This is a genomic window from Acidiferrimicrobium sp. IK (genome assembly GCF_025499425.1).
Taxonomy (GTDB): domain Bacteria; phylum Actinomycetota; class Acidimicrobiia; order Acidimicrobiales; family Palsa-688; genus Acidiferrimicrobium.
The window spans coordinates 1-114,567 of the sequence record NZ_JAIMCB010000015.1; the positions used below are offsets into that span (position 1 = coordinate 1).

At 70.4% G+C, this 114,567-nt stretch carries 102 protein-coding genes and 1 pseudogene; 34 read left to right on the top strand and 69 right to left on the bottom strand.

Annotation, left to right across the window (positions count from 1 at the left end; all coding sequences use genetic code 11):
- Nucleotides 1–175: 175 nt before the first annotated feature.
- From K6U06_RS20075 to K6U06_RS20095, 5 genes are read right to left on the bottom strand one after another with little or no spacing between them, the layout of a single operon-like run.
- Nucleotides 176–1,213 (bottom strand): MCE family protein, encoded by a 1,038-nt coding sequence (locus tag K6U06_RS20075; RefSeq protein WP_262323757.1) that lies wholly within the window; start codon nucleotides 1,211–1,213, stop codon nucleotides 176–178.
- Nucleotides 1,210–2,349: an MCE family protein gene (locus K6U06_RS20080; RefSeq protein ID WP_262323758.1), complete on the bottom strand. Its 1,140-nt coding sequence runs from the start codon at nucleotides 2,347–2,349 to the stop codon at nucleotides 1,210–1,212. The genes K6U06_RS20075 and K6U06_RS20080 overlap by 4 nt, the downstream gene beginning before the upstream one ends.
- Nucleotides 2,346–3,713, bottom strand: a complete 1,368-nt coding sequence (locus K6U06_RS20085) for an MCE family protein (RefSeq protein WP_262323759.1) — start codon at nucleotides 3,711–3,713, stop codon at nucleotides 2,346–2,348. Before K6U06_RS20085 ends, K6U06_RS20080 begins: the two co-directional genes overlap by 4 nt.
- The gene (locus K6U06_RS20090; protein ID WP_262323760.1) at nucleotides 3,710–4,630 is read right to left on the bottom strand and encodes an MlaE family ABC transporter permease; all 921 of its coding nucleotides are present in this window, start codon (nucleotides 4,628–4,630) and stop codon (nucleotides 3,710–3,712) included. The genes K6U06_RS20085 and K6U06_RS20090 overlap by 4 nt, the downstream gene beginning before the upstream one ends.
- Nucleotides 4,631–4,645: 15 nt before the next feature.
- Nucleotides 4,646–5,458: an MlaE family ABC transporter permease gene (locus tag K6U06_RS20095; protein WP_262323761.1), complete on the bottom strand. Its 813-nt coding sequence runs from the start codon at nucleotides 5,456–5,458 to the stop codon at nucleotides 4,646–4,648.
- A gap of 398 nt (nucleotides 5,459–5,856) precedes the next feature.
- On the opposite strand from K6U06_RS20095, the gene K6U06_RS20100 reads away from it, so the two are divergent.
- The 5 genes from K6U06_RS20100 (at nucleotide 5,857) to K6U06_RS20120 (ending at nucleotide 10,413) form a co-directional block, all read left to right on the top strand.
- Nucleotides 5,857–7,644, top strand: a complete 1,788-nt coding sequence (locus tag K6U06_RS20100) for a glycoside hydrolase family 15 protein (protein ID WP_262323762.1) — start codon at nucleotides 5,857–5,859, stop codon at nucleotides 7,642–7,644.
- 99 nt (nucleotides 7,645–7,743) lie between these two features.
- Nucleotides 7,744–8,118, top strand: a complete 375-nt coding sequence (locus tag K6U06_RS20105) for a hypothetical protein (protein WP_262323763.1) — start codon at nucleotides 7,744–7,746, stop codon at nucleotides 8,116–8,118.
- On the top strand, nucleotides 8,115–8,897 hold the full coding sequence (locus K6U06_RS20110; RefSeq protein WP_262323764.1) for an SCO family protein: 783 nt from the start codon (nucleotides 8,115–8,117) through the stop codon (nucleotides 8,895–8,897). Before K6U06_RS20105 ends, K6U06_RS20110 begins: the two co-directional genes overlap by 4 nt.
- The gene (locus tag K6U06_RS20115) at nucleotides 8,894–9,763 is read left to right on the top strand and encodes a cytochrome c oxidase assembly protein (RefSeq protein WP_262323765.1); all 870 of its coding nucleotides are present in this window, start codon (nucleotides 8,894–8,896) and stop codon (nucleotides 9,761–9,763) included. Before K6U06_RS20110 ends, K6U06_RS20115 begins: the two co-directional genes overlap by 4 nt.
- Entirely contained in the window at nucleotides 9,760–10,413 is a 654-nt protein-coding gene (locus K6U06_RS20120; RefSeq protein ID WP_262323766.1) for a hypothetical protein, read from the top strand. The genes K6U06_RS20115 and K6U06_RS20120 overlap by 4 nt, the downstream gene beginning before the upstream one ends.
- Nucleotides 10,414–10,550: 137 nt before the next feature.
- Here K6U06_RS20120 and K6U06_RS20125 read toward each other — a convergent pair whose 3' ends face one another.
- From K6U06_RS20125 to K6U06_RS20165, 9 genes are all read right to left on the bottom strand, one after another.
- A complete protein-coding gene (locus K6U06_RS20125; RefSeq protein ID WP_262323767.1) occupies nucleotides 10,551–11,222 on the bottom strand; it encodes a hypothetical protein in 672 nt (223 codons plus the stop codon).
- Nucleotides 11,222–13,249, bottom strand: a complete 2,028-nt coding sequence (locus K6U06_RS20130; RefSeq protein ID WP_262323768.1) for a cbb3-type cytochrome c oxidase subunit I — start codon at nucleotides 13,247–13,249, stop codon at nucleotides 11,222–11,224. Before K6U06_RS20130 ends, K6U06_RS20125 begins: the two co-directional genes overlap by 1 nt.
- A gap of 44 nt (nucleotides 13,250–13,293) precedes the next feature.
- Entirely contained in the window at nucleotides 13,294–14,187 is an 894-nt protein-coding gene (locus tag K6U06_RS20135; RefSeq protein WP_262323769.1) for a cytochrome c oxidase subunit II, read from the bottom strand.
- Nucleotides 14,187–14,924 (bottom strand): hypothetical protein, encoded by a 738-nt coding sequence (locus tag K6U06_RS20140; protein WP_262323770.1) that lies wholly within the window; start codon nucleotides 14,922–14,924, stop codon nucleotides 14,187–14,189. Before K6U06_RS20140 ends, K6U06_RS20135 begins: the two co-directional genes overlap by 1 nt.
- A gap of 31 nt (nucleotides 14,925–14,955) precedes the next feature.
- Nucleotides 14,956–15,543 (bottom strand): TlpA family protein disulfide reductase, encoded by a 588-nt coding sequence (locus K6U06_RS20145; RefSeq protein WP_262323771.1) that lies wholly within the window; start codon nucleotides 15,541–15,543, stop codon nucleotides 14,956–14,958.
- Nucleotides 15,533–16,393, bottom strand: a complete 861-nt coding sequence (locus K6U06_RS20150; RefSeq protein WP_262323772.1) for a heme o synthase — start codon at nucleotides 16,391–16,393, stop codon at nucleotides 15,533–15,535. The genes K6U06_RS20145 and K6U06_RS20150 overlap by 11 nt, the downstream gene beginning before the upstream one ends.
- A gap of 282 nt (nucleotides 16,394–16,675) precedes the next feature.
- Complete coding sequence (locus tag K6U06_RS20155; RefSeq protein ID WP_262323773.1) at nucleotides 16,676–17,782, bottom strand: ABC transporter substrate-binding protein; 1,107 nt, start codon at nucleotides 17,780–17,782, stop codon at nucleotides 16,676–16,678.
- A gap of 167 nt (nucleotides 17,783–17,949) precedes the next feature.
- The gene (locus K6U06_RS20160; protein ID WP_262323774.1) at nucleotides 17,950–18,834 is read right to left on the bottom strand and encodes an ABC transporter permease; all 885 of its coding nucleotides are present in this window, start codon (nucleotides 18,832–18,834) and stop codon (nucleotides 17,950–17,952) included.
- Nucleotides 18,831–19,730, bottom strand: a complete 900-nt coding sequence (locus K6U06_RS20165; RefSeq protein ID WP_262323775.1) for an ABC transporter ATP-binding protein — start codon at nucleotides 19,728–19,730, stop codon at nucleotides 18,831–18,833. The genes K6U06_RS20160 and K6U06_RS20165 overlap by 4 nt, the downstream gene beginning before the upstream one ends.
- Before the next feature lie 138 nt (nucleotides 19,731–19,868).
- On the opposite strand from K6U06_RS20165, the gene K6U06_RS20170 reads away from it, so the two are divergent.
- The 6 genes from K6U06_RS20170 to K6U06_RS20195 all read left to right on the top strand — a co-directional run bounded on the left by K6U06_RS20170 (nucleotide 19,869) and on the right by K6U06_RS20195 (nucleotide 25,017).
- A complete protein-coding gene (locus K6U06_RS20170) occupies nucleotides 19,869–21,494 on the top strand; it encodes a sensor histidine kinase (RefSeq protein WP_262323776.1) in 1,626 nt (541 codons plus the stop codon).
- Nucleotides 21,491–22,162: a response regulator gene (locus tag K6U06_RS20175; RefSeq protein ID WP_262323777.1), complete on the top strand. Its 672-nt coding sequence runs from the start codon at nucleotides 21,491–21,493 to the stop codon at nucleotides 22,160–22,162. The genes K6U06_RS20170 and K6U06_RS20175 overlap by 4 nt, the downstream gene beginning before the upstream one ends.
- Nucleotides 22,163–22,241: 79 nt before the next feature.
- Entirely contained in the window at nucleotides 22,242–22,802 is a 561-nt protein-coding gene (locus K6U06_RS20180) for a peroxidase-related enzyme (protein ID WP_262323778.1), read from the top strand.
- A 166-nt stretch (nucleotides 22,803–22,968) separates the two neighbouring features.
- Nucleotides 22,969–23,535, top strand: coding sequence for a TetR/AcrR family transcriptional regulator (locus tag K6U06_RS20185; RefSeq protein ID WP_262323779.1), 567 nt, complete (start codon nucleotides 22,969–22,971; stop codon nucleotides 23,533–23,535).
- 174 nt (nucleotides 23,536–23,709) lie between these two features.
- Complete coding sequence (locus K6U06_RS20190; protein ID WP_262323780.1) at nucleotides 23,710–24,288, top strand: redoxin domain-containing protein; 579 nt, start codon at nucleotides 23,710–23,712, stop codon at nucleotides 24,286–24,288.
- 222 nt (nucleotides 24,289–24,510) lie between these two features.
- On the top strand, nucleotides 24,511–25,017 hold the full coding sequence (locus K6U06_RS20195; protein ID WP_262323781.1) for a hypothetical protein: 507 nt from the start codon (nucleotides 24,511–24,513) through the stop codon (nucleotides 25,015–25,017).
- A 121-nt stretch (nucleotides 25,018–25,138) separates the two neighbouring features.
- On the opposite strand, the gene K6U06_RS20200 is transcribed toward K6U06_RS20195, so the two are convergent.
- Nucleotides 25,139–26,791, bottom strand: a complete 1,653-nt coding sequence (locus tag K6U06_RS20200; RefSeq protein ID WP_262323782.1) for a hypothetical protein — start codon at nucleotides 26,789–26,791, stop codon at nucleotides 25,139–25,141.
- 115 nt (nucleotides 26,792–26,906) lie between these two features.
- Here K6U06_RS20200 and K6U06_RS20205 point away from each other — a divergent pair, with 115 nt between their 5' ends.
- Nucleotides 26,907–28,211, top strand: coding sequence for an adenosylmethionine--8-amino-7-oxononanoate transaminase (locus tag K6U06_RS20205; protein ID WP_262323783.1), 1,305 nt, complete (start codon nucleotides 26,907–26,909; stop codon nucleotides 28,209–28,211).
- Between the two features lie 59 nt (nucleotides 28,212–28,270).
- On the opposite strand, the gene bioD is transcribed toward K6U06_RS20205, so the two are convergent.
- Together bioD and K6U06_RS20215 are read right to left on the bottom strand one after the other, a co-directional pair.
- Nucleotides 28,271–28,960, bottom strand: coding sequence for an ATP-dependent dethiobiotin synthetase BioD (bioD, locus tag K6U06_RS20210; RefSeq protein ID WP_262323784.1), 690 nt, complete (start codon nucleotides 28,958–28,960; stop codon nucleotides 28,271–28,273).
- Nucleotides 28,957–30,090, bottom strand: coding sequence for an aminotransferase class I/II-fold pyridoxal phosphate-dependent enzyme (locus K6U06_RS20215; RefSeq protein ID WP_262323785.1), 1,134 nt, complete (start codon nucleotides 30,088–30,090; stop codon nucleotides 28,957–28,959). The genes bioD and K6U06_RS20215 overlap by 4 nt, the downstream gene beginning before the upstream one ends.
- Nucleotides 30,091–30,209: 119 nt before the next feature.
- Between K6U06_RS20215 and bioB the strand changes: the two genes are divergently transcribed.
- Genes bioB through K6U06_RS20230 form a run of 3 tightly spaced genes read left to right on the top strand, consistent with a single transcriptional unit; the run spans nucleotide 30,210 to nucleotide 33,949 of the window.
- Nucleotides 30,210–31,202, top strand: coding sequence for a biotin synthase BioB (gene bioB / locus K6U06_RS20220; RefSeq protein ID WP_262323786.1), 993 nt, complete (start codon nucleotides 30,210–30,212; stop codon nucleotides 31,200–31,202).
- Nucleotides 31,203–31,256: 54 nt separating this feature from the next.
- Nucleotides 31,257–33,068 carry a pyruvate kinase gene (locus K6U06_RS20225; RefSeq protein WP_262323787.1) on the top strand — a complete coding sequence of 604 codons (1,812 nt, stop codon included), beginning with the start codon at nucleotides 31,257–31,259 and terminating at the stop codon, nucleotides 33,066–33,068.
- Between the two features lie 38 nt (nucleotides 33,069–33,106).
- Nucleotides 33,107–33,949 (top strand): hypothetical protein, encoded by an 843-nt coding sequence (locus K6U06_RS20230; RefSeq protein ID WP_262323788.1) that lies wholly within the window; start codon nucleotides 33,107–33,109, stop codon nucleotides 33,947–33,949.
- A 4-nt stretch (nucleotides 33,950–33,953) separates the two neighbouring features.
- Here K6U06_RS20230 and K6U06_RS20235 read toward each other — a convergent pair whose 3' ends face one another.
- Nucleotides 33,954–36,551 carry a SpoIIE family protein phosphatase gene (locus tag K6U06_RS20235; RefSeq protein WP_262323789.1) on the bottom strand — a complete coding sequence of 866 codons (2,598 nt, stop codon included), beginning with the start codon at nucleotides 36,549–36,551 and terminating at the stop codon, nucleotides 33,954–33,956.
- A gap of 161 nt (nucleotides 36,552–36,712) precedes the next feature.
- On the opposite strand from K6U06_RS20235, the gene K6U06_RS20240 reads away from it, so the two are divergent.
- Nucleotides 36,713–37,498 carry a thioesterase family protein gene (locus K6U06_RS20240; RefSeq protein ID WP_262323790.1) on the top strand — a complete coding sequence of 262 codons (786 nt, stop codon included), beginning with the start codon at nucleotides 36,713–36,715 and terminating at the stop codon, nucleotides 37,496–37,498.
- Nucleotides 37,499–37,515: 17 nt separating this feature from the next.
- On the opposite strand, the gene K6U06_RS20245 is transcribed toward K6U06_RS20240, so the two are convergent.
- The 7 genes and pseudogenes from K6U06_RS20245 to K6U06_RS20275 form a co-directional block, all read right to left on the bottom strand.
- A complete protein-coding gene (locus K6U06_RS20245; RefSeq protein WP_262323865.1) occupies nucleotides 37,516–39,345 on the bottom strand; it encodes a glycoside hydrolase domain-containing protein in 1,830 nt (609 codons plus the stop codon).
- Nucleotides 39,300–41,216, bottom strand: a pseudogene (locus K6U06_RS20250) (glycoside hydrolase domain-containing protein); the annotation flags it as partial. The pseudogene K6U06_RS20250 and the gene K6U06_RS20245, both read right to left, overlap by 46 nt.
- Before the next feature lie 22 nt (nucleotides 41,217–41,238).
- Nucleotides 41,239–42,318, bottom strand: coding sequence for an ABC transporter substrate-binding protein (locus tag K6U06_RS20255; protein ID WP_262323791.1), 1,080 nt, complete (start codon nucleotides 42,316–42,318; stop codon nucleotides 41,239–41,241).
- Between the two features lie 108 nt (nucleotides 42,319–42,426).
- The gene (locus K6U06_RS20260) at nucleotides 42,427–43,500 is read right to left on the bottom strand and encodes an ABC transporter permease subunit (RefSeq protein ID WP_262323792.1); all 1,074 of its coding nucleotides are present in this window, start codon (nucleotides 43,498–43,500) and stop codon (nucleotides 42,427–42,429) included.
- A complete protein-coding gene (locus tag K6U06_RS20265) occupies nucleotides 43,497–44,330 on the bottom strand; it encodes an ATP-binding cassette domain-containing protein (RefSeq protein ID WP_262323793.1) in 834 nt (277 codons plus the stop codon). Before K6U06_RS20265 ends, K6U06_RS20260 begins: the two co-directional genes overlap by 4 nt.
- Nucleotides 44,323–45,423, bottom strand: a complete 1,101-nt coding sequence (locus tag K6U06_RS20270; protein ID WP_262323794.1) for a class I mannose-6-phosphate isomerase — start codon at nucleotides 45,421–45,423, stop codon at nucleotides 44,323–44,325. Before K6U06_RS20270 ends, K6U06_RS20265 begins: the two co-directional genes overlap by 8 nt.
- Nucleotides 45,420–46,466, bottom strand: coding sequence for a LacI family DNA-binding transcriptional regulator (locus tag K6U06_RS20275; protein ID WP_262323795.1), 1,047 nt, complete (start codon nucleotides 46,464–46,466; stop codon nucleotides 45,420–45,422). The genes K6U06_RS20270 and K6U06_RS20275 overlap by 4 nt, the downstream gene beginning before the upstream one ends.
- A 389-nt stretch (nucleotides 46,467–46,855) precedes the next feature.
- On the opposite strand from K6U06_RS20275, the gene K6U06_RS20280 reads away from it, so the two are divergent.
- A complete protein-coding gene (locus tag K6U06_RS20280) occupies nucleotides 46,856–50,005 on the top strand; it encodes a GH92 family glycosyl hydrolase (RefSeq protein WP_262323796.1) in 3,150 nt (1,049 codons plus the stop codon).
- A gap of 168 nt (nucleotides 50,006–50,173) precedes the next feature.
- On the opposite strand, the gene K6U06_RS20285 is transcribed toward K6U06_RS20280, so the two are convergent.
- From K6U06_RS20285 to K6U06_RS20320, 8 genes are all read right to left on the bottom strand, one after another.
- Nucleotides 50,174–51,844, bottom strand: coding sequence for a sensor domain-containing diguanylate cyclase (locus K6U06_RS20285; protein ID WP_262323797.1), 1,671 nt, complete (start codon nucleotides 51,842–51,844; stop codon nucleotides 50,174–50,176).
- Between the two features lie 208 nt (nucleotides 51,845–52,052).
- The gene (locus K6U06_RS20290) at nucleotides 52,053–53,531 is read right to left on the bottom strand and encodes a GH1 family beta-glucosidase (RefSeq protein ID WP_262323798.1); all 1,479 of its coding nucleotides are present in this window, start codon (nucleotides 53,529–53,531) and stop codon (nucleotides 52,053–52,055) included.
- A 51-nt stretch (nucleotides 53,532–53,582) separates the two neighbouring features.
- Nucleotides 53,583–55,283, bottom strand: a complete 1,701-nt coding sequence (locus K6U06_RS20295; protein WP_262323799.1) for an ABC transporter substrate-binding protein — start codon at nucleotides 55,281–55,283, stop codon at nucleotides 53,583–53,585.
- A gap of 191 nt (nucleotides 55,284–55,474) precedes the next feature.
- Nucleotides 55,475–56,515, bottom strand: coding sequence for an ABC transporter ATP-binding protein (locus K6U06_RS20300; protein ID WP_262323800.1), 1,041 nt, complete (start codon nucleotides 56,513–56,515; stop codon nucleotides 55,475–55,477).
- Entirely contained in the window at nucleotides 56,512–57,621 is a 1,110-nt protein-coding gene (locus K6U06_RS20305; RefSeq protein WP_262323801.1) for an ABC transporter ATP-binding protein, read from the bottom strand. The genes K6U06_RS20300 and K6U06_RS20305 overlap by 4 nt, the downstream gene beginning before the upstream one ends.
- On the bottom strand, nucleotides 57,618–58,700 hold the full coding sequence (locus K6U06_RS20310) for an ABC transporter permease (RefSeq protein WP_262323802.1): 1,083 nt from the start codon (nucleotides 58,698–58,700) through the stop codon (nucleotides 57,618–57,620). The genes K6U06_RS20305 and K6U06_RS20310 overlap by 4 nt, the downstream gene beginning before the upstream one ends.
- 6 nt (nucleotides 58,701–58,706) lie before the next feature.
- A complete protein-coding gene (locus tag K6U06_RS20315) occupies nucleotides 58,707–59,687 on the bottom strand; it encodes an ABC transporter permease (RefSeq protein ID WP_262323803.1) in 981 nt (326 codons plus the stop codon).
- Between the two features lies 1 nt (nucleotide 59,688).
- Nucleotides 59,689–60,789: a LacI family DNA-binding transcriptional regulator gene (locus K6U06_RS20320; protein ID WP_262323804.1), complete on the bottom strand. Its 1,101-nt coding sequence runs from the start codon at nucleotides 60,787–60,789 to the stop codon at nucleotides 59,689–59,691.
- A gap of 145 nt (nucleotides 60,790–60,934) precedes the next feature.
- Here K6U06_RS20320 and K6U06_RS20325 point away from each other — a divergent pair, with 145 nt between their 5' ends.
- The 3 genes from K6U06_RS20325 (at nucleotide 60,935) to K6U06_RS20335 (ending at nucleotide 65,782) form a co-directional block, all read left to right on the top strand.
- Nucleotides 60,935–61,570 (top strand): TetR/AcrR family transcriptional regulator, encoded by a 636-nt coding sequence (locus tag K6U06_RS20325; protein WP_262323805.1) that lies wholly within the window; start codon nucleotides 60,935–60,937, stop codon nucleotides 61,568–61,570.
- 65 nt (nucleotides 61,571–61,635) lie between these two features.
- A complete protein-coding gene (locus tag K6U06_RS20330; protein ID WP_262323806.1) occupies nucleotides 61,636–63,741 on the top strand; it encodes an FAD-dependent oxidoreductase in 2,106 nt (701 codons plus the stop codon).
- 100 nt (nucleotides 63,742–63,841) lie between these two features.
- Complete coding sequence (locus K6U06_RS20335) at nucleotides 63,842–65,782, top strand: putative bifunctional diguanylate cyclase/phosphodiesterase (protein WP_262323807.1); 1,941 nt, start codon at nucleotides 63,842–63,844, stop codon at nucleotides 65,780–65,782.
- A gap of 40 nt (nucleotides 65,783–65,822) precedes the next feature.
- Here the strand turns inward: K6U06_RS20335 and K6U06_RS20340 are convergent, their stop codons facing one another.
- Together K6U06_RS20340 and K6U06_RS20345 are read right to left on the bottom strand one after the other, a co-directional pair.
- Nucleotides 65,823–66,848 carry an alkaline phosphatase family protein gene (locus K6U06_RS20340; protein WP_262323808.1) on the bottom strand — a complete coding sequence of 342 codons (1,026 nt, stop codon included), beginning with the start codon at nucleotides 66,846–66,848 and terminating at the stop codon, nucleotides 65,823–65,825.
- 82 nt (nucleotides 66,849–66,930) lie between these two features.
- Nucleotides 66,931–67,230 (bottom strand): helix-turn-helix domain-containing protein, encoded by a 300-nt coding sequence (locus K6U06_RS20345; RefSeq protein ID WP_262323809.1) that lies wholly within the window; start codon nucleotides 67,228–67,230, stop codon nucleotides 66,931–66,933.
- Between the two features lie 61 nt (nucleotides 67,231–67,291).
- On the opposite strand from K6U06_RS20345, the gene map reads away from it, so the two are divergent.
- On the top strand, nucleotides 67,292–68,074 hold the full coding sequence (map, locus tag K6U06_RS20350; protein ID WP_262323810.1) for a type I methionyl aminopeptidase: 783 nt from the start codon (nucleotides 67,292–67,294) through the stop codon (nucleotides 68,072–68,074).
- Between the two features lie 66 nt (nucleotides 68,075–68,140).
- Here map and K6U06_RS20355 read toward each other — a convergent pair whose 3' ends face one another.
- A complete protein-coding gene (locus K6U06_RS20355; protein ID WP_262323811.1) occupies nucleotides 68,141–68,692 on the bottom strand; it encodes a hypothetical protein in 552 nt (183 codons plus the stop codon).
- Nucleotides 68,693–68,928: 236 nt separating this feature from the next.
- Between K6U06_RS20355 and K6U06_RS20360 the strand changes: the two genes are divergently transcribed.
- The 3 genes from K6U06_RS20360 to K6U06_RS20370 are packed head-to-tail and all read left to right on the top strand — an operon-like array spanning nucleotide 68,929 to nucleotide 71,335.
- The gene (locus K6U06_RS20360) at nucleotides 68,929–69,435 is read left to right on the top strand and encodes a hypothetical protein (protein ID WP_262323812.1); all 507 of its coding nucleotides are present in this window, start codon (nucleotides 68,929–68,931) and stop codon (nucleotides 69,433–69,435) included.
- Nucleotides 69,432–70,664 carry a sensor histidine kinase gene (locus tag K6U06_RS20365; RefSeq protein ID WP_262323813.1) on the top strand — a complete coding sequence of 411 codons (1,233 nt, stop codon included), beginning with the start codon at nucleotides 69,432–69,434 and terminating at the stop codon, nucleotides 70,662–70,664. The genes K6U06_RS20360 and K6U06_RS20365 overlap by 4 nt, the downstream gene beginning before the upstream one ends.
- Nucleotides 70,661–71,335: a response regulator gene (locus K6U06_RS20370; protein ID WP_262323814.1), complete on the top strand. Its 675-nt coding sequence runs from the start codon at nucleotides 70,661–70,663 to the stop codon at nucleotides 71,333–71,335. The genes K6U06_RS20365 and K6U06_RS20370 overlap by 4 nt, the downstream gene beginning before the upstream one ends.
- A 1-nt stretch (nucleotide 71,336) precedes the next feature.
- Here the strand turns inward: K6U06_RS20370 and K6U06_RS20375 are convergent, their stop codons facing one another.
- The 3 genes from K6U06_RS20375 to K6U06_RS20385 form a co-directional block, all read right to left on the bottom strand.
- On the bottom strand, nucleotides 71,337–71,708 hold the full coding sequence (locus K6U06_RS20375) for an SEC-C domain-containing protein (protein WP_262323815.1): 372 nt from the start codon (nucleotides 71,706–71,708) through the stop codon (nucleotides 71,337–71,339).
- On the bottom strand, nucleotides 71,680–72,108 hold the full coding sequence (locus K6U06_RS20380) for a hypothetical protein (RefSeq protein ID WP_262323816.1): 429 nt from the start codon (nucleotides 72,106–72,108) through the stop codon (nucleotides 71,680–71,682). The genes K6U06_RS20375 and K6U06_RS20380 overlap by 29 nt, the downstream gene beginning before the upstream one ends.
- A 183-nt stretch (nucleotides 72,109–72,291) precedes the next feature.
- On the bottom strand, nucleotides 72,292–73,092 hold the full coding sequence (locus tag K6U06_RS20385; RefSeq protein ID WP_262323817.1) for an IclR family transcriptional regulator C-terminal domain-containing protein: 801 nt from the start codon (nucleotides 73,090–73,092) through the stop codon (nucleotides 72,292–72,294).
- A gap of 166 nt (nucleotides 73,093–73,258) precedes the next feature.
- On the opposite strand from K6U06_RS20385, the gene K6U06_RS20390 reads away from it, so the two are divergent.
- On the top strand, nucleotides 73,259–74,905 hold the full coding sequence (locus K6U06_RS20390; RefSeq protein ID WP_262323818.1) for an MFS transporter: 1,647 nt from the start codon (nucleotides 73,259–73,261) through the stop codon (nucleotides 74,903–74,905).
- Nucleotides 74,906–74,949: 44 nt separating this feature from the next.
- Here the strand turns inward: K6U06_RS20390 and K6U06_RS20395 are convergent, their stop codons facing one another.
- The 7 genes from K6U06_RS20395 to K6U06_RS20425 all read right to left on the bottom strand — a co-directional run bounded on the left by K6U06_RS20395 (nucleotide 74,950) and on the right by K6U06_RS20425 (nucleotide 83,028).
- Nucleotides 74,950–75,345 (bottom strand): MarR family winged helix-turn-helix transcriptional regulator, encoded by a 396-nt coding sequence (locus K6U06_RS20395; protein ID WP_262323819.1) that lies wholly within the window; start codon nucleotides 75,343–75,345, stop codon nucleotides 74,950–74,952.
- A gap of 56 nt (nucleotides 75,346–75,401) precedes the next feature.
- Nucleotides 75,402–76,886: an AMP-binding protein gene (locus tag K6U06_RS20400; protein WP_262323820.1), complete on the bottom strand. Its 1,485-nt coding sequence runs from the start codon at nucleotides 76,884–76,886 to the stop codon at nucleotides 75,402–75,404.
- Between the two features lie 38 nt (nucleotides 76,887–76,924).
- Nucleotides 76,925–77,791: a p-hydroxycinnamoyl CoA hydratase/lyase gene (locus tag K6U06_RS20405; RefSeq protein WP_262323821.1), complete on the bottom strand. Its 867-nt coding sequence runs from the start codon at nucleotides 77,789–77,791 to the stop codon at nucleotides 76,925–76,927.
- 257 nt (nucleotides 77,792–78,048) lie between these two features.
- Nucleotides 78,049–79,524: a dihydroorotase gene (locus K6U06_RS20410; protein ID WP_262323822.1), complete on the bottom strand. Its 1,476-nt coding sequence runs from the start codon at nucleotides 79,522–79,524 to the stop codon at nucleotides 78,049–78,051.
- A complete protein-coding gene (locus K6U06_RS20415) occupies nucleotides 79,524–80,978 on the bottom strand; it encodes an MmgE/PrpD family protein (protein ID WP_262323823.1) in 1,455 nt (484 codons plus the stop codon). The genes K6U06_RS20410 and K6U06_RS20415 overlap by 1 nt, the downstream gene beginning before the upstream one ends.
- Nucleotides 80,975–81,799 carry a cyclase family protein gene (locus tag K6U06_RS20420; RefSeq protein WP_262323824.1) on the bottom strand — a complete coding sequence of 275 codons (825 nt, stop codon included), beginning with the start codon at nucleotides 81,797–81,799 and terminating at the stop codon, nucleotides 80,975–80,977. Before K6U06_RS20420 ends, K6U06_RS20415 begins: the two co-directional genes overlap by 4 nt.
- The gene (locus tag K6U06_RS20425) at nucleotides 81,796–83,028 is read right to left on the bottom strand and encodes a CaiB/BaiF CoA transferase family protein (RefSeq protein WP_262323825.1); all 1,233 of its coding nucleotides are present in this window, start codon (nucleotides 83,026–83,028) and stop codon (nucleotides 81,796–81,798) included. Before K6U06_RS20425 ends, K6U06_RS20420 begins: the two co-directional genes overlap by 4 nt.
- 73 nt (nucleotides 83,029–83,101) lie before the next feature.
- On the opposite strand from K6U06_RS20425, the gene K6U06_RS20430 reads away from it, so the two are divergent.
- Complete coding sequence (locus K6U06_RS20430; RefSeq protein ID WP_262323826.1) at nucleotides 83,102–83,944, top strand: HpcH/HpaI aldolase/citrate lyase family protein; 843 nt, start codon at nucleotides 83,102–83,104, stop codon at nucleotides 83,942–83,944.
- A gap of 22 nt (nucleotides 83,945–83,966) precedes the next feature.
- Here the strand turns inward: K6U06_RS20430 and K6U06_RS20435 are convergent, their stop codons facing one another.
- From K6U06_RS20435 to K6U06_RS20470, 8 genes are all read right to left on the bottom strand, one after another.
- Nucleotides 83,967–84,764 carry an IclR family transcriptional regulator gene (locus K6U06_RS20435; RefSeq protein WP_262323827.1) on the bottom strand — a complete coding sequence of 266 codons (798 nt, stop codon included), beginning with the start codon at nucleotides 84,762–84,764 and terminating at the stop codon, nucleotides 83,967–83,969.
- A 100-nt stretch (nucleotides 84,765–84,864) separates the two neighbouring features.
- Complete coding sequence (locus K6U06_RS20440) at nucleotides 84,865–86,070, bottom strand: sugar ABC transporter substrate-binding protein (protein WP_262323828.1); 1,206 nt, start codon at nucleotides 86,068–86,070, stop codon at nucleotides 84,865–84,867.
- 27 nt (nucleotides 86,071–86,097) lie between these two features.
- A complete protein-coding gene (locus tag K6U06_RS20445) occupies nucleotides 86,098–87,162 on the bottom strand; it encodes an ABC transporter permease (RefSeq protein WP_262323829.1) in 1,065 nt (354 codons plus the stop codon).
- Between the two features lie 27 nt (nucleotides 87,163–87,189).
- On the bottom strand, nucleotides 87,190–88,830 hold the full coding sequence (locus K6U06_RS20450) for a sugar ABC transporter ATP-binding protein (protein WP_262323830.1): 1,641 nt from the start codon (nucleotides 88,828–88,830) through the stop codon (nucleotides 87,190–87,192).
- Between the two features lies 1 nt (nucleotide 88,831).
- Nucleotides 88,832–89,500 carry an aspartate/glutamate racemase family protein gene (locus K6U06_RS20455; protein ID WP_262323831.1) on the bottom strand — a complete coding sequence of 223 codons (669 nt, stop codon included), beginning with the start codon at nucleotides 89,498–89,500 and terminating at the stop codon, nucleotides 88,832–88,834.
- Entirely contained in the window at nucleotides 89,488–90,894 is a 1,407-nt protein-coding gene (locus K6U06_RS20460; protein WP_262323832.1) for an MmgE/PrpD family protein, read from the bottom strand. Before K6U06_RS20460 ends, K6U06_RS20455 begins: the two co-directional genes overlap by 13 nt.
- Nucleotides 90,891–91,283: an EthD domain-containing protein gene (locus K6U06_RS20465; RefSeq protein ID WP_262323833.1), complete on the bottom strand. Its 393-nt coding sequence runs from the start codon at nucleotides 91,281–91,283 to the stop codon at nucleotides 90,891–90,893. The genes K6U06_RS20460 and K6U06_RS20465 overlap by 4 nt, the downstream gene beginning before the upstream one ends.
- The gene (locus K6U06_RS20470) at nucleotides 91,280–91,852 is read right to left on the bottom strand and encodes a hypothetical protein (protein ID WP_262323834.1); all 573 of its coding nucleotides are present in this window, start codon (nucleotides 91,850–91,852) and stop codon (nucleotides 91,280–91,282) included. Before K6U06_RS20470 ends, K6U06_RS20465 begins: the two co-directional genes overlap by 4 nt.
- 175 nt (nucleotides 91,853–92,027) lie before the next feature.
- On the opposite strand from K6U06_RS20470, the gene K6U06_RS20475 reads away from it, so the two are divergent.
- A complete protein-coding gene (locus K6U06_RS20475) occupies nucleotides 92,028–93,389 on the top strand; it encodes an FAD-binding protein (RefSeq protein WP_262323835.1) in 1,362 nt (453 codons plus the stop codon).
- A 25-nt stretch (nucleotides 93,390–93,414) separates the two neighbouring features.
- On the opposite strand, the gene K6U06_RS20480 is transcribed toward K6U06_RS20475, so the two are convergent.
- From K6U06_RS20480 to K6U06_RS20505, 6 genes are all read right to left on the bottom strand, one after another.
- Nucleotides 93,415–93,582 carry a hypothetical protein gene (locus tag K6U06_RS20480; RefSeq protein ID WP_262323836.1) on the bottom strand — a complete coding sequence of 56 codons (168 nt, stop codon included), beginning with the start codon at nucleotides 93,580–93,582 and terminating at the stop codon, nucleotides 93,415–93,417.
- 77 nt (nucleotides 93,583–93,659) lie between these two features.
- Nucleotides 93,660–94,706 (bottom strand): aromatic ring-hydroxylating dioxygenase subunit alpha, encoded by a 1,047-nt coding sequence (locus K6U06_RS20485; RefSeq protein ID WP_262323837.1) that lies wholly within the window; start codon nucleotides 94,704–94,706, stop codon nucleotides 93,660–93,662.
- On the bottom strand, nucleotides 94,706–96,004 hold the full coding sequence (locus K6U06_RS20490; protein WP_262323838.1) for a 4-hydroxybenzoate 3-monooxygenase: 1,299 nt from the start codon (nucleotides 96,002–96,004) through the stop codon (nucleotides 94,706–94,708). Before K6U06_RS20490 ends, K6U06_RS20485 begins: the two co-directional genes overlap by 1 nt.
- On the bottom strand, nucleotides 96,001–96,654 hold the full coding sequence (locus tag K6U06_RS20495) for a 3-oxoacid CoA-transferase subunit B (protein WP_262323839.1): 654 nt from the start codon (nucleotides 96,652–96,654) through the stop codon (nucleotides 96,001–96,003). Before K6U06_RS20495 ends, K6U06_RS20490 begins: the two co-directional genes overlap by 4 nt.
- On the bottom strand, nucleotides 96,651–97,340 hold the full coding sequence (locus K6U06_RS20500) for a 3-oxoacid CoA-transferase subunit A (protein WP_262323840.1): 690 nt from the start codon (nucleotides 97,338–97,340) through the stop codon (nucleotides 96,651–96,653). Before K6U06_RS20500 ends, K6U06_RS20495 begins: the two co-directional genes overlap by 4 nt.
- Nucleotides 97,337–98,521, bottom strand: coding sequence for a thiolase family protein (locus tag K6U06_RS20505; protein ID WP_262323841.1), 1,185 nt, complete (start codon nucleotides 98,519–98,521; stop codon nucleotides 97,337–97,339). The genes K6U06_RS20500 and K6U06_RS20505 overlap by 4 nt, the downstream gene beginning before the upstream one ends.
- A 91-nt stretch (nucleotides 98,522–98,612) precedes the next feature.
- On the opposite strand from K6U06_RS20505, the gene K6U06_RS20510 reads away from it, so the two are divergent.
- The gene (locus K6U06_RS20510) at nucleotides 98,613–99,491 is read left to right on the top strand and encodes a LysR family transcriptional regulator (protein ID WP_262323842.1); all 879 of its coding nucleotides are present in this window, start codon (nucleotides 98,613–98,615) and stop codon (nucleotides 99,489–99,491) included.
- Between the two features lies 1 nt (nucleotide 99,492).
- On the opposite strand, the gene pcaC is transcribed toward K6U06_RS20510, so the two are convergent.
- From pcaC to K6U06_RS20545, 7 genes are all read right to left on the bottom strand, one after another.
- The gene (gene pcaC, locus K6U06_RS20515) at nucleotides 99,493–100,707 is read right to left on the bottom strand and encodes a 4-carboxymuconolactone decarboxylase (protein WP_262323843.1); all 1,215 of its coding nucleotides are present in this window, start codon (nucleotides 100,705–100,707) and stop codon (nucleotides 99,493–99,495) included.
- Entirely contained in the window at nucleotides 100,704–101,918 is a 1,215-nt protein-coding gene (locus K6U06_RS20520) for a lyase family protein (protein ID WP_262323844.1), read from the bottom strand. The genes pcaC and K6U06_RS20520 overlap by 4 nt, the downstream gene beginning before the upstream one ends.
- Nucleotides 101,915–102,481, bottom strand: coding sequence for a protocatechuate 3,4-dioxygenase subunit alpha (gene pcaG, locus K6U06_RS20525; RefSeq protein WP_262323845.1), 567 nt, complete (start codon nucleotides 102,479–102,481; stop codon nucleotides 101,915–101,917). The genes K6U06_RS20520 and pcaG overlap by 4 nt, the downstream gene beginning before the upstream one ends.
- Complete coding sequence (pcaH, locus tag K6U06_RS20530; protein WP_410051112.1) at nucleotides 102,478–103,212, bottom strand: protocatechuate 3,4-dioxygenase subunit beta; 735 nt, start codon at nucleotides 103,210–103,212, stop codon at nucleotides 102,478–102,480. The genes pcaG and pcaH overlap by 4 nt, the downstream gene beginning before the upstream one ends.
- Nucleotides 103,213–103,276: 64 nt before the next feature.
- Complete coding sequence (gene tcuB / locus K6U06_RS20535) at nucleotides 103,277–104,401, bottom strand: tricarballylate utilization 4Fe-4S protein TcuB (protein WP_262323847.1); 1,125 nt, start codon at nucleotides 104,399–104,401, stop codon at nucleotides 103,277–103,279.
- Between the two features lie 120 nt (nucleotides 104,402–104,521).
- A complete protein-coding gene (locus K6U06_RS20540) occupies nucleotides 104,522–105,163 on the bottom strand; it encodes an MBL fold metallo-hydrolase (RefSeq protein WP_262323848.1) in 642 nt (213 codons plus the stop codon).
- A 34-nt stretch (nucleotides 105,164–105,197) separates the two neighbouring features.
- Entirely contained in the window at nucleotides 105,198–105,533 is a 336-nt protein-coding gene (locus K6U06_RS20545) for an ArsR/SmtB family transcription factor (RefSeq protein WP_262323849.1), read from the bottom strand.
- A gap of 90 nt (nucleotides 105,534–105,623) precedes the next feature.
- On the opposite strand from K6U06_RS20545, the gene K6U06_RS20550 reads away from it, so the two are divergent.
- The 6 genes from K6U06_RS20550 to K6U06_RS20575 all read left to right on the top strand — a co-directional run bounded on the left by K6U06_RS20550 (nucleotide 105,624) and on the right by K6U06_RS20575 (nucleotide 112,730).
- On the top strand, nucleotides 105,624–106,106 hold the full coding sequence (locus tag K6U06_RS20550; RefSeq protein ID WP_262323850.1) for an NADH-quinone oxidoreductase subunit B family protein: 483 nt from the start codon (nucleotides 105,624–105,626) through the stop codon (nucleotides 106,104–106,106).
- Nucleotides 106,107–106,168: 62 nt separating this feature from the next.
- Nucleotides 106,169–108,100, top strand: coding sequence for a proton-conducting transporter membrane subunit (locus K6U06_RS20555; RefSeq protein WP_410051113.1), 1,932 nt, complete (start codon nucleotides 106,169–106,171; stop codon nucleotides 108,098–108,100).
- Nucleotides 108,097–109,059: a respiratory chain complex I subunit 1 family protein gene (locus K6U06_RS20560; RefSeq protein ID WP_262323852.1), complete on the top strand. Its 963-nt coding sequence runs from the start codon at nucleotides 108,097–108,099 to the stop codon at nucleotides 109,057–109,059. The genes K6U06_RS20555 and K6U06_RS20560 overlap by 4 nt, the downstream gene beginning before the upstream one ends.
- Before the next feature lie 10 nt (nucleotides 109,060–109,069).
- Nucleotides 109,070–109,732: a hypothetical protein gene (locus tag K6U06_RS20565; protein ID WP_262323853.1), complete on the top strand. Its 663-nt coding sequence runs from the start codon at nucleotides 109,070–109,072 to the stop codon at nucleotides 109,730–109,732.
- Nucleotides 109,729–111,198 carry a proton-conducting transporter membrane subunit gene (locus tag K6U06_RS20570; protein ID WP_262323854.1) on the top strand — a complete coding sequence of 490 codons (1,470 nt, stop codon included), beginning with the start codon at nucleotides 109,729–109,731 and terminating at the stop codon, nucleotides 111,196–111,198. Before K6U06_RS20565 ends, K6U06_RS20570 begins: the two co-directional genes overlap by 4 nt.
- Nucleotides 111,199–111,203: 5 nt before the next feature.
- Nucleotides 111,204–112,730 carry an NADH-quinone oxidoreductase subunit C gene (locus K6U06_RS20575; RefSeq protein WP_262323855.1) on the top strand — a complete coding sequence of 509 codons (1,527 nt, stop codon included), beginning with the start codon at nucleotides 111,204–111,206 and terminating at the stop codon, nucleotides 112,728–112,730.
- A gap of 25 nt (nucleotides 112,731–112,755) precedes the next feature.
- On the opposite strand, the gene K6U06_RS20580 is transcribed toward K6U06_RS20575, so the two are convergent.
- Nucleotides 112,756–113,268: a pyridoxamine 5'-phosphate oxidase family protein gene (locus K6U06_RS20580; RefSeq protein WP_262323856.1), complete on the bottom strand. Its 513-nt coding sequence runs from the start codon at nucleotides 113,266–113,268 to the stop codon at nucleotides 112,756–112,758.
- Nucleotides 113,269–113,281: 13 nt separating this feature from the next.
- Complete coding sequence (locus K6U06_RS20585) at nucleotides 113,282–114,475, bottom strand: serine hydrolase domain-containing protein (protein ID WP_262323857.1); 1,194 nt, start codon at nucleotides 114,473–114,475, stop codon at nucleotides 113,282–113,284.
- Nucleotides 114,476–114,567: the final 92 nt, after the last annotated feature.

Below are 114,567 nucleotides of genomic sequence, written 5' to 3' on the forward strand. Positions count from 1 at the left end.
GACCGCAAGCCCGCCCACCGCATCGCCCAGTTCGCCCTGGCCGTCACATTCCTGCTCGTCGCCAAACTCATCGACTGGCGAAACCGCTGGTCACCGGCATCAACACCAATCCGCTGAGCCTCTAAGGCAGAGATCAGCGGAAGAAGGCGCACGGAGCGGAGACGGACTGCGATGTTCACGCCGCACACCCGTTGACCGTAGGAGACACCGGGCTGGAGTTGGTGACCGCGCCCGGCTTGTCGCACTGGGCGATGACGCTGTCAGTAAGGAACAGTGCCGGTGCCACAGCGTCGAAGTACGGCCCGTTGCCCGTGGCGTTGGCCAGATACTTCGAGAATCCGGCCAGCGCAGGCACAGCGGCGCCGAGGGAGTTGGCGTCTTTGGCCAGCACCGCCGAGACCGCTTGGAGATTGCCGAGCAGGGCGCCCAGGTTGGCGTGACGATCGGTGACGATAGAGCTGATCTCCCGGGAGAGGGTCTGAGTCGAGGAGAGCAAGCCGTCGATCGCCGCTCGGCGCTGCTCGACGACCTGGAGCACCAAGGTCGACTGGCCGATGAGCGTCACCAGTGGCGCTTGGTGTGCGTTGAGATTGGCGACCACGGCCTGCGCCTGGTTGACCAGGTCCACCAGCTGGCTCTGGCGCTGGCTTATGACGTTTGACAGGCTCCCGAGGCCGTGGATCACCGCAGCGGTGGCGGCCGGATCGGTGCCGGCCAGGTCCCCCGATGCCACGGCCATGGCCTTGGCCAGCTGCTGCTGGTCTATCTGGCCGGCCTCCCCGCCGAGCTGGCTCAGGGTGCTGACGACCGTGGGCGACCCAAAGGTGCGCGTCAGGGGGATGACCTGGCCGGGCCTCATCGTCCCGCTCCCCTTCGGTGTCAGTTGGACGTATTCTTGCCCGAGGGGCGAGAGGACCTTGACTTGCAGGGTAGTGCCAGTGCCGAGATGGGTCCCCGGGTCGACGTCGAAGGACAGCCGCACGTAGTTGCCCTCGAGTGCCTCGCCGGCGATGGTACCGATCTTGACACCCGCGATTGTCACGTACTCGCCCTTGGACAGCTGGTTGGCGTTGGCCAGCTCGGCGTAGTAACGGTCCTCGTGGCTGAACGGAAGCTTGGCGAAGTTGAGCGCGCCGAGGACGGCACAGAGGATAACGGCGGCGGCCACGACGGCAATGACCTTGAGGTTGCGTTCGCGGAAGGGCTTGGTCATGGCTGGCAGTTCGGAGTGTGTAGGGCGGGATTGCCTGTGAAGCCGTTCGAGACCGTCGTGCCCCCGCTGGTGAGCCCGGACAAGTTGCTCGGGAGAAGGTTCGAGATGGGAGCCAGCAGCGTGGTTAGCGCCGGCGGTACAGGGAATGGCGTCAGGATCAGGGGCTTGTATACGTGGATGTACAGCTGGCAGAGGTAAGTGTTGGCGAAGGTTCCGTTTTGGAAGACGGAACTGAAGACGTTGAGGGAATGGGGAAACTGTGTCAGGGTGGCGTCAAGAGCCGATTGGTTGGCGGCCAGGGCCTGTGTCACCCCCGTCAGGCGGGCGACGGAGGCCTCGAACGAGGGCTGGATCTGCCCGATGATCCCCGACAAGCTGCCGGTAAGCGTCGAAGCGCTGTCGAGGGCGCTGGACAGCGTCCCTCGGTCCCCGGCCAGCGTCGTGCTCAAGCGGGCAAAGCCATCGATGAACTGGCCGACCTGGGCATCGTGGGCTCCGACTGTCGTGAGCAGCCGGTCCAGGTTGTTGACGACCTGGTCGATGACCTGCTGGCGGTCAGCAAGATTGTTGGTCAGCTGCGCGGCCTGGGTGACCAACGCGGAGAAGTTGCCGGACTGCCCCTGGAAGGCACCGATGATGTTGGCGCTCAACTGATTGATCTGCGTCGGGGTCAGGGCCTGGAACAGCGGCTGGAAGCCGTTGAACAGGTCGGTCAGGTCGAGAGCGGGCCTGGTGCGGGCCAGGGGGATCGTCGTCCCCGACTTGACCGGGGTGCCCCCGCTGCCGCGGGTGAGGGCTAGGTCGCGCTGGCCGAAGAGATTTTCGTATTCGATCTGGGCGTGGGTGGTGTCGGTGACGGATTGTGAAGTATCGACCGTGAAGGTCACGAGGGCCTCGGTGTGGTGGTGGACCCGCACCGACTTGACCCGCCCGACCTTGACCCCCGCCATGCGCACCGCGTCGCCGTTCTGGATGGCCGACGCGTCGGTAAAGATCGCTTCGTAGGTGTGCTGTGGCGACGTGTCGAGGTCGAGCAGGCTGGCGACCACCACAGCGGTCAGCACCAGCGAGACGGCGGTGAAGACCGCCAGTTTGGCTATCAGGCCTGACAGGGCCACGTTGCGGGAGACCTTCATGGCACCAGGCTGTTCATGAGTGATGACATCATGTTGGTGACTGCAGGGAAGGATCCCGCCGGCGGCGTGCCCGCTGCCTGCGACACGAAGCTGCTGGCCGCCTGGGAGGTGGCTGCTGGAGCCAGCGCCGGGCTGGGGACCACCTGGCTGCCTGCCGGCAGCCCGGAGGCGGGCGGCGCGGCGACTGACTGCACCACCGGACCGCCGCAGTTTGGTCCCGCCTCGGAGCCGTAGCGGGGGCAGTTGGCGGCCGTGTAGGTGGGGGGATCCATGATCCCCGAGAAGGAGTAGTAGGCCTCTGAGTGCTCCAGCCCCTGCGGGAGGAGGAACGTGGCGGCAAAGAGGGCGTCTTCGGGGTCGTTGACGTAGAAGTTGGCGGTGACGTGGACGAAAGGGCCCTGGTCGAAGGCAGGCAGCAGGTCCCGGACGAGGGTGTCGAGGTTGGTGAGGGTCTGGGGGATGACGTTGGGATTGGCCTGCACGTCGATCAGCAGCGGGAGGAAGTTGGTCAAAAAGGCGTGCAGCGTGGTGTTGATCCCGTCGAGCAGGCCGGTGGCCTGGCCAGCGACGACCTGACCTGTCTGCAGGAAGGAGGCGAGGTTACGGGCGTCGTAGGTGACGGTCTGCGCCACCGTCGCCGAGTTAGCTGCGGTGGTGAGGAGGTCGGGGATCGCCTGCGACAACCCGGCCAGGACCGGGCTCAGCGCGGTGATGTCGCCGTTGAGCGTCGGAAGGTGCGGGATGAGCGACCGCAGGTAGGCACTCAACTCGTCTACGGCTCGGCCGAAAGGCTGACCCTGTCCGTGAAGGGCGGTTGACAGGGCGTTGAGGGTGGTGTCGATTTGTGCGGGGTGCAGGCCGGTGAGCAGGTTGTTGATGTCGGCCAGGCCGGTCTGCAGCGAGGTCGATCCGCTGCTGGCGGCCGCCAGCAGCTGGCCGGTGTGGAGGTGACCCACCGCGGCGGCCGGCGGGGCCAGCACGATTCCCTGCACACCGAAGACCGAGGAGGGAGCCACGGCGATTGTGACGTTGGCCGGGATGGTCGCGAGCATCCCCGGCTGCAGGTGAAGGCTGACCCGCACCGAGCCGCCGCCGAGGGACCGAACCTTCCCGGCGACGGTGCCGACCTGGACCTGGCGGTAGGTCACCTGGGCCCCGGGCTGGACGGGCTGGCCGGGGGGGAGGTCGGCGTCGATGGACGCGTAGGTGGAGAACGTGCCCTTGAAGGAGAGGACCATCCCGGCCACTCCGGCCGCGACCAGGGCCACGAGGACGACCCCGGCCCCCGCCATCATCACCGTCCGGCGCTGCGCGGCGCGCTGGCGAGTCTCGAACGACGCCCCTGAGGCAATCGCTGCGGTCATCCGCCGGTCAGCCTGATGGCGTTGGAGGACAGCCCGTAGAAGAACATCGTCAGCAGCAGATCCAGAACTGACAGGGCCACGATCGACGCCCGGATGGCCCGGCCGGTGGCCCGGCCCACCCCCTCTGGACCGCCGGTGGTGGTGATCCCGTAGTAGCAGTGAATGACGATGATCACCGCCGAGAAGATCACGACCTTCAGGACCGAGTGGACGATGTCCATCGGACCCAAGAAGGCGTGGAAGTAGTGCAGGTAGGTGCCCGACCCCTGCTTGGACACCAGCGACACCGTCAGCTGCGTGGCGTAGTAGGAGCCTGACAGCGACAGCAGGTACAGCGGGATGACCGAGGCCATCGCCGCCAGCATCCGGGTGGTGACCAGATACGGAAGGGAAGGGACGGCCATCACGTCGAGGGCGTCGATCTCGTCGGAGATGCGCATGGCGCCCAGCTGCGCGGTGAACCGGCAGCCCATCTGCGACGCCAGCCCGAACGCGGTGATGAGCGGGATCAGCTCCCGGGTGTTGCCGTAGGCGGCGATGAGCCCCGACAGGGGCGCCAGGCCGATGATCTGCAGGCCCTGGTATCCCTCCAGGCCGATCTCGATGCCGAGGAACACCGACAAGATGAGCACCACGAACACCGTCGAGGTGGCGACGGCCAGAACCCGGCCGCCGAAGGTGACCTCGGCGAGGAGGCGGGCCAGTTCCTTGCGGTGCTTGCGCAGAACCGTCGGGATCGAGGCGAACACCTTGACGAGGAACACCAGCAGCCCGCCCAGCCACACCAGCCGCTGGACCAGCGCGGACGACACCAGTCGACCGCCACCACGGGCGGGCGGCAGCGGATCGCCCGGCGGCCGGTCGGGCAGGACGAGGAAGTAGGCCTGGGCCGGGTCGGGCTGGTCTACGACCGCCATCAGCGCCTCCCCATCTCAGGGCACCCGCAGCGGGACGAGGACCAAGAACACGTCGGTCAGGATCAGGTCCAGGGTGAAGAGGGCCAGGCCGGTGAGCACCACCGACTGGTTGACCGCCTCGCCGACGCCCACCGCCCCCCGCTTGGCGCCGAGACCCTTGTAACAGGCCAGGACCGCAGCGACGAAGCCGAAGATCGCCGCCTTCAGGGTCGACTCGATGATGTCGGCGCCCTGCGAGAAGGAGCTGAAGGCGTTGAGGTAGGCGCCGGAAGTGCCGTGGAGGATGTAGATGTCGCTGGCGTAGGCCGACACCAGCCCGGCGAAGGCCACGATCCCGTTCAAGAACACTGCTACGAGGATCCCAGCCAGGATCCGGGGGGCGACCAGACGCTCTACGGGGCTGATGCCCATCACCTCCATGGCGGAGATCTCGTCGCGGATCGTCCGGGCACCCAGATCGGAGCAGATCGCCGAACCTCCGGCGCCCGAGAGGATCAAAGCGGTGACGATCGGCGCCACCTCCCGAACGGTGGTGAGGGCGTCGATGGCGCCGGTGAAGGAGGTGGCCCCCACCTGGTTGGCCAGCCCGCCGACCTCGAGGACGATGATCGTCCCGAAGGGCACGGCGATGAGGATCGTCGGCAGCAGCGACACCGATACCAGCATCCACGCCTGCTCCAAGGCCTCCCTGAAAGGGAAGCGGCGCCGAATCAGACCCCGGACGGTCACCACTGCAGCGTCGAGCGTCAGTGCTACGACGTTGCCGAAGTTGGCGACTATCTCATTCAGGTAGGCGCCCGCGGTCGAAGGCCGGGCGAACTGCTCCATGTCCACCAGGCGGGTGCCAATCAGCCAGTCCCAGGGACTGTCCCCATCTTGGAAACGCAACCGGGGGCCGGGCTTGCCCGACCCACCCGGCACGTTAGGGCCCGGTCGTGTGTCGACGTCTACCAACGCCCCCTCCGGGCTCTTCGCCTACGACAACTCATCGTCCCCCCTGGATGCGCCGACGCGCACCCCGTACCTGCTTGCGACTGCCGCCTCCGCGGTGCCTGCTACTGATTCGTGTTCGAGCCGCCGATTCCCTCCGACGGCCGCTTCCTCCTGGGAGCGCCCGCCCCAGTCTCTGGCGTTTAGCGTGCTTCGAGTAGAAGATACTCAATGTACCCTTTGTCCGCCAGGGTTGCGTGCTGCAGAGGACAACCGACACTCGCTAGACAGGTAGCGTGAGCCAGCTCCTCGAGGACTACGCCCTGATCGGTGACACCCACACCGCTGCCCTGGTCGGCCGGGACGGCTCCGTCGACTGGCTGTGCGTCCCCCGGTTCGACTCCGGCAGCTGCTTCGCCAAGCTGCTCGGCTCCGACGACCACGGCCGCTGGCTGCTGGCCCCCGACGGGGAGGTAGTGGCCACCAGCCGGGCTTACCGGGGCCGGACCATGGTGCTCGAGACCGAGATCGAGACCGCCGAAGGCAAGGTGCGCGTCACCGATTTCATGCCGCCCCGCCACCACCACCCGCGGGTGGTGCGGGTGGTCACCGGCGTCGAGGGGACGGTCCGGATGCGCACGGAGTTGACCATCCGATTCGAGTACGGCGCGGACGTGCCGTGGGTGCGGCGCACCGAGCGGGGACTGCACGCCATCGCCGGCCCCAACGCCTTGACCCTCGACAGTCCGGTCCGCCTCACCGGGCGGGACCTGCGCCACGAGGCGGTGTTCACCGTGGAGGCCGGGCAGCGGGTACCGATGGTCCTCAGCTGGCACCTGTCCCACGACGATCAGCCGTTCGTGCTCGACACCGCCCGGGCCGAGAAAGAGACCGAGGCGTGGTGGGAGGAGTGGTGCAGCGGCATCGACGACGTCCACGGCGAATGGCAGGACGTCGCTCTGCGGTCGCTGATCACCCTGAAGGCCCTCACCTACGCCCCGACCGGCGGCATCGTCGCCGCCGCGACCACCTCCCTGCCCGAGGACCTCGGCGGGGTCCGAAACTGGGACTACCGCTACTGCTGGGTTCGCGACGCCACGCTGACCCTCGACGCGTTGATCGAGGCCGGGTGCGTCGCCGAGGCCAGGGCGTGGATGGCGTGGCTGGGCCGAGCCGCGGCCGGCGCCCCCGAGCAGCTGCAGATCATGTACGGCCCGGCCGGGGAACGCCGCTTGACCGAGTACGAGGTGGACTGGCTCCCCGGCTACGAGAACTCCGCCCCGGTGAGGATCGGCAACGCCGCCTCGGACCAGTTCCAACTCGACGTGTACGGCGAGCTGATGGACGCCATCGACCGGGCGAGAAGCCACGGCGTCGCCGCCGACGGCGTCGTCTGGCAGGTGCAGCGGGCGCTGATGGCGTTCGTCGAGGACCACTGGGGCGATCCCGACGACGGGATCTGGGAGGTGCGCGGCCCCCGCCAGCACTTCACCCATTCGCGGGTGATGGCGTGGGTGGCCTTCGATCGGGCGGTGCGCGCCGTGGAGCGCTACGGCCTGGACGGTCCGGTGGAGCGCTGGCGGGAGGCCCGCCAGGCGGTCCACCAGGAGGTGTGCGATAAGGGTTGGGACCCCGACAAGCGGGCGTTCACCCAGCACTACGGGTCCAGCGACCTCGACGCCAGCGTGTTGATGATCCCCCTGGTCGGGTTCTTGCCGCCCGACGATCCCCGCGTCGTGGCCACCGTGGAGGCGGTCCAGCGGGAGCTGGTCGTCGACGGCTTCGTCCTGCGCTACCAGAACAGCTCGGGCGTCGACGGGCTGCCGGGCGGCGAAGGCGCGTTCTTGCCCTGCACGTTCTGGCTGGCCGACTGCCTCGCCCTGATGGGGCGGACCGACGAGGCCCGCTCGATCTTCACCCGCCTCGCCGGCCTGGCCAACGATGTCGGGCTGCTGTCTGAGGAGTACGACCCGAAGGCTGGGCGCCTGGTGGGCAATTTCCCGCAGGCTTTCACCCACGTCGGTCTCATCAACACCGCCCGCAACCTGGCCGGCGGCCGGAGCGCCCGCCTAGCGGCGCAATAGCCCCAAACCCGGCAAGTCACCATTTCGGAGGTCCCGCCGGCATCGAGGCCGGCGATTGGCCCTTTCGAGCCGGCTTCGGCCGATCTACTATTCCCGATCGTGGGGGCACAGTGGGTGGGCAAGAGGGCGTTGGTGCTGCACGGCCTGCTGGTCGTGGTGGTGCCGCTGTGCCTCGTCGCCGGCTGGTGGCAGCTCCATCAGGCCCTCTCGGGGAACTCGCTCAGCTGGGCGTACACCGTCGAGTGGCCGATCTTCGCGGCCATCGCGGCGGTCGCTTGGTGGCAGCTGCTCCATGAGGGGGGCGAGGCCAGAGCGGCACGGGCAGAGGCGGCCCGCCTCGACGTCGAGCGCGTCGCTGCCAGCGCCGCCCGCACCGGCGACGACTCGCTGGAGGTGACCGGGGTGCACGGCGACGAGCGCGTCGCGCTGGCCGCGAGGCGCGAGTACCTGGCCCACCTCGAGCGCACGCGGTGACGGTCCAGGAGCGACCCGCTGTCGCCGACCGGCCTGCCCCGGCCCCGAGGCGACGCCCGCGCCGGCCGTCACCGCTCGCCGCGGTAGCCGCGGCCGCTGCGGCGGCGCTGGTGGCGGCGTTGGCAGTGCTCGTCGTGCGCCACGACCGCCAGGCACCGGCGCTCCTCGGTGGGATCCGGGCCTCGGGTATCCCCCCGGAGTTGCCGACCGGCATCGCCAACGAGATGGGGTTGTCCCCCGTGCCCGCCACCACCGCCCCGGCATTCACCCTCACCGACCAGGAGGGGCGCAGCCTGCCCCTGTCGTCGTTTCGAGGCAAGGTCGTCGTGCTCGAGGCGATGGATCCTCACTGCAGCGACATCTGCCCGCTCGTGTCGCGCGAGTTCATCGACGCCTACCGGGACCTGGGGGCCAGCGCGCCCAAGGTCGTCTTCGCCGCGCTGAACGTCAACCAGTACGTCTCGTCGGTGGCCGACATGGAGAAGTACTCGGCCGACAACGGGTTGACCACCCTCCCGGACTGGCATTTCTTCACCGGGGGCGCCCCGCTGCTGCGGGCTGCGTGGGCCGCGTACCGGATCCAGGTGGAAGCGCCCAACCCGGCCGCCGACGTTGTTCACACCTCGATCATCTATTTCATCGACCCGTCGGGCACCGAGCGCTACGTCGCCTCGCCGATGGTCGACCACCGAGCTGACGGTACTTCTTACCTCCCGCCGGGAGTGATCGCCGACTGGGGCCGGGGCATCGCCATCACGGCCGGCCAGCTGGCGTCGTGAGCCTGCTCACCAGCCACTGGACGCTCGACCCGTTCCTCGCGGTGACGGTCCTCGTCGCCGCCTGGCACGAGCACGGCGTGCGCCACCTGGCGTCGCGGTCTCGCCCGGCGCGCAACGCCGGGCGTCGGCGCCAGTCCCTGCTGTTCTACGCCGGTCTGACCCTCCTCGACCTGGCGGTGATGTCGCCGATCGACTACTGGTCCGACCAGTTCTTCTGGGTCCACCAGGTCCAGCACCTGCTGCTGATGTTCGCCGCGCCGGTGCTGATCGTCGCCGGCGCCCCGTGGCTGCCCCTCGCCCACGGCTTGCCGGTCCGCCAGCGCCGCCGGGTCGGCCGGGCCCTGCTGCTTTCCGGGTGGTCGGCGCCGTTGCGCCAGGTCGCACGAACCCTTACCAGGCCGTGGGTGGCCGTCGTGGTGTTCAACTTGGACATGGTGGCGTGGCACCTGCCCGTCCTGTTCGACCTCGCCTACCGCAACCCGTTCGTGCACATCTGGCTGATGCACGGCTTGTTCTTCGTGACCGGCGTGGCCTTCTGGCTGCAGTTCACCAACTCGTACCCGCTGCGGCCACGACTGACCCCCATCGCCCAGATAGGGGCGCTGTTTGGCACCAACGTGGTGATGTTCGTCATCGCGATGACACTGGGCTTGCTGGCGACCACGGCCTGGTACCCGGTCTACGCCAACCTCCATACCGGCCTGTCGGCCGTCGGCGACCAGCATCTCGGCGCCGGCATCTTGTGGGTGTGCGGGGACTTCTGGGCTCTCCCGGCCATGCACCGGGCCATGCGCCGGTTCATCGACGACGACCGGGGCGCGACGTGGGAGTCCAGGATCGACCGGCTTCTCCAGGGGGCCCGGTGACCGTCGGGGAGCGGGTGACCCCGCCCGGCGCCCCGGCGCCTCGCCGGCGCTGGCGGACCAAGACGGGGGCATGGGTGGCGGCGTGCACCGTCGCGGTTATCGGCGCCTCGGTGGCCTTCGACGTGGGCCACTCGACCACCCCCGCCGACCGCGCCGGCGATCTGCGCCGCTACGTAGCCGCGCTCAACACGGACATCGCGTCGTGCAACTCGAGTCTGCGCGACTCGCTCTCCGCCTACCGGGAGGTCGTGGGGGGACGCCACGACGAGAAGGGGGCGGCCCTGTCGATCATCAGAGGCGACGAACCCAACTGCACCCCTGAAGCCAACAGCAACCTCTACGACATGGACACGACGGAGGCTCCCGCCACGCTGCGGGCCTACGGGGTCCAGGAGGCCGCGACGGATCTGGGGTCGTGGGCGTTCCCGGCGGCGGCCGCGGCGATCAACGACCTGGCTGCGATGCTTGCCGCGCCGACGACCGCGGCGGCCGGAGCAGCCCGCTCCGACCTGCAGGCCCGGGCCGCCACCCTCGCCGAGTTGGGCCGCTCAGCCCAGCTTGTCGTCGACCGGGCCGCCGGGAGCCTCGGGACCGCTGTCGCCCGCCTTGATGTCGGGGCGGCCGGCGATCTCGCTGCTGGCGGATTTTGAGATCCCACCGAAGTGGCGACCGGGGCGGCGGTCGAAGAACCCCCACAAGACGATGGCGGCCAGGACCGCCAGGGGGAATGCGACGGTGAGGCCGGCGCCGGCCAGGTTGTGGCTGAATCCCATGGCAGCAGCCCCGTTCAGTCGATCACGTAGAAGAGGAACCAGAAGGCCACGCCGACCAGCGCCAGGTAGATGTAGAAGTAGTTGAACGCGTCGAGCGACGCCCGCAGTCGGGTCGCCTCGGGCGTGACCGCCCCACCGAGATCGCCCCGCCCCCGCCACGCGTTGCGCACTCGCAGCGAGCGGGCCACCAGGGTCTCGAGCCAGTACAGCGCACCGAGGAGGAGCGTCACGTGGACCGGCACCCAGCCGACGAACACGCTGGCGTACCCGCTGCTGCCGGGATAGAAGTTGAGGCGGGTGAGCTGGTACACCTGCAGACCTACGCTCAAGACCCCCAGCCCCAGGGCGGTGATGGCGGCTACCCGCCAGTCCAGGTTGAGCCCGTTTCGCAGGCGCCAGACGCCGTAATAGTGCAGCAGTGCGGCGCCGAGGAGCACCACCGTCGCCGAGGTGCCGATCAGCAGGGACGGGTGCTGCTCCTCGGGATGCCACAAGCCGTGGGAGTTGAGCGAACGCAGGTAGAAGAACGTGAAGGCGAACGCTGCGTAGAGGAATGAGCAGGCGCCGATCAGCAGCCGGGACCCGGTCCAGATCGAGCCGATGGCGGCGCTGAGCGCCAAGCCCTCCTCCGCGTCGGGGGGGATCGGCGGCGGGGCCGCTCCGGTGACGTCAGCCAGGTCGGTCATCACGACGTCCTTTCGGTGTCGGGGCCCGCGGTAGTGGCCTGTCCGGTCGGGGTGTTGGCGCCGTTGGCCGCGACCGGCGCCCGACCCGGGGAGAGCAGGTCCGACACCGGTAGGGCTTCGGGGTTGCCGTACTCGTAGGGGCTGGCCAGCACGATCGGGATCCGCTCGAAGTTGCCGGGCGGGGGTGGGGAGGTGGTCTGCCACTCGAGGCCTCTCGAGTGCCAGGGGTTCTCGACGGTGGCGACCGGCTTGATGATCATCGACCACACCAGGTTGATCACGAACAGCAAGATGGCGAAGCCGAGCAGGAACGCGGAGATCGACACCCAGTCGTTGAGGGTCTGCAGCCGCTTGGCGTACTCGAACACCCGGCGCGGCTGGCCCAGCTCCCCCACCGCGAACAGCGGGAGGAACGTGCTGTTGAAGAACACGAACATGGTGATGAAGTTCCACTTGCCGAGCCGCTGGTTCATCGTTCGGCCGGTCATCTTGGGCAGCCAGTAGTACAGACCACCGAAGAAGGCGAAGAGCAGGCCGCCCATGATCGTGTAGTGGAAGTGGGCCATCACGAAGAAGCTGCCGTGGGCGGTGGTGTCGGCCGGGACGTCGGAGAGGAAAACGCCGGAGATCCCGCCGAGCAAGAAGTTGAAGAAGAACCCCATGCAGAACATCATCGGTACCGTCAGCCGTATCCGGGCCTTCCACAGGGTGCCCATGCCGACGAGGAAGATGAACCCGGTCGGGATGGAGATCAGCTCCGTGGTGAGCATGAACAGCGGGCGCATATCGGGGTTGATGCCGCTGTCGAAGAGGTGGTGCTGCCACACGAAGAAGCTCAGCGAGCTGACGCCGACCATGCCGGCGATCGCCACCTTCTGGGCGAAGATCGGCTTTCGGCAGAACACCGGCAGCATCTCCAGCACGATGGCGAAGCCCGGCAGCGCGAGGATGTACACCTCTGGGTGACCGAAGAACCAAAACAGGTTCTCCCACAGGTAGCTGCTGCCCCCCAACGTGTCGGTGAAGAACGAGGTCTGCACGGTGCGGTCCATCGCCAGCATGTACAGGCCGCCGAAGAGCACGGGGGTGGCCAGCACCATGAGGAACGAGGTGGTCATCACCCCCCACACGAAGACAGGCAGCCGGCCCCACGTGAGGCCGGGGGCCCGCAGGTTGATGACCGTCACGATGATGTTGAACCCGGCGAGGATGATCGACACCGCCATGACACCGAAGGCCACCACGTAGGCGTCCATGCCCTGCCCGGCCTGGATCGACAGGGTCGCGTAGCCGGTCCAACCGGTCGGGAACCCACCTAGCCAGAGGCTGGAGAGCAGGATCACGTACGCGGCCGGGGTGAGCCAGAACGAAAGGGCTTCGAGGCGGGGGAAGGCCATCCGCTTGGCGCCGATCATCAACGGCACCAAGTAGTTGCCGAACGGCCCGACGACGACCGACGTCATCATCATCATCATCATCGTGCCGTGCTCACCGACGATCTCGATGTAGACGCCGGGGCCGAACACGTGGCTGGTCGGCGACAGCAGCTCGGTCCGTACCGCCAACGCCAGCAGGCCGGCGGTCAGGAAGTACACGATCATCCCGACCATGTATTGGATGCCGACCACCTTGTGGTCCAGCGTGTACTTGAAGTAGCGGCTGGTCCCGGCCCGCCGCTGCGGGGCGAGGAGCTCCTCCTTGCCGGTCATCTTGAACAGGGGATAGGCCAGCACGCCGATGCCGGCGACCCAGCCGATCGTGCCGCCCAGGTAGCCGAGGATGATCGACGTGTTGTTGTCGCCGCTGTTGGTCACCTGCTGATATCCGCTGGCCAGCAGGTTGCCGAACCAGTGGCCGAGGAGGTAGCCGAGCACGGCGAACACCCCGGCGCGCAGCAGGCCCGGCCCGAACAGCGCCGGCAGCTGGAAACCGCGCCGCCGGTCGGGCGGCAGCTCGCCGGGCGCGCCGGGGACCTGCTCGGATGCGGGTACCTCGACGCCAATGGCGTTGCTCATGTCGATGGCCATCTAGACCTCCTGTCTGGTGAGGTGAAGGTGGGGAACGTGCGGCGTCACGGGTTCACCGGGTACTGGGGGCCGTAGTAGGTGCCGCCGGCACCGGTCTCGTCGGGCGCGTAGACCGTCGAGTACTTCGGAAGGAGCTTGGTCACCGGCGCCTCCTGGGCCTCGGTCCGGTTGGCCCAAGCGACGAAGTCCGCCTTGGTCATCACCTGACCGTCGGCGGTCATCGCCCCGTGCCAGAGCCCGCAGAGTTCGGCGCACATGACGTTGAACTTGCCGGGGTGGTAGGCCTTGACGAAGGCGACGTTGTTGACGCCCGGGTTGGCGTCGGCCTTGACCCCCAACTGGTAGGCCCAGAAGCTGTGGATCACGTCGAGGGACGTGACGTTGAACTGGATCTCCTGGCCGGCGGGGATCATCAGCGACGTCGTCTCCATGCCGCCATAGGTCGGGTAGCGGAAGGTGAACCGCCACTGCTGGGCGATGACCTGCACCGGCAGGTACGGGCCGGAGGCGGCGAACAGCGGGCTCGGCCCCGAACCGCTGCCCGCCCCGTTGTTGTTCTCCAGCTCGTAGGTGCCAAACACCGCCAGGCACAGCACGGTGACGGTGGTGATCCCAACCCACCAACCCGACCAGCGCACCTTGTTGGTGATGTACGGGCCGTCCTCGATGTCGTCGCCGTCTTGGCGCCAGTTGACCAAGGCGTAGATGATGAACGTGCACACGAGCAGCACCACCGGGGTGGCGACCGTACCGAGCACCTTGTTGTCGAATCGCTGCCCGGCGGCCTGGTCGCTCAACCCGCCGGGTGGCAGGTGGGGGCCCCACACGAACCACACCAGAGGCATGCAGATCGCGGACAGGATCAGCCAGATGACCAGGATCCGAACACCGTCGGCCCGGCCTGACCTCTCCTCGGTCCGCCCTGTGTCCGGGGCCATCAGGCCACCACCTTCAAGAAGCCGGACATGAAGCCGATGGCCGCCATGGGACCTCCGTTGCCGTTGAGGTACGCCAGCCCGCAGGGCACGAAGCACTGCCAGCGGTAGTCGCCGCCACCGGCGGGCGTGTGGAAGCTGAAGGTGATGGTCGTGTGATCCGAGCTGGTGTCGCACGGCGCCGCGCTGCAGGGATTCTTGGCTTTGGAGGAGATGCCGTAAAGCGGAACGTTGATCCCGAGGTCGGGGACGTTGAAGGTGTGGGCGATGCCGTTGCCGGCGGCGGGGTCCACCACCGAGGTGGGTTTGCCGTTCACCGTCGCTTGGGAGTCGAGGGTCCCGGTGATCCCGCCCCAGAGGCTGTTGCGAAGCGCCCCGCCGCTGTCGTACTCGTCGACGGTGACGTTGATCTGGCGGTCGGCGGGCAGCTGCCAGATGGTGGAGTGGACCCACTTGCCGCTCGGGTCCTGCACCAGGTAAGAGACCCAGGTCGGGTGGGGACCGAAGCCGATGGCCGCTACGGTCTGGACCCTCAGGTTGACGGGCCCGGCGGTCTTGGTGAAGTCCACCGACGGCACCGACGACCTCAGGTAGGCGAACACCGCCCAGACGAGGACTCCGGTCAGCACTGCGGCCACCCCGAGGACGGCCATGCCTCTGGCCAGGGGTCGGCTGGACAGGGCCACCGGCCGCCTCTCGCCGTCGCTCGCGGCGCTTGCGCTCGTAGCGGTGTCGGTCATGGGCAGCCCACCCTTCTGCTGGTCATCTGAATCAACCGATCCGCCGCAACCACGGCGCTGCTGCGGCCGGGGTTAGGGGTCCGACCACCTGGCCGATGGCCTTGTGGCTGGCGTTGAAGAACAACGTCGTCGGCAGCCCTACCAGCCCGGCGGAGGACGCGACGTTCCCGGCGGTGTCGGCCCCGACCGGGTAGGTCAGGTGGTCAGCGGCCAGCAGACTGCGAGCCGCGGCGCTGCTGTCGTTGACGTCGACGCCGATGACGGCGACGTTCTTCGGGGCAGTGGCCACCACCTGCCGCATCGCCTTCAGCTCCGCCTGGCAACCGTCGCACCAGGACGCAAAGAAACTGAGCACGACCGGGCGCCCGGCCTCGGCGGACAGGCTGACGCTCGGCTGCCCGGGTCGCACCGACGCCAGCGAGAAGTCCGAGACCCGCGGCAGACTCCCGGCCGCGACCGCCGCACCTGAGGCTCCACCGCCGGTGGTGGCGACTGCCACCCACGCGGCGGCCGCGGCGGCGACCAGTCCGGCCGCGACACCTACCCGCAGCACGCGGGTACGCCCGCGGCCGGAAGCCATCCGGTAGGTGAGGTAGTCACCAGCCATCTCAGCCGACATGCAGGAGCCGGTCGAAGGCAAGAGCGCAGAACAGCAGCGTCAGATAGGAGATGGAGTATGCGAAGAGGTGCATCGCGGCTGAGGAGTCGGCCCGCCGGTACAGCCGTACCGAGAGGATGATCAGCCCGGCGCCCAGTACCGGCGCGGCGACGGTGTAGATCACCCCGACGCCGGCGGCCGGGCCGACGAGCAAGGAGGCGGCCACGGTCAAAACGCTGTAGACGACGATCGAGCGGGCCGTGGTGCGCACGCTCACGACCGCCGGCATCATCGGCACGCCGGCTGCCTGGTAGTCGTCGCGGTACTTCACCGCCAAAGCCCAGAAGTGTGGCGGCGTCCAGAGGAAGATCACGGCGAAGAGAACGACCGGCGCCCACCCCAGGCGTCCGGTAACCGCGGCCCAGCCGACGAGCACCGGCACCGCGCCCGCCGCGCCGCCGATGACGATGTTCTGGCGTGACGTCCGCTTCAGCCACAGGGTGTACACCCCGATGTAGAAGGCGGCGGCGGAGGCGGCGAGCACCGCGCTGAGCAGGTTGGCGGTGAGGGTCAGCTCGACGAACGCCACGACCTCCAGCCCGAGAGCGAAGAGAAGCGCCTGGCGAGGTGTCACCGCTCCGGTGACGAGAGGCCGGTGCCTGGTGCGCTGCATGACCCGGTCGATGTCGCGGTCGACGTACATGTTGAGGGCGTTCGCCCCGCCCGCCGCGCACATGCCGCCGAACAGGGTGGCGAGCACCAGCGTGGCCGAAGGCAGGTGGTTGCGGTTGGCCACCAGCATCGTCGGAAGGGTGGTGACGAGAAGCAGCTCGATGATCCGCGGTTTGGTCAGTGCGACAAGCGACCGCACCTGCGCCGCGGCGCGTTGAACGGGCCGCGATTGCTCCGCATCCAGCGTTGGACCGGCATACAACTCGAGTTGCCGTACGTTCATTTCCACCCCCGGCGCAGTATTTCAGCACGCCGGGGACCGCGAGACAAGAACAGTTTGGGGGGAATGGACATCGCTCCCCTAATGCCCTCATTCCGGTCGAACGGGGTGAGATGCTGCGATAAGACCTGAAGCGGGGGCCGGGCGCGGCGACGGGGCGGCGGGATGTCCCGCCGCCCCGCGCGTGCCGGGGGGTCTAGGTCAGCTGCTGTAGCCGAGCACCTTGTCAGCGTTTTGCACGTACTGGTTGGTGTAGGTCTTGCTCAGGTCCACCGGCTTGGTGATGTTCCCGGCGATCTTGTCCAGGTTGAGGGCCGTCTGCGGGCCGCTCGCGGGCATGATCGCGGTCGGGATGAACTGCCCGTAGTCGGTGGTCAACGCCTTCACGTAGTCGGCCTTGGACGACAGGGCATTCGACACGAACTGCGCCGGGAGGTTGTTGGCCACGTCGGCTGCGGTGTGAGTGCCGATCCAGTGCATGGTCTCGACCATCGCCGTCACGACGTTCTGGGCGGCCTGCGGGTGGCTGTCCACCCAGCTCTGGAGGGTCAGGACTCCGGCGGCCGGGTAGGCGCCTCCCAAGTTTTGGACAGTGCCGGTCGTGGTGGCCAGGTCGATGGCGGAGTAGCCGATGCCCTTGGACTCGATGGCGTTGACCGTGGGCTGTGAGGTGATGCCGCAGGCTATGCGGTGGTTTTGCAGCGCGCTGATGAGGGTGCTGCCGGCGCCGACGCCGATCCGGCTGAAGTCCTTGGTGGTCAGCCCGGCGCGAGCGGCCAGGTAGAGGACCAGGTCGTCGGTGCCCGAGCCGAGGTCGGTGACGCCGATGGACTTGCCCTTGAAATCGGCGGCGGTGTGAACGCCGCTGCCGTTGGCGCACATGATCCGCTCACCGGGTGCGCCGGCCAGCTGGGCTAGGTCGATGACGTCCTTGCCCTTCTGCTGGAAGTCGATGGTGTGGATGTACCACGCCCCGGCCAGGTCGACCTGGCCCGACGCCATGGCGTCCTCGGCGCCGACTCCGCCCTGCTGCTCGGTGGAGAGCACCATGTTGATGCCGTGCTTCTTGAAGAAGCCGAGGTCGTAGCCGAGCTGGTACTCCAGGTAGATCTGCTTGTCGATGCCACCGACCATCATGGTGACCGTCGTGAGCTTGGTGCTGCCGGCGGCGGCGGTGCTACCAGAGCTGCTGGCGGCAGCGGCCGGCTTGCTGGTGGTGGTGCTGGAGCTGCCGCAGGCGGATGCGGCGGCGGCCAGTGCGGCGGTGGCGATGGCCAGGCATTTGGTCCTGCGGTTGGTGCGGAACATCAGTGGGTCCCCCCTGTGAGGTGAGTGTCGTGGACTGCTAGGTGCTGCTGGGTGCTGCTGGGTGTCTGCTGTGGGTGCTTCCAATGGGCGCGCGGGTGGCCGATGCCCTCCTCCTGCTCGTGGTTTGTTGCGACTGGGCCGGGGGCGCTGATGGCGCCCGGCGGTTGTCAGATCCCGGCGGTCGACTCCGACGCCGACGGCGGGCGCCAGGACAGCAGCCGGTGCTCGCCGAGAGAGATCACGTACTCCGCGGCCAGCGTGATCGCCGCGATGATCACCATGGTGGCGAACACCGTGTCGGGGTCGAAGTGGTTCTGGGCGGTGGAGATGACCAGGCCCAGGCCCTTCTGGGCGCCCAGGAACTCGCCGACGATGGCGCCGATCACCGAGAACCCGAACGCCACGTGCAGGCTGGCGATGATCCAGGTCAACGCGGAGGGAAGGATGACGTGGCGGTTGACGTCGACCCGCGACCCGCCGAGCACCCTGACGTTGTTGATCAGGTTGCGGTCGACCTCCCGCACGCCTTGGAAGGCGTTGAAGAACACCACGAAGAACACCAGCACCGCGGCCAGCAGCACCTTTGAGGTGGTGCCGAACCCGAACGCCACCACGAAGATCGACCCGAGCACGATGCGGGGGATGGCGTTGGCGACCTTGATGAACGGCCCTGCTACTTCGGCCAGGAAGCGGGACTGCCCGAGGGCGATGCCGAACACGATGCCGCCGACCACGCCATAAACGAATCCGAGCATGGCCTCCTTCATCGTCACGCCGATCTGCGACCACACCGAGCCGTAGGCGGTGCCGTGCACGAACAGGTCACGCAGCGCCTTGGCGATCCCGGATGGCTGCCCGAAGAAGAACGGGTCGACGATCTTCCACGCGGTGAACAGCTGCCAGCCGCCGATGATGAACACGAGCAGCACCAGCCGAGCCAGGTTGACCCTGAGGATCCGGCGACGGTTGCGCTGCCGGGCGGTGGAGGCGATGGACAGCTCGTCGTTGGCCGGCGCCGTCGGCCGCCCGGTCGGGTCGAGGACACTGGTCATGCCGCACCTCCAGTGGTCGCCGCCGCCGGGGCGATCGGATTGCCTTGCTTGGCGTACGCCCGCTGCACCTCGTCTTTGAGCGACTCCCAGATCTGGTGCTGGAGCTCGAGGAATCGGGGCTGGAAACGCACGTCTTGCACTGCGCCTCGCGGTCTGGGGAGGTCGATGTCGTAGACGTCTTTCACCGTGCCGGGCCCGGCGGTCATCACGATCACCTTGTCGGCCAGCGCGATGGCCTCCTCCAAGTCGTGGGTGATGAACAGCACCGACGGCCGGCTCTGCTCCCACAGCCGCAACAGCTCGTTGGACATGATGGCCTTGGTCTGCACGTCGAGGGCGCCGAAGGGCTCGTCCATGAGCAGGATGGACGGCTCGTTGATGAGCGCGGCGGCCATCGCGGCCCGCTTGCGCATGCCGCCCGACAGCTGGTGGGGGTGGTGGCTCTCGAAGCCGCTCAGCCCTACCCGGCGCAGCCAGTCCCTGGCCTGCCCGAGGGCCTCCTTCTTGGAGGCGCCGCGGAACATCGGCCCCATCGCCACGTTGGCCTCCACCGACTTCCAAGGCAGGAGAGCGTCGGCTTGGAACATGAAGCTGGTGCCCTTCACGACACCCTGCACCTGGTGCCCGTCGGCGTACACGGAGCCGGCGGTGGGGTGCTCGAGGCCTGCGACGAGAGTCAAGGTGGTGGACTTACCGCAGCCGGTCGGTCCCACCACCGCGCAGAACTCGCCGGGAGCCACCCGCAGCGAAACATCCTTGATGGCGGTGAACATCTCACCCGTCGGGGTGGCGAAGCGCTTGGTCACGCCCTCCAAGACGATGCGGTCGCCGCCGGCGTCGGCGTGCGCTGCGTCGGCCGAACGGTCCGGCGCAGCTTTGGAAGCTGCAGCTGCCATGAGTCCCCCCTGAGAGCCTCGTCAACGAATCCGGGAAGGACCGTAGAGGTCGGACAGCGAGGCTCACCGGTTACGATCAGATGTTTACCGTAGAGATTGATTCTTACGCTTTTGCTCATTTAGATCGGAGAGTCGAGCATGCCGAGGGGAGGCCGGGTCCGGCACCGCAAGCTGTCCAGACGGATCTTCACCATGCAGGTGGTGGTGATGGTCGTCGCGGTAGCCGTGGGGTTTGGGCTCTATCTCCGCCTTCTGCGCAGCGATCTGAACCATCAGTATGAGTACCAGGCGCTGGTGGTCGCCCGAACCGCGGCCGCCGACCGCTCGATCCAGCAGTCCATGGCGGCCGGCGACCCGGGCGGGACGGTGCAGGCCTCCGCCGAGCGGCTCCGCAACGTGATGGGCGCCTCCTACATCGTGGTGCTGGACCGCAGCGGCGTGCGCCACTCCCACCCCAACCCGGCCCTCGTCGGCCAGGCCGTCAGCGAGCCGCTCGTCGCCCTCGACGGCCGCGAGCACGTCGACGTCGACTACGGCAGCTTGGGCATATCCGCGAACGGCAAGGCGCCGCTGTACTCCCCGACGGGGGCCGTCATCGGCGAGGTGTCCGCCGGCATCCCCGAGCGCCGGGTGGAGGCCGCGCTCAGCAGCTCGCTGCCCACCCTCTATGTGTACTCGGCGCTGGCGCTGCTGGCCGGCGCGATCGCTTCCCTGGTGCTGGCCCGCCGCCTCAAGCAGCAGACCTTCGGCCTGGAGCTCGACGAGATCGCCACCCTCCTCCAAGAACGCGAGGCGATGCTCCACGGAATCCGCGAGGGGGTGGTCACTATGGACACCGACGGGCGGGTGTCGCTCATCAACGAGGAAGCCCGCCGGCTGTTGGGCGTGACCGGCGCGGCGATCGGGCGGCCGCTCTCCGAGCTCTTGGAGCCGGGTCCGGTCCGCGAGGTCCTCACCGGTCACCACGGTGAGGTGGTGGACCAGACGGTGCTGACGTCGGGCTACGCCTTGGTGGTGACCCGGATGCCGGTCGCGCACGGCGGCCGGCCCCTCGGCGCGGTGGCCACCGTCCGTGACCGCACCGAGACCCTCGGACTGCTCCGCGAGCTCGACAGCGTCCGCAGCCTGACCGACGCGCTGCGGGCCCAGCAGCACGAGCACGCCAACCGGATGCACGTCCTGACCGGCCTTTTGGAGTTGGGACGCTACGAGCACGCCTCGTCGTACCTGCAGGAGATCTCCCATATGGCGGCCGATCACGCCGAGACCCTCCGCGACTCGGTGGGCAACCCGGTGGTGCTGGCTCTGCTGGTGGCCAAGGCCAGCATCGCCAGCGAGCAGGGGGTGCGCCTCGACATCGATGTGGACGACGACGGCGGCGACGCCCCGCTGCTCGACGAAACCGTCGACACCCGGGTGCTGGTGACCGTGATCGGCAACCTGGTCGACAACGCCATCGATGCCGCGGCGGGTCGCCCCGGCGGCGAGGTGCGCCTCCGCCTCCGGCGCGACGAGGCATCAATGCTTCACATCACGGTGTCCGACAACGGCCCTGGCATCCCCGACCCGGCGGTGGTGTTCCGCGACGGGTACACCACCAAGAGTTCGGTCGCGCTGGCCGGGCGGGGCCTGGGCCTGGCGCTGGTCCACGGCCTGGTCACTCGGGCCGGAGGGACCATCGCCGCCCACAACGACCACGGAGCGGTGTTCGAGGTGACCCTCCCCGAAGGGTCAGCCGCCCCGCTCGAAGCCGGTCGAGCGTGATCCGCACGCTGGTCGTCGACGACGACTTCCGGGTGGCGGAGCTGCACGCCGCGTTCGTGGAGCGGGCCGCGGGGTTCGAGGTGGTCGGCCGGGCCCACACCTCCCGCCAGGCGCTGGAGGCCGCGGTGACCCTGCAACCGCACCTGGTGCTGCTCGATCTGTACCTGCCCGACCTGCCGGGGCTGGAGCTGCTCGCCCGCTTCAGAGCCCTGGACCACGCCCCCGACGTGATCGTGGTCACCGCGGCGCGCGACGTCGCCACGGTGCGGGCCGCGATGCGCAACGGGGCGCTGCACTACCTGGTCAAGCCGTTCGACGCCCGGCGACTGGTCGAGCAGCTCGACGCTTACCGCCGGTGGCAGGCGGACATCACCCGGCTGGCAGAGGCATCCCAGGACGACGTCGACCGTCTCTACGGGCGCATCGGTGCGCCACCACCCGGGCCGGGCGGCCACAGCCGGGCCGACGAGCCGACCGCACAGCTGATCCTCGAGGCGCTGCGCGCCGCTGCGGAGCCCCTCACCGCCAACGAGGTCGCCACCGCGGTGGGCATCAGTCGGCCGACCGCGCAGCGGTATCTGGCGTGGCTCCACGAGCACGGACACGTCGAGCGCCAGCTGCGCTACGGCAACGCCGGCCGGCCGTCGCACCGCTACTCGGTCGCCTGAACATCCCCGCTGCCACCGTCGGGCAGCCACCACCGCCGATCGTGCAGGCTGGGGTCATCGGGAACGAGAGGAGCGGTACATGCCGATCAGCAGGTTCGCAGTGACCCAGCCAGAAGACCTGCCCGACGACCTGCGCGAGCGGGTCGGCGCCATCGCCGAGCGGTCCGGGTTCGTCCCCAACATCTTCCTTGCTCTCGGCCACCGACCGGCGGAGCTGCGGGCGTTCCTCGACCATCACGACGCTTTGATGGAGCGCTCCGGAGGGCTGAGCAAGGCGGAACGGGAGCTGGTGGTGGTAGCCACCTCCGGCGCCAACCACTGCGCCTACTGCGTGGTGGCGCACGGCGCCATCCTCCGGATCCGAGCCAAGGACCCCCGGCTGTCCGACCACGTCGCGGTCAACCCTTGGGGCGTGGAGCTGCCGGCCCGCAGCCGGGCGATCGTCGACATGGCTTTGGCGCTTACCCGCGAGCCGGAGCGCTTCGGCGAGGAGGATCTGGCCGCGGCGCGAGCCGCGGGGTTGAGCGACGAGGAGATCTGGGACGTCGGGGCCATCACCGCCCTCTTCGCCATGTCCAACCGGCTCGCTCATCTCTGCGCGCTGGTCCCCAACCCGGAGTTCCACACCTTGGGCCGCTGACCCTCGATCCGCGTCACCCTTGGTTGGACTTGACAGTCCAGTGTCTCTCGACCGACACTGGACTCATCAGTCCACTTGTTGTGTTAGGGAGCCCCGATGCCCGTCGCCATGCGCGAACAGTCCCTCACGTCAATGCCACGCTCGGCGCGCCGGGGGGACCGCGGCAATGGCTGAGACCGCCCGGCTGACCCAGAAGGGGTTGCGCACCCGCGAACGGATCATCGACGCGGCCGGCGAACTCTTCTTGACGCAGGGGATGGCAGCGACGACCTTGGACGACGTCAAGGCGGCCGCCGGCGTCAGTAGCTCACAGCTCTACCACTACTTCGAAAGCAAGGGCGACCTCGTCCTGCGAGACTGGGCCCGCTTCGTCGTGGACAACTTCCGTTCGTTCGACTGTTGCGGCGGATGTCCGCTTGGTTCGCTGGGCGGCGAGGCCGCCGAGTACGAGGAGCGGGCCAGGCAGGCCATCTCCGCCAGCCTCCGACGGTGGGAGGGCGTGCTACGCGAAGCTCTCACCCAGCTGGCCGACAGCGGCCAGCTGGGTCTCGGTGCGGATCCCGGGGCGCTGGCGATCGTCCTCGTCGTCGCCCTGGAGGGCGGACTTCTGCTGGGAAAGATCCATCGGAGTTCACGCCCGCTCGAAGTCGCTCTGGCGCATGCCATCGACCACATCGCCAGCTTTTCCGCCCCCGCCCGCCCTTCGTGGGCCGCCGAGATGGTGTCCAACTAGGCCGACCGTTGCCAGGGTGCCTCGCCCAACGGCGCCCCGAGTTTGGTGTTGATAATCCAAAACCCGCCTGTGATGCTCAGGCTGACGAGCCGAGGATCCGGGCCGACGCCGCGATCGCGTCGCCGAGCTTCGCGGCCGGCTCGTCCCAATCAGCGCAACGACGGGAGCAGAAGCATGCGAGCAGACATCGTTCCGGGATCCGCCTTCCCCGACTACGAACTGCCCGACCAAGAGAACATCAGCCGGCGGCTGAGTGAGATCCAGGGCGACGACCCGCTAATCCTGACCCTGGCGCGGGGCCACTACTGCCCAAAGGAGCACCTGCAGCACCGCGACCTCGCCGCGCTGTACCCCAAGATCGCCGTCGCATACACCAAGATCGCGACGATCTCGACCGACCCTCACCACACCAGCCAGGAGTTCCGCCTGGCTGTCGGCGCCCAGTGGCCCTTCTTGTCAGACCCTGAGCGGGTCGCGCAGAAGGACCTCGACATCAAGGAGTACACCGACCCCGAGAACGACCCGATGATCCCGCACACGCTGGTGCTCAAGCCCGGCCTGGTCGTCCACAGCATCTACAACGGTTACTGGTTCTGGGGCCGGCCATCGGTCAGCGAGCTGTGGCGTGACCTCCGTGACGCGAGCCGGGCGATCCGTCCCGACTGGGACCTCGCCGGGCCGGGCCTGCAGGACGCGTGGAGTGCGGGTGACCGCTCGCAGTTCCACGGCTGGAACAGGGCCGACCGGGGGTAACCCCCACCGACCAGCAGTCCTGGTCTCCGCCGTGCCGGCGGGTTTTGTCGCTTTGGCGTTGAGAATCCAAAACCGGCCTGCGAGGTTGCTTCGACAACTGCAGGCCCACTCCCCCGAAAGGTTTCCCTTGAGTCACATCGAACGATGGGCGCGCCGCGGCGCGCCCTGGACATCGCATCGCCGCGCCGCCGAGTGCGGCCAGCCACTGGAGCGAGTCTCACCATGAACAGCGACGCAATATTCTGGCTCCAGATCGGGGTGAGCGTGGGCGTCGTTTCTCTGATCACGCTGTGGTACGTGTGGCCTCCGCTGACCAAGCTCTCGCTTCAGGCTGCTCTGGTCCCGCTGCTCTTCGTGCAAGTGTTTCGCTATGTCGGGATGACATTGCTGGTGAAGGGCATGATTGATCCGAGGCTGTCTCACAACCTCCTCCGCGACGGAGCCTACGGTGACCTGCTGGCGGGGGCATTGGCTCTCGCCGCCATCTTCGCTCTGCGGTACAACTGGAGCTTCGCCATTCCTCTGGCGTGGGTGGCCAATACGTGGGGCTCTCTCGACGTGGTCAACGTGTTGCGCGGCGTCGTATCGTCCAACGTGCCGAGCTACCACCTGGCCTCCATTTGGTACATCTACACGTTCTACGCTCCGCTGGTGGTCGTCTCAGCGGTGATGATCTTTGTCGTCTTGTTCAAGTCTCGTTCTTGGAACAAGGCACCGGTTCCGGTCTGATCGAACAGGGGCAGGGGTCGGTACCGGTGCACCGCCTCCTGGCCCAGGAGTCAACTGCGACCCGACCGTGCTCGCTTGGACGCGCTCTCCTACTCGCCGCGCTGAGCGGGGGTCGGCGCCCTCAGCACAGGCCGTAGATGACCGCCGAGGCGTCGCGGTAGAGCACGGGGAGGTCGGCCGAGATCGGGTGGGCCGCCGGCGCAGTGAGGTACCGGAAGCCTTCGTGGCAGAGGGTCCGGTAATCGCCGGCGGCGATGGTGGCGGCCAGGCGGGCATCAGCGGCGAGCACCGAGTCGGGGTACCGGGAGATGTACCCGAAGGCCAGCGGGTGGCCGTCGAGCACCTGGTCGTAGAGCTGCAACGACTTGTTGACCCGCCCGCCAGCGACCGCGGCGTCGTCGATCACGCCTCCCGGCGGCAACCGGCGCACGGCGGTCACGTACGCCGGGCGGCCGACGGGGGTCACGGGTGGCGGCGCGGGCCAGAGCTCGATGACCAGCCCGGCGCACACTGCGGCGGTGATCACCCGGCCGCCGGTTGATGCCCGGTTCACCCGGGAGAGCACCAGCGCGGCGAGGACACCGGCGGCGATGGTCGTGAGCATCGAGATCCGGGCCGGTTCGACGTTGTACTCGAGGATGGGGATGGCGGCGCGGATCACGGCGAAGGGGAGCGGGACGCCGGTGTCGTGGCCGTGGACCACGAGACGGGGACCGAGGCTGAGCAGGGCGCTGACTCCAGCGAGGGCCAGCCAGAACCCGGCGTGAGGCCCGAGCCGGCGCCGCCATCGCAGCGCCACCAAGAGCAGCGCCACGACGGTCACCGACAGGTAGATGGTGGCGTCACCGGAAGGGCTGGGAGCCCCCCAGTACCAGCGGGTCAGCGCGTTGAAGCGCCAGTGCTGCCCGTCGAGGAGGAGGGCCAGCACGTCGGAGCTGGCGCTGGCATGCCCTCCTCCCATGGGGTCGCGCAGGTTGGACACCGCCAGCGCGACCGGCAATGGGAGGGCCAGGGCGGCGCTCAGCACACCGAAGGTGGCGGTGCTTCCCGCCTGCACCCGCAGGTCCTTACGGCGCCACACGTGGACGAGGATTCCCAGCGCCGTGAGGACACTGAAGAGGAAGTAGTAGTAGTCGCAAAGCACGACCAGCGAGAGGGTCACCGCCGTCCCGGCCGCCAGGCGGGTGCTCGGCCGTTCGAGGAGCCGCCACCAAAGGAGCAGGAACAGCGGAACCCACTCCAATGAGACCAGCTGCATCAGACCGAGAGTCTTCGACAGGTGGTAGGCGGAGAAGGTGATGACGAAGCCGCCGATCAGCGCCGGGACGCGGACGGCGCAGAACCGCCGGCACAGCCAGTAGCCGGTGACCCCGGTCGCCACGAACGAGAACACGATCATCACGTTGAACGCCCACACCAGAGGCATCACCCGCTGCAGGGCCACGCCGACCAGGCCGTTGAACGGGTTCATGGTCTGGCCCAGCAGTGTCGTTCCATAGGGGTAGTGCAGCAAGTCGGTGTGCCACGGGGACTGGTGCAAGACGGTGAGGGCCCGGTTGACCCACCACATGTTCCAGACGTTTTGGTAGCCGTCGCCGCTGTCGGTGAAGTAGCGGGTCCCGGGGTGCGCGGCCCACGGCCAGGTGTAGAGCGCGAAGAAGGCGAGGTACCCGGCGGCGGGAAGCACGGCGTCGACCAGGACGCGCCGGGCCGTCCCCCCGCTCCTCCACCGCCTCGCGGGGGCGGGATCCGAGCAACCCACCGCGACGGCCACGGAGGAGCAGAGTAGGCAAGCCGCCGCCCCGGGACCGGACGGGCCTCCCCGGGACCGGACGGGCCTCCCCGGGCCAGGCGATCGACGGTGGCGGGGCGCCTGGCAGACTGCCCCCGTGGACGTCTCGGACCCGACTGCTCGCGACCTGATCGCCCGCGACCGTGAGACGGTGTGGCACCCGTACGCTCCCATGCCCGCGGCGCTGGCCCCGCTGGAGGTGATCGGCGCGCAAGGGACCCGCCTACGTCTGGCCGACGGCCGGGAGCTAGTGGACGGCATGTCGTCGTGGTGGGCGGCGATCCACGGGTACCGCCACCCGGTGCTCGACGACGCGCTACGGGCCCAGCTCGACGCGATGGCCCACGTGATGTTCGGAGGCCTCACCCACCGGCCGGCGGTGGAGCTGGCGGAGCTGCTGGTGGACATCACCCCCGGCGGCTTGGATCACGTCTTCTTCTGCGACTCGGGGTCGGTGTCGGTCGAAGTGGCGATGAAGATGGCGCTGCAGTACTGGCTCGGACGGGGCCGCCCCGCGAAGCACCGCCTGGTCACGGTGCGCTCCGGATACCACGGTGACACCCTCGGGGCGATGGCGGTGTGCGACCCGGAGACGGGAATGCACCACATGTTCAGCGCGTCCCTCCAGCAGCAGCTGTTCGCGCCGGCGCCGACGCCGCGCTTTGGGGAAACCTGCACCGCTGAGGACCTCGAACCGCTGGCCGCGCTGCTCGCCGACCACCGGGAGGAGGTGGCGGCGGTGATCCTCGAACCGGTGGTTCAAGGCGCCGGCGGCATGCGCTTCTACGCCCCGGGCTACCTCGCCGGCGTCCGGGCGCTGTGCGACGAGCACGGCGTGCTGCTCATCGCTGACGAGATCGCCACCGGCTTCGGACGAAGCGGCGAGCTGTTCGGCTGCGACCACGCCGGCGTCGCGCCCGACATCATGTGCGTGGGCAAGGCGATGACCGGCGGATACATGTCGATGGCCGCCACGCTTTGCACCCCGGAGGTGGCCCACTGGGTGAGCCACGCCGAATCCGGGGCCTTGATGCACGGGCCGACCTTCATGGGCAACCCTCTAGGGTGCGCGGTGGCGCTGGCCTCGATCCGGCTCCTCCTCGACGGGCCGTGGCAGTCACGAGTCAGGGGTATCGAGGCCGGGCTGCGGGAAGGCCTGGCGGCCGCGGCGGGGCTGCCCAACGTGGCCGACGTGCGGGTGCTCGGCGCCATCGGTGTCATCGAGCTGGAACAGGCCCTGCCGATGGCCGCGATGCAAGAGACGTTCGTCGCACGCGGCGTGTGGCTTCGACCCTTCGGGCGGTTGGTCTACGCCATGCCGCCCTACGTCGCGTCCGACGACGACGTCGCCCGCATCGCCGGGGCGATGGTCGCGGTGGCACGCGACGTCGGTCCCGCCTGACCCGCCGGCGGCGTCGGCCAACAGGCCAACACCCAGCGCCGGCAGAAACCCAGCTGCTGTCAGAGATCCAGTTGCCTGGGCTCGGTCACCACCCGGTACCCGTCGCGCTCGACCAGCCAGTCCCGGTTGCGGACGTGCAGGTCGTCACCGGGGTCGTAGCGGTTGAGGACGACGATCACGTCGAGGGGAGCCAGGGCGGCCAGTGACAGGCGGACCGCGTTGATGGTCCCCAGCCCGGCGTCGGCGACGAGGACGGTCAGATCGGGCCGCAGCAGCCGGGCGAAGGTCGCGCCGTCCGCGTCGTGGGCGAGCGGCGAGCGCACCCCGCCGGCGGTTTCGACCAGCCCGAGCTCGGTCCCCGGCGCCCACTGCAGCTCGTCGAGGAGGTCAGCGACGGCGATCGGCGGCCGGCCGAGCGCGTCGGCGGCCATCGGCGGCGCCATGGGCAGCGGGTACCACCGGTGGGCTGGGCAGACCGCGAGGCGGTCCTCTCCGGTTGCCTCGGCGAGGAGGTCGGCGTCGGTCGGCTCGAGCGGCGCCCCGGAGCGGTCGGCGTCGAACGACTGGGCCGGTTTGCGGACCGCGACCCCGGCACCACCCGACCGGCCGGCCGCGACCAGACCGGCGGCTGCCTCGCGGGTGACCCACGTCTTGCCCACCTCGGTGCCGGTCCCTACCACCGCCACCAGCCTGGCCGGCCTGCCGGCGGGTCCGGTCCGGTGGGCGGGTCCGGTCTGGTGGTCGCTCACGGCGTCACGCCCAGCCCGGCGAGGGCCTCCTGGAGGCGGTCGATGTCCTCGTCGGTGTGCGCGGCGGACATGGCCACCCGGAGCCGGGACGTTCCGGCGGGCACGGTGGGGGGCCGGACCGCCGGGACGAGCAGGCCGCGCTCGAGGAGGGCGGCGGCCGCGTCCACGGCCCGGTCCTCGCCGCCGAGGACGATCGGGATGATCGGCGACGGGTGGCCGGGCCGGACCCGGTCGATCGCCGCCCGGAGCCGGCCGACTAACCCGTCGCCCTCCGGCGAGCGCACGACGCGCAGCGCGGCCAGCGCCGCCGCGGCGTCAGCCGGCGAGAGGCCGGTGGTGAAGATGAACGACCGGGCCCGGTTGACCAGCAAGTCCACCGCCGGCGTGGACCCCGCCACCCACCCGCCGAGAGCGCCGAGCGCCTTCGACAGGGTGCCCACCCGCACCACATCGGGTCCCTCCCCGGCGGCCGGCACGGCGCGGTGCCCGTCGAGCACCGCGTGGGCGTCGTCGACGACGAGCAGAGCGTCGTGGCGGGCGCACACCCGGGTGAGCTCGACGAGGGGGGCGACGTCGCCGTCCATCGAGAAGACGGAGTCAGTGACCACCAGCCGCCGGCCGCCGGGGGCCGAGGTGGCGGCGTCGATCAGCAGCCCGTCGAGGTGGGAGGCGTCGCAGTGGCGGTACACCCGGATCGACGACCGGCTGAGCCGGCAACCGTCGATGATCGAGGCGTGGTTGAGCTCGTCGCTGAAGACGGTCACGTCCGGGCCACCGAACGTGGCCATCACCCCGACGTTGGCGGTGTACCCGCTCGAGAAGACCAGCGCGGCGTCCGTGCCCGTCCAATCGGCGATCTCCGCCTCGAGCTCCTCGTGCACCGGCCGGGTGCCGACGATCAGGCGGGACGCGGTGGCGCCGGTACCCCACCTGGCCGCGGCGGCCCCCGCCGCGGCCACCACCACCGGATGGGCGGACAGGCCCAGGTAGTCGTTGGACGCGAACGACACGACGGCCGCCGCGCCCACGCGACCTACCGGCCCGTAGCCGTCGAAGGCGCGGTTGTGACGCCACCGCCCGGCGCCGCGCACCTCGTCGAGCTGCGAATCGATCCACTCGCGCCAGACCACGGCGGGTCACCATGGCACCCGCCCCCCGCTGCAGTCCATTCGCGCCGGGCCGTCCCCGAAGGGCCGGCACCCCGACGCAGGTTTGTGCCGGTCCGGACGGCACGGACAGACTCTCTGCGATGGTTACCCTCCGCCACGACTGGACCGTCGACCAGGCCGAAGAGCTGATCGGGCGACCGTTCCACGATCTGCTCTTCGAAGCCCACGCCGCGCACCGCGAGCGGTTCGACCCTCACGTCGTCGAGGCGGCCATCCTGCTGTCGGTCAAGACCGGGGCGTGCCCCGAGGACTGCGCTTACTGCCCTCAGTCGGCGAAATGGAACACCGACCTCAAGCCTGAGCGGCTCATGGCCCCCGACGACATCGTGGCCGCGGCCCGCCAGGCCCAGGCCGCTGGCGCGACCCGCTTTTGCATGGGGGCGGCGTGGCGGTCACCGACGGACCGCCAGGTGGGCGAGGTGGCCGCCGCGGTCGAAGCGGTCAAGGGTCTCGGGATGGAGACCTGCGTCACCCTCGGGATGCTGGCGGCGGCCCAGGCGCGGCGGCTGGCCGACGCGGGCCTGGACTTCTACAACCACAACCTGGACACCTCGCCGGAGTTCTACGGTGAGATCATCACCACCCGCACCTACGGCGACCGGCTCGAGACGTTGGCCAACGTCCGAGACGCCGGCGTGAAGCTGTGCTGCGGCGGCATCGTCGGGATGGGCGAGAGCCGGCGGGACCGGGCCGGGCTGCTGGTGCAGCTGGCCCGCCTCGACCCGCACCCCGAGAGCGTGCCGATCAACCTCCTCGTGCAGGTCCCGGGGACGCCGCTGTTCGGCGCCGAGGACCTCGACCCCCTAGAGCTGGTCCGAACCGTCGCCGCGGCCCGGCTGATGATGCCCGGCTCCGTCGTGCGCCTGTCCGCGGGGCGGGCCCAGATGACCGACGAGCTGCAGGCCCTTTGTCTCCACGCCGGCGCCAGCAGCGTGTTCCTCGGCGACAAGCTTCTCACCACGGCCAACCCGGGCGAGGACCACGACCGGGACCTTCTGTCTCGCCTGGACACGCAGACCGCCACGCCAGAGCGGACCGGACGGCTCCAGCCGAGCGCTTCGCCGCTCGGCTGACGTCGGGCCTTCCGGCCCTACCCGGTGCCGGCCCCGGCTCATACCGTCCAGGGCGTGACCGCCAAGGACCATCCCGTCGGCGACGTCGAACGGCGGGCCATCTCCGCCGAGTTGGTGGCCCTCGCCGCGCTCATGCGGGACATGGAGGCGGAGCGGGCGGCCGACATCTCCTCGGTCGATCCGGCCCACCGCCAGGACGCGGCGAACTTGATTCACTACCTGGCCCTGCGCCAGGGCGACGTCCGCCACGTGCAGCGCTGGCTGGGCGCCCGGGGGCTGTCGTCGCTCGGCCGGTCCGAGGCCCACGCGCTGGCGACGGTGGAGAGCGTCCGCGCCGCCATCGACGGCAACACGCACAGCTTCGGCCCGGCGATCCAGAGCTTCGAGTCCGGCCGTTCGGCGCTGGATCGCAACACCGACGCGCTCTTCGGGCCGCGGCCGCGCGGTCGGGTCCCCCGGATCATGGTGACCCTGCCGTCCGAGGCCGCCGACGACTACCCGCTCGTCCGGGGTCTGGTGGTTCGAGGGATGGACGTCGCCCGGATCAACGGCGCCCACGACGACCCCGAGGCGTGGACCCGCATGGCGTTGCATGTCCGCAAGGCCGCGGCCGAGGTCGGGCGCCGGTGCCGGGTGTCGATGGACCTGCCCGGGCCGAAGCTGCGGACCGGGCCGCTCGTCGACGGGCCGAGGGTGATGAGGGTGCGGCCCGAGCGAGACCCGCGCGGCGTCCCAGTGGCGCCGGCCGCCTTGACCCTCGTCGCGGCGACCGACGCCGGCGGCTCGGGGCCGGAGGTGCCGGTGGATCCGCTGTGGCTGCGGCGCCGTCACCCCGGCGAGGTGGTCGAGCTGGTCGACACCCGCGGCTCGCGCCGCGATCTGCGGGTGACCGACGCCGGCCCTGATTCCTGCCGGGCGTCGGTGTGGGACACCACCTACGTCGAGACCGGAGCGTCGCTGTCGTGCGGCGCGGACACCACGACGGTCGGGCCGCTCCCGGCGGTCGCCCACCACCATCTGCTGTGGGCCGGCGACTCGCTGGTGCTGACCCGTGACCTCACGCCGGCCGCACCGTGGCGCCACGGCCAGCCCGGCCAGGCCCGCATCGGTTGCACCCTGCCGGCGGTGTTCGACTCGGCGCGTCCCGGAGACCGGGTGATCCTCGACGACGGGAAGATGGCCGCCACCGTCGAGGAGGTCACCCCCGACGAGCTGCGCTTGAGAATCGTCTCGTCGGCGGCGAGGGGCTCCAAGTTGCGGGCCGAGAAGGGGATCAATCTTCCCGACACCGATCTGGGGATTCCGGTCGCCGGCGACACCGACCTCCCGCTGCTGCGGGTCGCGGCCGCGCACGCCGACATGGTGGCGGTGTCGTTCCTCCGTCACGAACGCGACGTGGACCAGATCCGCGAGATCCTGGGCCACCTGCGCGCCGAGCGACTCGGGTTGGTGCTCAAGATCGAGACGACCGCGGCGTTCACCCGCCTGCCGGAGATCCTCCTCCACGCCATGCGGTCACCTCTTGTCGGGGTGATGATCGCCCGTGGGGATCTCGCCGTCGAAGCCGGCTACGAGCGCCTCGCCGAGCTGCAAGAAGAGATCCTGTGGCTGTGCGAGGCGGCTCACCTGCCGGTCATCTGGGCCACCGAGGTCCTCGACCACCTGGCCCGCACCGGTCAACCGTCGCGCGCCGAGGTGACCGACGCGGCGATGGCGCAGCGCGCTGAGTGCGTCATGCTCAACAAGGGGCCCTACGTGGGCGAGGCGATCGAGTTCCTCGACGGGGTCTTGCGGCGCATGTCCCGACACCAACGGAAGAACACCGCGCTCCTCCAGCCGCTGCGGAGCTGGACCCGCCCCAGGTGAGCGCAGCCAACACGGCGGTTCGCGCCTAGACCGGTGGTATGGCTGATCGCCGCGCCGGGGACGTGGCCGCCGGGGACGTGGTCGCCGCGGTCGGGACCGCCGCGGCTGTGGCCGTTTGGTGCGGATGGGCCAGCCAGTTCCCGCAGTCGAGTACCGGGGCGACGGTCACGGTGGGCGTCTCGTTCGTGGCAGTGGTCGCCTTCGACGTGGCGGCGTGGCGCGGCCGCAGCACCGGCGCTGGCGCTGGCACCGGCACCGGCAGCCGCGGCGGCGACCGCTGGCGGGTCCGGCTCGAGCCGGCCGCCGAGCCGTGGCCCAGGCCCGGGCGAGGCGGAGCCCGCCGCGCGCTGGTGGGCACCAGCCCATGGATCGGGATCTGCCTGGCCGTACTGGCATGGGAGATCCTCGGTATCGACACCGGCTCGGCCCAGCCCCACCTGACGATCAGCGCCCTGACTCGCGCCTACCGGGCCCTGCACGCCGCCATGCTGCTGGTGTGGATCGGCGTGGGGGTCGGCTACGGGGCGGCCCGGGCCCGGGCGCCGGGCGGCCCTCCGCCGCCGGCCCCCGCCGCGGCGGCGCTGGTGATCCCCCTGGCGCTGGCCGCCGCCGGTCCCGGCCTGGCCGCCACCGCCGCAGCCACAGCCACAGCCACGCCAGCGCTGGACGGGCTGCTCCTGCCGAGCAGCCGGGGCGCGGGCTTGTCGTTTTGGTTCGGCGTGCTCGGCGCCGGTCTGGTCGCTGACCGGGTCGCACGGAGATCAGGCGGCCGCTTGGCCAGCGCCGAGGAGGTCCTCCGGCTGGTGACCACCACGAGGACGGCCAACGGCTTCCTCGTCGTCGCGTGGGCCTACTCCGGCTACCACCTGTTCATCCACTGAACCGTCATTTGGTGGCCTCGAGGGAGGGACCGCCTTCGGGCAGCACGACCGGGCCGGCCTCGTCGGGCCGGGGCCGGTCCTGGGGGTGGAGACGGACCGCGACCAAAGCGACGTCGTCGTCGGGGCGGCCCTCGATCAGGCGCCCGACGAGCTGGTCGCACAGGTCGTCGAGGGGAAGCCCGGCGAGATCCGCCACCGCCCGGCCGAGGCGCCCGAGGCCGTCGCTCAGGTGCTCGTCGCGCCGTTCGACCAGGCCGTCGGTGTAGAGGAGGATCGTCGTGCCCTCCTCGATGGCCATCGTGGTCTCAGAGCGCGACGACGACTCGTCGATGCCGAGGAGCAGCTCGGCGTCCGCCGGCTCGAGGATCACGACCGAACCGTCAGGTCGCAGCACCAGTGGCGGCGGGTGCCCGGCGTTGGACCAGCGAAGCGTCCTCGTCGCGTTGGCTCGCTCCGCGTCACCCTGCTCTATGCGGGCCACCACCGCCGACGCCACGGTGCTCAACCCGAGACCGGCGATCGCCGCGTCGAGACGGGACAGCACCGACGCCGGCCCGCCGCCGCTGGACCAGGCGATCCCTCGCAGCAACCCGCGGAGCTGGCCCATCGCCCCCGCGGCGTGGGTGTCGTGACCGACGACGTCGCCGATCACCAGCACGGTGGCGCCGTCGTCTTGCAGGAACGAGTCGTACCAGTCCCCGCCGACCGACGCGCCGCTGGCCGCCGGCACGTACCGGACGACGATGTGTACGTGGTCCGGCTCGGGCGGCGCGGTGAGGAGGCTGCGCTGCAGATGCTCCGCCAGCGTGCGCTGCTGGTTGTAGAGGCGGGCGTTGTCGAGGGCCATCGCGGCACGGTCGGCGACCTGGCGGGCGGTGGCGATCGCCTCGTCCGACATCGGCTGGCGACTCGCCCCCCGAAACAGGCTGAGGGCGCCCACCACCCGGCCGCGGGCGGTCAATGGCACCGCTACCGACGAGCGCGGCGCGAGCTGGCGAACGGCGTCGAGAGCCGGTGACGGCCCGAGGAACGCCGCGGCGCGCCCGACCGCGTCGTCGCGGGTCGCCACCACCTCGCCGGAGCTGAGCGCCCGCTGCACCGGTCCAGGTCCGAGCTGCTTCGCGAAGCGGGTCTCCGCCAGGCGCTCCACGACCGGGCGCATCGCCGGGTCGAAGTGGGAGCAGCCGAGGTCGCGAAGCGACCCGTCGTCGTCCACGATGCTCACGATCGACCAGTCGGCCAGCGACGGGACCACCAGACGGGTCAGGCGGGAGACCGCCTCCTCGGCGTCGAGGGTGCCGCTCAGCTCCGCGCTGACCTCGGCCAGCATCGCCAGGCGCTCCGCGGCCGCCTCGGCCTGGGCCTGCATGGCCAGCGCCGTCACCCGGGCGTCGTCGGCTGCGGCCATCGCCCGGTGCTGGGCGGTCACGTCCAGGAAATACAGCGCCAAGCCGACCTCGCTCGGCACGGCCCGGACCTCGAACCACGACCCGAGCTGTGCTTGATGGACCTCCAGCTCGACCGGCTCGCCGGTCTCGAGGGACTGGCGGTGCTGGCCGCCGGCACGGAGGCCGTCAAGGCCGGGGAACACCTCCCACAGCACCCGCCCGACCGCTTCGTCGGCGCCATGGCCGAGGATCCGCTCGCCGGCCCGGTTGAGATACGACACCCGCCAGTCGGCGTCGACGGCCAAGAACCCGGCGGTCATCGACGCCAGCAGATCGGCCGCCTGGTCCCGGGCGTTGCGGGTCTCGGTGGTGTCGTAGGTCACCCCTACGAGCTGCGCCGCCCGGCCCTCGGCGTCGGCCCGCACCCGGCCCCGGACCGTCACCCAACGGGTCTCGCCGCCCGGATGCACGACCCGGTAGTCGACCCGGTAGCGGCCGACGGAGCGCACCGCGGCCGCGAACGCCGCCGCGACGAACTCCCGGTCCTCGGGGTGGACCCGCTCGAGGACCTCGGTCCGGCTGATGGTGGTGGTCCCCGGCACCAGCCCGTAGATCGCGCTCATCCGCTCGTCGCAGGTGATCCGACCGGTGCGCAGGTCGATGTCGAACGAACCGAGGTCGGCGGCGTCTCGGGCCACGTCCCAGCGCAGCTGGCCATACTCGTAGTCCGACGACAGAGCCGACAGCTCAAGCTCGGTGATCACGCTCTCGGCTAGGACCTCGACCACGTCGACGTCTCGCTGCGACCACGATCGAGCGGCCCGGTCGAACACGCAAAGCGCGCCGACGACATGACCGCCGGAGGTCCGCAGCGGCGCGCCGAGGTAGGACCCGACCTGGCCGCTGGTCACGGGCGGCAGGTCCGCCACCCGCTCATCGGCGGCCGCGTCGGTGACGTGCAGCACCGCGCCGGCCTTGGCGGTAACGGTGCAAAGCGACTCGTTGAGAGGCCCGCTGCGCCCGACGGTGCCCTCCACCAAGCCGGCCGCGGCCGCGACGGTCTGTACGTCGGTGAGCAGCGAGACCTGGGCCGACGAGGCGCCGACCAGGCGAGCCGCCAGCGCGGTGAGGCGCGCCAGCGCCGGGCTGGCGGTCGCCGCGTGCAAAAGCCGCTCGGCCTCGGGCGGGGGGGCGTCATCGTCTCGGTGTTCCACTTTCGCCCCACCACGTCTTCCTCGGCCGGCCGGCCGTCGCCCTCGGGTCGGAGCTTCGGCGATGAGCACCCGACTCTGCCGCACAACTGCCGCCTCGGCCAGTCCCATCCGCGAAAACCGCCGGGCCGGACTCCGGCGGCTTCCGGCTAGGGTCAGCCCGCATGACGGTGGCTGATCCTCACACCGGCGTGGAGTGGCTCGGCCTCGAGCGGGTCGGTGAGAGCCGTTGGGGCTTCACGCTGACCGATGAGCTGTCGCGCCCCGACGCCAGGTTCTACGGCGGAACGGGGCTGGCCGTGGTCACCGCGGCCATCGAGCTGGAGACGCAGCGGCGGGCGTTGTGGGCCACCGCCCAGTTTGTATCCAGCGCCGCCACCGGCGACCGCTTCGAATGCCAGGTCGAGGTGCTCGCCGCCGGGCGGCGCAGCTCGCAGGTGCGAGTCACCGGCCGGGTGGACGGCCGTCTGGTCTTCTCCGGCCTCGGCGCGGCCGGCGAGGCCCGCACCGGCCCCCTCGAGGCGCAGTTCGGGCAGATGCCGGTCGTCCCGCCGCCGCTGGAATGCCCCCGGTGGGCTCCTCCCCGCGCCTTCGCGCGGCGCGGCGAGCGTCCCGGCTGGCTGTCGATCACCGACGCCCGAGCCGCCGGCGAGGGGGGCGCGATGTGGATGCACCTCGAGGGGCGGCCGCTGACGCGCGCCGCGCTGGCCTTCCTCTCCGACACCCTCCCGAGCGCCGTGGTGCGAGCCTCGGGCCGCGACGGCGCAGGCACCAGCTTGGACAACACCGTCCGCTTCGGGCCCGAACCCGAAGGGGACTGGATGCTCGTCGACGTGGACCCGCACATGATCGCGTCCGGGTACCTCCACGGCGCCGCCCGGTTGTGGTCCGAGCGGGGGCGGCTCCTCGGCATCGCCAGCCAGACCGCCAGCGTGATGCTCTTCGAGTGAGCCGCCCCGGCTCTCGGCTAGCTGGTGGCCAGCGCGAACACGTGGATCTGACCGGCCGTGGTGGCTGCGGGCAGGGTCACGCGGGCCAGCCGGAGCGACGGGTTGAGCGGCACCGCCACGGAGAACACGTCGGTCGCGCCTCCCTGGCTGGCCCCGCTCGCGCTGTTGCGCCCCGACATCGCGATGGCGACGGTGTTGCCCGGCTCGGGGCTGGCGCTGCCCCCGTTCAGGGTCCAGTCCGACACCCGCAACGGCGCGCTGGCGGTGCTGCCGTCGGCGTAGGTCAACGTCACGGTGCCGGTGCTCGGGCCGTTGGTGGCCGAGCACAGCACATCGAGCGCGGTCGCTCCGGCCGGGGCGTTCACCGTCACCGTCTGACCGCCGGCCACCGCGTTGTCGGGCTGGCCGGCCGCTACATCGGGCCAGGTGTAGTCGGCGGCGCCGGCGTGCACGGCACTGCCGGGCGTTACCCCGGCGGCGGCCAGGGCTTGCGCGGAGTAGCTGTAACCGTCGCCGTCGAAGTCCGCCGCCATCGGGTCGCTTTCATCACTTATGCCGATGTTGTCGAACGCGGCGAGCAGGCTGCCGGGGACCGCGACCAGGACCGGGATGTTCCCGGTCGGGACCGGGCGGTTGTCGTCGGTCGCGGCCACCGAAACCGTCGAGAACCCCGGACCGGCTTCGGGCGCCGCGTGCAGGGTGACGGGGATGGTCGACCCGCCGGCGGGCACCGTCGCGCTCCCCGCGTCCGGCAGCGCGCTCACCCCCGAGCCTGCTGCCGGCGTGGCCGACCAGTTGACGGCCTGCCCGTAGCCGGTGGCGTTAGCGGCGAGCAGGCCGGTGGTCACCGACGACCCGGGCGCGACCGTCGTCTGCCCGGAGGAGGTGAGCACGACGGGCGCCTCGCCGGCGCTGTATGACGGCGGCGCGTCGGCTGGCGCCGACCCCCACGCCGGGTCCGGCGTCGCCGAGAGGGAGAAGCGCAGGTTGGCGCCGTAGGGGAGCAGCGACGCCACCGACACCGACGTCATTTGCGTCGGGGTGCCGTCCACGGCCAGGCCGGTGACGTACGGCGCGTCCGCGGCGGCACCGACGCCGTCGATGGTCAGCGCAGCGCCGGATGGGAGATGCACCACCGCCCGGGGGAACAGCGGGCTGCCGGCGACGAGCACCGGCGCGCCGGCGGTCTCCGGGTACAGGCCGAGATCGGCCCACACCAGCCACGAGCTCATGGCGCCCAGGTCGTCGTTGCCGGGCTCACCGCCGGGCGTCGCCGAGTACAGCGTGCTGGTGATCTTCCGTACCAGCGCCTGGGTTTTGTACGGCGCCCCGACGTAGTCGTACATGTAGGGGGCGCTCAGGTCGATCTCGTTGCCGGCCCAGTAGTACGGCTGGTTGGGCCCGGCGTTGAGCTGGGTGAAGAACGTGTCCAGGCGCGAGATGACCTTCGCGTCGCCGCCCATCAAGTTGACCAGCGCCCCGATGTTCTGCGGCGCGGCCCAGTTGTACTGCGCCGCGTTGCCCTCCTGGAAACCGGACTGGCCGAAGCTGCCGTAGCCGACCGTCAGCGGGTTCCCGGTCGGGAAGTTGCCCGCCGCGTCCCGGGGCTGCAGGTAGCCGGTGGCCGGGTTGAACAGGTTCTCCCAGTTCTGCGCTCTGGCCGAGAAGGTGGCGGCGGTCGCGGCCTTCCCCAGCCCGGCCGCGACCTGGGCGATCCCGAAGTCGTCGAGCGCATACTCGAGGGTCTGCGACGCACCGTTGTCGACCGGCGACAGCGACGTCTGCTCGGTGTTGGGCGTGAACCGAGCTTCAGGTAGTCGGCAATCTGCGGCCGTTCGGGGTACCAGCCGTGACCGAGCTGGCTGGGCTTCGGGACCTCGGTGGCGCCCTTGACCATCTCCGCCAGCGCCGCTTTGACGTCGAAGTTGCGCACCCCGAAGGCGTAGGCGTCGGCGATCATCGCGTCGGCGGCGTCGCCGTTCATGACGTTGGTGTAGTCGTCGGCGTACTCCCACTTCGGGAGCCAACCGCCCTGCGCCCCGTCATTGACCAGCGACTGCATCATGTCACCGGTCTGCGCCGGTGCGACCAGGCTGAGCAGCTGCATCTCGCTGCGGTAGACGTCCCAACCCGAGAAGTTGGCGTACTGCGCCTTCTGGGAGGAGCGCAGGGTGTGGGGTTTGCCGTCGAATCCGAGGTACTGGCCGTTGGCGTCGGAGAACACGCTCGGGTCGAGCAGCGAGTGGTACAAGGCGGTGTAGAACTGCGTTCGCTGGTCGGTGGTGCCGCCGCCGATGCGGATCTTGCCGAGCAGCCGGTCCCATGCTCTGCGGGTGGCCCGCTGCACGTTGGAGAAATTGACGTCGGGTGGCCCCTGCTCCGCGGCCAGGTTGGCCCACGCGTCGGCCTGGCTCACGTAGCTGATCGCGACTTGCATCTGCACCTTGCTCGAGCCGGCGGCGGCGAAGGTGGTGTACGCGGCGGCGTCGGGACCGGACGCGGAGGTGGCGCCGGGGTTGGGGTTTTCGACCACGCTGCGGATCGACGCGTTGGTGGCGGTCAGGTCGACGCTGCCGCCAGCCGAGGTCCGGACCTGGAACTGCGGGGTGTTGGAGCAGCCGATGGTCGTCGTGTCGGTGAGGGTGACGGGCGTGCCGGGGGTCAGCGACACCGCCTGGCTCTGCGAGTCGACGCAGCCGTTGTAGAAGTCCAAGAACACCGGGGCGGTCTGCTTGGAGCTGTTCGCCTCCAGGGTGACGCTGGCCTGGTAGGCGTGCCCGGAGGCCAGGCCGCTGGGGGTGACCTGCGCCCAGGTCTGGCCGGTGACGCAGCTGGCGGTCCACGACTCGCCGGCGCCGCCGTCGACGGGGGTGAGCGCCCCGGTGTTGGTGGCGCACCCGTTGTTGTCCGGGCCTCCCCACCCGAGCGTGCCGGTCTGGGAGGTCCCGAGCAGGTTGGGGCCGGTGACCGACTGCTGCCAGGTGCCCGCGGACGCGAACGGCCGGTCGAACCGGGCCGCGAAGTACAGCGGGTAGGTGTCGGGCGAACCGCAGAAGTGCCCGGAGGTGGTCTGCCCGGTGACCGCGTCGTTGCCGACCACCTGGACCGAGTCGTTGGTGTCGCCGTTCTGACTGCCGGCGACTTTGAACACGACGTTGCCGTTGGATCCGCTCGGGAAGCTGAAGTCGGCCAGGCCAGTGCGGGTGGTCGCGGTGAGCTGGGCGCCGATCGGGGCGGAGGCAGGACCGAGGCGCACCGAGTAGAAGCCGGGGCTGGCCTGCGCGGTGCTGTGGCTGAACGGCTCGGTCGTGGTGTAGGGGTCGGAGGGGACCGCGCCGGCCGTCGGCAGGATCGGGATGTCCCCGAACGCGCCGCACCCCGGGCCGCTTATGTGGGTCAGGGAGAAGCCGGTGGTCTGGCTGTCGCCGTAGTAGTAGCCGCCGCCGTCGGCGCCGCTCGGGGTGGTGTCGGGGCTGAAGGTCAGCATCCCGAAGGGCGCGGCGGCGCCCGGGAAGCTGTCGACCTGGCCGACGACCGTCCCGCCAGAGCCGGTCCCGATGATCGGGTTGACGTAGCTGGCGGGATCGGCGGCGGCGGCTGGGGCCGGTGCTGCCGCGGCCGCCGGCGCGCCGGCGGCGAGCATCGCCGCCGCGGCCAGCACCGCGGGAGCGGCGCGCCGGGCGGCGCGGTGAGCAGCGCGATAGGTGGTGCGGGTCATGGTCAGCCTCTCCTTCCCGGCGCTAGCAGGAGCCCTTGTAGAGGTAGGACTGCATCTGGGACAGGTTGGACTGGGTGATGGCGACCAGGTTGGTGCCGACCTGCGCCTGGGTGGGCTGGCCGGTCAGCGCGTCCACGGCCTCGTCGACGCCGGTGACTCCCTCCTGGTAGGGCTGCTGCGCGATCAGGGCCTGGACCACCCCGGCCTGCAGCTGCTGGACCTGCTGGGGTCCGGCGTCGAAGCCGACGGTCTTGACCCGGCCCTGGGCGCCGGCCTGGCGCAGCCCGGTGCCCACGCCCTGCGCGGTGAGGGTGTTGATGGCGAAGATCCCCGATAGGTCGGGGTGAGCGGCCAGCACCGAGCTGACCAGGGACGCCGCGGTGTTGGCGTTGTCCTGGTCGTACTGGATGGGGAGCACGGTGATGCCGGGGTAGTTCTTCATCTCCTGGTCGAAGCCCTGGGCCCGGGCGTCGGTGGTGGAGATGCCGGGTTGCTCGTTGATGACCACCACCGAGCCCTTGTCGCCGACCAGGCCGGCCAGGGTTTTGGCGGCCAGCTGGCCGCCCTCCAGGTTGTTGGAGCTGATCGACGACACCGCCAGCGACGAGTCCTTGACGGTAGTGTCGACCTCGACCAGCTTGATCCCCGCCGACTTCATCTGGGTCATCGGCGCGATCAGCGCCTGGCTGTCGGTCGGGGCGATGAGCACCGCGTCGGGGTGGGCGGCGGTCACCGCGTTGACGATCGGGATCTGCTCCGAGGCGCTGAACGTGGCCGGCCCCTGGACGTTGATCTTGGCCCCGAGCCGGGCGGCCTCGGCCTGCGCGCCGCAGGCCATGGTGATGTAGAACGCGTCACCCTTGGTGCCCTGGATGAGCGCCAGCGACTTGCCCTTGCCGGAGCCCGCGGCGGGCGCGGCCGGCAGTCCCGAGCCGCCCGAGCCGCCCGAACCGGCGCTGGTGGACGGCGCGGTGGTGGCCGAGCCCGACGTGGCTGCCGGAGCGGTGGTCGACGAGCTGTTCGACGAGCTGGACCCGCACCCGGCCGCGGCCAGCGCGGCGAGAGAGGCGAGCGAAGCGGCGGCGAGAAGCTTGCGTGGCATTGGTGTTTCCCCCTGTTTGTGGTGTGGCTGTTGGGTGTGGTCTGAGTCGGTGGTTGTGTGAGTCGGTGGTTGTGAGGCGGTGGTTGTGTGAGGCGCCTGAGCGCCGAGTCAGCGCCGGGAGTTGTTCTTCCGGCGCAGCTGGTCGGCGTAGACGGCCAGCACCAGGACCACGCCGACGGCCACTCCCTGCCAGAACGTCTGGACCCCGACGATGACCAGGCCGGCGTCGAGGACGACCGGGATCAAGACGCCGACGACGGTGCCGAACATGGAGCCCACACCGCCGAAGAGACTGGTGCCGCCGAGGATGACCGCGGTGATGACCGTCAGGTTGTCGTTGTTGTGCGACGCCAAGGTGGTGGTCGTGAAGTGGGCCAGGCTCAAGTCGCCGGCCAGCCCGGAGAGCAACCCGACCACCGCGTAGACCTTCAGCAGGTGGCGGTCGACGTTGATCCCGGTACGCCGGGCCCCTTCCGCGTTGGACCCGATGGCGAAGGTGTAGCGACCGAAGCGGGTGCTTTGCAGCACCCCAGCGCCGATGACCGCGACCACCAGGGCGATGATGACCAGCCACGGAAACGGGCCGAGCGAGCCGTTGCCGATGGTGTTGCCCAGCTTGGCCGGCACGTCGCTGGCGTCCACGCCGTTGGTCAGGACCTGCGAAAGTCCGAGCGCGGCGCCGAACCCGCCGAGGGTGACGATGAAAGGCGGGACCTTGGCCTTGGCGATGACCGCGCCCTGGGCCACGCCCCACGCGGCTCCTGCGGCCATCCCGGCCAGCAGGCCGACGAGGATCACGCCCCACCCGGCGGACACCGCGGTGGCGCCGGACGCCAGCGCCTCCATGACCTTCACCGCGACCACGCCGGAGAAGACCAGCACCGACCCGACCGACAAGTCGATGCCGGCGGTGACGATCACGAAGGTCATCCCGACCGCCATGACCAAGTCCACCGACGCGTTGATGAAGATGCTCTTGATGTCGAACGACGACAGGAACTGGTGCGGCTTTATGACGCTGAACACCGCCACGATGACCACCAGGACCAGGAAGATCCACGCCGGGCTGCTCGACGAGAACACCCGGCCTCGCAGCCTGGCCAGGCCCGGTCGGGACCCGCCGCCGCCGGTTGCGCCGGGGTCGGGGGCGGTGGCCGAAGGGGTGGAGGGGGTGGTGATCACGCGGCGTCCTCCTGTACGTGAGCCCCGGTCATGGCCGCCACCAGGTCGTCGACGCCGACCTCGTCGGCCCGGAAGCGGGCGACGCGCCGGCCGAGGCGGAGCACCTCGATGCGGTCGGCGATCTCGAGGACCTGGGGCATGTTGTGGCTGATCAGCACGACGGTGATGCCCCGGTCCCGGACCCTGCGGATGACGTCGATGACCTTGCCGGTCTGCACGACGCCGAGCGCGGCGGTCGGCTCGTCCATAAACACCACCTTCGATGCCCACGCCACCGCCCGGGCCACCGCGACGCTCTGGCGCTGGCCGCCGGAGAGCGACCCGACGGGGACGCCGGCGTCTTGCAGATCGACGCCGAGTTCCAAGAACGCCTGGCGGGCCCGGGCCCGCATGGCCGCCTTGTCGAGCACCCCGAGACGGCCGAGCAGGCCGGGGCGCAGCATCTCCCGGCCGAGGAACACGTTGGCCGACCCGTCGAGGTCGGTGGCCAGCGCCAGGTCCTGGTAGACGGTCTCGATCCCGAGGGCCTGGGCCGCCGGCGGGTTGGGCAGCGTCACCGGCCGGCCCTCGACCTCGATGGTCCCCGAGTCAGGCGTCTCCGCCCCCGACAGGCACTTGACCAGCGTGCTCTTGCCGGCGCCGTTGTCGCCGATGAGGGCCACCACCTCCCCGGGGTAGGCGGTGAACGACGCGCCGCGCAGGGCCTCCACGTGCCCGTAGGTCACGTGGATGTCACGGCCCTCCAGGATCGGAGCCAGCGTCGAGGCGGCCGTCGGCTGCGACGCGGGTGGTCGGGGTTCGGGCTGGGCGGGTGCGGTGTGCTCAGGCATGAGCCTCCCTTGCGAGTGGGTGCGCGTCGGTGCGGGGTGGGCGAGGAGCGTCGGAGGGCCGCGGCGGCCGGCAGACGATGAGCTGGACCGGGCCGGTGACCCGCATCGGGCCGGCCGCCCACGGGACGAGCAGCGCGGTGCCGACCGCCAGCGGCAAGGAGCCGTCCCGTCCCCACTGCAAGGCGCCGGCGCCGCTGGTAGCGACGAGCACCGCGAACCCGGCGTCGAGCGCCGCTCCGTGCCGGCCGTCGACCCGCTCCGCCCGGAAGTACGGGTCGGCCTCGGGGGGCAGGAGCCGGGTGACCGGCCCCGCTGGCTGGTCGCGGGTGCTGCGCAGCCGGTCCAGCTCGGCTGGGGTCAGCGCGCCCCGCTCGACGCAACGCAGGACCGTGCCGGCGTCGAGGCCGAGCTGGCCTCCGGCCCCGTCGGGCAGGTCGAAGCCGGCCCACTCCAGGTTGAGGGAGAAGTCGGTGGGCTCCTGCAGCTCGACGCAGAACACTTCCGGGCCGATGGCGTGGGGGGTCGCGGCCGGGACGAGCACCGAGTCGCCGGGCCGGACCCGGATCTCGTGCAGCGACGCCAGCAGGCGGTCGTGGGCTTGGGTCTCCACCAGGCGGGCCACCTCGACGGCGTCCATGTCCCGCCGCCATCCGAGCCACACCGACCCGGCACCGCCGGCCGCCCCGGCCGCCCCGGTCCCGGTGGCCAGCACCACCCACGCCTCGGTCTTGCCGTGTAACGACCCGAGGTGGCGGTAGGCGTACTCCCGGGTGGGATGCACGTGTACCGGGAGGCGCTCCCCGGCGTCGAGGAGCTTGACGAGCAGGGCCGGGTCGTCGCCGAAGCGGGCCGCGTGCTCCGGTCCCAGCCAGCCGGCGGGATCGTCGCGCAGCGCGTCGACGAGCAGCCGACCGTCGGGCAGGGTGCTTCGCCCCTCAGAGGTGCCCCAACGCAGCGTGGTCGACGCCAGCCACTCCTCGGGGCGGTACGGGTCGAGCGCGGCGCCGCCGCGAAACCCGATTGCCGCGGTGCCCGCCCGGTAGAACTGGCGGGGCCGGTTGGGCGGCAGCACGACCGGGGCGGGGGTGCTCACCGCAGCCCTCTGGACGCTGGGGGGACCTCCCCGCTGCCGCGAGGGATCAGCCGGGTGCCGAGCAGCACGGTCTGCGCCGGGCGGCGGTCGCCGCCCAGGCGCCGGAAGAGCAGCTCGGCGGCGGTGCGACCCATGGCGTCGATGTCTTGAGCCACGACGGTAACCGCCGGGCGCAGCATGTCGGCCAGCTCGAAGTCGTCGAAGCCGACCACCGCCACCGACCGCTCCTGCTCGGCCAGCGCCCGCATGACCCCGAGGGTGATGCGGTTGTTGCCGGCGAACACCGCGGTCGGCGGGTCGGGGAGCGCCATGAGCGACCGGAACGCGGCGGCGCCCGCGGCGACGTCATGGGGTCCCTGGCGGACCAGGTCCGAGTCGATGCCGGCACCCGCCGCCATCATCGCCTCGGCGTAGCCGCGGTGGCGCTCGGCGGCGGTGAAGATCTCCGGGTTGTCGCCGATGAACGCGATCCGGCGGTGGCCTCCGGCCAGCAGATGCTCGGTGGCGGTGGTCGCCCCTTGGGCGTTGGCGGCCAGGACCGAGTCGACCCGGCCCTCGAGCGCCGGGCGGTCGACGAACACCGCGGCGAGGCCCCCGGCCAGCTCGGCGGTCAAAAACGAGTGGTCCGTGCCGGTCGGCACGACGATGAGCCCGTCCACCCGCCGCTCGCAGAGCGCGCTGAGGACCTCCCGCTCTGTCGTCGCGTCCTCGTCGGAGCTGGCCACGGTCAGCAGGTACCCGTGCGACCGGGCCACGCCCTCAACCGCTTTGGCCAGCTGCGAGTAGAACGGGTTGGCCAGGTCCTCGGTGATCAAGCCGACGACCCTGGTGGAGCGGTCCAGCCGGCGCAGGTTGGCGGCCGCCTCGTCGCGGCGGAACCCGAGGCGGGCGATGGCCTCTTGCACCCGCGCCTCGGTGGCGGGGGCGACGTCGCGCTCGTGGTTGACCACCCGCGACACCGTCTTGACGCTGACACCGGCCGCGGCGGCGACGTCGCGGATGGTCGGCCGGCTGCGTGCCGACGGATGCTCGGATGTCACCACCGGACCCCCCTCCCGTTCGTGTCACCGGCGCTGCGTCGCCGGATGGCGGGCACTGTCGCCGAGATGGTCTCCCCGACCACCTGGCCGACATCCTGACAACGTTATCGGGAACGTGTCAAGGATCATTTTGCCCGGCTATGCCACCGCTAGACCGGAATTGCCCGGTGACCATTGACACTCGTCGACCGCCGATGTTACGGTCGCCCCGGCGAAGCGCTGACAACGTTATCAGGGGATTTCGGGAGGGATCCGTCACGCTCCGCTGCCGTGCCCTGACCTGGCCGCCGCCACCGGCCCTCCGCCGGCGGGCGGTCTGATCGGGCGCGCCCAGGGACCGCTCCGACGGGGGTCGGTCCCTCATCGACGGACCGACCGACAAGGAGCCCTGCATGCGTCGTTGGATGAGACGGACCGCCGCCGTGACCGCGGTGGCTTTGGGGGGCGGAGTCACGCCCCTCGCGACCGGGACCGGGTGGGCGGCAGGCGCCGCACCGGCCCACGTCAGCGACCCGGCGTCGCTGGTCAACCCGTTCATCGGGACCACCAACGGAGGCGACACCTTCCCCGGGGCGGACGCCCCGTTCGGGATGGTGCAGTGGAGCCCCGACACCCCGAGCCGCCCCGCCGGCGGCGGGTACTCATACGACGACTCCTCGATCCTCGGCTACAGCCTCACCCACCTGTCCGGCCCGGGATGCTCGGCCGAGGGCGACGTGCCGATCCTGCCCACCGCCGGAGCGGTGGGCGCCACCCCGGCCAGCCAGACCGAGCCGTTCAGCCACAGCAGCGAGGTGGCGACACCGGGCTACTACCAGCTGACCGCCGGAGGGGTGGAGACGCAGCTGACCACCACCACCCGCTCAGGGCTGGCCCGGTTCACCTTCCCATCCGGCGCGACGACCGGGAACCTGCTGTTCAAGCTGTCCGGCAGCGCCACCCCCGTCACCGGCTCCCACTTCCAGGTGGTCAACAACAAAGAGGTCGACGGCTGGATCACCAGCGGCCAGTTCTGCGGGGCCAGCAACTCCTACACGATGTACTTCGACGTCAGGTTCAGCCGGCCGCTCAGCTCCTACGGCAGCTGGAGCACCGGAGGCACCGGTGACTACGTCAGCTTCGACACCTCCACCAACAGCCACCTGGAAGCGCAGGTCGGCGTCTCCTACGTGAGCACCGCCAACGCCGCACTGAACCGCCAGACCGAGCAGACCGGATGGAACCTGGCGGCCGCCCGAGCCGGCGCTCACCGGCAGTGGAACCAGACGCTCGGGGCGATCCAGATCGGCGGGGGCAGCCCCGCACAGCAGGCGGTCTTCTACACCGCCTTGTACCACTCGCTGCTGCACCCCAACACCTTCAGCGACGTCAACGGCCAGTACATCGGCTTCGACGGGCAGGTCCACACCGTGGGGGCCGGCCAAAGCGCCCAGTACGCCAACTTCTCGGGCTGGGACATCTACCGAAGCGACATCCAGCTCGAGGCGATGCTCGACCCTCGCCAGACCAGCGACATCGTCACGTCGATGCTCAACGACTACGCCCAAAGCGGGCAGTTCCCGAAGTGGGCGGAGAACAACGGGGAGTCCTACGTCATGGTCGGTGATCCCGCCGACGGCATCATCGCCGACGCCTACGCCTTCGGGGCCACCAACTTCGACACCGCCACCGCGTTGAAGGACATGGAGACCGAGGCCAGCGTCCCGGGCAACATCCGCCCCGGGCTCAGCTACTACGAGAACAACGGCTACCTGCCGGCGGACGGCACCTACGGTTGCTGCAACTTCTACGGGCCGGTGTCGACCCAGCAGGAGTACAACATCGCCGACAACGCCATCGCCGAACTGGCCCGAGCCACCGGCCACGGCGCGCTCGCCAACGCCTACGCGGCGCGGGCCAACAACTGGCAGAACGTGTTCAACCCCGGCACCGGTTTCGTGCAGCCGAAGGACGCGGCCGGGCAGTTCGCGCCGGGGTTCACCCCGACTGGGTCCACCGGATTCGTCGAGGCCGACGCCTACGTGTACACCGCGTTCGAGCCGTGGGACCTGCGCGGGCTCATCGCCGCCGCCGGCGGCAGAGCCAAATGGGTCAGCTACCTGGACCAGATGACCGCCAGCGTCACCGACATGGGGCCGACCCACGTACAGATGTCCAACGAGCCGTCGTTCAACATCCCCTACGAGTACGACTACGCCGGCACGCCGTACAAGGCACAGCAGGTCATCCGCCAGACCGCGGACGCCCTCTACACCGACGCCCCGGGCGGCCTCGCCGGCAACGACGACCTGGGGGCGATGAGCTCGTGGTACGTGTTCTCGGCGATCGGCGGCTACCCGGAGGTGCCGGGCTCGGGTGACCTGGCGGTGAGCAGCCCCGAGTTCTCCTCCGTCGCGATCCACCTCGGTAACGGCAAGACCATCACCGAGTCGGCTCCCGCCGCCGCGGACAACGCTCCCTACGTCACCAACCTGACGGTCAACGGCTCTTCGTGGGAGAAGGCGTACCTGCCGGCGTCGCTGCTCACCAGGGGCGGAACCGTCGACTGGAGCCTGTCGTCGACGCCCGACACCGCCTGGGCGGCGGCCGCCGGCGACGCCCCTCCCTCGGACACCGCCGGGTTGCTCCCCGCCCTCGGCTACCTGGCCGGCGGCGGCGACACCATCGTCGCTCCGGGCACCACCACCACCCTCGACCTCGGCGTGCAGGGCATGGGGGCCGGGGCGCAAAGTGTCACCTGGTCGGCGACCACCCCGAGCGGGTCCGGGCTGAGCGCCGGGCCCTCGAGCGGCACCATCGTCGTGCGAGGCGAGGGGAGGGCCACCGAACCGGTGGCGCTCGACGTGCCCGCCTCCACGCCCGACGGCCGGTACCTGGTCACCTTCTCGCTTCACAACGCCACCGGCACCCCCCTGCCGAACGTCGTGGCCGAGATCGACGTAGCCCGCCCCGGTGACCTGGCGCCGTACTACAACAACAAGGGCATCTCCTCCGACACCGCGCCGGGCGCCGCCGACTTCGACGGTGACGGGTTCAGCTACTCCGAGCAGGCCCTCGCCGCCGCCGGGCTCAGCGCCGGCAAGCCGGTGACCTCCGGCGGCGTCCAGTACAACTGGCCGTCGGCGGCGCCCGGCACACCCGACAACGTGGTCGCGGCCGGCCAGACCATCCAGGTCCCGGCCGTCGCCGGCGCCACCACCCTCGGCCTGATCGGCTCCGCGACCAACGGGCCCTCCACCGGGCCGCTGACGGTCACCTACACCGACGGGAGCAGCCAGACGGTCACCCTCGGCTTCTCCGACTGGACCCTAGGCGGCGGAGGCTCGACGCCGTCGTTCGGGAACGGGACCGCGGCCGACACCCCCTACCGAAACTCGGTCGGCGGCACCCCGCAGACCATCAGCACCTACCTCTTCACCGCCAACTTCCCAGTGGCGACAGGCAAGACCATCGCCTCGGTCACGTTGCCCAACGGCGCCGACCAGGGCGAGCTGCACGTGTTCGCCCTCGGGACCGACAAGGGGGCGTTGACCACCAGCTGAACCACCGGATGAACCGTGGGCTGAGCCATGCGCCGAGCAGGCGCTCGCTTGCCTGGGGAGTGGCACACGAGACGTCGGGCGGGCCCGGGATCACCGGGACCGCCCGGCGTCTCGACGCGTCAGGCCGGCGAGTCGGCCAGCCGACGGTGGCCTCCAAGACCGCGACTTTCAACCGGTGAGGAGACCCTCGAGCCCGACCGGGCTCCGATCGACGTCCCGGTCGTGGTGGTGAGCGACGCCCGCGGTGACGATCCGGTCGCGGCCGGCCGCTTTGGCTTGGAGCAGAGCTTCGTCGGCCAGGTGGACCGTCTGCTCGAAGCTGGCCGCTTGATCAGAGGACGCGATCCCGAAGCTCACCGTGAACTCCGGCACCTTCCCCGACGACAGGCGTTTGGCCAGCTGCTCCCGGACCCGTTCTAGGACCGGGACCGCCTGGTCGGCGGCGCAGTCGGGCAGGACGATGACGAACTCCTCGCCCCCATAGCGGCACGCCACGTCGGTGGGTCGCAGGCTGTCGCGCAGCACGTGGGAGAACGCGCGCAGCGCCCGGTCCCCGGCGCTGTGACCGAACACGTCGTTGAGCTGCTTGAAGTGGTCCAGATCCCCGTAGGCGATCGCGTACGGGATGCCGCTGTCTTCTAGTTCACCGATGCTGGATTCGAGGCTCCGGCGGGTGAGCAGGCCGGTCAGCGAGTCGGTGTTGGCCTGGGTCTGTGACACCTCGAAGGCGCGCAGCATGGCGAAGCGTTCCGACGCCCTGCGGGCGACGACCTCGACGTCGCGCCGGACCTCCTCCGACGGCGGCGAGCCATCAGCGGAGGTGACGTGGATGACACCCGCGGAATTGCCGGCGATGCTCACCGGGACGCAGAGGGCGGAGCATCCCCGTCCGCGCAGGTTGGGGCAGGCGCCGAGGGCGGAGCTGTCCGGGAACACCTTCGTCTGCCCGCTGCTCGCAGCCGGGCACTCGTGCGGAGAGATCACGCCGCATCCGGCGTTGCTGCGCTCCGGTGCGGCATCCAGCACCCGCCGGAAGTGCGCTCGGCTCGAATCCGCGAGGAGCATCTCCGCCTCGGCGTGCGGCGCGGCTTCGCTCAGCGCCTGAGCCACGATGTCGAGAGCCGGGGCTTCGGATCTGGCCATCTCCAGGGCCTGCTGCAGACGCCCTTCGAACTCGTTGCGCTGCGTGACCACCGCTTGCTCGGCGCCGCGTCTGGCGTCGTCGCGCTCGACACGGATCGCTTTGCGAGCGACGAGCGCGGTCACCGCCAGCCCGAACGGGAACCCGATCGCCAGGCACCACAGCAGATCGTTGCGGGCGTCGCGGGCCAGGGCGCGGGCCCGGTCGGCCGAGCGGACCAGGCGAGCGGTGACCGCGGACTGGAGAGTGATGAGCGCCCCGTCGAGGTTGTGCGCGGCCTGGCGCTCCGCGACGACGCTGGCCGGGTTGACCCGGGTGCCGGTGGCACCGGCCACGTATGTGACCAGCCCGGTCTCCGAAGCGACGAAGGCCTGCTCGAGTGTGTCGAGGCGAGGGGCAAGCCCGGCGTTGTCCGGCAGGGCCAGCACGTGCTGCAGGGTCTGGTAGCTCTGGGCGAGGGAGGTCGAATAGGTGATGCCGGCCGCCAGGCTGGCGGGGGTGGTGGCCGCACCGCCCGACGCCTGGTCGACCACGGCTTGGAACTGCGCCAGCCCGTCTTGCATCTGGCGTACCGGGGTCAGCAAGGACACGTCCCGGTTGGCGACGGCAGAGATCTCGGCCTCGGCTCGGTTCGAGTTGAACGCGCCCAGCAGGCCACTGCCGACCGCCACCGCCATCAACACAGCCGCCAACGCCACGATCGCCCGGTGCGGTACATAGCGAAGTCGTCGTAACGGCGTACCACGGTCGGGGCCACGAGATAAAAGAGGCACATTTTCGTATCGGCATTCTGTCCGTCCACCTTGAATGCCGGCCGGAAATATCACCCCGACCGGGGCGATTAATACCTATCGAGCTAATTAATGTGGGTCGGAGCGATTACGGCCCAACCCGGAAGGTTGGTGCCTATCGGGGTGGTTCGTCCCCACCGGCCCCTTCGCCTGGGCCCGCCCCGAGCAGCGGCGGCACGGCGTTGGTGGTCACGACCTGGCGGTACCAAAAGAAGCTGTCTTTCGGCAGGCGGGTGCCGGTCGGGTAGTCGATCCAGGTCAACCCGAACCGCTTGTGGTATCCGTGCGCCCACTCGAAGTTGTCCATCAAGCTCCACACGAAATAGCCGCGCAGGTCGACGCCGGCGGCGATGCTCTCGCGCAACGCGCTCAGGTGGCCGTCGAGGTAGGCGATGCGGTCACGGTCGTGGACCGCACCGTCGGGTCCCACGTAGTCGGAGAACGCCGCCCCGTTCTCCGTGATGTACATCGGCACCGGTCCGTATTCGCGGTGGAGCCCGACCAGCAGCTCGACCAGGCCGGCCGGGTCGATCTCCCAGTCCATGGCCGTGCGGTCCGCCTCGGGGTGGAACACGCCCACCACCCCGAGGTCCTCGGCGACGTGGTTGTAGGCCACGGGGATCCCGAACCCGGCTCCGCTCGCCTCCCGACGACGGGCCGCGGCGGCGACCACCTGCGGGAAGTAGAAGTTGACGCCGAGGAAGTCGATCGGCCGGCTGATCACCTCCAAGTCGCCGTCGGCGACCACCGAGAAGCCGGGGCTGTGGCTGGCGTAGTGCTCCAACATGTCCTCGGGGTAGCGGCCGCGAAACACCGGCTCGGTGAACAGCCGGTTCTGGTTGCCGTCGACCAGCCGCGCGGCTCGCACGTCGTCGGGATGATCGGTGGCGGCGCGGATCGGCGCCACGTTGAGGCTCACCCCGACCTGGGCGCCGGGGACCGATGTCCGCAGGACGTCGACACCCAGACCGTGGGCCAGCAGCAGGTGGTGGTTGGCTGCGACCGCCGCTCCGATGTCGCGCCGTCCAGGTGCGTGACTACCCGAGCCGTAGCCCTGCCACGCCGAGCACCACGGCTCGTTCAGGGTGATCCACAGCCCGACCGACTCGCCGAGCGCGTCGGCCACCACGGCCGCGTAGTCAGCGAAGCGCTCGGCGGTGTCGCGCACCGTCCAGCCTCCCGCGTCCTCGAGGGGCTGGGGGAGATCCCAGTGGTAAAGGGTGAGGGCGGGGAGGATGTCGCGCTGGTGCAGGCCGTCTACCAGACGCTTGTAGAAGTCCAGACCGGCCGGGTTCGCCGGCCCCTTGCCCGTCGGCTGCACCCGCGGCCACGCCACCGAGAACCGGTAGGACCCGGCGCCGAGCTCGGAGAGCAGCTCGAGATCGGTGTCCAACCGGTTGTAGTGGTCGCAGGCGACGTCGCCGGTGTCGCCGTTGTGGGTCGCCCCGGGGCGGTGGCTGAAGGTGTCCCAGATGGACGGCCCTCGGCCGTCGGCGCCCACGGCGCCCTCGATCTGGTAGGACGCCGTCGACGTCCCCCACAAGAAGCCGTGGGGGAACGAGGACGCGGCCGGAGACGATGCGGAGCTGGTCACAGCAGAAGAACCCTTCCTGAACGAGAGATGGAGAGGCGGCCGCGCCGGGCGCTAGCTGGCCGGCTTGAGCTGGAGGGCGACGTACTCGTTGGAGGGCGCCGACGGCTGCGCCGGGTCGTAAGGGTTGCTGGCGGACGGGAACCCGGTGACCTTTGACGCGTTGTACTCGCCCCATGCTGCGCCGTACATGATCGGGATGATCGGCAGCTGGGCAGCCACGATCCCGCCGAGGGTGGCGATGGCGGTGGACGCCTCCGCCGGAGAGCCGGCCCCCGCGTAGGCGTGGAGAGCGGCGGTGGCGGTCGGGTCGTTGAACCGCTCGAAGTTGCCGGTCGCGCCCCCGATCAGCGCAGGGTCGAGCCAGTTGTCGAACTGGCCATAGGGGGTGTCGGCGGTCTGACCCCAGTGCAACGTCATCTGGAACTTGCCGCTCGAGAGGTCCGAGTTCCACGCGTTCACCGACACGCCGTTGACGTTGGTCTTGATCCCGAAGGCGGTGAGCTGCTGGGCGATGGCCTGGTCCGAGGCCATGTAGTCGGAGTACGACGCCGGGTCCTCCAGGTTGATGGTCACCGGCTGACCGCTCGACGACGTCCACACCCCGCCCTTCAGGGTGAACCCGGCCGACTGGAGCACCGACTTGGCCTGCGCCTGGTCGAACGGCAGCGTGTTGGCGCTCGACGTCACGTACTGCTTGTCGTTGGGGAGGATGAGGCCGGTGTTGGTCGTGGCCGGCGCCTCGTCGCCTTGCTCACCTTCCTGGGATACCTGCGTCCGGTCGATGGCCAGGCTGATCGCCTTGCGGACCGCCAGGTTGTTGGTCGGCCAGGTGGTGAGGTTCGGCCACAGCGCCACGGTGTTGTTGGGCGGCGAGTAGAAGACGTGGTCGGGGGTGTTGGCGAATATCTGCTGGATGTGCGAGATGAAGTTGCCGCCCCATGTCAACGATCCGCTCTGCAACGCGGACGCCGCGCTGGTGTTGGATTCGTAGTCAGGGAAGACCAGGGTGCCGATGGACGGCTTGCCCGGCTGCCAGTAGTTCGGGTTCTTGGTCAGCGTGATGGCCTGGGAGGTGAGGGACTTGAGGACGTAGGGCCCGGTCCCGACCGGGGTCGAGTTGGTGTAGGTGGCGATGTTGGGCACCGATGACCACTTGGCCTTCGGCACGATCAGGGTCTGACCGGCGATGGCGTAGAACTGGGTGTAGGCGGGCTGATCGAACGTCATCACGACCTGCGTCGGTGACGGCGCAGCGATCGACGTGAAGCTGATCCCGTTCAGGTTCAAAGCCGCGGTGGCCTTGACGGTGTTGAACGTGAACAGCACGTCGTCGCTGGTGAAGGGGGTGCCGTCGCTCCACTTGACCCCGCTTCGCAGGTTGAACGTCAGGGTCCTGCCGCCGTTGGACCACGCGTAGCTCGACGCCAGCCACGGGTAGGTGACGTTGGGTTTGAGGATGTTGAACTGCAGGAGCGGCTCGTAGATCATCGAGGTCGCCCCGAGGCCGTATGCGTCCTGGGCGCTGCCGAGGAACGGGTTGAAGCCCGGGGTGATCGGCCCGGCCAGGGTGTTGGACTCGACGGTGACGGTCAGGTTGGCGCCGGCGGCCGAGTTGCCGGCGCTGCTGGACCCGGTGCTGGCGCTGGCCGGGGTGCTGTTGGCCGAAGGGCTCTTCGTGCTCGAGCCGCAGGCTGCGGCCACCAGGCCGAGCGAGCAAGCGACGGCGACGGTTGCGACGGTTGTCTGTTTCATTGCGTATCCTCCATGGAGTCGGCCGGCTTCCCGGTCTGCGATTGGGTGACCTGTTCGGGTGTCCTCGTGGCTTGTACGCCGGTCGCATCCGTCGGTGAGTCGAGCCGGGCCTGGCTCGATCCGCCTTCGGCGGCGGCGCCGTCCTCCGATGCGGGGGACGGCACCGCCGCGGATGCGGTCGGGATCCTTGGCTACGAGGCCTGCGGTGGCGGTCGGGCCCCAGGAAGGGCGCTGCCCGCCCGTGTCCCGCTCTCCGCGTGGAGCCAGCACGCGGCGTGCTGTCCGCCGCCGACGTCGACGCTCGGCGGTGCATCGGTGGAGCAGACCGCCATGGCGTGGGGGCAGCGCAGATGGAAGCGGCATCCCGTGGGCGGGTCGATGAGGCTCGGGGGGGCCCCTCCCCTGGTGGTGAGCACCGCCGGACCGGTCCGCTCCGGGTCGGCCGCGGCGCTCAGCAGCAGCTGCGTGTACGGGTGCGCGGGCCGGTCAACGACGTCGAGCGCCGGGCCCGACTCGACGACCTGACCGGCGTACATCACCATGATCGACGTCGCCAGGTAGCGGGCGGACGCCAGGTCGTGGGTGACATACAGCACCGCCAGGCGCTCCTCCTGGCAGATCTCCTCCAGCAGGTTGAGGACCCCGAGACGGATGGACACGTCGAGCATCGACACCGGTTCGTCGGCGAGCAGCACTCGCGGCTGCACAGCCAGGCACCGGGCTATGGCCACCCGCTGCAACTGCCCGCCGGACAGCTCGTGGGGGAGCTTGCCGGCGTACTGCGACGGAGGGGTGAGCTTCACCCGCTCCAAGAGCGCAGCCACCGCCTTGTCGGTGGCGGAGCGCTCCGCCATCCGGTGGATGCGCAGCGGCCTGGCCAGGTGGTAGCCGACGGTGTGCACCGGGTTGAGCGACGAGAACGGGTCTTGCAGGATCAGCTGCACCGTGCTCCGGTAGCCGCGCGACCCGCGGCGGGTGGAGAGCGGGACCTCGGCGCCGTCCAGCCAAAGCTGTCCGGCGGTCGGGGCGACGAGGCGAGCGAGGATCCGGGCCAGCGTCGACTTGCCCGACCCGCTCTCGCCGACCACTGCGGTCACCTGGCCCGGCCACAACTCCAACGACACGTCGTCCACGGCGTGCACGACCTTCTTGCCGCCCGCCCCCCGGATCGGGTAGTGCTGGGTGAGGCCGGTGGCCCGCAGCGCTGGTGTCGTGACTTCGGTCGCGGTCATCGCCGTGGCCCTCCCTTCACTCCGGCCAGTTCGTCGGTCACGCCCGCCTCCTGCTGGTGCCAGCACGCCGCCAGGCGGCCCGGGCCCGTCTCCGGGCCCAGCCGGGGAACCGGCACCAGCGCCGGCTGCTGCGAGCGGCACTGCTCGTCGCTGAAGGGGCAGCGGGGATGGAACGCACAGCCGGGCGGCGGGTTGCGCAGGTCGGGCGGTGAGCCGGGGATCCCCGAAAGACGCCGCCGGGCGCCGTGCATCGACGGGAACGAGCTGACCAACCCGACGGTGTAGGGGTGACGGGGCGAGTCGTAGATCTCCTTCGCTGCGCCCTGCTCGACGATCCTCCCGCCGTACATCACCGCGATCGAGTCGGCCAGCTCGATGAGCAGCGACAGGTCGTGGGTGATGAACAGCACGGAGAAATCGAGCCGGTCGCGCAAGGAGGTGATCTCGTCGAGGATCTCCCGCTGGGTCACCACGTCGAGCGCGGTGGTGGGCTCGTCCATGATCACTACCTGGGGGTCGAGCGCGAGGGCCATGGCGATCATCACCCGTTGACGCATGCCTCCCGACAGCTCGTGGGGATAGCTGCGGAGCCGGTCGCGGTTGATGCCGACCAGGGCGAGCAGGTCCGCGGCCCGCTCGGCTCGCTCCGAGCGGGTGGCCCCGCGGTGGTGAGCCGCCAGCACGTCGGTCAGCTGCGCCTCGATCGAGATCACCGGGTTGAGCGCGTGAAGCGCGGACTGGAAGACGATGGCGATCTCCGACCATCGCAACCGGCGCAGCTGGTCCGGCTCGGCGTCGAGCAGCGACACCGATCCCACTCCCCCCTCCTCCGGCGGTCGGCCGTCGTGGAAGGTCACCTGGCCTCCGGAGATCAGCCCCGGCGCCCGCAGGAGCCTGGTCATCGCGTAGGCCAACGTCGACTTGCCGCTCCCGCTCTCGCCGGCCAGGCCGAGGACCTCGCCCCGGCGCAGCACCAGGTCCACGTCGTGCACGGCCCGCACGGCGCCTTCGTGGCCTGCGTAGTCGACGCTCAGGCCCCGGGCCTCCAAGACGACGGGCCGCTCGGTGGCCGGCGTCGGCCAGCCCTCGACGCCGAGCGCGCTCATCGGGTGCTCCCGTTGGAGTGGACCGGGGTGGCGGCGGGGTCGTCGTCAGCGCGGCGCTGCACCGCCGTGAACGTCGCGCCCATCCGGGCATGGGTCGGAGCCGCGGGCAGGGCCCGGTGAACCGGGGTGAACCCGAGCCGGGCCAGCTTGGCGTCTGACTTGCGGCTCAGGCCGGCGGTGCGCAGACGGGGGTTGATCAGCTCGTCGAGACCGAAGTTGGCGAGGGCCAGGCCGGTACCCACCAGCGCCACGCACAGGCCCGGCGGAACGAACCACCACCAGGCCCCGACGTTGAGGGCGCTGTCGCTTTGCGCCCAGTACAGCATCGTGCCCCACGTCCAAGCGCCCGACACGTTGACCAGTCCGAGGAAGTCCAGCGCCACCTGGGTCAAGATGGCGAACAGGACGGTGAACAAGAAGCTCGACGCCACGATGGCCAGCTCGTTGGGCAGGATCTCGAAGCACACGATCCGCCATGTCCGCTCGCCGGCGATGCGGGCCGCCTCGATGTAGTCCCTCCGTCGGATGGAGAGGGTCTGGGCCCGCAGCAGCTTGGCGCCCCATGCCCAACCGGTCACGCTGATCACCACCGCTATGGCGGCGGGACCGGCGTGGGGAAGATACGAGGTGAGCACGATCACCAGCGGCAGGGCCGGGATGACGAGGAACAGGTTGGCGAAGAGGGACAGCCCCTCATCGCCCCAACCTCCGAGGTAGCCGGCGGTCACCCCGACGATGACCGACAGCGCCGTGGCGATGGCCCCGGCCAGGAACCCGATCAGCAAGGTGACCCGGGCCCCGACCAGCAGCTCGGAGAAGATGTCCTGATCGGTCTGGGTGGTGCCGAGCAGGTGATGCCACGACGGGCCGGCCAGCGTCGGGCCGGTGCTCGTCGAGGGGTTGTACGGAGCCAGCGCCGGGCCGATGATGGCCAGCAGCAGGAAGAACCCGAGCAGCCCGAACCCCGCGTAGGTCTTGGGGGACAGCCGGGTGGACCGCCGCCGGCGCCGGGAGCCAGGGGAAAGTGGAACTCCCGGCGGCGCGGCGGCAGTCGAACGTTCGCCTACAGGCGCAGTCACGTTGGTTCACGCCTCCTGGCGAGTGCGAGGGTCGAGGGCGACATAGAGCAGGTCTGCAACGAAGTTGGCCAGCAGAACCACGACGGTGATGACGAGGAACACGCCCTGCATCAGCGGGTAGTCGTTCTCCTGCACGGCCTGCAGCAGCGACAGCCCGATTCCGGGATACGAGAAGACGATCTCGGTGAGAAGCGACCCGGCCACGACGAAGCCCAGCTGCAGGGCGAAACCGGCCAGGTTCGGGAGGATGGCGTTCCTCGCTGCGTAGGTGAAGGCCACCCGCCGGGTCGAGAGCCCCTTGGCCTGGGCGACCATCACGTAGTCCTCGCCGAGGGTGGTGACCATCATGTTGCGCATGCCCACCATCCACCCGGCCACCGACGCCAGCACGATGGTCACCGCCGGCATCGCCCCGTGCGACAAGGCGCTGCGGGCGAAACCCCAGCTGAAGCCGACGTGGAGGTCGGAGCTGTAACCGCCGGAGATCGGCAGCCAGTGGAGGGTGACCCCGAAGACGCTGACGAAGATCAGCCCCAGCCAGAAGTACGGGACGGCGGAAAGGAAGGTGGTGACGGGCAGGAGCGCCTCCAGGCGCGATCCCCGGCGCCAGGCGATGAGGATCCCGAGCAAGGTGCCCAACGCGAAGCTGATGATGCTGGCCACTCCGACCAGGGCAATCGTCCACGGCAACGCGTGGCCGATGATCGTCGTGACCCTCGTCGGGTACTGGCTGGTGGAGATCCCGAGGTCACCGTGGGCCATCTGGGACCAGAAGTGGCCGTACTGGCTGAGCATGCTGGCTTTGGTGTTGATGCCGAACTGGGCCGCCAGCGCTTTGACCACCCCCGGAGAAACCGTGCCGTGCAGCTTGTCCAACGCGGCTTGGACCGGGCTACCGGGCATCAGGCGGGGCAGGAAGAAGTTGATCGTCAACGCGGCCCAGGCCGTGATCACGTAGAAGCCCAGCCGGCGCAGGAGATAGCGCACCTCAGACCCCCAGATCCCAGGTCTCGGACAGAAGACCGTGATGCTCCGCGCGGCACCCGCAGCTGCCCCGGATCTGGAGCTGGGTGGGCAGCACGATGTCCCGGCTGGCCGGCGGCCGGCCTTCGACCAACCCGACCAGCACCTCCACGGCCGTCGCGCCCAGCTGACGGCTGGGCTGGCGCACCGAGGTCAACGCGGGTGAAAGGTGGCGGACCACGGGGATGTCGTCGAATCCCACCACCGCGACCTCCTCGGGGACCTTGACCCCCGCTCCGGCCAGCACGTGCATCACGCCGATGGCCATCTGGTCGTTGGCGCACGCGATCCCTTCGGGCAGCTCGCCGCCCGACTCCAGCCACTGGCGGGTAGCGCGGGCCGCGCCGCCCGATGTCCAGTCGGCGGCCCACGCCTCGAGCGGCTGCACCGTCCCGCCCAGCTCGGTCACTGAGGCGACGAAGGACTGGGCCCGGGTGGTGCTGTCGGGGCTGGCCGCCAGGCCAGACACGAACGCCAGGCGCCGGAAACCGTGGCCGCTTACGAGGTGGGCGGCCACGTCGGCCATGGCCGCCGCGTTGTCCACCCGCACCGTCACCGCCGAGCGGGTCCGGCCGCTACCGGCCAGCAGCACCATCGGGATCCGCTTGGCCAGGGGAGCGACGCGCCGCTCGGGCAGGACCCGGTCGAGCAAGATCAGCCCGTCGACCTTGCCGGTCAGGCCGTTGATGGTGCGCTCCGGGTCGCCGGAGCTTCCCCCGGCGCTGTTGAGCAGCAGCGAGTAGCCCAGCTGCGACGCGCCGGCCTCGGCGCCACGCACGATCGAGTCGCTGAAGAGCAGGGTCTCCTCCTCGACGCTTAGGAGGTCATCGGTGGCGGGCACGCCGTCGAAGACGATCCCCACCACCTTTTTGAGTCCCTGTGACAGCCCCCGGGCGGCGCCGTTTGGCACGAACTTGAGCTCGCCGACCGCGTCCATCACCCGCTGGCGGGTGGCGGCCCGCAGGTTGGTGTGCCCGTTGAGGACCCGGGATACGGTGGCGATGGAAACCCCCGCCCGATCCGCAACGTCGTAGATGGTGGGCGCGCCGGCCCCCGATGGCTCCACAATCCCCCCGGATGTTCAGCGCCTTGATGTAAGCGCTTCCATGAGAGAGTAACGTCAGGTCCAGGACAGGTCAAGGGCGCCGGGGGGATTTCCGCCGGGCTGCCCCGCGAAGCGCCCTGGAATGGCTCCGGGCATACTTGCGGGGATGCCCGAGCCGCGCTCGACGGTCCCGACTGCGGTGACGACCGCCACCGGCGACCACCAGGTACACCGCCGGCCTGGGGGTCGCTCCGAGCGGGTGCGGGCGGCGGTCGCCGATGCCGTGCTCGAGTTGTTCCGGGAGCGGCAGTTCTCCTTCGGGGTGACCGAGGTCGCCGACCGGGCCGGGGTCCACCGGGCGACGGTCTACCGCCGCTGGCCCACCCGCGGCGACCTGATCGCCGAGGCGCTCAGCTCGTTCTTCCGCGGGATCTCGATCCCCGACACGGGGAGCTGGCCCCGCGACGTCCACGCGCTGGCGTCAGCACTGGCGCGGTTCTTCAACGACCCGGTGGAGATCGGCGTGATCACCTCCCTCATCACCGACGCCGACCCGCTGGCCGCCGAGGTCATACGACGGCACTGGGACCCGATCGTGGAGTGCATGAAAGACGTGGTCGAGCGGGCCAAAACCCGAGGGGAGATCGCCGCCCACATCGAGTCGGGGCGGATCATCGAGATGCTGATCGGGCCGTTCGTCGTCCACACCGTCGTGGTCCGCCGCAGCATCAGCCGGCGGCACGTCACCGAGATCGCGGAGCTGGTGGTCCGAGCGGCGCTCCACCCCCCCGAGCCGTCTTAGAGCGACAACTGTTGATTTAAGACGGAGGCGCCCGTACAATCGGTCCCCGACATGGGGGTGTCGCCGTGAACCCGTCCCGCTTCAGCCATCTCCTGGCCCCTGGCCGCCTGGGACCGTTGCAGCTCCGCAACCGGGTGGTGCTGCCGGCTATGGATCAAAACGCCTGCAGCGACGAGGGGCTGATCACCGATGAGGTCGTCGCCCACTACGAGGAGCGCGCCCGCGGCGGGGTGGGCCTGCTGATCCTCGAGACCTCCGCGGTGGCCTATCCGGTGGGCGCCACGTCGCGCCACCAGCCGTCCCTGTCGAGCGACGACTGCATCCCCGGCCTGCGCCGACTGGGCGAGGCCGTCCACGCCCACGGGGCGAAGATGATCGTCCAGATGTGCCATCACGGCAAGGTGGCCCGCGTCGACACCATGGAGGGCCGCGAACAGCTGGTGGCGTCCGTGCCGCTGCCCGAATTCCAAGCGGAGCTGGAGAACGTCCTACCCGACGAGCTGGCGGGCCTCCTCGCCGCCAACGGCAGCCAGATCCCGACGGCTCGAGCCGCGACCAGCGAGGACCTCGACTGGGTGGTGGGCGCCTTCGCGGCCGCCGCCCGCCGGGTGCAGGCCGCGGGCCTCGACGGGGTGGAGGTGCACGGAGGGCACGGCTACTTGATCGCGTCGTTCCTGTCGCCGTACTCGAACCGCCGGGGCGACGAGTACGGCGGGTCGAGCGACAACCGGGCCCGGCTCCTGACCCGGGTCGTGCGCGCCGTGCGGGAGGCGTGCGGACCGGAATTCGCGGTGGTCGTGCGTCTCGACGGCCAAGAACACGGCGGCGGGATCACACCGGAGCTGGCCGCGGCCCACGGCGCGCTGGCCGCCGGCGCCGGCGCCGACGCCGTCCATGTCAGCTCCTACAGCCAGAACCCCCTGACGTATGCCTTCACCGAGGGCCCGCTGCCGTGGCGACCCGGCCAGTACATCGAGCTGGCTCGCCAGGTGAAGGCAGCCGTCGAGGTGCCGGTCATCGCCGTCGGGCGCATCTCGCCGGCCTTGGCCGAGGAGCTGCTCTCGGGCGGTGACGTCTGTGACTTCGTGGCCATGGGACGCCAGCTGCTGGCCGACCCGGAGATCCCCAACCGGCTGGCGGCCGGACGGCCGGAGCTGATCCGGACCTGCATCAACTGCTTCGTGTGCGTGGCCGAGAACTTCTGGGACGGACGGCCGGTGTGCGCCGTCAACGCCCGTCTCGGCCACTACGACCGTCCGGTGCCGGCGGCGACCGGCGGGCGGCGGGTCGTGGTGGTCGGCGGCGGGCCGGCCGGCCTGGAAGCGGCCCGGGTCGCGGCCGGGCGGGGCCACGAGGTGCTGGTCATGGAGAGCCGCCGGCTGGGGGGCACCGCGCTCTTGTCGTCGCTCACGACGCCGGCCAACGGCGAGCTGGTCCGCTACCTCGTCGCCGCGACCCGGGACGCAGGCGTGGAGGTGCGCCTCGGCCGGCCGGCGGACGCCGATGACGTCGCGGCCGAGCACCCCGACGTCGTGGTCGTGGCCACCGGCGCCCGCCGAGTACGCCCAGCCGTCCCCGGAGGCGACCTTCCCCATGTCCTCTCCGGCGACGACCTGCGCGACCTGCTCATCGGCAGCGGGACGCCGCCAGGCGTGGGTCGCGGGATGGGCTGGCTGCTCGGCGCGGCCCGCGCCGCCCGGCTGCTCGAGGACCCCGCCCGCCTCCGCCGCCTGTCGCGGCTTTGGATGCCCATCGGGCGGCGGGTCGCGGTGGTCGGCGGCGGCCTGGTCGGCGTCGAGCTGGCCGAATTTCTCGCCGAACGGAGGCGTACGGTGACCGTCCTCGAAGACAGCGCCTACCTGGGCGCGGAGATGGCCCTCCCCCGACGGATGCGGGCCCTCCACGAGCTGGCGGGTGCCGGGGTGCGCACCGAGCGCAACGCCGCCGTCACCCGGATCGACCGCACCACCGTCACCTTCGAGAGCGGCGGTGACGAGCAGTCCGTCCCCGCCGACACCGTCATCTACGCGGCGGGGGTCCGTCCCGACCCGACCCTGGCCGACGCGCTCCGCGCGGCCGGTCTGGAGACCGTCGCGGCCGGCGACTGCGCGACGGTCGGCTACATCCAAGGAGCGATCCGCAGCGGCGCCGACGCGGCGGCCCGCATCTGAACCGACCCGACCGGGCGATACCACTCAAGTTCATTGGCAGGTTGCCGATAGGGACCCCGTGAGAGGCTGGAGGCGGCGGATCGGACAGCGGATGTCGCTGGTGACCCGCTTCGCGCTCTTGTGCCTGGTCCTGTTCGCGGCGTTGGGGGCCGGGATCGGCTACCAGCTTCACAACCTGGTGCAGCGGCGGGAGACCACCGCAGTCGCCAACGACATGATCGTCGCGGTCCGTTTCGGCGCGGCCGGCTTCAACTCATTGGACTCCAGCACCAAGTCGAGGGCCGCCACCGCGCTGGAGGCCGGTCAGGCGGTCGGCGCCGAGGCGGTCTACAAAGACACGGTCCTCTACGACAGCACGGGGCACGACCGCGGCGCGCCGGTCCCCGTCACCGGCCCGTACCGCGCCGCGCTGGCCGGCAACGCCGGCTACGCGGACCTGCGGACACCGTCGTGCGCTTGCACCCCGGCCGCCCGGTTCCTCCTCGCCCGCTACCACCGCCTGGTCGCGGTGTACGTACCGATCAGCATCGGCCGCGTGCCGATGCTGGCCATGGTGTACATGCCGTACGCGGCGATCAGTTCCGCGGTCGCCAAGGACACCCAGACCATCGCCTTCACTCTGGCCATTGGCCTGACCATCGCCTACCTCACGCTGTTCCGTCTCGTGTCGCGGTCCTCACGGCGGCTGCACCGGCAGATGGACCTCAACCACCAGCTAGCTCTCACCGACGCGCTCACCGGGCTCCCCAACAGGGTCAACCTGGAGGACCGGGCGGCCCGCGCCATCGCCGACGCGAGAGGCGGCGGGAGCCGAGTGGGGTTGCTGCTGCTCGATCTCGACCGGTTCAAGGACGTCAACGACACCCTCGGACATCACGTCGGCGACCTGTTGCTTCGCGCCATCGGCAGCCGCCTGCAAGACGCGCTGGGCGACGCCGGGACGGTGGCCCGCCTGGGCGGCGACGAGTTCGCGGCCTTGCTCACCGACCTGGCATCCCCGGCCGACGCGGAGCGAGCCGCCCGGGCTCTCCTCGCGGCGCTGGACGCGCCCTTCGAGGTGGACGACGCCACCCTCGACGTGTCGGGCAGCATCGGGGTGGCGGTTACACCCGACCACGGCACCACCTTCGTCGAGCTGATGCAGCGCGCCGACATCGCGATGTACGTGGCCAAAGACACCCAGGACCGGGTCACCGTCTTCGCACCGGACCTCGACACCCACAGCCGGAGCCGCCTGACGCTGCTCGGTGACCTGCGCCGGGCCATCGACGACCCCGAGCAGCTCACCTTGCACTACCAACCGAAGGCCGACACCCGCAGCGGGGCCATCGTCGGTGTCGAGGCGCTGGCCCGATGGAACCACCCCACCGAGGGCAACATCCCGCCCGACGAGTTCATCGACATCGCGGAGCGGACCGGGCTCATCAAGCCGCTCACCGACCGGGTGCTCGACATGGCACTCCACCAGGTCGCCACCTGGGGAGCCGCCGGACTCGACATCCACGTCGCGGTCAACGTTTCGCCGCGCTGCCTGCTCGACCACGACTTCCCGGCCCAGGTGGCCCGAGCCCTCGCCGCGCACGCTGTCCCCGTCGACCACCTAGAGCTCGAGATCACCGAGAACGCCGTCATGTCCGAGCCAGGACGGGCGCTGGAGATCCTCGACCAGCTGGCCCGCTCCGGCATCACGCTGTCCATCGACGACTTCGGCACCGGCTACTCGTCGATGGCCTACATCCGCCAGATGCCGGTACACCAGATCAAGATCGACCGGGTGTTCATAGCCGGCCTGGCCGACCAGGGGCCCGACGCGGCGATCGTGCGCTCCAGCATCGACCTGGCCCGGAACCTGGGTCTCACCGTCGTCGCCGAGGGCGTGGAAACCCAGGCCACCTGGGAGCACCTGGCTGCCCTCGGTTGCGACACCATCCAGGGCTACCTGCTGTCCAGGCCGCTCCCCCCCGACGTCCTCGCGGCGTGGCTCAGACAGCGAGATCAGCACCCGCCGCAACGGCCGACCTCGGCTCTCGCCACGACGTAGCCGAGCGCGGGAGGGACCCGATAGCCCGTCGCTGCAGGCGTCAGCCTGCGGGGCGAAGACCGAAGGCCGAGGACATGGACGCTACGGTGGCGGCCGCCCCGAGAAGGGGGTGCAGCCCGAGAAGCTCCTCGGTGGTGCGCAGCAGGGAGTAGTGGTTGAAGGCGGTCGCGGCCCGGGTGCCGGGTGTCACCGAAGGGGCGATCACGTAGCACGGGACGGCGGTGCCCCCCGACTCGTTTTCGTCCCAGGTTATGAACACCGCGGTGTGGCCGGCCCGGTAGGTGGCGCTGTCGAGGATCAGGGGCAGCTCGGCGGAGAGCCAGGCGTCACCGGTCCGGGTGGAGCAGTCGTGCATGTCGTGACACAAGTTGGGGGTCAGCTCGGTGAACGCCGCCACCGGGTCGGGGGTGGCCGGGAGGGCCACGTCGTGGGCGGTGCAGCCGGGCCCGAGGTCGGTGTAGTAGGCGGCGGGGTTGTGGCGCACCGCGTACTCGCCGCTGCTGGTCCGGTCGCAGGGGGAAGGCATGGCTTCCTGCCAGGAAGCCCAGCGGTCGCCGAGCAGGGAGAAGATGCTCGGCCCGGGCACTGGGTGCGAGCCGGGGCCGCTGTCGTCGGTGATGCCGTGGGTCGAGCCGGACGTGAGGGCGATGTAGTTGGGCAAGCTCGGGTGAGCGACGCCGTCGTAGTTGGTGGCCAACCCGCACGCCCGGGCGACGCTGGCCAGATACGGAGCTGAGGAGGAGCCGACGACGTCGTCGGCGGCCCGGTTTTCCATCAGGATCCACACGACGTGGTCGATCCCGCCGGCGTCCGGCAGACCGCAGGGTTGGGTGGCGCTCGGCGCGCCGGGCGAGGTCGCCACGGTGGTCGAGGGCGTGGCGCTGGTGGTGGGGGCGGCGGTCCCCCCCGGAGCCGGGGTGACCGGCGTCGTCGCCGGCGGGGGGATCGTCGGATGGGTCGCCACTGTCTGCCCGCCGCCGCAGGCCGCGGCGACGGCAGCGACGGCTACGACGGCGGCGGCGAGCCGCAGCCGGGCGGCACAAGACGGGGTTGGACGGGCGGCCACCCGCCCGAGCGTAGGGACTGGCCCGTGGGCGTGGCGGTCAGGCCCCAAGGCAGGCTGGTGCCAGGCCGGAGTCAGGTCCGAGTCAGGCGACGTCGTGGCGGGATCCGGCCTGCGCCCTCGGCCCCACCCCACCTCGGAGTGACCGGTCGACCTCTGCCCACAGCTCGTCGAGGGACACGCCGAGGACCCCGGCGATGGCGGCCACGGTCGAGAAGGCGGGGGTGGCCACGCGACCGGACTCGATCTTGCGGACGGTCTCGGGGGAGACTCCGGCTCGAAGCGCCACTTCGAGCATCGAACGGCTGCCGCGGGCCTGTCGCAGGAGGGCCCCGAGGCGCTGCCCCCGGTCGACCTCCGCTTGGGTGAGGGGCAGCCGGACCATGCCACCGACCATAGTACCGGTACAGTAATACCGGGATAGTTATTGGTAAGGAAGGCGGCAGATGATCGAGATCCTCAACGCGGCGGGAGTGGGCCGGGCCCGGGAGGCGGGCGCCGTGGTCGGCGGGATCCTCCAAGCGCTGCGCCGCCGGACCACGGTCGGCACCAACCTCCTCGACATCGACCGGTGGACCCGGGACATGATCGGCGAGGCCGGGGCCCGCTCGTGCTACCTCGACTACGCCCCGTCCTTCGGGCGGGGGCCCTTCGGGCGCTACATCTGCACGTCGGTCAACGACGCGGTGCTCCACGGGCTGCCCCACGACTACGCGCTGGCCGACGGAGACCTGCTGAGCCTCGACCTGGCCGTCTCGAGGAAGGGCGTCGCCGCGGATGCCGCCATCAGCTTCGTAGTGGGCCGCCGCGACCGGCCGGAGAGCGCCGCGCTGATCGGCGCGACGGAGCGAGCTCTAGACGCCGGGATCGCCGCCGCGGTGCCCGGCGCCCGGGTCGGCGACATCTCGCATGCCATCGGCTCGGTCCTGAGCGATGCCGGATACCCCGTCAACACCGAGTTCGGGGGGCACGGCATCGGGTCCACGATGCACCAGGAGCCTCACGTGGCGAACGCCGGTCGCCCCGGGCGCGGCTACCGGCTGCGCCCGGGGCTGCTGCTGGCGCTCGAGCCTTGGGTCATGGCCGACACCGACGCGCTGGTCGTCGACGCCGACGGCTGGACCCTCCGCAGCGCCACCGGGTGCCGGTGCGCGCACAGCGAGCACACCGTCGCTGTCACCGAGGACGGCCCGGAGATCCTCACCCGGCCGGCGCGACCCGCCGGATGAGCCCCGCGCTTCGGGGCCAGCCGGCGGCGCGTCGGCCCGGCCGATGATCCGGGCGAGAGCCGTCGTCTACCGCACCGAAGCGGTGGCCGGTCGAGCCGGTCGAGCCGCCTCCGTCGTGCCGACGTTGACGGCTCGGACCCCCATGGCGATGGTCCGGGTGAGGACCATGGCGATGGCCATGAAGATGATGGCGTCGGTGAGAGCAGCCGACGAGATGGCGTTGGTCGCCATCCAGCGGGCCAGCTGCGGCCCGAACCAGTACACCGACCCGTAGGAGAAAGCGGCCCGGGCGCCGATGACGGCGATCCAGACGGCGGCATAGCCGAGACCGGTACGGCTGGCCGGCTTGCCGGTCCGTGGGCTGCGGTAGACGGTCATGAGGCCGGCCGTGGCCAGGCCGAGGATGATCCCGGCGGCGGTGAGCGCCACTTCGAGGATGAGGCCGGCGCCGCTGGTGGCCACCGCGGAGAGGAACAACGGCACGACGGCGCCGGCGGTGATCAAGGGTCGCAGCACCCGGAACCTGGTGATCTTGCGGTGGCGACCGAGATCGCCTTCGAGCACCACCAACAGCACCGCGGCATTGATGATCAAAGCGTGTTGCAACTCTACGGGCATGGCGACGACCTCCGGGGATGACGGTTTTGATGTCGCTCATCGTCGGCCCGGGAAGGCTCGGTGTCCTCAACCATCCGGGCTGGTTGGAAGGCGGAACCGGTACTACACCGCGGCTTTCGTCAACCCACATCTGGTACCAGGTTCAACCCGGCGGGTGGAGGCGGCGAGGCGGCGGGGTCCTTACCGTGGATCGTGTCGTTGCGGGACGCTGCGCCTGCCGGACGGGAGGAAGAAACGTGAGCTTTTTAGAGGTCGTTGCGGCTGTCGCCGTCGTTCTCGTTGTAATCGGACGCCAGCTGCGGGGCGAGAATCTGGCGGGAAAGAGGCTCGTCGTGCTCCCCGCGATATTGGTCCTCATCGGGGTTCGCGGCGTCGCCGGCCACGGCCACGGGCCGGCAACCACCGACATCGTCTTGATCGGGGCGCAGGCCTTGGTCGCCGCCGGCGTAGGCGTGGCGCAGGGTCGGATGATGCGCTTGGAGGAGCGCGACGGGGGACTGTGGGGCCAGATGCCGTGGCGGAGTCTGTGGCTATGGTTGGGTCTCGTGGGCTCCCGGCTGGCGCTCGACTTGGTCGCATCCGGGCTCGGGGCCGAGGTCGCGGCGAGCAGCGCACCGATCCTCTTGACGCTCGGCATCAACCGGTTGACCCAGGCTGCGGTGGTAGCGCCTCGGGCGTTGGCCGCTGGGATCTCGTTGTCGTCGGAGGCGGCGTCTCCCCTCGCCCCTCGTCGGCGACGGTGACGCGCTGGGCGGCGGTGAGGCGGGCTGCCGCGTCGGGCGGGGAGCGCCTGGCCAGCCTCGGGATGATCGTGCCCCGAACGGCCGCGGCGGCGCTGCTCGCCGCGGTGACGTTGTCCGGCAACGGCTTGCTCGGCTCCGGCCGGTCCGCTCCGAACGGTCATCCTGCGCTGGTCCTGGCCGCGCTCGCGGCCTGCGAAGCACTCGTGGTGGGGTGGGCGGTGATGGAGCGGGTCAGGGACGCCAGGCCGGGATTCCCGACGTGGCTCCTGCCCTCTCTCCTCCTCCTGCTCAGCGTGATCTCGGGCGCGGTCAGCATGCTGCCGATCGCCGGCCCCATGGTCGGCTTCACCCTCATGGCCGCGGTCGCGGCCGGCGCCGATCTGGAAACCGGGCCGGCGTGCGCGGTCGCGGCCTCGGGCGTCCTCGCCATCGCAGCCAGTTCCTTGGCCTTCGGGTTCACCACCGGCGCCGCGGTTGGATGGCCCCTCGGGGTGCTGGTGGCGGTGCTGGTCGGGCGAAGCCGCCGAGATGTGCGCATCCAGCGGGCGCAGGCCGCCGCGCTGGTCGCCCAGGCGGAAAGGACACGGAGCGAGGAGCAGCGGGCCGCGACGCTCGACGAGCGGGCGCGCATCGCCCGCGAGATCCACGATCTGCTCGCCCACTCCCTCGGCGCCTTGGGCATCCAACTGGAAGCCGCCCTCGCGCTTTTAGCCGAGGACGGCGACGTGGACCGAGGCGTTCAGCTGGTCGGTCAAGCACGACGGCTGGCGGCCAGCGGCCTGGCCGAGACCCGACAGGCCATCGAAGCGCTCAGGGCCGACAGCCCCCCGCTGGACGAGAGCCTCGCCGCTCTCGTCCGCGACTTCTGCGACGTCTACCACCCCAATGCCACGCTACGGGTTGACGGCCTGCATCGGCCCGTCAGTGCCGAAGTCACCGTCGCGCTCAGCCGGGTCACCGACGAGGCGTTGACCAACGCGGCCAAGCACGCCCCCGGGGCCCCAGTCGACGTGCAACTCGTCTACGACCCTGATCGGATCACCGTCACTGTGACCGACACTCCGAGCCGGGGCGTTCCCTCCGACCGTGGATCCGCGCCGGCGTCCAATGGAGCAGCCGGCGGTTACGGTCTGATCGGGATGCGAGAACGCCTGATGCTCATCGGGGGGACCCTGACCGCCGGGCCCGACGGGGACGGCTGGACGGTCCGGGCGCAGGTTCCCCGGTGAGCGCCGTCGGGGGACGGGCGCTGCGCATCATCGTGGTCGACGACCAGGCCGCGGTGCGCGACGGGCTGGCCATCATGCTCGACCTGTTGGCCGACATCACCGTGGTCGCGGCCGCCGAGAGCGGCACCCAAGCCTTGGCGCTGGTGGAAGAGCACCGCCCCGACGCCGTCCTACTCGACTTGCACATGCCTGGGATCGACGGGATCGAGACCACCCGCCGCCTGGTCGCCGAGCACCAAGACCTCGCCATCGTCGTGCTCACAACCTTCGCCGAGGACGAGTCGATCATCTCCGCCCTCCAGGCTGGCGCTCGCGGGTATCTCACCAAAGACACCGGACGGGTCGACATCGCCCGGGCGCTTCACGCTGCGGTCAGCGGCCAGTCCGTGCTCGACCGCAGCGTCCAATCGGCGCTCCTGAACGCCACCACCCGCGAGGCGCCCACCCGGACGTCGGCCGCGCCGCCCCGGCCGCTGCCCGACGGTCTCACCAGCCGGGAAGCGGAGGTCCTAGACCTCATCGCGCAAGGGCTCACCAATCCCCAGATCGCCGATGCTCTCTACCTGAGCGCTCACACCGTGAAGAGCCACATCAACCGGATCTTCGCCAAGACCGGGTCGCGGACCCGCAACGACGCCATCCGCTACGCGCAGGAGAACCTCGGCGGCTAGGTCACTCCGGCGCCATCGGCGCCGGGCCGCAGCACGCCTTGTACTTGCGGCCCGAGCCGCACCAGCACGGAGCGTTGCGCCCCGGCGGCCACTGCTTTGCTTCGCCCCGCCGGGCGAGCTCGGCCGCGTAGGACGAGCGGGCCTGGCCCGATCCGGGGTCCGCGCCGTCGTCGGCGCTGAAAGCGGTTAGACCGTCGACGGTCATGGACCCCACCCGCACCGGGTGGCCGGGCAGGGACCGGGCGAGTCGCTTGAGGCGAGCTTCGATCCGCCTGCTGTACTCGGCGTGGTCGGCGGGCATTCCCTCCAACAGGTCGGGCCACACCGCGGTGGCCTTCTCCCACTCACCGCGAGGGAACCATGCCAGCGACACCACCATCGCAGGCGAACCCGGCCGAGTTGTACAGCCAGACGTCGTCGGGGGCCCGGACGCGGAGATCAGCGAAGAGGGCATCGGCTTCCGACCGTCGCCCGGCCAGGAGATGGCATTCCGCGATGTCGGCCTCGGGGTCGGGCTCGGACCGGTAGCCGGCGAGGATGGCTTCGCGCTTGGCCGCTATCGCCGCGTCGTAGTCCCCGGCTCGCCTGTGAAGCCAGTGGATGTCGTCCCACACCTCGTAGGCGGAGACTTGGTGGTGGGCACAGGGGTGTTCGAGCAGTTCGTGCAGGCCGCGGATGGCGCCGGTCCAGTCCTTCGCCTCCTCCCGATCGCGCACCCGAGCGGTGATGGCAGCGATCTGCCGGCACGACTCGTTGAACGTGATCTCCGTCATCGCTCTCCCAGGGCTGCGCGTGTACCTCCACGGTAGGCCCGAGCCCTGCTCGGCCTCGATCTGATCGACGTCCCGGGCGAGATGTGGGCCCCGCACTACGTGTGAGCAGCCGGGCCATCGGCCCAGTGGCTGCTCCCCCGGGCAACCGCGCTGGCCCAGCTGTGGGCCCACGGCCGAACAGGCTCAGACCGCCTTGAGGTCCCGGCTTATGTTCGCGGCGGTGCTCAAGAGCCGAGGCAGGAGGCGGGAACGCATCTCATCGAGAGACGTCCGGCTGGCGCTGGCCGACACGTTCACCGCGGCGACCACCGCCCCGTCCCGGTCGCAGATCGGCGCGGCCGCCGAGCGCAGCCCCTCCTCCAGCTCCTGGTCGACGATGGCATAACCGGCCTCCCGGACTCGGTCCAGCACCCCCCGCAGCGAGGCGGCGTCCCCGACCGCCCGGGCCGTGCGAGGACGAATGTCCACCCGCTCGAGGTAGGCGTCGAGCTCGCCGTCTGGGAGCCCGGCGAGCAGCACCCTGCCCAGCGACGTCGCGTAGGCGGGAAACCGGGTGCCCACGGAGATGACCACGGTCATGATCCGCTTGGTCGGCACCCGGGCGACGTAGACGACGTCGTCACCGTCGAGCACGCTGACCGACGACGATTCGGAGACCGCGCTCACGAACGTCTCGAGGTGCGGCAGCGCGATCTCCGGGAGGGTTTGGGCGGACAAATAGGCGTACCCCAGATCCAAGACCCGCGGTCGCAGCGAGAAGTCGCGCCCGTCCAGGCGGACATAGCCGAGCTGCAGCAAGGTCAACAGGAATCGGCGGGCGGCGGCCCGGGTCAGCCCGGTACGGCGGGCCACCTCGCTCAGCTGGAGCTTCGGGTGATCGGCGTCGAAGGCCTTGATCACGGCCAAGCCCCGCTCCAGCGACTGGACGAAGGTCCCGTCGGGAGCGACAGGGAAGGGATGGTGATCATCCGCTGGGGACTGCATGTGGACCGCTTTCCTCCGCTGGTTCTCTGGGCCGGGCGGCAGACCGACGCCGCCCGACGACGGCCGTTGACGTGACGTCCGTCACCTGACTACTGTTTCATATAGGTTACAGATGTTCGCAATGCGAACAGGCCGATTGCACCGACCTCGGGAAGCGGGTGTCCGAATGACCTCCAGCACTACCAGCGTGGCTGCTCCGACGCCGGGGCGGGTTGCTGTCCACACGCCTACCCTGACCGCCGGGACACTGGTCGCCACCGCGCTGGCGGTCCTGGTCGCCCAGGTGGGCCTGGCGATACCGGCCGTGCTCAACGGGCTGTTCCAGCAGGACCTGCACACGACGTCGTCTCAGCTCACCTGGATCTCGGACGCCTTCTTGGTGCCGGTGGCCCTCCTGGAGCTGTCTTTCGGCGTCCTAGGCGACATTTTCGGCCGCAAGAAGCTCCTCATCGGCGGCAGCGTCTTGATGGCCGCAGGCGAGCTGGTCAGCGTGCTGGCACCGGCCGCCGGCGCATCCAACCACGCGTCCATCGGCGTCTTGTGGTCCGGGCAGGCCCTGACCGGCATCGGGGCCGCGGTGCTGTTCCCGACGACGCTGGCGATGGTCGCCGCCGGCACCCACACCGCACGGAGCCGGGCGCGGGGAATAGCCGTCTGGGCCGCCGCGCTCTCCTCGGGCGGGTTCGTCTCGCCGCTCATCGGCGGCGCCGTCACCAAGCTCCACTGGGGCGCCGACCCAACCGCGTCTTGGCGGTGGGCGTTCGTCGTGGTGGGCATCCTGGCGGTGGTCAGCGTGGTCGCCGGGTTCGCCGCCAGCAACTCCTCGGCGCCCGAAGGCCGGTCGCTCGACTGGCCCGGGCAGGCGACCCTCGCCATCTCGCTGTTCGCCCTCTTGTTCTCCGTGATTCAGGGAGCCACCAGCGGATGGGGCAGCACGCAGGTGATCGCGGGATGGGTGGTGGCGGTCGTCTTGTTCGCTGCGTTCATCGTGGTGGAGCGGCGGTCCACCGCCCCGCTGCTGCGGCTGGACCTGTTCCGGAGCCGGGCCTTCTCCGTCAACTCGATCGTCACCCTGATCGGCATGTTCAGCTTCCTCGGCACCGCCTACGCGACCAGCATCCGGCTGTCCGCGATCCAGGGGTTCTCCCCGATGAAGACGTCTATCGCCTTTGTCCTGCTGCAAGGTTTCGCGCTGCTGCTGATGCCGTTGACCGCCAAGGTGATCCGCAGCTTCAACCCCCGCTGGGCCCTCGGCTGCGGGTTCCTGCTGATCGGTGTCGGTGACCTGTGGATCTCGACCGAGTCGGTGTCGGGGATGTCGCTCGGCGCGATCGTGGCACCGCTGGTGTTGGTGGGTATCGGGTTCGCGTTCGCCCTCTCCAGCGTGACCGCGGTAGCGGTGAACACCGTGTCGAGCGATCTCCACGGAATGGCGGCGGGAACCACCAGCCAGCTGCGCGACTTCGGCTTCACCCTGGGGCCGGCGGTGATCGGCGCCATCGCGCTGAGCAGGGCCGCGACCGAGATCCACACCAAGCTGGCCACCAACCCGGCGTTGCAGTCGGCGCTGGCCAAGTTCAGCTCCAGCGCTCCGCCCCCGGCGGTGGGCGCGGTGCACTCCGGCCCGCTGGGCGCCAACGCCGTCCCCGGCAACCCGCTTCAACACACCGCCTTCACCGCCCTCGGCAACGCATACTCGCTCGGGTACGTCGTCTGCGGGGTGGCCGCCCTGGCGGCCGCGGCTCTCGCCGTCACCGCTCTCGGCGGGACCTCGCACCGCCCGATGATCATCGAATCCTCCCTGGACGCCTGAACTGCCGCGGGCCCGCTGGCGGGCCGGCCGTTCGGATCAGACCGTCAAAGAACCCCGAGGTTGCGGACGCAGGTGCGGAGGAGGCCCTCGAGGGACCGGACGTCGGCGGAGGCGACCCCCTCGAGCATCCGGCCCTCGAGCTCGGACGTCTCCCCCTCGCAGGCCTCGACGATCCGTCGGCCCTCCTCGGTGAGGCCGATGCAGAGGACCCGGCGGTTCTCAGGGTGAGGCTCCCGGCTGATGAGCCCTTTGCGCACGAGATGGGCGATCATCTCGCTGCCGGCTTGGGCCGAGACGAACGAGCGGCGGGCCAGCTGGGCCCCGGACATACCTGGATGGCGCTGCAGCACCGTCAAGGCGGTGTATTGCAGCGCGGTCAGCCCGTGAGCGCGAGCCATCACCTCCATGTCGGCTCGCACCGCCAGCTCGAGCTGTTTCACCAGGTACGTGATCCGGGTCGCGCGAGGCGTCGCCGGAGCGGCGGACCGGTCGTGGCTCACCGGCCGCCGGCGCGGAGGACCCGTCGCAGGACCTTGCCGGTGGGAGACCTCGGCACGGCGTCGACGAACTCGACGGCGCGGATCTTTTTGTATGGCGCCGTCCGCTCGGCCACCCACGCCAGCAGTTCGTCGCCTGCGACGGGGCGGGAGGTCACCACCCATGCTTTGGGGATCTCGCCGGCCGCGTCGTCAGGGATGCCCGCCACCGCCGCGTCGATGACCGCGGGGTGCTCGAGCAGGAGGCCCTCGAGCTCCGCCGGCGCCACCTGGTAGCCCTTGTACTTGATCAGCTCTTTCAGGCGATCGACGATCCACCAAACGCCGGCGTCGTCCACCCGAACGATGTCACCGGTGCGGAGCCACTCGCCGTCGACCAGGGTTGCGGCGGTCGCGTCCGGGGCGTCCAGGTAGCCCGCCATGACCTGCGGCCCGCGGACCCACAGCTCCCCCGGGCCGTCGGTGTCGTCCCCGGTGACCGGATCGACGATCCGGGCCTCGGTTCCGGGGACAAGGACACCGACGGATCCTGGGGGGCACTCGACGGTCCCGTCTGCTGGCACCCAGGTCACGCCGGGGCTGGCCTCGGTCATCCCGTACCCCTGCTGGACCTGGCAGCCGACGCGGCGGCGGGCCTTCTCGGCGAGGGCGGCCCCCAGCGGGGCGGCCCCCGACACGACGTGGCGCACCGAGGACAGGTCGCAGTCCGAGTCGACCAGAAGGGACGCGACGGGCGGGGCGATGTGCAGCCAGGTGGGCCGGTAGCGCTCTATCAGCCGCCAGTACTCCGCCGGTTGGAACCTGGGCATGGTGACGATCGTCGCTCCGTGCCGCAGGCCGTAGTTGAGGATGATCGACAGCCCGTAGATGTGGGAGAACGGCAGGGCCGCGAGGAACGTGTCGTCCTCGTCCACCTGATAGACAGGCTGGTGCTGGCAGATGGCCGCGACCAGGTTGCGGTGGGTGAGCACCACGCCTTTGGACACGCCGGTGGTGCCGCTCGAGAAGGCGACGACCGCCGGCCTGGAGGGGTCGACCGGTTCGGGTGCCGGCCGCGGTCGGGGCAGAGGGGCGCCGTCGACCCGGCCCTCCAAGTCGGCCAGGTCGGCGGTCTCGATACCGGTAATGCGGCGGATCTCCGCCGCGGCGGACCCGGTGGTGGCGTCGAAGACGAGCAGCCCGACCCGGGCCAGCCCGAGGAGCTTGGCCGCCTCCCCGGGTGTCAGCATCGGGCCGATCGGCACCGCGTACGAGCCGGTGGACACCGCGGCCAGATAGACGATGGCCCACTGCGGCTGGTTGGGGGCCATGACGGCAACGGCGCGGCCCGGTCCTGCGCCCAGTGCCCGAAGCCGGGCCGCGCCGGCGGCCACCGCCGGCCCCAGCTCCCCGTAGGACACAACAGCACCGCTGCGCCCGTCGACCAAAGCGGGGTGTGCTCCCCGCGCCGCGGCGCCCTCGAGGAGGTAGTCGGCCAGCGTCACGGCCGGAACGGAAGGGGCCGGGTAGCTGCTGCGGTGGATCACGGCCGCTGGTCGGCCTCGCGGGTGTAGGCCCCCAAGCCGGGCCGGTACGACTTCTGGTCGAGGAACTGCGACAGGCCCTGCTGCTTGCCGCCTTCGGTGTCGCCCAGCACAGCTTGGTCCAGCTTGGCGTAGAGGTAATCCTCCGCTTCGTCCCAGGACATGAGCCGGGCCTTCTTGAACCCCACTTTGGCTGCGCGCAGCACCCGGGGGTTCATGCCGGCCAGCTTCAGGGCCAGGGTCTTGGTCCGGTCGCGCAGCTCCTCGGGAGGGACCGCCTCGTTGACCAGGCGCATCTCTGCGGCGCGCCGGCCGTCGAAGGTCTCCCCGGTCATGATGAAGAACAGGGCGTCGCGGGTGGACACCGTCTCGGCCAGAGCCCGGCTGACCAGACCGCCGGGCGGGATGCCCCAGTTGACCTCCGAGAGACCGAAGGTCGCGTCTTGCGCGGCGATGGCCAGGTCGCAGCAGACCAGCGGGGTGAACGCCCCGCCGAAGCACCAGCCGTTCACCATGGCGATCGTCGGCTTCGGGAAGTGGATCAGCCGCCGCCACTGCCACTCCGCGCTGTCGCGCCTGGCCTTCACCTCCACGTGAGCAGGCGACTCGTCGACTTCGCGGAAGTACTCCTTCAGGTCCATGCCCGCCGACCAGGAGCTCCCGGCTCCGGTCAGCACCACCACCGCCGCCCGGTCGTCGCCTTCCAGCAGCTCCAGGGCCAGGATCATCTCCTGGTTGAGCGTGGGGTTCATGGCGTTGCGCTTGTCCGGTCGGTTCAGGTACAGCCAGGCGATCCCCTCCTCGAATTCGATCCGCACCGTTGCCTGCGGTGAGACCCAACTCGAATCGGCTGCATCAACGCTCACGGATCGTTCCTCTCGTGCTCGGGTCGACACTCGGTGCGCCCGTCCCCCCGCCGGAGGCGAGCCGGGCGCAAGCTAACCCCGACCGCCGCGGATGTCAAGGTACTTGATATCCGCGGCGGGGTGCCCGGGGCGGAACCGGCCGCGGTCGGCTGGTTCAACGAAGCGCCGATCTGCAGCCGACTGGAGGCGGGGCGCCCGCCTCCGGTCGACCGGGCGCCTACGTCGTCAGGACCCCGGCGGCGGCAGGTCCTCAGACCTCAGGGGCGGGGGCGTGCCGTGGGCCGCCGGACGAACTGACCCTTGGGGTCGCCGACGATCTTGCCGTCGTCGAGGACCCGACCGCCCCGAAGGAAGGTGTCGGTGACCCGGGCTGACATCTCGAAACCCTCGAACGGGGTGTACTCCTGCGAGGATTCCGACTCGGCGGCACGGACCGTCCAGCTGCTGTTCGTGTCGACCAGGCAGAAGTCGGCGTCGTAGCCGACATCGACGGTGCCCTTGCTGTGCAGCCCGAACCGGCGGGCCGGGTTCCACGACACCAGCTCTGCGACCCGACCGAGCGGCAGCCCCCGCTTGGTGCCCTCGGTGATCAGCCCGGGCAGGAGGTACTCGGTGCCGCCGAAGCCGGACTTGGCCACGAACACGTCGTCTCGCGGCGACCCGAACTTGGTCTCGTCCTTGCAGCACGCATGGTCGCTGGTGACCCAGTCCAGCTCCCCGGCCAGCAAGTGACCCCACAGGGCCTCGACGTCCTCGCGGGGCCGCAGCGGCGGGTTGACCTTGCCGCCCACGCCGGCCGCCGCCGTGTGGATGTCGGCGAGCAGGTGGCCGATGGTGACCTCTCGACGGAAGTCGACGTGCGGGAAGGTCTTTGCCATCAACAGGGCCGCCTCCACCGCCTTGCGGGAGGAGAGATGCAGGAGGTTGATCTTGCTCAGCCCGGTCTCGTGGGCCAGGTAGGCGGCGATCGTGACCGCCAGGCCTTCAGAGTGCGGCGGACGGGCCGCGTGGTAGGCCTCGAGACCGGACAGGCGACCTTCCTCTTCGACGATACGGGTGTAGGCGGCCATGATCTCGGCGGTCTCGCAGTGCAAAGACAGCGAGATGTCGTCGGCGATGCCGGCGAAGCGGGGATCCTCGCGGGCCTTCTGGATGCCGCGCATGACGAACTCGAAATGGGCGTAGTCGTAGGACTCTCCCTCCGGCAGCATCAGGAACTGCTCCTGGGAGGCTGACCGGCCATGCAGTCCGTGCTTGCCGTAGAACATGAAGATCTTGAACGACGGGATCCCGAAGTCGGCTATCAACGATGGGATCTCGTCGATGTGGCTGCGCAGGATCGGGGCGACGTGGAACCCGTAGTCGACATAAGCCCGCCCGGCTGCGGCGTCGAGCGCTACCGGCATGACCTCGGCGTAGGGACCGCTTCGGTTGAGGTAGTAGGCCCCGGTGCGAAGGTAGGTGATTCCGGTCGTGACCCCGCCTTGGGCGCAGGCCCGGCTCTCGCTCACCGTGTCGGACTCCAAGGGGTTGTAGATGCCCCAGTGCTGGTGCACGTCGACCGCTCCGGGGAAGAGATGGCGTCCCTTCCCGTCCAGCACTTGGGCGGCGTCCTCGGCCGGTATGGCCGCCTCGACGCGGGCGAAGCGGCCCCCTTCGACGCCCACGTCCAAGGACTCGGGCTCGCGCCCTGGGCGCACCACCTTCACGTTCTTCACCAGCAGGTCGAGCATCAAGAGCTCCTTGTCGTTGAGTGTGAATTGGACAGTTGAACGTCGGGTTCGAGCGAGAGGGCGTCGAACAGCGAGGACATCGACTGCAGCTGCTCCAAGCCGGCCACCAACTGCTCGACGCGTTCCACCGCCGGCCGGTCAAGCAGCCGCCCCGCGTTGTTGGAGAACTTGAGGGCCAGTTCCCCGAAGGTCAGCGGACGGTCCGGGCCACCCCGGTTGGCCAGCACCGCCACGGTCTTCTCAGTGCCGTCCCGCAGAGTGGCCCGCAGCACCGAGGGGAACTGGGCCGGGAAGATCGCCGTGCACTGCGGATCGGCTACCACGTCGACCTTCGCCATGATGGCCAGCCGCTGCGGGTCGCGGGCCAGCTCGTCGGTGTAGTCGTCCAAGCCGGCACCTAGGCCGCCGCCGCCGAGCAGGCCGATCGCCACCGCGTACGGGCCGCTGAACTGGGCCATGTACCCGGTGGCGGGAGACCGCTTGACCTCGATCGGCTCGCCGATGGTCCGCACGATCGACTCCGCCACTCCCAGTTGCAGGCTGCGGATCTGCTCGGGCCCGATCCCCTGCTCCCGTAGGGCTGACGCGGCGTCGATGGCGGTGTGGGTGAAGTGGTTGGCCGGGTACGGCTTGAAGAAGATCTTCGGCACCTCCCACTTCTCGCCCAGGCCGTCGGTGACCCATTCCGGGTAGAAATCCCCGTGCAGCCACGCTTCGAAGAAACCGAACCGGCCCTCCAACACTGTGGGCGGCCCGGTGAAGCCCTGGGCCACGAGGTCGGCGGCGACTATCGCGGAGTGCGCGGCCCACCCGCAGTGCATGCGCTTGACGGTGCCGCCGGTGCGGTTGGCCTCGATGACCCCAGAGCCCATCGACGCGGCCAGCCCGAGCACATGGACCAGGCCCTCCTCATCGAGGCCTGCGAGCATGCCGGCGCTCACCGCCGCCCCGAGCGTGCCGCAGATGGAGGTGGCGTGCTGCCCGTGCTCGAAGAAGATGTTGCGTCCGCTCGACTGGTCGTAGCCGGCCATCCCGAGCCGCACGCAGATCTCGAGCCCGCAGGCGATCGCCGCGATCAGGTCTCGTCCGCCGCGTCCGTTGGCCTCGGCGGCGGCCAGCGCGGCTGGGACCACCGACGCGCTCGGGTGCAGTACCGACGGGAGGTGGGTGTCGTCGTAGTCCAGGGAATGGGCAAGCGTTCCGTTGACCAGCGCGGCGAGCGCCGCGGGCATGGTGTCGGGGACGCCGATGGCGTGGGCGCCGGCGCGTCCTCCCTGCGACGTCGCGTATCGGCGGATGGCGGCGCTGGTATCGAGGGGAGTAGCCGCCACGCAGATGCCCAGGATGTCGAGCACCCGCTTGCGGACGCTGTCGACCACCTCGGCGGGAAGCTCATCGAAGTGGTTCTGCACGGCGAAGCCCGCCACCCGCTGGGCCAGTGTTTGATCGGTCATGACGCGGGACCCACCACGGCCAACGGCCGGATGGGTGAGCCGGTTGCGCCCACCAGGTTGAGGGGGATCGCCACGAAGGTGAACTCGTGGACCCCGGCTTCACCCAGTCCCTCGAGGTCGAGCGCTTCCATGATGTAGATGCCCCGCTCCACCAGCAGCAGACGGTGGGCTGGCAGGAGGGCGTGGCCCCCGCCGGGCGCCAGGCGCTCGAACGCGATGGTGTCGGCGCCGACCGCCAGGACCTCGGCGTCGGCCAGCCAGGCGGCACCTTCCTCCCCGACCCCCGGGACCCCCGAGTCGCGACCCACGTAGGCGTCGGTTCCCTCGCCGAACTGGCGACCCCACCCGCTGCGGATCAGGACCACGTCGCCCGCCTCGGGACGCACTCCGTGGTCGGCGACGGTCTTCTCCAGATCGCTGACGGTGATCTCGTAACCGGCCGGGCAGCTGTCCAGCCCGAGCGCGGCGGGTACGTCGAGCAACAATCCCCGGGTGATGATCGGCGCGATCGTGTGGACGCCGTGTTGCATGAACCGTCCCCCGGCCTGCTCCGCGGCCGCGTCGCCTCCGCCGTGCAGCCGGCCCTTGTATGACACGTGCGCCAGCGCGTCGATGTGGGTGCCGACGTGGGTCCCGGTGACCAGGAGGTCGTTGGCGGCGGAGCTGCCGTCGGCACGCGACGAGTCTCCGTGCCGCCGCGGCAGGGTGTGCCAGTACTGAGGGTGATTCGGGGACTGCGGCATGCCAACAAACATCGGGCGACCCAGGTCGAACACCTGCATGTCGGAGCGGCGGACCACGTCGAGCAGCCGGTCGGTCATTTCACCACCCCCTTCTCGCGCAGAGCGGCCACGTCCTCGGCTGACAAGCCCAGCTCGTCGATCAGGAGCTGATCGGTGTGCTCTCCGGGGCGACGCCCGGTGAACTTGATGGATCCCGGGGTCTCCGACATGCGCCACATGACGTTGTGCATCAGCACCGATCCGAGGTCCTCGTCGGGCACCTCGGTGAGCATCCCGGTCTGGCGGATGTGGGGGTCTTCGACGATGTCCTTGGCGTCGTAGACGGGGGCGATGGCTGCGTTGGCCTCGGTGAATGCCCGCAGCACCTCGTCGCGGTCTCGCTCCGCGATCCAGCTGCCTACGTAATCATCGAGCTGGTCCACGTGGCTGTAGCGCCCCGCGCCCGATTGGAACCACGGCTCTTCGATCACCTCCGGATGCCCCACCAGGCGCATTACCCGTTCGGCGATCTGCTGCGCGCTGGTCGATATGGCCACCCACGAGCCGTCGCGGGTTCGGTAGGTGTTGCGAGGGGCGTTGTTGGTCGACCGGTTGCCGTGCCTGGTCGGGACGATTCCCGCGTGGTGGTACACCGTCGGCGCTGGCCCGACCGCCGTCATCATCGGCTCCAAGATGGAGAGGTCGATCACCTGCCCGGTGCCGCCCCCCACCTCGCGATGGCGCAGAGCGGTCAACACCGCGGCCACCCCGGCGATGCCGGTGATGCTGTCGGCCAAGCCGAACGCCGGAAGGGTGGGCGGACCGTCAGCTTCTCCCGTCATGTGGGCGAAGCCGCTCATGGCCTCAGCAAGGGTGCCGAATCCGGGTCGCGAAGCATAGGGTCCGGTCTGGCCGAAACCCGTGAGACGCAACAGCACCAGACCGGGGTTCACCTCGTGCAGCCGCTCGGGTCCGATACCCCAGCGTTCCAGGGTGCCGGGCCGGAAGTTCTCGACCACCACGTCGGCGGTCGCTGCCAGGCGGGTGAACACTTCAGCCCCGGCCGGGTCGCTCAGGTCGAGGCCCACGGTCCGCTTGTTGCGCCCCACCTCCTTCCACCAAAGCGGCACCCCGTCGTGCTGGTGGCCATGTCCCCGCAGGTTGTCGCCGTGAAGAGGGTGCTCGACCTTCACCACGTCGGCGCCGAAGTCGCCGAGGATCTGACAGCACAGCGGCCCGGCCAGGATGGTCGAAGCGTCGATCACTCTCAGCCCGCTGAGCGCCTGGGGAGTTAGCGATGGATGAGTTTGTTCCGTTATTTGAAACATCTTTCCGAATAGTCTATCCTTCGGTTAGCTGGCTGCCAACCCCAAACGGAGGGAAATGGATACGCAGGCGTTGGTGATCCGTAGCTATCTCTACGTGCCCGGCTACGACGAGCGGCGCATCGCCAAGGCGCTGGACGGAGAAGCCGATGCGGTCGTGATCGACTTGGAGGACGCGGTGGCCCCCGACCGCAAGCAAGAGGCCCGTCGGGTCACTGCCGAGGTGGTGGCCCGTCCCTCCGACAAACCGGTGTTCGTCCGCATCAACTCGCCGTCGAGCGGCTTGGCGGAGGATGACGTCGCCGCGGTGACCGGCCCGGGCCTGACGGGGATCCGGATCCCGAAGACCGAATCCGCCGCCCAGGTGCGCCAGGTCGCGGCCTGGCTCGAAGGACGTCCCCAGCTGGTGGCCATCGTGCCGCTCATCGAGTCGGCGCTCGGGGTGGAGCGCGCGTGGGAGATCGTCGCCGCGTCGGGGGAGGTAGCCGCGGTGGCCATGGGCGAGGCGGACCTACGAGCCGACCTCGGCGTTTCTGTCGATGAAGGTCTGGCCTACGCCCGGTCCCGCTGCGTCAACGCAGCCAGGGCCGCCGGGCGCATCGCCGTCCAGAGCGTGTACCCAGAGCTGCGCGACACCGCCGGGCTCCGGGCCTCCACCCAGCGGGGACGTCAACTGGGGTTCACCGGGCGCTCCGCCATCCACCCCGCGCAGGTGACGGTCATCAACGACAGCTTCGTCCCCTCGGAGGAGGAGCGGGCCCGGGCCGAGGAGGTGATGGCCGCCTACCAGTCGGGCTTGCGCGACGGATCCGGAACTGCGGTCACCTCCGACGGCCGGTTCATCGACGAGGCGGTGGTCCGCTCGGCGCGCATCGTCTTGAGCCTGGCCACCCGTCCCCACGGGGGGGAGACCGGCTGACCCGCCCGGCCGCGACCCGGGCTCAGCCGACGTTGCGGGTGACTTGGTAGCCGAGCTGCGCCGACAAACGGGCGGTGCACACCAGCAGATGATCGGCGCATTCCTCGATCTCGGCGGCCATCCGCTCGGCGGGACCGCAGACGCTGACCACCGCCACCGGGACGGCCGTGGCATCGAACACCGGGGCGGCCACGGAACCGGCTCCGCTCTGGCGTTCGCCGAGGGAGTGGCTCCATCCCCGTTCCCGAATGGCGACCAGCTCCTTGCGCAGCTTGCGCACGTCGGTCACCGTCCGTGACGTGACCTTGGTCAGGGGGCCGGCCAGGTAGCGGTCGATCTCGTCTTTTGGCAGGAAGGCCAGGAACGCCTTGGAGGACGCTCCGGCGTGCAGCGGATGGGCCATCCCGAGCTGCACCGACATCAGGACCTCTCGTTCCGGGGTGACCTGGTCGATGTATACCCGCTGGTTGCCGCTGAGGACCGACAGCGTGGCGGTCTCGTTGGTGACCCTCGACAGCGACGCCAACTCGGGGGCGGCCATCTTGCGGATGTCGAGCTGACCCAGGTACCGGGCGCCCAGGCCGAGCAAGGTCGGGCCCAGGGAGTACTTCCGCGAATCGGGGTCCAGCTCGAGCAGGTTCTTGTTGCGGAACGACAGGAGGATCCGGTGCACCGCCGACTTTGACATCCCGAGAGCGGTGGCGATCTCGGTCACTCCGAGTTGTGGCGAGGATGAAGCTGCGAACAGCAAGAGGATGTCCGCTGCTCGCTCCACGGTCGACGCCGAGTTGCCTCCGGCCGCCGCGCTCTGACCTGCCATGTTCGAGTTCTGCCTTTCGATCGGTCTTGGGAAGATCATGGGCCGAGGGGACGGCGCGGGCCAGGCCAGCGCCGCCCCACCGACTCTATGCGGATGCCCCTCAGCTACCGAGCTGGCTGGTTGGCACACCCCAGGTCTTGGCGTATCCGTCCAAGAACGCGTTGCCGTAGCCCTTGCCGTTGGCCGCGGGCACGCCGGCTTCTTGGACGTTGGCCTTGGTCAGGACCCGCACGTTGATCTTCTCGTTTCCGGGGGCCATGTTGGACATGACCCGCATCAGCTGGTCGAGACCGGCGGCGGCCACGTCAGCGGTGTTCTCGCCGACGTCCATCGTGACCACGTCTCCGGTGCGCATCATGTCGAGGATCGCCGGCGTCCCGTTGAAGCTGGCGACGTGCACCTGACCGGACTTGCCGGCCGACACGATGGCCGGGGCGATGAACTGGGCCATGCTGTCGAACACCGGCAGGATGTAGTTGATGTTCGGGTCCGAGGAGAGGTTGCCCTCGACCGTGGTCTGAAGCTTGGTCGCCCAGTCGACCGGGTTGACGTTGACCGTGGACACCTTGCAGGTGCTGCACGCCTTGCTCATCTCGCTGGTCACGCCGTCCTGGACGGCCTGGGAGCTCACGTCGGCGTTCGAGGTGACCACCAGTACGTCGGCCTTGCCCTTGGTTTGCTGGACCGCCCACGCGGCCATGAGCTGGCCGGCCAGGTTGAACGGCGCGAACGCGTAGGCCTTGACGTAGGGCTCGGTGGGCTGGGAGGCGTCCCGCTCGTTGGTGTCGACCGTGGGAATGCCTGCCGCGGCGGCCTGCTGGACCTGAGGGGCCAGCTGTTCGGGCGGGATACCGGCCAGCAGGTCGATGGCGTTGGCCTTGCTGCTGATCGCCTGGTCCATGCCCTGCACCCACTGGGACTGCTGCTGCTGGTTGGGATAGTCGGTGTAGTTGAGGCCTAGGTCCTTGGCGTACTGGCCCATGACCTTGTCCACGGTGTTGACGAACGCGACGCTCGAGCTGGCCGGGATCGAGAAGATCGTCTTGCCCTTGAGACTGGCGACGTTGACGGCCGGCCCGGGGGAGTCGAACGTCGGGTTGCCCGTGTACTGGCTGATCAGGCCGCTCGCCTGCGATACGCCCGAACCTCCGGCGGATCCTCCAGTCGAGGTGCCCGACGACGCAGCGGCCTGCGTTGTGGGGCTGCTGGAGCTACTAGTGCTGCTGCCGCAGGCTCCGGCGACCAGGCCGATGGCCACCAGACCGGCGCCTACTCGGATCACGTGCTTCAAGGTGCTGTCCTCCATTTTGGGTTTTGGTTAGGGCTCGGGATCTCAACTGCTCGGGGCGACGGTCGATGGCTCGGCCCCCACAGGTGGGCCGCCGCCGGGACCGGCTGACGAGCCGGCGGTGTCCGCCGCGGCGCGGGCCTTGCGCATGCTGGGCCGCCCGACCAGGCTCGAGAGGAGTACCGCGATCACCAGCGCCCCGCCGTAGAAGAGCTGCTCGACGAACGTCGACACGCCGAGCTGCGCCAGGCCGTTGATGCCTGTCGTCAGGAAATAGACGGCCACCATGGTTCCCCACGGGTTGAACCGGCCGGGAGCGATCGTCGTGGCGCCGAGGAACACCGCGGCGAAGGCGGGCAGCAAAAGAGAGGTCCCGGCAGACGGATCGGCCGAGCCGCTGGTCCCGACGTACACCACCCCGGCCAACCCGCTCAGCGCTCCGGCCGACACGAACGACAGGATCCGGATGCGCTTCACCCTGAGCCCAGACAGCCGAGCGACCTCCCGGCCGCGACCGACGATGAGCACTCGGCGCCCCGTCGGGGTGAACTCGAAGAAGTACCAGACGACGACGGCCAGGACGAGCAGGTACCAAAACTCCAGTGACAACCCTAGGAATCGGTGCACGACCACGAGGTTGACCAGGTGCTCGGAGACGCCGCTCACCGGTGCCGACTTCGAGATCCACAAGGTCAGGCCGTCGAGAAACGTTCCTACGCCGAGGGTGACGATGAACGGGTCGATGTCGGCCAGCACGCAGATCAGGCCGTTGGCCAGGCCGACCGTGGCACCAAACGCCACTCCGAGCACGGCAGCCAGACCGACGGGGATCCCGTGCTGGGTGTTGAGCACCGCGACGAGCATCGACGAGAAGCTCAACACGCTCGCGACCGACAGGTCGTAGTCGCCTGCGCTCAGCGGGATCACCAAGGCGAGAGCCAGGACGCCGAGCGGCGCCTGCGAAGCGAAGAGGGTCGTGAAGTTCGAAGTGGTGGGGAACGTGTGGGGCTTGGCCGCCGAGAAGGCCACCACCACCACGGCCCACACGATCACCACGCCGAAGCGGCGCAGGAAGCTCTCCCCGTAGCGAGACTTTTCGGTTTTGGCCACTCTCTGATTCCCTTCTTGCATCTGCGACTACGCCTCGGACCACATGTCCGACGCCCGAGCAAGGTCTGCGCTGCGGCGGGTTCCCTGATAGGCCGACGCGGCGATCCGATCCACCGTCACCGCCGCTCCACTCAGGATCTCCGCCACCCGACCGTCGGCGACCACGACGACTTGTTGGGCCAAGCGACTGACCTCGTCCCAGTCGCTCGACGCGTAGAGGACCACCGCGCCCTGGCGCGCGGCTTCCCGGATGAGCTTGAAGATCAGCTGGCGGGCGCCGACGTCCACGCCCTGGGTCGGCTCGTTGAGCAGTACCACCCTCGGCCGCAGCTGCAGCCACTTGCCGAGGACCGCCTTTTGCTGGTTGCCGCCGCTCAGGGTGCCGATCGGCCGGGAGGGCTGCGGCGGGTGCACGGCGTGGTCGTGCAACACCTGCTTGCAGGCTCGACTCATTTCCCGCAGCCGCAGCCTCCCGCCGAGGAAGGAACGGTCGAGCACCGGCAACATCACGTTCTCTTCCAGGGTCAGCTCTGAGATGATCCCCTGCGAGAGTCGTTCGGAAGGCACGAAGACCATGCCTTGCTCCAACGCCTTCCGGGGGGTCATGTCAGCGATGTCGTAGCCCTGGTCGTCGAGTTGCAAGCGGCCCCGCCACGCCGGCGACGCCCCGTAGAGGTGCTCGAGGACGAACTCCCATCCAGAACCGACGATGCCAGTGATCCCGACGATCTCGCCTTGCCCCGCCTCGAAACTCAAGTCGCGCACGTGGAGACCGTGGAGGCCGCTCACCGTCAGACGTCCGACCGGCTTACGAGGTCGGTCCCGGTCCATGACCAACACGTCGTCGGAATCCTCTGAGGCCAAAGCGGCGCCGGCTTCGCCCGCGTCGTCCAAGCGAACCGAGCGGTCACCGCCGACGATCAGGCCCACGATGTCATCGGCGTCGAGCTCGGCGCTGTTGGCGGTTTCCACGACTCTCCCGTCGCGCAGCACCGTGACCCGGTCAGCCAGGCTGAGCACTTCGCCGATGTCGTGGGAGACAAACAGCACGGCCGAACCGCCGGCGGCGATCGAGCGAAGCAGGGAGTGCAGGCTGTCGCGACCGGTGCGATCGAGGAAGGTCGTGGCTTCGTCCAAGACCAACACCCCCCGCCGCTGGCCGCCGCCGGGCGACCCCTCCCGAAGCTGCATCAGGGACCGGATGATGGCGACTTGCGCCTGCTCGACGGGCCTCAGGGAGCCGAGCTTCACCCGGGGGTCCAAGTCCAAGTCGAACGACTCCAATAGGGCGCTGGCCTCGCGTCGTTCCCGACGCCACGCGATGTAGGGCCGCCGGTTCTCACCCAAGCGGTGAAACAGCAGGTTCTCCAGGACGGTCATCTCGCCGATGACCCCGAGGTCTTGATGGACAAAGCTGATCCCCAAGCGGGCCGGCTCCCCTGGGTGCAGCCCGCGGGTGACCACGGCGCCGTCCACCCGCAGCTGCCAGTGGGGGTCGGGCGCGTGGTAGCCGGACAGGCACTTGATCAGCGTTGACTTCCCCGACCCGTTCTGTCCCACCAGGCCGTGGATCTCTCCTGCCTGCACGTCTAGGGCGACGTCGGAGAGGACCCGGACCCCGTTGAAGGACTTCGACAGGTCGCGGATGCTGAGCAGCACGTCGGCCATGTCAGCGTGGCCTTTCGCGCTCGGGCCCCGCCGGCGGCATCAGGCACAGCAGCTGGAGGGCCAAGGCGGTGGGATCGACCACCGCTACCGAGCCGAGGTGGTCGGCGTCGATGTCCACCGCGGAGCATCCGTTGAAGAGGGTGTTCACCCCGTCGGCCTCGAGCTGCTTTTGGAGGGGCCGCATGGCGTCCGCCCAGCCCTGGTGGTCGGAGACCAGGCAGAAGTCCACGTCGAGGACGTGGACTCCCGTCAGCCACCGGGCCAAGCCGTAGCGCTCGACCTTGCGGGACAGCTCGTCGCCGATGGCTCGGTTGCGGGTGACCGCCGCGAACGGCCGGCCGATCGACGCCAGATAGGCGGTTACCAGTTGGAGGATGCCGGCCACGGGCACCGGGGGCGCAGCCACCTCCCCGACGGCCGGGTCCAGCACGCAGTCTGGCAGCACGATGTCGAAGGCGCTGGGGTCGCTACGGCGTATCTCCTCCGCGGTGAGCCGCTCTGACGCCGCGATCTGATCGGCGGTGTCGAAGCGGCTCGGGGCTCCGTCGCCGGTCAGGTTCACCAGCGTGATCGCCAGCTGGCCGCCGCCCAGGCGGTCGTAGCGATCCTGACGGCGGCCCAGCTCCTCAGGAGTCAAGCGCAGCGGTGCGACAGCTTTCACGCGGAGCATGTGGTGTCTTTCTCCAGTCGGGTGCCGGCGGCGCCGGCGGCCCAGCGGCGCAACTCGGCGAGCGGGACGCCCACGTCGTCGGTGGTGATCAGATCGGCGGTCAGCGACTCGACCCGGTCGGCCGCCTCGGAACCGCCCAACAGGGAGGTGGCCTTGACCCGCAGGTCCTTCGCCGAAAGCGACCGGAAGTCGTTGTCGCCGACCGGGTTGGGCATTTCCACGGTTCGCTCCCACCCGCCTTCTCGCCGCACGGTGAGGCGGGCCACCCGCTCGGCCGGGAGCCGCTGGTCGAGCTCCGGGGCGTGCACGACCCGGACCCGAGCGGCCAGCGCCCGGCGGGCGGGGTCCGCCCGGTGCGCGTCGTCGAATTGCTCTGGGGGGCACTCGCCGGCCGCGAGGGCTGCGGCGACCACGTAGGGGACCGAGAACATGGCGGCCAGCCGCGACGGCCAGTCGTAGCGGTCCAATCCGGCCGCCAGGTGGTGGGTCTCCACCACGATCTCGGTGATGTCGGAGCCGTCCCCGAGGTCGACCTGCTCGCGAAGCGCCAGCACCGCGTCGGCCGGCGGGTGGGTGTAGGAGCAGGAGGCGTGCCTCTTCAGATAGCCGCCGGTGATGGCCATCTTCTCCCCTAGCCCGGCTGTCAGGGCTGCGGGGTCGATGGAGCCGAGCAGGTGACCCAGGCTGGCGGCTGCCACCCCGGTAGCCGACCGGGTGGCATCGGCCACCGCCCAAGCCCGGATGCCCGAGACGTTCGCCTGGCCGATCCAGGCGTCGCGCACGGGTAAGCCCTCGAGAGCGACATCGAATGGGGTGGCTATCGCTAGCGCTCCCGCGGCGTCCAACGCCGCGGCCATCGCCCGGGCATCGGCGCCGCCCAGGCGGGCCGCCGCCGCAGCCGCGCCCGCGACTCCCCAGTTGCCGTGCGGATGAACCCCCGGGTGCAACACGGTGGCCTGCCCGAACCGGCTGGCAACCTCGTGACCGGCGAGGAACGCCTCTACGAATGCGGTGCCGCTCGTCGAGGCCGCCTCGGCGAGTGCCAGCGCGACCGGGAGCACGTGCGCGGTGGCGTGACCTCGAATCCGCTTGTTGCCCTCGTCCATCTCGAGCGCCACCAGCGAGCAGCCGTTGAGCCACGCCGCGTCGCAGACCGCCACCGGGGCCACTTGGCCGAAGGCGGTGGCCGGGCCGGTCGAGAAGTTAAGCGCAGCCCTCCTCCTGTGGGCTTCGGGCAGGCGACCGCCAGCGATGAGCACCGCGATGCTGTCGAAGAGCACTCGCTGCAGCGCGGCTCGGACGTCGGGCCCTTGGTCCTTCCACGAAAGCGACACGGCGAAGCGACCCAGCTCGTCGATGGCCGCCCCGGTGCGGGCGGCCTCGGAGCCCGTCACCCGGCGGTGTCCTCCAGGAACGAGGGGCGAAGCTCGGCCCCCTGCGCGACCTCCGTCACCTCGGTCACCACGTAGAACTTGAACCGCGTGCGCCCCTTCGGGCTGCGTTCGTCAGGAATCGGGTGTTGCGCGAACCACTCCCGGTAGGCCTGATACGAAGGTTGATCCCTAAAGTGCATCTCGGCGATCCGGTAGAACGTCAGGTCGTCGGGGATGGGAAGCGACCCGCCGCTGATGGTCGCTACAGGAGCAACGACCTTGTTGAACACCAGTCGATCGACGTGCGGATTGGCCAGGATGTCGGGCACGTGCACGTCGAACAGCCAGCGCTCGTACTCCTCCTCGGTGACATTCGGCTCGATGTCGTAGCCCAGAATTGTCTTTATCATCCGGCTCCTCCTTGGTCGGAACTCTCCCACGTGAACGACGTGGCGCCCGCACCGAACCCCTCGGCTCGGATCTGCACCGGATGCACCCGGACTCCAACCAACTCGCCCCGGACTTGGCTGGCTGAACGCAACGGGGCCTTGGTCAGGCCTTTCGACCGCTGGACGGCGGTCTGGCGTTCGTAGGTCGCGACCAAGTCCTCCTCGGTCATCATCTGGGCCAACCCCCGGACGAAGACCACCCTGGGGATGGTGAGACCAAAGTCGTAGACGTGAGGTCGGTCGTTCACGGAGTCGGGCATGGGTGGCCCGGTCCAGACGACCTCCATGCGGGGGTTGCGCCTTATCTGGACGAGGCGGCGATGCACCGAGCGCTGCACCAGGTCGACGGTCCAGTCATCGTTGAGGACCGCCACCATCGTGCGTCCCACGGGGAACCCGTCCCGATTGATGGTGTACACCTGCGCGAACCCGGCCTCGGTTTGGACGAACCGGAGAACCGCTTCCTTGACCGAATCTGACTCTGGGGTCGACGCTCCCGGACGGTGGCGCTCGTTTTCCTCGACCTTCATGGGCGATGCATCCTCCCCCCACCGTTCTTGACTTGTCCCGGTAATAGGAACAGCGTTCCGTACGACAACTTCTACCATGCGGAACCGGCCGAGACAAGCCCGGAGGGTGTTGATGCTGCTGCTGCAGCGGCGTATCATCGACGGAACATGGTTCCGTTAATTGAAACAGCGGTCGATGAGTCCTGATCTGGTGGTGGCGGGCGCAGGGGGCGGCGTAGCAGGCGCGCTTCGCGCCGCGGAGCTCGGGCTACGGGTGCTGGTCGTGGAGAGCAGCCCCCAGTTCCGCCAGGGGAACAACACGTCGATGTCCACGGCGATGCTCCCCGGAGCCGGCACCCGGTGGCAGGCTGACGCCGGGGTGGACGACTCCCCGCAGACCTTCGTCGACGACATCATGGCGAAGACCGAAGGCCAGGCGGACCCGGAGTTGGCGACCGCCCTGGCCGAGGTCAGCGGGCGTTTGGTGACCTGGCTGGCCGACCACGCCGGAGCGCCCATCGAGTTGGCTACCGACTTCTCCTATCCGGGCCACAGCCGGTACCGGTGCCACACCATCCCCCACCGACGCGGCGCTCTGCTCCTGGGAGTGCTGCTCGACGGGCTTGACCGTTCAGCGTCGGTGGACCTGCTGACACCGGCGCGCCTGGTGGACGTTGTCACCACCGACGGCCGGGTGACCGCCGCTTTGGTCTCCTATCCGGACGGCACCACCGAGGAGATTGAATGCGGGGCGGTGCTGCTGGCCACAAACGGGTTCGGTGCCAACCGGGAGATGGTGAGCACGCACATCCCGGAGATGGCCCGCGCCACCTACCACGGCAGTGCGGAGTCCAGAGGTGACGCCCTGCGCATCGGGACCGGGCTGGGCGCCGACACCGCATTCTTGGACGCATACCAGGGCCACGGCGCGCTTTCGACGCCCTATGCCACCCTCACCGGCTGGGCCACTGTCATGCACGGAGGGCTGCTCGTCAATGCTGACGGCCTGCGCTTCGGTGACGAGACCACCGGGTACTCGGAGTTCGGCCACCAGGTCGTCGCCCAGCCCGGTGGCACCGCCGTACTCGTGTTCGACCAGCGAATCCACGACGCGTGCCTGGTCTTCGACGACTTCCGGGCCACCGTCGACGCGGGGGCCCTCCGGTGGGCGGACAGCCCCGCCGGGCTCGGCGAGGCATTCGGGATCGACCCGGCTGCGTTCAGCGAGACCATCGAGGAGTCCAGGGCGTTGGCCCGTTCGGGTGGCGTCGACCGCTTCGGGCGGTCGTTTTGGGAGCAACCGTTGGGGCTTCCCCTCGCCGGGGTGCGAGTCACCGGGGCGTTGTTCCACACCCAAGGCGGCCTGCGAGTCGACGGTCAAGCCCGGGTCCTTCGCGCCGACGGGACGGCCATCGGCGGGCTGTACGCCTCGGGCGGAGCAGCCATGGGCATCTCAGGCCACGGCGCAGCCGGTTACCTCGCCGGGAACGGCCTGCTGCCGGCCCTCGGTTTGGCGTTCCTGGCCGCAGAGGACGTGGCGCGCCGTCGAGGGGCTTGACGGCGGTTGCTTGGGGCCGCGACCGTCAGACCCGAGCTCGTTCGGGAATCTGGCGCGCCAGCACTACGGTGACCGCGCCGAGCAGGGTGCCGGTGATGCGGCGCTGCCAGGCGACCCAGCGCGGCCGAGCCTGAAGCAGGGCGGAGATCGACCCGGCCACGACGATGATGATCGAGTTCACGAGCATGCTCACCGCAGCACCATGACCAGCGCAGTCAGGGCCATCCCGGCGGCGGCCGCTTCGCCTATCACCACGGCGAGACCTTCAAGTCAGGGGGTGACGGTGGGGTCGTCGACCCCGAGGCGGGCGAGCATGCGCCGCCCGGCCAGGCCGCCGGTGTCGATCTTGATGGACACCTCCCGCCGGTGGCCCGGATGGCGCTGCAGGGACAGTTCCAAAGCGTTGAGGGCGGTCACGTCTTGGAGCACGACCGTGCGGTTGGCGTCGGCGAGAAACGTCGACACCCCCTCGTCGTCGAGGGCGAAGTCCCGGGCGACGGCCCAGAAGTCGTGGGTGCTGTGCTCGGTCTCGGGGGTGATGGCGTAGACGATCTCCACGTGGTAGCCGTCGGGGTCGGATCCGTCGGGGCCCGGCAGCGCCCCGGTCGGCGCCACCCGGCTGTGCAACGTGTACAGGCACGGCGGGAAGTATTCGATGTCCTGCCACCGCACGATCCGCCCGGACAACCCGGTGCTCTTGGCGTAGAAGGGCGGGCACGCCGCGTCGGCCATGCGGCGGCTGATGCGCAGCACGCCGTCGTCGCCGGGTTCGGTGGAGATGGGGGTTTCGGCCACCTCGGGGGTCCCGATGTGCCCGCCGTGCAGGTAGGTCTCGTGGGACAAGTCGAGCAGGTTGTCGATGAGCAGGCCGGCCCTGGCGGCCAGGGGCTCCAACCCCTGCACGACCGTCCAACCCGGCTCGGCCAGCCACGGGGCCCGCGGCGGTGCGCTGCGCTCGGCGCCGGCGGGGTCACCGATCCACACCCACACCAGGCCGTCGCGTTCGGTGACCGGGTAGGCGGTCAGGCGGGCCGCGCTCGGGATGCGGGTCTGGCCGGGTACCGCTACGCAAGCCCCGTCGGCGGCGTAGGTGAAGCCGTGGTAGCCGCAGACGATCTGGCCGTCGACCAGCCGGCTCGGTGCCTCGCAGAGCGGGAAACCCCGGTGGGCGCACAGCCCCGACAGGGCGGTCACCGGACCGTCACCGCTCCGGTACAACACGAGCGGTTCCCCGCATATCGTGCGGGCCAGGAGACCGTCACCGATCTCGCCGGCGAACGCCGCCACGTACCACTGATTGTCAGCGAACCACCCCATCAGCCTTCCCTCCCCGCGGTACTGCCGTCACCATGGGAACTTACCCGGGACCCCGGTGTTGCACCATGGCGGGTGGTGTCGGGCCAGCCGGTGTATCCCTCGGCCAGGTACGTCTTGCCGGCCTCGGAGGCCACGAGCGTCGACAGCTCGCCCAAGTGGCGCTGCTCGTCGAACGCGGCGGCGCCCGGAACCTGGTGCAGCATGGTGGTCATCCAATACGAGAAGTGCTGCGCCTTCCATACCCGCGCCAGCGCCCGTTCGGAGTAGGTGGACAAGGCCTCGGTGTCACCCTTCTTCACCGCCCGTTCCAGGACCTCGGCTAGGACCGCCACGTCGGCCAGGGCCAGGTTGAGGCCTTTGGCGCCGGTCGGGGGGACGGTGTGCCCGGCGTCGCCGGCCAGCAGGAGGCGCCCGTGGCGCAGGGGGGCCTGCACGTAGCTACGGAACGGGAGCACGGAGCGCTCGATGATCGGTCCTTCCCGGAGGGAGAACCCGTCGTGGCCGGCCAGGCGGGATTGGAGGGCGTCCCATATCCGGGCGTCGGACCACTCCTCGGGGCGCTCCGCGGGGTCGCACTGGAAGTACATCCGCTGCAGACGGTCGGTGCGCTGGCTGATCAGGGCGAAACCGAGGTCCGAGCGGGTGTAGATCAGCTCCGGTGAACTCTTCGGGGCTTCGCACAGGATGCCGAACCAGGCGAAGGGGTACTCGCGGAAGAACTGCTGACGGTCTGCGACCAGCGCCCGGCAGATGCTGTGCGAGCCATCCGCGCCGACCACGATGCCCGCGCTGAGCACGTGGCGGGCGCCTTCTGCGTCGGTGTAGGAGACCGTCGGCTGGTGCAGCACGTCTTCGACGCGGACATCGCGCACGCCGAAGCGGACGTCCCCGCCGTCGCGGTCGCGGGCCTCGGCCAGGTCCTTGAACACGTCGGTCTGGGGGTACAGCCACACCGACGCGCCGGTGAGCGCCTCGAAGTCGATGTGGTGGCTCACGCCGCCGAAACGCAGGTAGATCCCGCGGTGCTGGTCGCCGTCGCGGAGGACCCGGTCGCTGGCGCCGCTGTCCACCAGCAGGCGGACGCTGTCGCGCTCGAGGATGCCGGCGCGATGCGTGGTCTCGATCTGGTGCCGGCTGCGGATGTCGACGGCCACGCTGTCCACGCCGGCGATGTGCAGCAGGTGCGACAGCATCAGCCCGGCCGGGCCGGCACCGACGATGGCCACCTGGGTGGAGGTGGCGGTGGCGAAGCGCCCGGCCGGGTCCACCGGCGCGCCGTCGGGTCGTTCCTGCGTCACTGCGCCAGCACCAGTTGGAGACGCTCGGAGAGGGCGGCGACGGTGGTCCCGTAGGTCTCCACCGCCTGCACCTGACCCTGGTCGAGGGCGAACACGGCGTGGTCGGTGTACACCCTGGTGACGCAACCCAGCCCGGTGAGGGGATAGGTGCACGCCGGGACCAGCTTGGGGGTGCCGTCTTTGGCGAAGAGGGTCATGATGACGTAGACGTTGCGGGCGCCGGCGGCCAGGTCCATGGCGCCGCCGACGGCCGGGATGGCGTCGGGTTCGCCGGTGTGCCAGTTGGCCAGGTCCCCGCCGGCAGACACCTGGAACGCGCCCAGCACGCAGATGTCGAGGTGACCGCCGCGCATCATCGCGAAGCTGTCGGCTTGGTGGAAGTAGCTGGCTCCGGGTGTCTCGGTGACGGGCATCTTGCCGGCGTTGGTCAGGTCGGGGTCGATCTCGTCGGGCAGAGCGGCACGGCCCATACCCAACATGCCGTTCTCGGTGTGCAAGGTGATACCGGCGCCGGGGTCCAGGTAGTCGGCGACGGCGGTCGGCTGTCCGATACCGAGGTTGACGTAGGACCCGGCCGGGATGTCCCTGGCGACGCGGGCGGGGATCTCGTTGCGTTCCAAGGGTCCGCGGCCGAGATGCTCGACGGTCACGACGCCACCCCCGCCGCCGGCTCGGGGACCGCCACGACGCGGTCCACGAAGATCCCGGGGGTGACGACGCACTCGGGGTCGATGGCGCCGGCGGGCACTACCTCGGTCACCTCGGCGATGGTGACCGAGGCCGCGGTGGCCATCACCGGCCCGAAGTTGCGGGCGGTCTTGCGGTACACCAGGTTCCCGGCGGTATCGGCCCGGAACGCCTTGATCAGCGCTGCGTCACCGCGGATCGGGTATTCCAGCACGTAGTCCCGACCGTCGATGGACCGCGTTTCCTTGCCCTCGGCCAGGACCGTACCGACCCCGGTCGGGCAGAAGAACGCTCCGATGCCGGCCCCCGCGGCCCGCATCCTTTCGGCCAGGTTGCCCTGGGGTACCAGCTCCAACTCGATCTTCCCCGCCCGGTACAAGCCGTCGAAGACCCACGAGTCCGCCTGGCGGGGGTACGAGCAGATGATCTTGCGTACCTGGCCCGCCGCCAGGAGCGCGGCCAGACCCTCGTCGCCGTTGCCGGCGTTGTTGCTCACCACGGTCAAGTCGCCGGCCCCTGACCGGCGGAGGGCGTCGATCAGCTCTACCGGCTGCCCGGCGGCACCGAAACCGCCGATGAGCACCGTCGCCCCGTCGCTGATCCCCGCCACCGCGGCATCGGCGTCGACCGCGATCACCACCTTGCTCACGCGGCCACGTTTTCCAGCACCATGGCCAGCCCCTGACCCACCCCGATGCAGATCGCGGCCACCCCCCAGCGCTGCTTGTCGCGGCGCAGGACCGAGGCCAGGGTGCCCAGGATCCGGGTGCCCGACGCCCCCAGCGGATGGCCGATGGCGATCGCCCCGCCGCGGGTGTTCACCACCGCCGGGTCGACCTTCCAGTGGTCCACGCAGACCAGGGACTGGACGGCGAACGCCTCGTTGAGCTCTACCGCTCCCACGTCGGCCCAGGTGATGCCGGCCCGGGCGAGCGCCAGGTTGGCGGCCTCGACGGGGGCGTAACCGAAGTCCTGCGGGTCCAGCGCGAACGCCCCGCGGCCGGCGATGCGGGCGATCGGATCCCGACCGATGGTCGAGGATGCTCCCTCCGAGGCGATCAGCGCCGCGGAGGCGCCGTCGCTCAGCGGCGACGCGTTGCCGGCGGTGATCGTCCCCCCGTCGCGAAAGGCAGGCCGCAGCTTGGCCAGCGACTCCGGGCGACTGTCGGGGCGGATGCCTTCGTCCCGGGCCAAAGCGACGCCCTCCACCCCGACCACCTGGTCGTCGTAGAACCCGCTGCTCCACGCCGCGTCGGCCAGCTGGTGGGAGCGGGCGGCGAAGCGGTCCTGGCGATCCCGGGGTACATCGAACTTCTCGGCCAGCATCTCGTTGGCCTCACCCAGGCTGACCGTCCATTCCCGGGGCATCCGGTCGTTGACGAGACGCCAGCCCAGCGTCGTCGACACCGCCGTCGTGTCACCGGCCGGGAACGCCCGTCCCGGCTTGGGGAGCACCCACGGCGCCCGGGTCATCGACTCCACCCCACCGGCGATCACGACCGAGGCGTCACCGGTCTCGACCATGCGCGCCGCGCCCATCGCCGCGTCCAGGCTGGAACCGCACAACCGGTTGACCGTCGAGCCCGGCACCGAGGTGGGCAGCCCGGCCAGCAGCACGGCCATCCGTCCCACGTTGCGGTTGTCTTCCCCCGCCCCGTTTGCCAATCCCAGGGTCACCTCGTCCACCGCGGCGGGGTCCAGGCGAGGGGATCGCTCCATGACGGCCCGGACCACCGCGGCGGCCAGATCGTCGGGGCGGACGCCGGCCAACGCGCCACCAAAGCGGCCGAACGGGGTGCGCACGGCGTCGTAGACGAAAGCTTCAGGCATCAGTGTCTCTCCGAGTTCTTACCCGCAAGTGTGCCCACCCGCAGGCCATATGTCCAACATCTAGAAGCTTCCGTTTGCATACGCTGTGAGTATGACCCTGCGCCGTCTCGAGTACTTCGTGGCGGTAGCCGACGAGGGTTCGTTCACCGGGGCGGCGCGGGCGCTGCACATGGCCCAACCCCCTCTGTCCACCCAGGTGAGGGCGCTCGAGAAGGAGCTAGGGCTGGACCTGTTCGACCGCGACCGGCGCCGGGCGACGCTGACCGCGGCCGGCCAGGCGCTGCTCCCCGAAGCGCGCGCCCTCCTCGAGCGCTACCGGCTGCTCCCCCAACTGGCCCGCCGGGCCGCTACCGGCGAGACCGGTCGGCTGACCATCGGCATCATCCCCTCGGCCGCCAACGGCGCCCTGCCGCTGGTCCTGCGCGGGTTGCAGCAGCGCCACCCGGGCCTCGAGCTGGCGCTGGTCGAGGACCGTCCCGACGACCTGATGCGCCGGCTCGACACCGGGCAGCTGGACGTGGTCTTGCACTACTCGCCTCCCGAGCCACCCCATTACCTCGGTCGGGTCCTGGCGGAGGACCGGCTCGTGGTGGCCCTCCCCTCCGGTCATCCCCTCACCGCCCGGTCCAACGTCTCTCTCGCCGCTCTGAACGGCGAGCCGCTGATCCTTCCCCGGCGCCACGGCGGGGAGGGCCTCTACGAGCGGATCACCCGGTTGCTGGCCGATCACGGCGTCCGGCCGAGCGTCACCCAGGGCGACATCTGGCTGTTGCAGACCATCATCGGGCTGGTCGCGGCGGGCGCGGGCGTGGCCATCGTCCCTGAGACCGTCGCCAGGTCCCGCTCGGGTGACGTGGAGTACCGGCCTGTCACCGAGACCATCCCGGCGCTGCCGCTCGTCGCCGTCTGGCGGGCCGACTCTCATCTACCGACCGTTCAGCGCTTCGTCGACGAGTGGGGCGACTGGTGAGTCAGGCGCCGTGGTCGATCTCGTCGAAGACCCGTTGCGCCACCCGGAAGGCGGCGTTGGCGTCGGGGACGCCGCAGTAGATGGCGGATTGGATCAGCACCTCCTTGATCTCGTCGCGGGTCAAGCCGTTGGTCAGGCCGCCCCGGATGTGCATGGCCAGCTCCTCGTGGTGGCCCCGGGCGATGAGAGCGGTGATGGTGATCATCGACCGGCTGCGGCGGTCCAGGCCGGGCCGGGTCCACACTCCCCCCCACGCGTACTGGGTTATGAAGCGCTGGAAGTCCCCGGTGAGCTCGGTCGTTGCGGCCACCGCCCGGTCCACCCACGCGTCGCCGGCGACGGCACGCCGGACGGCCATCCCCGCCGCCTCCACCCCGGCCACGGTCCGTTCCCGCCCGTCGCCGGCGGTCGCTTCGGGGCGCGTGGCGCGCACCGCGGCGGCGACCGCCTCGGGCGCCTCGATGGGAGCCAGGTGGCCGACCCCTTCGAGCACGCGGAGGCGGGCGCCGGGCACGCCCCGGGCGATCTCCTCGAGGCCCGACACCGGCGTCGCCTGGTCCTCGGTTCCGGCGATCACCGTCAGCGGCGTATCGATGCGGCCCAGCCCGGCGCGGACATCGAAGGCGGCCAGCGCCTCGCAGGCCAGGGCGTAGCTCTCGGCGTCGGCGTGGCGGAGGGCGTCGAGCAGGCGGGCCCCGGCCTCCGGTCGGCGCTCCAGGAAACCGGGACCGAACCACCGCCGGGACGACGCTTCGACCACCGCCCAGGTGCCCTGCGCCCGGACCGTCGCCGCCCGGTCGTGCCACCCCTCCGGGGTGCCGATCCGGGCGCCGGTACAGGCCAGGGTGGCGGCCGCGACCCGCTCCCCGTGGGCCAACAGCAGGGCCAACCCCACCGCAGCACCGATCGAGTCCCCCGCGTAGTAGAAGGCCGGTCCGGTCAGGTCGGCGGCTACCCGCTGGGCGCCAGCGCGGGCGTCGACGGCGGCGATCACCCCCTCGGCGAGGTCCTCGACGCGAAACGCTGCGGTGGTCGCCGGACCCTGCCCGTGGCCGGGCAGCTCCCAGCCGACGACCTCGAAGTCGTCCGCCAACAGCGCCGCGCACGCGCCCCACAGGGCGGCGCAGGAGGTCCCGAGGGACGGGCCGACCACCAGCAGCGGCCGGCCCGGTACGGCGGCGGTGAGGGGCACCATGGTGAGGGGGAGGGCGGTCATCGGTGGGCGGCCCACTCCCGGGCCCGCTGCAGCGCCGCGGTGACCAGGGCGTCGTCGTCGCCATGCGCCCACCCGCCACGCTGCCCGGTCAGCCCGGCGAGGGAACGGTATTCGCTCGAGACGTCGTCGCGGTGCGCGTCGAGGGTGGCTGACATCCGCTCGGCGCCGACGTGCAGCCCGGCGAGCAGCTCGCTGGTCTGGCTGGCCGCGGTGAGGGTGTGGCGGGCCAGCAGCGCCAGCGGCTGCCACTCGACGTGCCACGCCCCCGCCGGTCGCTCGTCGCCGGCATCCGCCGCGGCGAGCTGCAGCAGCGACAGGTACGCGGGAGCGCTGAGCGCGGCCCGCCTGATGAGGACCGAGAGCACCGGGTTGGTCTTCTGCGGCATGGCGGAAGACCCGCCCCGGCCCACCGCAAAAGGCTCTGCGAGCTCGCCGATCTCGGGTCGCGACAGCGTCAGCACGTCGTTGGCGATCCGGCCCCACGCCGCGCTGCAGCCGGTCAGCGCCGCGCCGAGACGGGTCACCGGCGCCCGGTCGGTGTGCCACGGCCCCCGTTCGAGGAGGCCCAGCGCGGCCGCGGCGCACGCGGCCACCGACGCGGGATCGCCGCCGAGGGCGGTGACACCCGATCGGTTGCCGGCCGCGCCACCGAACTGCGCCGGGAACGACAGCGACCCCAGGTCGTCGGCGGCGTCGAGCACCCCCTGCAACCAGGCCGCGGCCTTGGCGCCGAAGGTGATCGGCACCGCCGGCTGGGTCAAGGTGCGCCCCACCATCTCGGTGCTGCGGTGCCGGTCCGCCAAAGCCGCCAGCGCCTCAACTTGGCGACCGATCTCGGCCAGTACGTCGCGCTGTAGCCGCTTGGCCAGCAGCATGACCGCCGAGTCGACCACGTCCTGGCTGGTCAGGCCCCGATGCAGCCACCGGGCGGCGGGCGCGTCGCGCTCCCCGACCTCCTCGCGCAGCCACGAGACGAACGCCACCGCCGGGTTGCCGCCGGCTTCGGCCGCGGCGGACAGGGCCGCCAGGTCCGTCCCGCCGATCGGCTGGCCGCCGACGGACCGGGTGGCGTCGAGCGACGACGGGGCCACCCCGGTCTGGACCAGGGCCGCCAGCCACGCCGTCTCGACCTCGAGCATCGCGGAGACGAACGCGGCATCCCCGAACGTGGGGCCGGCCCGCTCGTCGCCCGGCCAGAGCAGGCCGCTCAACCGGGGTGGCCGGGACGGTGCTGCAAGAAGACCGTCTCGCGGTCGCCTTGGAGGACCACGTCGAAGCGGTACCCGTCCGGGCCGGGGCGGGCGATGAGCGTCGATCGCCGCCCGTCGGGCAACGACGACAGGAGACGATCGCCGGCCAGCGCATCGGGATCGTCGGGCAGGTAAACCCGGGTCAGCAACCGATCCAGGAGGCCGCGGGCGACGACCGCGACGGCGAACCAGGCGGGGCCGCCCGCCACCGCCGGCGCCGGCCGGAGGGTGGTGAAGCTGTAAGCACCGGTCGGGTCGGTGGCGGCCCGCCCCCACCCGGTGAAGCTCCAGCCGTCCCGGCGCAGCGATCCCGGCTCCCGGACGACCGCGCCGGTGGGACCGGCCTGCCACACCTCGACTAGGGCGTCGGGAACCCCCGCGCCGGCGCCGTCGACGACCCGGCCGGCCAGGCGGATGGCCCCGTCCCGGCCCGGAGGAACCAGGGTGTCGCCGCCGGGATAGGGAAGCGCGTACCCGAAGAACGGCCCGACTGTCTGCCCCGGCGTGCCCTCCGGCCCGCTCATCGCCCGGTCCCCTCGAAAACCGTCGGGGCGGGGCCCGACAGCACGATGTCCCATCGGTACCCGGTGCACCACTCTTCCTGCGTCACGTCATGGTCGTAGGCCGCGATCAGCCGGGCGCGCGCCGCTGGATCGGTCACCGACTGGAGGATCGGATCCAACGGGAACAGCGGATCTCCGGGGAAGTACATCTGGGTCACCAGCCGCTGGGCGAACGCGGTGCCGAACAACGAGAAGTGGATGTGCGCCGGCCGCCACGCGTTCCGGTGGTTGCGCCACGGGTAGGGCCCCGGCTTGACGGTCACGAAACGGTACGAGCCGTCGGGCCCGGTCAGGCACCGCCCGGTACCCGTGAAGTTGGGGTCGAGCGGCGCCGGGTGCTGGTCGCGCTGGTGGATGTACCGGCCGGCCGCGTTGGCCTGCCAGACCTCGACCAGCTGCCCGGCGACGGCCCGACCGCGGCCGTCGAGGACCCTCCCGGTGACGATCATCCGCTCACCCAGGGGTTCACCGCGGTGCTGGATGGTGAGGTCGGCGTCGAGCTCGCCGACGTCCCTCGGACCGAAGACCGGCGACGCCAGCTCGACGCCTTCGGGGTCGAGCACCACCGCGGGGTGGCGGGGATGGCGCAACGCCGAGCTGCGGTACGGCGGGTAGTCCAGCCGGGGCTGCGCACCGGCCGCGCCGTCGAGCGACGCGATCTCGTCGCTTATCTCCCGCTGCGTTGGGATCACCGGGGCCGGGCTGGCGGTGCTCGGCGCATCGCGTTGGTCGCTGCTGGCGCTCACGGCCCCGAATCTACGACGCCGGGACCGCCGCAGCCTGACGGAACTCCAGAGCGTGCTTGTAGATCGCCAGCACCCGGAACACCCAGTGGACGAACTTGGTGTAGGGGAAGATGGAGAAAGTGGCCAGCACGGCAGCCAGGTGAAGCGCCAACAGCGGCCCGAACGCGGCGGTGTGGCGCAGGACCAGCGTGGCCAGGCCGGTGAGGGCCAGCAGCATCAGGTCGAGCAGCATCGCGATGTCCGCCCGACGCATGGTCTCGGTCCCCTGCAGCCGGTCGGCCTTCCGCTTCATCGCCAGGAGACCGACGCAACCGAGGGTGATCATGACCCCTCCGACCGTCCCGGCCACAACCGGCACCGACCACAGCCCGTAGGGCGGCAGGCTACCGAGGAACTGCTCGAGGATGGCCGCCGACGTGGTGGACACGAAGCACAGCCCGAACCCGTAGGAGACCAGGTGGTGGGTCCGCCGCCGGGACGGTGAGGGTTTCCCTTCGACGTAGTCGCAGTCCTGGCCCCCGCCGTGCATGTGGGCCAGGGTGGCCGATTGGCTGACCGCGGCTCCCCACGCCCTCCAGTCGAGGAGGTCGCCGAGCGGCCCGTGGGTGGCGGACCAGTAGCGGCAGGCGGCGGACACCAGCACCCCGAGACCGAACACCACCGGAACCGTCATGAGGACCACGAGCTCGAGATGCGGGACCAGGCCATAGGCGGACGCGCTGCGATTTGAGGACAGCTCCGGCATGTTGCCGGCGCCCGCGGCCAGGCCGAGGACGAACGCCGCGGCCAGGACCGTCAGCGCGATCAGCCGGGCCGGCCGGGGCAGCCGTCCGGTCCACCCGGGCCGCCAGATGAACTCCCGGTAGGTCTCCTCCCGGATCTGGGTGAAGATCTGGGGAGGGTTGAGGTCGAATTCGTGGGGCGCGGTGTACATGCACGCGCTGAAGCAGTCGCGGCAGTCGTGGCACAGGTTACCCAGGTGGAGCATGTCCCCCTTGGTCAGATTGGTGCGCAGCTCTAGCCCCGGCCAAACCGGGCAATACCCCTCGCAATAGCGGCAGGAGTTGCAGACGTTCAGCTGCCGCTCGGCCTCGTCGAAGAGGCCCAGCCCACCGGTCCGGTCACGGGCAGGCATGGCGTGATGCCGCCTCCCCGGCGATGCGTCCCGTCGACCGGCGCCCCGCGGGCGGCTACCGGGGCCCGAAGCTGACGGGCGGGCCCGGCGGGCGCAGCGACGGGGGCGGCGCCCGACGCTTCAGACCGAGAGCGAGTCGCCGGGGGGGAGGATGGTCAACGGCACGCTGCCGAGCATGTCGGGGCCGATGAAACGGGCCATCGACTGCTGGCCCAGCTCGCTCAGCATCAGCTCGTGGATCTGGATCAGCTGCGCCGGCTTGACCGCCCGCACGTAGTCCACCGCGTGGCCCAGCTTGGTCCACGGCCCGCTGGTCGGCAGCAGCAGCGTCGACACTGGAGCCAGCGGTACGTGGTAGGCGTCACCGGGGTGGTACAGCTGCCCGTCCACCAGGTACCCCACGTTGGCGCAGCGGGGAACGTCGGGGTGGATCTCGGCGTGGATGTCCCCGAACACCGCCACGTCGAAGCCCTCCATGCTCAGTCGGTCGCCTTCGGACACGGCCGTGACCTGACCGGCGCGGGCCTCCCAGCGGTTGACCACCGCGCCCGGTCCGTAGACCTTGAGCTCCGGGCGGGCGTCGAGGGCGGCGGCGATGGCCTCCTCGTCGAAGTGGTCGGGATGCTCGTGGGTGATGAGGATCGTGTCGCTCGACGCGATCAGTTCGGTGGCGTTGGGAGTGAACGCGCCCGGGTCGACCAGGAGGTGGCCGGTGCCCTTGTCGAGCGTCACGCAGGCGTGGGCGTGCTTGGTCAGTTCCAAGGAGACATCCTTTCGTCAGGCGACCGCTTCGGTTTCAGCGGGTGTCATTCTGCAGTTCGGCGAGGATGGCCTCTCGGGATTGGAGAAGCGAGGACGTGAGGATGCGCTTCGCTACTTCGAGCAGCTCGAAGACGGCAGGGTCAGCGACCGAGTAGATGACGCTGGCCCCTTCCTTGCGGGTCTGGACCAGGCCGGCGCGTCGCAGCACGGCGAGCTGTTGGGAGAGGTGGGAGGCCTCGATGCCGACCTCGGGCACGAGCTGGCCCACCGTCCTCTCGCCGTCGCGGAGGACCTCGAGGACGCGGATGCGGGCCGGATGGCTGAGGGTCTTGAAGAACTCGGCTTTGACCTGGTGGATCGGGGCAGCCACTGCCGGGCAGTGTATCCGCGACCTCGCATAGCTGAGTATCCGCAAGAAATGTAAACTGCCAGCTATGTCAGGTGATTGGAGGTGGGGTGTATGGCTGGGTTGACAGGCCGGATCCGCCGCCTCGGCCGAATCGCCGAGCCGGCCCCGCCGGCTCCTGGGCCTCTCCAAGACGCCTCCGAGGTCGGTCGCGGGTCGCTGCAGCTGCGCCACGTGGACGCCGGATCGTGCAACGGGTGCGAGGTGGAGATCTCCGGCTGCTTCTCGCCGGTATACGACGCAGAGCGTTACGGCGCCCGGTTGGTGGCCTCCCCCCGCCACGCCGATGGGGTGCTGGTGAGCGGGGTCGTGACCAGGAACATGGCGTCGGCGCTGGTCGACGCGGTCAACGCGGTACCCGCCCCCAGAGTCGTGATCGCGGTCGGGGACTGCGCGTGTGACGGCGGCGTGTTCTCGGAGGCATACGGCGTGGTGGGACCGGCCGGCGCGGTCATCGGGGTCGACGTCGCGGTCCCGGGCTGCCCGCCGGAGCCGGCTCAGATCATCGACGCTCTGCGGAAACTGACGCGACGGTGACCGCTACCGTCGAGTCGACGGTCAGCGCGCCGCGGCGCGGGACCGGTCGGCCGGCGGCGGGGCTGGCCCCGGCGCTGGCCGGGACGGTGACAGTCGGGCTCGGCGGCGCCGCCGGGCTTCTCGGCGTGCTGGGGATCTCCGGGCATGGAGGCGGCGTGCGCTTGGGCTGGTTGCTGCCACTGGCCGGAGTGGACTTCGCGGTGTCGGCCACCGCCGGCCTGTTCATGCTCCTCGTCGGGCTGGTGGCCGTGGCAGCCGGTGTCTACAGCATCGGCTATTTCCGAACCTCTGGTGCGTCAACGATCACCTTGGCCGTGGCACCGGTGTTCACCGCGGCGATGTTGGGTGTGCTGGCCGCCGGCTCGGTGGTCACGCTGCTGGTGTGCTGGGAGATGATGGCCCTGGCGTCGCTCGTCGGGGTGCTGAGCGACCACCACCGCCCCGCCGCGCTCGACGCGGGCCGGTGGTACGCGGGCATGACCCAACTCGGCTTCGTCGCCATACTCGTCGGGCTGGTCGTGCTGAGCGCGTCGGGCGGCTCCGGCGACATGGTGTTGCTGGGCCGCCACGCCGGACGCCTGACCCCGACGGCCCGCAACGCGGTGTTCGCGTTGACGGCACTCGGGTTCGGGTCCAAGGCCGGGCTGGTCCCGCTGCACGTGTGGCTGCCGCGAGCCCATCCCGAGGCGCCCGGCCCGGTGTCGGCGCTGATGAGCGCCGCGATGGTCGCGGTCGGGATCTACGGTCTGGTCCGCGTCGACGTGCAGATCCTCGGGCCGGGACCCCGCTGGTGGGCGGTGGCGGTGCTCGGGTTCGGTGCCCTGTCGGCTGTGTACGGGGTGCTGCAGGCGTCGGTGTCGACCGACCTCAAGCGGCTGCTGGCGTACTCGACCACCGAGAACATGGGCGTCGTGGCCGTCGGGGTGGGCGCGGGGATGCTGCTGATCGACTACCACCGCCCGGGGGCCGCCGCGGTCGCCATAGCCGCGGCGCTCGTGCACACCGTCGCCCACGCCGTGTTCAAGGCGCTGTTGTTTCTGTCCGCCGGGGCGGCCGTCGCCGCCACCGGTATCCGCGACTTGGACCGCCTCGGCGGCCTGGCGGTCCGTATGCCGGCCACCACCATCCTCTTCGCGGTGGGGGCGCTCGGCGCGTCGGGGTTGCCGCTCGGCGCCGGTTTCGTGAGCGAATGGCTGCTCCTCCAGGCGCTGATACACACCGAACCCGGCTCGGGCACCCTCCTGGCAGTGGTCATGCCGGTCGCGGTCGGGGTGGTCGCGCTCAGCACCGGGCTGGGCGTGGCCGCCATGGTGAAGGCCTTCGGTGTCGGCTTCCTGGCCCGGCCCCGCAGCCCCGAGGCCGCCGAGGCCCGCGAGGCGTCACCGAGCATGGTGGCGGGGATGAGCTTCGCGGCCGCCGCGTGTGGGGTGGCCGCGGTCGCTCCGGTGGTGCTGTCAGCAGCATTGGACAAGGTGCTCGGGGAAACCCCCGGCGTCGGCCTGAGCGCCGCGCCCAGCCTCGGTGTGGTGCTGCGCCTGCCCGGCTTGGCCGGGTCGGTGTCACCAGCGGTCCTGGCCGCAGCGGTGGTGTCGGTCACCCTGGCGGTCGTCGTCCTCGCCGGGCGAGCCGGCGCCCGGCGGCGGCCGGCCGCGGTGACCGCGCCGCTTTGGACCTGCGGGGCCGGCCCGCTGAGCGAGCGGATGGAGTACACCGCGACGTCATTCGCCCAGCCGCTGCAGCAGGTCTTCGACGTGGTGCTCAGGCCCGAAGTCGACGTGGAGGTGTCCCACGCGGGGGGATCGGAGTACCTAGTCGAGCGGGTCCGGTTCCGGAGTCGGGTGGACGACACCGTCGAGCTGCGCCTGTACCGACCGATCCTCGCCGCCGTAAGCCGGTGGGCCGGTTGGGTCCGCCGGGCCCACCCCGGCAGCGTCCACCTCTACATCGGTTACGGCGCCATCGGGGTCACCGTCGTGCTGGTCGTGGCCCGGTGAACCCCGGCGGGATCTTGGGGGCGGCGGCCCAGACCGCCGCGGTCGGGCTCGGCGCGCCGGGCCTGGTGGGCGGGATGCGCCAGGTCCGGGCCCGGATGGAGGGACGGGCCGGTCCGGGAGTGGCCCAGCCCTACCGGGATCTGCGCAAGCTGCTCGGCAAGCAGTCGATCACCCCGGAAGGCACGACGGTTGTCTTCGCGGCCGCCCCGGCGGTCATCGCCGCCGCCACCCTGGTGATCGCCGCCACGATCCCGCTGGCCACCACCGCCTCCCCGCTCGACGGTGCCGCCGACCTGCTCGCAGTGGTCGGCCTGCTGCTGATCGGCACCGTCTCGTTGGTCCTGGCCGGCCTCGACACCGGCACCCCTTTCGGGGGGATGGGCGCCAGCCGGGAGACGACCATCGCGGCGCTGGTCGAACCGACGGTGCTCCTCGCCGTGTTCGCCCTGTCCATCCCGGCCGGGTCGTCCAACCTGGCCGTGATAGTGGCTGACACGCTGCGCCGTCCTAGCGACGTGCTCTCGCCGGCCGGCGCCCTGGCGTTCGCGGCGATCGTGGTGGTGATCATCGCCGAGACCGGACGCCTGCCGGTCGACAACCCGGCCACCCACCTCGAGCTGACGATGGTGCACGAAGCGATGGTCCTCGAGTACTCGGGCCCGAAGCTGGCGGTCATCGAGTGGGGTGCGGCCATGCGACTGACGGTCCTGCTCGGCCTGCTCGTCAACCTGTTCGCCCCGTGGGGCGTGGCCGGACGCCACGCCGGCCTGGTCGGTGTCGCAGCGGGCCTGGCGGCGGTCGCGGTCAAGGTGGCGGTGGCGGCGGCGGCGCTGGCCGCCGGGGAGGTCTACCTGGCCAAGATCCGGCTGTTCCGGGTACCCGAGCTGCTCGCCGGGTCGTTCCTGCTCGGCCTGCTGGCGGTCACCGCCTCCTACTTCCTGGCGTCACCGCAGGCGTGACGGTCCCTCGGTGAGCGCATCCGCGTACTTGAGCGGCGTCAACCTGGTCGCCGGAGGCCTCCTAGTGCTGACCGTCGCGGTGGTTTGGCGCCGCGACCTGGCCGCGATGATCCGCCTCCTGGCTCTGCAAGGCCTGTTCCTCGGCGCCATCCCGGTCCTGGCGGGCGTCTACCACCGCGACGCTCAGCTGGTGGTCGTGGGAGTGGCCGTGGCCGCTCTGCGAGCCGGCCTGTTCCCCCGCCTGCTGCGCGCCCGGCTGCGCGGTGAGCCGGCCGAGGACCGCGAAGCCGCCCCGCTTGTGACCACGACGGCGTCGCTGCTCGCGGCGGCCGCGTTGATCATCGTCGCCTACGTCGTCGCCGCTCCCGTCGTTCGCCTGGGTCCTGATGGACCGGCCCGGGCCGCCCCCGTCGGGTTCGCCATGGTGTTCATCGGGATCTTCCTGCTCGTCACCCGGCGCAAGGCCCTGTCGCAGGTGATCGGGCTGCTCATCCTCGACAACGGCATCGACGCGGTGGCTTTCGTGGCCGCGGCCGGGGTGCCGGTCATCGTGGAGCTCGGCGTGTCGCTCGATGTCCTACTCGGGGTGCTGGTACTCGGCGTGCTGGCCGGCCGCATGCACGCCAAGTTCGGCGGGACTGACCTCGACGAACTGAGGGAACTGCACGAATGACGACCGCCCTGCTGAGCCTCGCGCCGATCGTCATTCCCCTCGCCGCCGCCGGGCTGGCGCTGATCTGGGGCTGGACGCGCGTCACCTCGTGGGGGAACGTGGCCGCGTCGCTCGCCGTCTTGGCCTCCGGTGTCGGGCTGGCCGGCCAGGTCGCCCACCCCGTCTTCAGCGTCGGCCACCTGCTGCGAGCCGACACCCTCACCGCCGTCATGCTCATCGTCATCGGAGGCGTCGGCACCCTCGCCACCTGGTCAAGCATCGACTACATCGGCGCGGAGCTGGCGGAAGGCGCCACCACCGCGGCCGGCGCCCGCCAGTACGCCACGCTCGTCCCGCTCTTCCTGGCCGCCATGTCGCTGGCGGTGCTCGCCGACAACCTGGGGGTGATCTGGACCGCCATCGAGGCCACCACCGTCGCCACCGCGTTCCTCGTCGGTCACCGCCGGACCCGCCAGTCGCTCGAGGCCACCTGGAAGTACGTGATCGTCTGCTCGTTCGGGATCACCGTCGCCTTCCTCGGCACCGTCGTCATCTACCTGGCCAGCATCCACGCCGGCGCGCCGGCCTCCTCCGCGCTCAACCTCGACGTGCTCGCCGCCCACGCCGGCCGCTTCGACCCGGCGTTGACCCGCCTGGCGGTGGGGTTCCTCTTCGTCGGCTTCGGGGCCAAGGCGGGCCTGGTCCCGTTTCACACCTGGATCGCCGACGCCCACAGCCAGGCCCCCGGCCCGGTCTCCGCGCTGATGAGCGGCGTGTTGCTCTCCGTGGCGTTCTCGATCCTCCTGCGGCTACGGGTGATCTCCGACCTGGCCCTCGGCGACGGCTACATGCGGGTCATGTTCTTGACCGTCGGCCTGGCCACCCTTCTCGTCGCAGTGTCGCTCCTCGTCGGGCAGCGCGACCTCAAGCGGCTCCTCGCATATTCGAGCATCGAGCAGATGGGGCTGCTGGCCGTCGCGTCGGCTTCCCCGAATCGCCTGGCATCCGCCGGGGTGCTGCTGCTGATCGCCGCCCACGGCATGGCCAAAGCGGTCCTCTTCCTCACCGCCGGACAGCTGCAGCACGCCCATCACAGCTCGCTGATCGCCGACATCCGCGGCCTGCTGGCCCGCAGCCGGCTCCTCGGGACGACGTTCGCCGTCGGCCTGATCGGCCTGCTCGGCTTGCCTCCGTTCGGTCTCTTCGCCGCGGAGATCGCTATCGCCCGCGGCATGGCCGCCGACGAGCTGGCCGTCCCGCTCGGCGCGGCCGCTCTGCTGCTGGCCGTCGGGTTCATCGCCGTCACCCGGCACGGCACCGGCATGCTCCTCGGCAGCTCCCAGCGCGACGCACCCGCACTGGCGGTGTCTCGTACCGCCGCCGTGCCGCTGCTGGCCGGGATGGTCGCCCTCACCGCCCTTGGCGTGGTCGGCGGCCCAGTGAGCCACCTCTTCACCACCGCCGCCGCAGCCGTGGGCGGACGGTGACGACGATGTCTCCCGACGGGCGGGTCAGCCGCCGGGTCGCCCCGGCGGGGCTGCGGTCCCAGGCCGCGGATCTCCTCGGGGAGGGGTACCGCCTCGCTCTCGCGGCCTGCCACGACGACGGCGGCTCCCTACGCGCCGTCTACGTGTTCGCCGGCGGGCCGCCCTCCCGGCTCGTTGAGCTGCACGTCCCCATCGAAGCGGACCACCCGCACCTGCCCAGCCTGGCCGGGATCTCGTTTCCCGCCGGCCGCTTTGAGCGCGAGATGCACGACCTCTTCGGCGTCGTCCCCGACGACCACCCTCTGCCACGCCGCCTCGTGCGCCACCCGAACTGGCCGGCCGGGTGGTACCCGATGCGCCACGACGCCGGGCCGCCTCCGCCGTTCGACACCACCCAAGAGCCCTACCACTTCCTCCACATCGACGGGCCCGGCGTCTATGAGATCCCGGTCGGTCCCGTCCACGCCGGGCTCATCGAACCCGGCCACTTCCGGTTCTCCGTGGTCGGCGAGACCATCCTCAAGCTGAAGATCCGCCTCTGGTTCGTCCACCGGGGCATCGAGAAGCTCTTCGAAGGGCGACAGCCCGCAGACGGCGTCGCTTTGGCCGAGAGGATCTCCGGTGATACCGCCATCGGCCACAACCTGGCCTACACCCAAGCCGCCGAGGACGCCCTCGGGATCACCGTCACCCCCGGCGACGCCCGGCTCCGGGCCATGCTCCTCGAGCTGGAACGGGTCTACAACCACATCACCGACCTCGGCGCGCTGGCCAACGACGTCGGCTACTCGGTCCTGAACGGCCACGCCCAGCACCTCCGCGAGCAGCTCCTCCGCCTCAACCGCTCGGTCACCGGCCACCGCCTTCTCCGGGGGGCCATCGGCCCCGGGACGACCCACGTCCGGCAGCTCCCCGACAGGCGGGAACTGACTCGGCTCGGAGCGGACATGGCCGAACTGGCGGAGCTCGTCTTGGCCAACAGCACCGTCCGGGACCGCTTCGCCCGCACCGCCCGCCTCACTGCCGCCCAAGCCGGCGACCTCGGTTGCCTCGGCTACGTGGCGCGCGCCAGCGGAGTGACCGTCGACGCCCGCCACGACCACCCCACCTGCGACCTTCGACCCGAACCAGTCGTCCACCAAACCGGCGACGTCCTCGCCCGCTTCCTCGTCCGGCGCGACGAGATCGCCGCCTCCCTCACCCTCATCGACGAGATCATCGAGTCGGGCCCCGGCCCCGGCCCGGGGCCGGCGGCCGGATCGCCAGGTGCGGTGACCGCCGGCCGGCTCGACGGTGCGCGCGCAGCCCCCGAGCATCGCAGCGGGTCGGGCGTCGGGATCGTCGAAGGATGGCGAGGGACCATCGTCCATCGCGTCGAGATCACCGACGGCGCCATCACCCGCCACAAGATCGTCGACCCCTCCTGGTTCAACTGGCCCGCGTTGCCGGTCGCGCTTGGCGACACCATCGTCCCGGACTTCCCGCTCACCAACAAGAGCTTCAACCTGTCCTACGCCGGCAACGACCTGTGACCTGACACGAGCCTCGGTGTGCGGGTCACCCGCCGAAGCGGAACCGGGTCTGGGCGAATTCGCCCTTGGCGAAGGACAGCACTTTGTGGGGACGGACGCCAAAGACGTGGGCGACGCCCGCTCCGTGGTGGAAGGCGCCGTCGCGCACGTCGTATTGCCAGCCGCCGTTGTACTTGGTCTGCCACAGGGCGGCCAGGGTGCGAAGTGACTCGTCGTCGGTGACCCGCGCGGCTCTTCCCTCGACCATGACGTCGAGACCGGCATTCCAGCGGTTCTCGCCGGTCGTCAGCGCACACTGGTCGTTGGCGCTCAGGTTGCGGGCCTTCTGCTCGTGGGGACCGGTGCAGAAGTGGAGGGCGCCGTCGTGCCACACCGCCGGTAGCGGGGTGACGTGGGGGCGCCCGTCTCTGCGCACCGTGGAGATCCAGAACAGCTCGGCCGATACGAGCACGGCGAGGACGTCCTCCCACGGGGTTGGCGGGGCCCCGGGCGCGCTGAAGCCGGCGTGAAGATCGGCGGTCGGAGCAGGCGATGACATGACGAACCACTGATCAGTTGTCGAGTGCGGTGTATGCGCCGGTCCAGAAGTCCTGGACTACCGGCGGCGGGGGGAACGGGCCGGCAAAGGCGTCGGTGCTGAGCATGACGCCGATGAGGGCGTTGCTCGGGTCGTTCGACCAGACGCTGCCCATGCCGCCGGCCCAGCCGTACGACCCGACGGTGGGCCCGAGCCCGCTGCCGCGGATCTGTACGCCGACGCCGAATCCCCAACCCTGGGAGCCGTCGGGCAGCGGCCCGGCTGCGCCGCTGCCGACATCGATCTGGTCGGTGGTCATGGCGTCGACGGCGGCGCGTGACAAAAGGCGGGAGCCGTCTGGGAGGCGCCCGCCCGATAGGAGCATCCGGGCGAACGCGTGCAGGTCGTCCACGGTCGACACCAGGCCGGCCGCGCCGGACGGAAAGGCGGGCGGCTTCGCCCATTGGCCGTCGGGAGGATCGAAAACGAACCGTGCGCCGGCTGCGTCGGTGCCGTAGCAGGTCCCGAACCGGTCGACGTCAGCGACGGAGAAGGCGGTGTCAACCATGCCCAAGGGCTCCAACACCCGTTCTCGCACGGCGACGTCTAGCGGTCGGCCGGCGGCGCGTGCGATGAGCACGCCGAGCACATCGGATCCGCTGTTGTAAAGCCACCGCTCGCCGGGTTGGGACAGCAGCGGCAGCGTCGAGAGCCGGCGCATCCACTCGTCCGGCGGCGGCGGTACCTGCGGTTCGGGCGGACCGGCGCCGGGCTCGAGCTCGGCCAGCGCCTCGAGGAACGGTTGGGGCCAAGGCGCCGCGAAGTCCATGCCGATGCCGAGCCGGAACGTCAACACGTCGCGCAGGGTGATCGGCCTCTGGGCGGCCACGGTGGCGCTGTCGAGTGGACCGCGGCCGTCGACGAGCACCCGCCGGTCGGACAGCTCCGGGAGCAGCGCGTCGACGGGATCGTCCAGCCGCAGCGTGTAGTCCTCCACGAGGGTGAGGGCTGCCACCGCCACGATCGGCTTGGTCATGGACGAGATACGGAAGATGCTGTCGCAACCGACAGGAGTCGGCTCGGCCCGGGTGAGCCGGCCGGCGACACCGACCTCCACCTGATCGCCGGCGGCGACCAGCCAGGCCACGCCGCCGACCCCGTCCGCCTCGACGTGGTGGCGCATCGCCTGCCCGAGGCGAGCGAGGCGCTGAGGGTCGAATCCGCTCATGTGGGTTCAGACGCCCCGGCGGTCAAGAACTCATCTCCGGCGTCGCCCGGGCCGGCGCGGGGGGCTTCAGGCTCGGCTTTCGGAGCCCGGCG

Coding starts and splice junctions, on each gene's coding strand:
- K6U06_RS20075 (WP_262323757.1), bottom strand. CDS start 1,213: ATGACCAAGCCCTTCCGCGAACGCAACCTCAAGGTCATTGCCGTCGTG.
- K6U06_RS20080 (WP_262323758.1), bottom strand. CDS start 2,349: ATGAAGGTCTCCCGCAACGTGGCCCTGTCAGGCCTGATAGCCAAACTG.
- K6U06_RS20085 (WP_262323759.1), bottom strand. CDS start 3,713: ATGACCGCAGCGATTGCCTCAGGGGCGTCGTTCGAGACTCGCCAGCGC.
- K6U06_RS20090 (WP_262323760.1), bottom strand. CDS start 4,630: ATGGCGGTCGTAGACCAGCCCGACCCGGCCCAGGCCTACTTCCTCGTC.
- K6U06_RS20095 (WP_262323761.1), bottom strand. CDS start 5,458: ATGGAGCAGTTCGCCCGGCCTTCGACCGCGGGCGCCTACCTGAATGAG.
- K6U06_RS20125 (WP_262323767.1), bottom strand. CDS start 11,222: ATGACCGACCTGGCTGACGTCACCGGAGCGGCCCCGCCGCCGATCCCC.
- K6U06_RS20130 (WP_262323768.1), bottom strand. CDS start 13,249: ATGGCCATCGACATGAGCAACGCCATTGGCGTCGAGGTACCCGCATCC.
- K6U06_RS20135 (WP_262323769.1), bottom strand. CDS start 14,187: ATGGCCCCGGACACAGGGCGGACCGAGGAGAGGTCAGGCCGGGCCGAC.
- K6U06_RS20140 (WP_262323770.1), bottom strand. CDS start 14,924: ATGACCGACACCGCTACGAGCGCAAGCGCCGCGAGCGACGGCGAGAGG.
- K6U06_RS20145 (WP_262323771.1), bottom strand. CDS start 15,543: ATGTCGGCTGAGATGGCTGGTGACTACCTCACCTACCGGATGGCTTCC.
- K6U06_RS20155 (WP_262323773.1), bottom strand. CDS start 17,782: ATGTTCCGCACCAACCGCAGGACCAAATGCCTGGCCATCGCCACCGCC.
- K6U06_RS20160 (WP_262323774.1), bottom strand. CDS start 18,834: ATGACCAGTGTCCTCGACCCGACCGGGCGGCCGACGGCGCCGGCCAAC.
- K6U06_RS20165 (WP_262323775.1), bottom strand. CDS start 19,730: ATGGCAGCTGCAGCTTCCAAAGCTGCGCCGGACCGTTCGGCCGACGCA.
- K6U06_RS20170 (WP_262323776.1), top strand. CDS start 19,869: ATGCCGAGGGGAGGCCGGGTCCGGCACCGCAAGCTGTCCAGACGGATC.
- K6U06_RS20180 (WP_262323778.1), top strand. CDS start 22,242: ATGCCGATCAGCAGGTTCGCAGTGACCCAGCCAGAAGACCTGCCCGAC.
- K6U06_RS20185 (WP_262323779.1), top strand. CDS start 22,969: ATGGCTGAGACCGCCCGGCTGACCCAGAAGGGGTTGCGCACCCGCGAA.
- K6U06_RS20190 (WP_262323780.1), top strand. CDS start 23,710: ATGCGAGCAGACATCGTTCCGGGATCCGCCTTCCCCGACTACGAACTG.
- K6U06_RS20195 (WP_262323781.1), top strand. CDS start 24,511: ATGAACAGCGACGCAATATTCTGGCTCCAGATCGGGGTGAGCGTGGGC.
- bioB (WP_262323786.1), top strand. CDS start 30,210: ATGGTTACCCTCCGCCACGACTGGACCGTCGACCAGGCCGAAGAGCTG.
- K6U06_RS20230 (WP_262323788.1), top strand. CDS start 33,107: ATGGCTGATCGCCGCGCCGGGGACGTGGCCGCCGGGGACGTGGTCGCC.
- K6U06_RS20240 (WP_262323790.1), top strand. CDS start 36,713: ATGACGGTGGCTGATCCTCACACCGGCGTGGAGTGGCTCGGCCTCGAG.
- K6U06_RS20255 (WP_262323791.1), bottom strand. CDS start 42,318: ATGCCACGCAAGCTTCTCGCCGCCGCTTCGCTCGCCTCTCTCGCCGCG.
- K6U06_RS20265 (WP_262323793.1), bottom strand. CDS start 44,330: ATGCCTGAGCACACCGCACCCGCCCAGCCCGAACCCCGACCACCCGCG.
- K6U06_RS20280 (WP_262323796.1), top strand. CDS start 46,856: ATGCGTCGTTGGATGAGACGGACCGCCGCCGTGACCGCGGTGGCTTTG.
- K6U06_RS20295 (WP_262323799.1), bottom strand. CDS start 55,283: ATGAAACAGACAACCGTCGCAACCGTCGCCGTCGCTTGCTCGCTCGGC.
- K6U06_RS20300 (WP_262323800.1), bottom strand. CDS start 56,515: ATGACCGCGACCGAAGTCACGACACCAGCGCTGCGGGCCACCGGCCTC.
- K6U06_RS20305 (WP_262323801.1), bottom strand. CDS start 57,621: ATGAGCGCGCTCGGCGTCGAGGGCTGGCCGACGCCGGCCACCGAGCGG.
- K6U06_RS20325 (WP_262323805.1), top strand. CDS start 60,935: ATGCCCGAGCCGCGCTCGACGGTCCCGACTGCGGTGACGACCGCCACC.
- K6U06_RS20345 (WP_262323809.1), bottom strand. CDS start 67,230: ATGGTCCGGCTGCCCCTCACCCAAGCGGAGGTCGACCGGGGGCAGCGC.
- map (WP_262323810.1), top strand. CDS start 67,292: ATGATCGAGATCCTCAACGCGGCGGGAGTGGGCCGGGCCCGGGAGGCG.
- K6U06_RS20355 (WP_262323811.1), bottom strand. CDS start 68,692: ATGCCCGTAGAGTTGCAACACGCTTTGATCATCAATGCCGCGGTGCTG.
- K6U06_RS20380 (WP_262323816.1), bottom strand. CDS start 72,108: ATGACGGAGATCACGTTCAACGAGTCGTGCCGGCAGATCGCTGCCATC.
- K6U06_RS20385 (WP_262323817.1), bottom strand. CDS start 73,092: ATGCAGTCCCCAGCGGATGATCACCATCCCTTCCCTGTCGCTCCCGAC.
- K6U06_RS20390 (WP_262323818.1), top strand. CDS start 73,259: ATGACCTCCAGCACTACCAGCGTGGCTGCTCCGACGCCGGGGCGGGTT.
- K6U06_RS20410 (WP_262323822.1), bottom strand. CDS start 79,524: ATGCTCGACCTGCTGGTGAAGAACGTGAAGGTGGTGCGCCCAGGGCGC.
- K6U06_RS20415 (WP_262323823.1), bottom strand. CDS start 80,978: ATGACCGATCAAACACTGGCCCAGCGGGTGGCGGGCTTCGCCGTGCAG.
- K6U06_RS20420 (WP_262323824.1), bottom strand. CDS start 81,799: ATGACCGACCGGCTGCTCGACGTGGTCCGCCGCTCCGACATGCAGGTG.
- K6U06_RS20425 (WP_262323825.1), bottom strand. CDS start 83,028: ATGTTTCAAATAACGGAACAAACTCATCCATCGCTAACTCCCCAGGCG.
- K6U06_RS20435 (WP_262323827.1), bottom strand. CDS start 84,764: ATGGCAGGTCAGAGCGCGGCGGCCGGAGGCAACTCGGCGTCGACCGTG.
- K6U06_RS20440 (WP_262323828.1), bottom strand. CDS start 86,070: ATGGAGGACAGCACCTTGAAGCACGTGATCCGAGTAGGCGCCGGTCTG.
- K6U06_RS20450 (WP_262323830.1), bottom strand. CDS start 88,830: ATGGCCGACGTGCTGCTCAGCATCCGCGACCTGTCGAAGTCCTTCAAC.
- K6U06_RS20455 (WP_262323831.1), bottom strand. CDS start 89,500: ATGCTCCGCGTGAAAGCTGTCGCACCGCTGCGCTTGACTCCTGAGGAG.
- K6U06_RS20465 (WP_262323833.1), bottom strand. CDS start 91,283: ATGATAAAGACAATTCTGGGCTACGACATCGAGCCGAATGTCACCGAG.
- K6U06_RS20470 (WP_262323834.1), bottom strand. CDS start 91,852: ATGAAGGTCGAGGAAAACGAGCGCCACCGTCCGGGAGCGTCGACCCCA.
- K6U06_RS20475 (WP_262323835.1), top strand. CDS start 92,028: ATGAGTCCTGATCTGGTGGTGGCGGGCGCAGGGGGCGGCGTAGCAGGC.
- K6U06_RS20485 (WP_262323837.1), bottom strand. CDS start 94,706: ATGGGGTGGTTCGCTGACAATCAGTGGTACGTGGCGGCGTTCGCCGGC.
- K6U06_RS20505 (WP_262323841.1), bottom strand. CDS start 98,521: ATGCCTGAAGCTTTCGTCTACGACGCCGTGCGCACCCCGTTCGGCCGC.
- K6U06_RS20510 (WP_262323842.1), top strand. CDS start 98,613: ATGACCCTGCGCCGTCTCGAGTACTTCGTGGCGGTAGCCGACGAGGGT.
- pcaC (WP_262323843.1), bottom strand. CDS start 100,707: ATGACCGCCCTCCCCCTCACCATGGTGCCCCTCACCGCCGCCGTACCG.
- pcaG (WP_262323845.1), bottom strand. CDS start 102,481: ATGAGCGGGCCGGAGGGCACGCCGGGGCAGACAGTCGGGCCGTTCTTC.
- tcuB (WP_262323847.1), bottom strand. CDS start 104,401: ATGCCTGCCCGTGACCGGACCGGTGGGCTGGGCCTCTTCGACGAGGCC.
- K6U06_RS20550 (WP_262323850.1), top strand. CDS start 105,624: ATGGCTGGGTTGACAGGCCGGATCCGCCGCCTCGGCCGAATCGCCGAG.
- K6U06_RS20570 (WP_262323854.1), top strand. CDS start 109,729: ATGACGACCGCCCTGCTGAGCCTCGCGCCGATCGTCATTCCCCTCGCC.
- K6U06_RS20575 (WP_262323855.1), top strand. CDS start 111,204: ATGTCTCCCGACGGGCGGGTCAGCCGCCGGGTCGCCCCGGCGGGGCTG.
- K6U06_RS20580 (WP_262323856.1), bottom strand. CDS start 113,268: ATGTCATCGCCTGCTCCGACCGCCGATCTTCACGCCGGCTTCAGCGCG.
- K6U06_RS20585 (WP_262323857.1), bottom strand. CDS start 114,475: ATGAGCGGATTCGACCCTCAGCGCCTCGCTCGCCTCGGGCAGGCGATG.